The organism is Chryseobacterium glaciei (assembly GCF_001648155.1).
Lineage (GTDB): Bacteria > Bacteroidota > Bacteroidia > Flavobacteriales > Weeksellaceae > Chryseobacterium > Chryseobacterium glaciei.
Genome location: NZ_CP015199.1, coordinates 519,044 through 634,386 on the forward strand (window position 1 = coordinate 519,044; position 115,343 = coordinate 634,386).

Sequence of the window (115,343 nt, forward strand, 5' to 3'; positions counted from 1 at the left end):
TTTGAGACAGAAGCATTACCTGCTCCTGATAAACGGTAATTCCGTAGGTTTCTTTTAAATATTCTTCGGTTTCGGGTAAATCGTAAACAATTTCTTCAATTCCGTGCTTTCTGTTAATAAAGTTCGGAATATATTTAATAGGACCCGGACGGTAAAGGGCGTTCATGGCAATAAGATCGGCAAAAACCGTTGGCTTAAGCTCCCTCATGTATTTTTGCATCCCCGGACTTTCATATTGGAAAATCCCAACCGTTCTTCCTTCCTTAAATAACTGATATGTTTTTGTATCATCAAGCGGAATCGTATCCGGATCGATATCAACATTATGTCTTTCTTTAATCAACCTTAAAGCATCCCTGATGATCGTCAAAGTACGAAGACCCAAGAAGTCCATTTTCAGAAGTCCGGCACTTTCTGCCACCGAGTTGTCGAACTGAGAAACCAAAATATCAGCATCTTTAGCAGCAATCGTCACCGGAACCAGATTACTCACATCTTCCGGCGTAATAATAACTCCACAAGCGTGAATACCCGTATTTCTGATACATCCTTCCATTTTTTTCGCACTCGCAAGCACATCAAAACGTGGATCTTCAGGACTATCCAGAACATATCTCATCTCATCGACAAGCATCTGATCTTCAGGTTTTAATTTATCATATTTTGCTAAAGCTTTCGCAATATTCATCCCCGGTGTAGAAGGGATAAGTTTAGCAATATTAATAGTGTCTGGAATTGAAAGATCTAAAACCCTTCCGGCATCTTTAATAGCAGATTTCCCACCCAAAACTGAATAGGTGATAATCTGAGCTACCTGATTTTTACCGTATTTTTCAACTACCCATTTAATGATCTTGTCTCGACCTTCATCATCAAAATCGATATCAATATCGGGCATCGAAATCCTTTCCGGATTCAAAAATCTCTCAAATAGTAAATCGTATTTAATAGGGTCAACATTGGTAATTCCGGTACAATATGCAACGGCAGATCCTGCTGCCGAACCACGTCCCGGACCAACCCAAACTCCCATTTTACGGGCTTCGTTACAGAAATCCTGTACAATCAAAAAGTAACCGGGATAACCTGTATTGGCAACAACTTCAAGCTCAAAATCAAGACGTTCCTTAATTTCGTCTGTAATTGTTTCATATCTTTTTCTTGCTCCTTCGTAAGTTAAATGCGTTAGATAGGCCATTTCACCACGTTTTCCTCCATCAACCTCATCTTCAGCATGGATAAACTCCTCTGGAATATCAAATTTTGGAAGTAAAACGTCTCTTTTTAAGGTATAAGGTTTAAATTTTCCTGTAAATTCTTCATAAGCATCAAAAGCATCAGGATAATTTAAAAAAGCTTCTTTTATTTCATGAGAATTTTTAATAAAATACTCTCCTGAAGCAAGCCCTCTTCTCTTACCAAAACCTTTTCCTACAGGTGTTGTTTGTTTTTCTCCATCTTTAATACAACTTACAATATCCTGAATATTAGAATCATCTTTATCCGTATAATAAGTTTCGTTTTGAGCTAAAATTTTAACATCATATTTATCTGCAAAATGCAGTAAAACATCATTTAAATGCTCTTCTTCTGGAAGATTATGGTTTTGAATCTGAACATAAAAATCATCTTCAAAAGTTTCTTTCCACCATTTGAAAAGCTCCTCCCCTTTTTGTTCCCCTGTATTTAAAATCGCATCAGGAATATCTCCGTTGATTCCGGAAGTCAGGGCAATTAACCCCTCTTTATATTGAGAAATCAACTCTCGGCTGATCCTCGGAACTCCAAAATAAAATCCTTTTAAGAATCCTATACTTGAAAGTTTTGCTAAATTTTTATATCCATCAAAATCCTTTGCCAAAAGAACAACCTGAGTCCTTCTGTCCGGATCATCTTTGGTAAACTGTTTCTGTTCGTAGCGGTCTGAAATATAAAATTCACAGCCAACAACAGGGATCAAAGGCTCAGAAACAGGTTCATCTTCATTAAATTCTGTTCCGTTTTCTTCTGCTTCCTGTTTTTTTGCTAAAAATTCTTTATGCTTTTTCGCTCGGTCGCCATTTGCACCTTCAACCGCTGAAACGAATTTGAAAGCACCCATCATATTCCCAATATCCACCATTCCGACAGCGGGGAAATTATCGTCAGAAGCTTTTTTAATTAAATCTGAGATACTTGAAGTCGCCATCAACGTTGAAAAAACACTATGATTATCAAAATTGAAATATCTTCCAAGATCAATATCATCAATACTTCCAACGTCGCTTTGCTTTTTCTTATTATTGAAATCTGCAACCTGCCTTCTGATAACAATTCCGAAAGGTTTTATCGGATCGGGATACAGCGTTTTAAAATACGCCAGCTGATCCTCAGAAGTTTTCAGAACCTCAGCAGGAATGATCCCGATTCTCATCATTTCGAAGAAAACCTGAGCCGTTGCATTTACGTCGGCTGCGGCATTATGGGCTTCATCGAATTTATTTCCGTAAAGTTTTTCGTAAAGCTCCTCCAATTTCGGAGGTTTGAATCTTCCTCCACGGCCTCCTCCAAGCTGACAATAATTTGTCCCCAAAATCATGGTATCCGCTTTTGGCTTTTCCTGGAGTTTGTCCTCTATATTTTTTCTGAATAATTCTGCCCCGACAATATTGTAATCAAACTCAACATTGTGTCCGGAAACTACCCTTACTCTATCTAAAACTTTAGAAAACTCTTCTAAGATCTCCTGTAGATCTCGACCTTCTTCATTAGCAATTTTTGTTGTAATACCGTGAATTCTCGCGGCATTAAATGGTATATCGTAACCTTCCGGCTTTATTATATAGTCTTGGTTTTCAATTAGAACTCCATTATCGTCATGTAATTGCCATGCGATCTGAACCATTCTTGGCCAGTTGTCTGAATCTGAGAGTGGTGCGTTAAAATTCTTTGGTAAACCTGTGGTTTCTGTGTCAAAAACTAAATACATGTAATTTTTCTAGCTTTTATTAAAAAAAGAGAATGTAAAGTTACTTCATTTTTTTGAAAATTTAAATCATTTAGGTAATGACATTTCATTAATAAATTATGGTTAAACAAACAAATTTTAAACATTTGTCATTTTGGTTACAATTATAAAAATGACATAATTTCATGCTATTTTGGGTATTTTCAAAACCTATCAATATTATTTTTAAATTAATTCATACAAAATGAATCCAAACAAATAATTTTATATATATTTGCTAGATATACCGTTTTTAAAAATTTACTAAAAAGTTATGAAGAAACATTTACTTTTGGTCGGCACTTTGGCAATTACATTATTAAGTGCGCAAAACAATGAAGGATTAAAAAGAGAGTTTGAAAAACAAAACAAAGAGAATACTGCAAAGTTTGACTCTTATGTTTCAAAGCATTACGGAGCAAACAGGTCACCGGAAGCTTTAAAGGAAATTGAAGAGCAGAGAAGTAACTTAGCCGGATTTACACCAAATGGTAAACCTTATTTTTATCAAAATGAAGATCTTAGACAAGTTGCCAATGCCAATGCTGACAATCTTAACACTGCAGGCGGAGTAAGTGGATTAACTAATGCTTATAATGGTGAAGGTATTAACTACACTATTTTTGACGGCGGTAGAGTTTATGCAGCACACACAGCTTTCAATAATATTCCAGGAAGAATTACGAATAAAGAAGCGGCTACTAACATATACAGTGCGCACTCAACTGGTGTGGCTAGTTTTATTGGTGGTAAAAGTATTGCTATAAGTGGAGGTGGTCTTAGTGGTGATATTAAAGGAATCGCTATAAATTCTACAATGGATTCTTACAGGTTTGCAACAACTACATTACCTGGCAATACTGCAACAAGTACTGTATTTGACAAAATACTTATAGCTCAACCCAATTTATCTAACCACTCTTATGGAAGCAATGTAGGATGGGATCTAAAAACAGTTAGTGGAGCTAATGCATGGGTATGGGGCGGTGCTTTTGACACTCCTGCTACTGCGATGGATTTACAGGGAACGTATTTCAGCAATGATCAGAGTTATGATAGGATTGTATATAACAACCCTTCATACATTATTGTAAAATCTTCCGGAAATTATTTTGGTTACGGACCAGATTACCCAGGAACAGATGCTTTCCCTAAATATTATACAGACGACACTAATACTTTGGTTCAATTCGCTACAACAGATACCCTTCCTACAACAAACTGTAGCAATGGAGCTGATTGTATCGGACCCGGATCTTTAGCTAAAAATATTATCGTAGTTGGAGCTACGGATGTAATTTCTACTAATAACTTTAAATATACTACAGCTTCTGATGTTGTTCATTCTGATTACAGTAGTGCAGGACCAAGAGATGACGGAGGAATTAAACCAGATATTTCCACTACAGGAACTAATGTATTCTCTGCAGCTACAGCAGAAAACACTACAGGAAGTGTAACATATAGCTACGGAAGCGGAACTTCTTATTCTGCACCCGTAGTAACAGGAGTTATCGGATTGTGGACTCAAATCAACAAAGATCTTTTCACTAATCAAATATTAAATGCTGCAAGTGCAAAAACATTAATGATTCATTCAGCTTCTGAAGCTGGAAACATTGGTCCGGATGCATTGTTTGGATGGGGATATATCAACGCTAAAAAAGGTGCTGAAATATTAGTTGGAAAATCTAACAATACTGTTATTTTTAACAATGAAACATTAACAAGTGGCACCCCTAACATGAAAAAAGTTACTGCTTCTGGTACTGAGCCATTAAAAGTTACAATTTCATGGATCGATCCTGAATATGTTGTTCCTGCCAGCTTAACATGGGCACAAGCTTACAACAACAGATCGTCAAGATTAGTAAATGACTTAGATCTAAGAATTGTAGACACAGTAACAGGTACAATTTACCAGCCTTGGAAACTAAACGCATTAAGCCCAACAGCTCCCGCTACAAAAGGAGATAACACAGTTGACAACGTAGAACAAGTTGTAATTGATGCTCCGGTTCTAGGAAGAGACTATAGAATTGAAATTGGTAATAAAGGAACTTTAGTAAACAATGCAGGTGTGGCAGCTCCTCAGAACTACTCTATCATCGTTACAGGATATTCACAACTAGTTTTAGCAACTGGTGAAACTCTTAAAGACAGTGGTATTGCAATCGCTCCAACAATTACTAAAGATATCGTAAACGTATTGAAAGCTCCTAAAAAATCTACTTTCACTATTTATGACTTATCTGGTAAAAAATTACAGAATGGGGTAATTAATAGCGAGAGACAAGCGATCGATATTTCTTCTTACACAAAAGGAATTTACATCATTGAAGTGAAGACTGATAAAGATGTAATTTCTAAAAAAGTTATCAAAGAATAATCAATACAATAAATAGATTACTACAAAACACTAACACTTGTTAGTGTTTTGTTTTTTTATGTATATTTGCTTCCTATGGAAAATACACTTCACGAAAAAGTTTCTCAGGATATTTTGCTAAAGGCTTACAACCATATGATGCTTGCAAAAGCAATGGCCGACATTTACGAAGAAAACAGAAACATCTGTAAATATGTTCACAGTACGTCAAGAGGTCATGAAGCTATTCAGTTGGCTACAGCTTATCAATTAAAAAAAGAAGACTGGGTTTCTCCTTATTACAGAGACGAAAGCATCCTTCTTGGGATTGGTTTTGAGCCATATCAATTGATGCTACAGTTATTGGCAAAAGCTGACGACCCTTTTTCAGGAGGTAGATCATATTATTCTCACCCTTCAAGCAGGGATGAAAATATGCCAAAAATCATTCATCAGAGTTCTGCAACAGGAATGCAGACCATTCCTACAACCGGAGTTGCTCAGGGAATCAAATATATTCAGGATTTTGAATTACAACAATTTGAAAACAATCCTGTCGTTGTTTGCAGTCTTGGAGATAATTCTGTGACTGAAGGTGAAGTAAGTGAAGCTTTACAATTTGCAGCTTTACACCAACTTCCAATCATTTTCTTGGTTCAGGATAATGAATGGGGAATTTCTGTAACTAAAGAAGAAGCAAGAACTTGTGATGCGTACGATTTCGTAGCTGGATTCACTGGTTTAAGCAGAATGAGAGTTGACGGAACAGATTTCACTGAAAGTTTCGAAGTGATGAAAAAAGCAGTTGATTTTGTAAGAACAGAAAGAAAACCTCTAGTTGTTTGTGCAAAAACAGTTTTGATAGGTCACCATACTTCAGGAGTGAGAAGAGAATTCTATAGAGACGAAGAAGATTTAACAAAGCACAGAGCAAAAGATCCGGGAGAAATCCTTAGAAATCAATTACTTGAATCTGGTGCTGACGAAGAATTATTAAAACAAATTACAAAAAAGGCAAGATTAGAAGCCGAAGAAGCTTTCCAAAGAGCTCAAAATGCTGAAGATCCGAAGCCCGAAACTGTAATGCAACATATTTTTGCACCAACTCCAATTACAGAGGAAGTTGGAACCCGCGAACCAGCAGGTGGCGAAAAAATTGTAATGGTTGATGCTGCGATTCACGCGATCCAAGAGATTATGTGGAAGCATCCAGAAGCTTTATTGTACGGACAGGATGTTGGTGAAAGAATCGGTGGAGTTTTCCGTGAAACGGTGACTTTAGGTAAGAAATTCGGAAGCAAAAGAGTTTTCAACACAGCCATTCAGGAAGCTTATATTATTGGTTCTACAACGGGAATGAGTGCAGTTGGTTTAAAACCAATTGTTGAAGTTCAGTTTGCAGATTATATTTATCCGGGAATCAATCAGTTAATTACTGAAATTTCAAAATCAAACTACTTAAGCAACGGAAAATTTCCGGTAAGCAATATCATAAGAGTTCCAATCGGAGCTTACGGCGGTGGCGGGCCTTATCACAGCGGAAGCGTTGAGAGTATTTTAGCGAATATTAAAGGAATAAAAATCGCTTATCCAAGTAACGCAGCAGATTTCAAAGGTTTATTAAAAGCAGCTTATTACGATCCGAATCCAGTTGTAATGCTTGAACATAAAGGATTATATTGGAGTAAAGTTCCTGGAACGGAAGATGCCAAAACAATCGAGCCTGCAGAAGATTACATCCTACCTTTCGGAAAAGGAAAAATCATTATCGAAGCTGATAAAAATGAAGTTGAAAAAGGCAGAAGTTTATTAGTTGTAACTTATGGAATGGGGGTTTACTGGGCAAAAGAAGCTGCGAAAAACTTTAACGGAAAAGTTGAAGTGATCGACTTGAGAACATTAATTCCATTAGATGAAAAATTGGTTTTCGAAAGAGTAAAAGCTCACGGAAAATGTATCGTTTTAACGGAAGAACAGTTAAACAATTCATTCGCAGAAGCCTTTGCACACCGTATTTCTAAAAACTGCTTTAAATATCTGGATGCTCCGGTAGAAACGATGGGTTCTCTTGACACACCAGCCGTTCCAATCAACTTAATATTGGAAAAAGAAATGCTTCCAAATGCGGAAAAATTAGCCGCGAAAATCGAAGAAATGTTAAAAAACTAAACATAACAACAGAACCTCTAAATTTTAGAGGTTTTTTTATGCTGTAATTTATTTTAATTAAAAAACTTGTCTTAAATTTAAATTGGTATTTATTTTGTTAACCTTATTTCCTTCACATTAAAAATCTGCACAGATGATTACTACTAAATATGTCAATTACAAACAGGTCTTAAATTTATCCGGTCATCATTTGATCTGGATCTCGGTCTGGTGTACATTGATTGCCGTTCTTTTCTATTTTTTCAACTGGCAATGGATGACCATTCCGTGGGTTCCGGTTGCGTTGATCGGTACCGCGGAAGCATTTTTGGTTGGTTTTAAAAATAATCAGGCCTATGACAGACTTTGGGAAGCCCGAAAAATCTGGGGTGGAATTGTGAATTCAAGTCGATCTTTTGCTTCGATGGTCTATGCTTTTGATACTAAAAATGAAGAAATAGGCAGTTTTGATCTGGAAGATCGAAGAAAAAAAATCGTATATCGTCATATCGCATGGCTTTACGCTTTCCGTGAACAACTTTTGGTTCCTACAGAATGGGAGCACATCAGCCATGAAGACGAAAGTTTTAAAAATATTGATCATAAACGTAACAGATTAATCAAAGCAGGTTTTCCCGATTACGGAAGAACGCCGATTTTCCTTCATAAATATCTTTCAGAAGAAGAATTTGAACTACAATCTGATTATAAAAACTTTGCGACTTTCTTGGTTTCGAAACAGGCACAAGAAATCAATGAATTAAAAAATGATAAAGTTATTTCTGAATTTAATCAAATGCAATTGCAGAACTCCTTAAACGAGTTTTATAATTTTCAGGGACAGGCAGAAAGAATTAAAAAATTCCCGTCTCCTAGACAGTTTGCTAGTACAGCATTCGTCTTTAATATTCTTTTTATTCTTTTGCTTCCTTTAGGTTTGGTGAATGAATTTGCCAAATTGGGTGACTGGGGAATCTGGACTTCTATTCCTTTCTGTATCACTATCGGTTGGATCTATATTATCATGGAATTGGTGGGAGATTATTCCGAAAACCCATTTGCAGGATTGATGTTTGATGTTCCGATGCTTTCTATTTGCAGAACTATTGAAATCGATCTTTTACAAATGACGGGAGAAACAGACCTTCCTGACCCAATTTCATCTAAAAATGGAGTTTTAGTTTAAAATTTAAAGAACAATCGCCGTCGTATTTTTCACCTCAGAGATCATAAAAGAACTGTGAGTACTTGCAATATGCTGTAAAGTGGTTAATTTAGTCAACATAAAATTACGGTAGTCCGTCATGTCTTTAACACCGATTTTAAGGATGTAATCGTAATCTCCACTCACATGAAAACATTCCGTGACTTCCTGTAAATTCATCACTTCACGTTCAAACTGAAGTACATATTCTTTTTTGTGCTGACTTAATTTTACATGACATAAAATAATAAAATCTCTGTTGATTTTATGTCGGTCAAGAATCGCCACATATTTTGAAATTACACCATTATTTTCAAGCTTTTTGATTCGTTCATAAACAGCCGTTACCGACAAACCAAGCTTGTAAGAAAGCTCTTTGGTCGTTTGTTTAGCATCTTCCTGTAAGAAAAGAAGCAATTTTTTATCAATTTCATCAAACGTCATAGATATATTTTTGGCAAAAGTTTATATTAATCAAATATAATAAACATTTTTTCGGTTTAAATTAAATTTAACAGTTTTATATTCTAATATTTTAAAATTTAGTTGTAATAATTCTGGAATTAATTCATTTTTAGCTCAACAAAATCGAAAACATCATGAAAGACTTTAACGCAGCAAACGAAATACAGGATTTACAATATTTTGGTGAATTTGGTGGAGTAAATCCATCGATATCAGACAGTTCAACGTATACTTTTCTTTCTGCAAAGACGATGTTCGATACTTTTGAAGGAAATGCAGAAGGTTGCTATTTGTATTCAAGACATTCATCCCCGATGAATCTTTATTTGGCTCAGGCATTAGCAAAACTTGAAAATACCGAAGCAGCCAACGTTACAGCTTCCGGAATGGGCGCCATTACTTCTGTTTTGATGCAGGTTTGCAAAAGTGGCGATCATATTATTTCGAGCAGAACAATTTACGGTGGAACGTACGCTTTCCTGAAAAATTTTCTCCCTCCTTTTCACATTGAAACTACATTTTTAGATATTAATAATTTTGAAGCCATCGAAGCTTCTATTCAACCCAACACAAAAGTTATTTATTGTGAAAGTGTGAGCAATCCACTTCTTGAAGTTGCCGACTTGAGAAGACTTTCTGAGATCTGTAAAAAATACAATCTAAAATTGATTGTTGATAATACCTTCTCTCCTCTTTCAATTTCACCAACTTTATTAGGTGCCGATATTGTTATTCATAGTTTGACAAAATTCATCAATGGTAGCAGTGATACTGTGGGTGGTGTTTATTGCGGAACTCAGCAGTTTATAAACGATACAAAAAATGTAAATAACGGAGCTTGTATGCTGCTCGGCCCAACAATGGACAGCTTCAGATCTGCAAGTATTTTAAAGAATTTAAGAACCCTACATATCAGAATTAAACAGCACAGCTACAACGCAATGTATCTGGCTGAAAGATTTGAAAAAGACGGATTAAGAGTCGTTTATCCCGGTCTGAAATCTCACAGAAATCATGAATTAATGAAAAGCATGATGCACGAGGAGTACGGATTCGGCGGATTATTGACTTTAGACGCAGGAACTACAGAAAAAGCTAACGAATTAATGGAACTGATGCAACAGGAAAACTTAGGTTATCTGGCGGTAAGTTTAGGCTTTTATAAAACTTTATTCTCATGCTCAGGAAGCTCAACTTCTTCTGAAATTCCGGAAGAGGAACGCGCTGAAATGGGAATTTCCGATGGACTGATCAGATTCTCAATAGGGTTGGATCACGACATCGAGCGAACCTACGAAAAGATGAAGGAATGCATGCATAAAACAGGCGTTCTCAACCATGAAACCATCTCTATATTCTAATTATTGTTGTAAAAGCTGTTGAAATTTTCGACAGCTTTTATTTTTTTTATTCTGTTTGAATAATAATCCATTTTTAGAGTGGATGGATTTATTTTTAACGCAAGAGGTGCAAGTTTTTTTTTAAAATTAATCTGTATATTTTTTGTTCGCAAGGGCGTTTCACTCAGCTAAGAAGCGTAATGAAGAATGTATATTTTCCTTCATACTTTATTCATAAGGTTTGTCATCCTGTAAGGATCTCAACAACGCAATTCAAGGCCATGTATAGATCCTTCCAGGATGACAAACTAAATTTTGATTGATTACAAAGATTGAAAAAGAACGGCAAATACCCTAGCCCTGAGTGAAGCGGCATCCTTTTTTGTTGCGGCCGGAGCGAAGCGGAGGCCGTAATAAAAAAGATATAGCGGAAAGCAGGAAACAGCTTCAAATAATAAAATAAATAATTGATGTTCGACGTAGTCAAATAGCTTCGGAAAATAAAATTATTTTTGGTGAAAATGTTTCGGGAAAGCATCTTCAGGTTTCATTCTCAAAATATTTAATAAAACCCAAGATTTTAAAAATCCGTACCCGTAAGAAAACATTTGAATATAGGTTGAAATAACTGCCATTCCGGCAATGCTGATGTTTTTAGTCACTATTAAAGCATGGAAAAGAACCATAAAAGTATATAGCCCATAAAAAGCCAGGATAATTCCTCTTCCAAGCAAAAAATACTCAATGAATCCTAGAATATAGCCCAACATAAATAAAGTTGGAAAAGCAAACGAAATTTTTACATAATTCGGATGTCTTTGATTAAGAATCGGTCTTGCACAACCAAACTGATAAACTTGTTTTGAAAATTTCCCAAGATCTACTCTACGCTTATGATACACCGCAATGGTATCGAAAAAAGCTGTTGTAAAACCTTTTTCCCAAAGCGTCATTGACAAATCAGGATCTTCACCGATTCGCATTTCAGAAAAACCGCCCACTTTTTCGAAAACATCTTTCTTTACTCCCATATTGAAGCTTCTCGGTTGAAATTTTGAAACCGCCTTCTTACTTCCTCTAATTCCACCCGTTGTAAAAACGGAGGTCATGGAATATGAGATTGCTTTTTGCATTAAATTGAAGCCTTTGTGCGCTTTATCTGCGCCACCAAAAGCATCACATGGAATTTCTATGATATCTTTTTTAATATTTTCAATATAATCTTTCTCTACGATCACGTCGCTGTCGACAAAAACAAGCCATTCGTTTTCAGCTCTTTTTGCTCCGTAATTTCTTGATAAGCCAGGCCCCGAATTATCTTTTCTGAAATATTTAATGTCTAAAATTTCTTCAAAATTTTTGATTGTCGGTTTAAGATCAACAAAAGAACCATCATCAACAATAATGATCTCAAAATCTTTATCTGTTTGTTGGGTAAGAGAATTTAATAACTCAAAAAGCTCATCTTTTCGGTTAAAAATAGCAACGACGATGGAAATTGTAGGTTTCAAATTGAAAATTTTTCAAAATTAATTATTCATGAAGGAACTCGCAAACGGTTCGCAATTTATTCGAATAATTTTATTTTATATTTGTTAAAAAAACATTCAAATCGAACAAAATAGAACCTCAATGGACTTCTATCTTAGAAGAAAGCATAATTCAAAATTTACTATTGCGGATACATGGAAAAAATAATCATCGTCGGAGCCGGAGCTTCAGGTCTTATGGCTGGTTACGAATTGAGCAAACAAGGTTTTAACATAGAAATAATTGAAGCTCAAAATCGTATAGGAGGACGAATTAAATCAAAAAGTATAAACTCTTTTCCCTATTTCTTAGAATTGGGCGCCGAATTTGTACACGGAAATCTTCCTACAACCCTTCGATTGCTTGACGAGGCAAAAATTCCATATTATAAAACGGAAGGCGATATTTGGAATTATGAGGATGGCAATTTTAACCAAGATGACAATTTTTCAGAATATTTTGAAGCTTTTCATGAAAAATTAAGTCAACTTAAAGAAGATAGCAGTGTTTATCAATTTTTAGAAAAAGAGTTTAAAGGTGAAAGTTATTCTAAGTTAAGAAAAAGTATTCTCAATTTTGTTCAGGGTTACGATGGTGCAGACCCGAATGAGATGAGTGTTTTTTCTCTTCGTGAAGAAAATCCCGACAGTGAAGAAGACGAATACACAATTGAAGGCGGTTATTCTTCTTTAATGGAATATTTATATTTAAAATGCAGAGAAAATAGCGTTAATTTTCACTTCTCAGAAATAATCACGCACGCCAACTGGAAAAAGAATGAGGTTTTTATCAAAAGTAAATCCGATAAAGAATACAAAGCAGAAAAAGTGATTTTCACTTTACCAATCGCTCTGTTACAGCAGGAATCAATTGAATTTAAACCTCAGATTCCAGAGTATATTTCAGCGGCGAATGAGATCGGTAGCGGTCATGCCATCAAATTTATTTTTCAATTTAATTCTGAGTTCTTTAAAACGACAAAAATGTCTAAGCTTGAAGATTTGCATCTGCTCTTGAGCAACGAAGAAATTCCGACTTGGTGGATGCATAAAACAAAACCGGCTTTATTAACGGGTTGGTTGGGCGGTCCAAAAGCTTTTGAACTGAGAAATTCATCAAAGGAAGAACTTTTGAATAGGTCTTTGAAAACTTTACATCATTTTTTTTGTCTTCCTGAAAATATTATTTCAGAAAATTTAGAAAATTGGGAGATCAGTGTTCCTTCTGCTGATCCTTTTGCAAAATGTGCATATTCTTACAACAAAATAAATTCAGAAAAAGCGAGAAAGGTTTTAAATACACCTATTGAGCAGACATTATATTTTGCAGGAGAAGCTCTGTATACAGGGAATGCAACCGGAACTGTAGAAGCAGCTTTAGTCACAGGAGAGAATACTGCTAAGAAAATTATTCATTTAAAATAAACCTGATTTTAGATATAAATACAATACCGAAGCAGTTGATAATAAAATCAACGAAGTACAGAAAAACAGCATTGAAAAAAAACTTTTGAAGTAGAAAAATTCTAAAAGATATAGAGCAAAACAACATAAAAATGTAATTACCATACCAATCAGAATGGCGATACATACCGTTTGAAATGGACTCTGAACCAATAAAGGATCTTTAAAAACGATAAATAATAAAACTAAACTTACCAATGTAAAAGCCGTACTGAAAAACTCCACAAAATATTTGGATTTTTTGCGTTTTAATGATTTTTTAGATCCTCAATAATTAATATTTTCAGTTTTAGATGAACCAATACTCAGAAAGTCTAAAACTTGAAAAATACCATCAATTACATCAAAAATATTCCAAGACATACATTCGTTTTACATTCTAAGCAAAAATAGAATTTTCAAAAATAAAAAACCCTCCAAAATTGGAAGGTTTCGTTTAAATATTTTTTACTGATTTTCAAGTTTATGAACTTTTTTCGTTCCCTCGTACATTTCGTATTGTAAAAATCTTGTTTCCAATTTTCCGTTGAAAAGTTTGATCTTTCTTGAAGGTCGAAGTCCAATTTTCTTCACAGCTTCTAAGTCAGAAGAAATCAGCCAAGCTAATGTATTTGGATAATGCGTTTTGAAAGTATCTCCTATTTTCTTGTAAAAATCATCATCATTAATAGAAATTCTCTCGTCATAAGGTGGATTAAATACCATTAATAAAGGGAAAAGCTCTTTTTTAGTCTCAAAGAAATCCTGTCTTTTCACTTCAATAATATCTTCCATTTCAGCAGCTTCAATATTGGTTATTGCAGCGCTAAGCATTCTTCCATCAATATCGTAACCTACAATTTTACCTGTAAATTCTTTAATTCTACCGATTCTTACTTCTTTAATTCTTGCAAATAATTCAGAATCATAATTTTGCCAGTTTTGGAAAGCAAATCTTTTTCTGAAAATCTGCGCAGGAAGATCTAATGCGATCATTGCCGCCTCAATCAAAAGCGTTCCCGAACCACACATTGGGTCAAGGAAATTTCCTTTTCCGTCCCAGCCAGCTAATTGAAGCATTCCGCTTGCCAAAACTTCATTAATTGGTGCTTCACCCTGCTCTTTTCTGTATCCTCTTTTAAATAAAGCATCACCCGAAGAATCTAAGGAAATCGTTACCAATTCTCTGTCGATATGAAGGTGAAATTTGATTTGTGGACTTTTAGAATCCACATTTGGACGTTTTTTTACTTTTTCCTGAAAATAATCAACGATTGCGTCTTTCATTTTCAAGGTTACAAACTGTGAATGCTTAAAAGTGTCGGAATTCACCGTTGAATCAATCGCAAAAGACTGATCCACATCCATGAAATCCTCCCAATCCACTTTAAACAATTTATCGTAAAACTGATGCTGATTAAAAGCCTTAAATTCCAAAATAGGAACTAAAATTTTTAAAGCTGTTCTCGAAGAATAATTAATTTTATAAAGGAAACCCAAATCTCCTTCACAATTTACTGCACGATTTTTAATTTCGACATTACGCCCACCTAATTTTTTGATCTCTTCCGCCAAGATCGGCTCCAGACCGAAGAATGTCTTGATCTGAATCTTTAGATTTTCTATATCCATAATTTTATCATTAAAAGATTTAATGATTTAAAAACTAAAAGATTAAGGCTTCAATTTTACTGTTTATTGAAATTTTCAATCCCTCAATGTTTAAATACATTTCTTTTAAGACCACAAATTTAGTTATTTTTGCATTATGGAATGGTTTGAATCTTGGTTTGATACACCTTATTATCATTTGCTTTACAGTAACAGAGATTATACTGAGGCAGAAAACTTCATTACAAAGCTTACTTCGGAGCTTCAGTTACCACCTTCATCAAAGATCATAGATTTGGCTTGTGGTAAGGGAAGACACTCTGTTTTCCTTAATAAATTAGGCTATGATGTGTTGGGGCTAGACCTTTCCAGACAGAGTATAGAATTTAATAAACAATTTGAAAATCAGACCTTACTTTTTGATGTTCACGATATGAGAAATCCTATCGATGCAGATCCGATGGATGCGGTTTTCAACTTATTTACCAGTTTTGGATATTTTGATAACGAAAAAGATGATAAAAATGTATTCCAATCGGTTCATAATGTTCTAAAACCCGGAGGATATTTTGTATTGGATTATTTGAATGAAGAATATGTAAGAAAAAACATCGTTCCTGAGTCAATAATCACTCGCGGTGATATTGATTTTAAAATCTGTAAGAAAATTGAAGGAAGACATATCGTTAAAGATATTCAGTTTGAAGCAGACGGAAAACCTTTCCACTTCTTTGAAAAAGTAAAACTTCATACGCTGGACGCTATCAATTCTTACGCAACAGAATGCGGTTTTGAAAGAGTGAAAATCTGGGGAGATTATCAATTGAATGATTTTAATAAAGACGTTTCCACTCGTTGTATCAATTTATTTAAGAAAAAAGCATGATAATTGTTATTTTACTGATTTTAAGTGTAATTGCAGGGGTTTTTCTTGGAAAGCATTTTGGCAAAAAAGAAAAATTAGCAAAAAATTTATTGGTTTTAAGTGCAGGTTTCCTGATCACGATTTGTTTAAATGAAGTTTTCCCTCAAGTATATGCAGTTGAAGGGAGTAGCAATTTGGGAATATTTGTCATCGCCGGCGTGCTTTTACAAATGATCTTAGAAGCTTTAACAAAAGGGTTTGAACATGGGCATGTTCATCATCACAGCGAACATAATATTCTTCCTGTTGCTTTAATGGTGGGACTTTTCGTTCATGCATTTATTGAAGGAATTCCTTTAGCAAATGAAGAACAAGCACTTTCACCTTATCTGCTTGGAATTTTATTTCACAATCTTCCGATTTCATTTATTTTGGGAGCATTTTTATTCAATAGAAAAGAAGGATCTAAAAGTTCATCTTATCCCTCAATACTCATTGTAGCGCTGTTTGCTCTAGCATCTCCTTTTGGAATGTTATTGGGTAATTATTTTAATCCAGATTTACAGCCCTATTTCTTAGCTATCGTAGGAGGAATCTTCTTACATATTTCTTCTGTGATTATTTTTGAAAGCAATAAGAACCATAATATTGATTGGGTAAAAATTGGGCTTGTGATTGTAGGTGTTTCTCTAGCCTTAATTATGCATCTTTTCCATAATCATGACCATGTGGGGCATCATCATTAAAATTTTTCATCTTTTTTCATCGTAAAAAAGGACAACCTCTTATATAAAAATCATCTTAGCCATTTTCTACAAATGGCTATTTTTTATTTATTTTTTTCTATCGTTAATAAAACATTCAATTATTTAAAAGAATTCGACAAATAAAAGCAGTAGAATAATCTTAAATAATACTCTTTAAGTTACTTAAACATTCATCGACTGAATTTATATTAAAAATTATTTTTCTCATAAAAAAAACATTCATACTAAAAAAGAAATCAGTTAAAATTCAATCTAATTATTTGTAAAAAAGCTGTTATTTTACTGTTATTTATAATAATTAATTAATATTTAAACATTATAATTATTTATAATTTAATTAATTAACATAAATTAAGATATAAAATATAAACGATTTAACATTTTTTGTACATTAGCAAGACAAATCGCACATGTATGAAAAACCAAATCAAAAATTTTAAAAAAGTAGGAATTTGCTTTTTTTTAATGTCCGGCTTTATATCAGCACAGACAGTAAAAGACAAAGATTCCCTAAGAGAAAAAGAAATTGAAGACGTAGTCATTATCGGTTACAAAGCACAGAAAAAATCGAGTCTTACTGCAGCCGTTTCTACGATTTCTGATAAAAAACTAAAAGATGCCAGCACTTCCGATGTAGCCAGCATGTTACAAGGAAAAGCCGCCGGAGCTCAGGTTAACTTGGGAGGTGGCGCCCCGGGATCTACTGCTTCCGTAAAAATCAGAGGAACCTCTACGATCAATGGTCCAAGTCAGGCTTTATGGGTGGTAGATGGCGTAATGATGACTGGAACACCAAATTTAGATCCCAGCCAAATTGAAAGCATTAATATACTGAAAGACGCTACCTCAACAGCTTTATACGGATCCAGAGGTGCCAATGGCATTGTACAGGTATTCACAAAATCCGGAAACTCAGGAAAAGGTGTGTTGAGCTTTTCAATGAACAACTCTTTCAACACATTTACTAACGGCCGTTTCAAACTTATGAACGGAAATCAATTATATGATAACTTTACCTCATTAAAAAACGCTCCTCCTCTACCAGAAGAACTTAGAAATGATGGCTATAATTGGCTTAAAAACGGCACCCAAACGGGAGTTGTACAAAATTACACCATAGATTTCAGAGGAGGTTCTGAAAATTCTAAAACCTATATTTCCGGGAATTATTATAATGAGACTGGGACGGTTAAAACTTACGAATTCAACCGATTATCTTTCAGAATTAATCATGAACAAAAGATAAAATCATGGTTAACCTTAAAACCAAAAGTTAGTTTATCCTACACAACAGGAAAAGACAATCAAGGATCTCTTTACGAAATGTACCTCAACATGCCTTGGGATAACCCTAGAGACAGCTCTGGAAATTTAATCAATCCAAATACTTATACAGGTGATTGGTACGGAAGAGATTACAGCAATTATTTATATGATCTGCAATGGAATTATGGTAAAAGTAATCAATTGGATCTCTTAGGAAATCTTGATGCAGAAGTTAAGATTACCGACTATCTGAAATTTATCACAACCAATAACGTCACGTATAAAAACTACGATGACATGTATTATACAGACCCAAGGTCTATTTCCGGGGAGAGTAATAAAGGCGGGTTAACAGAATCATACGTAAAAGACATCAGTAAATTCTTCAATCAAATGTTGAGATTTGATAAAGATTTTGGCGTTCATAATGTAAATGCACTAGCAGCTTACGAATATTCGGACAGGTTTTATAAAATATCCCGAGCAGGCGTTTACGGTGTAGTTCCAGGAACAGATATTTTTGACGATGGAGCTACAACGGGACAAAAACCATCAGGAACAAAATTTGAAAGAGCCTACAATGCCCTTTTATTGAATGCAGAATATGTTTATGATAAAAAATATTTTGTTCAGGGATCTTTACGAAGCGAATCCTCTTCCGCATTTGGTAAGGATCACAGAAACGGACTGTTTTATTCTTATAGTTTAGGCTGGAATATTCATAAAGAAAAATTTTTCAACGTAAAAGCTATTAATGAATGGAAATTAAGAGCCAGCCGAGGCCTTGTAGGAAATACTCCATCACCAAATTACGGATGGCAGGATTTATATGCTTTGACACAAGTATATAACGGACAGGTCGGAGCAACTTGGAGTCAATTAGGAAATCCGGACTTAACCTGGGAATCGATTTATCAAAATAATCTTGGTACAGATATCTCAGCATTTAATAATAGATTGACTTTAAATGTTGATTATTTTAATAATAAGACTAAAAACTTACTAATATTAGCTACCCTCCCTTCATTAACAGGTGTCGACAGACAATATTTGAATGTTGGCGACGTACAAAACAAGGGTTGGGAATTTAACTTCAATTATGCCATCATCAAATCTCCAACCGTGACTTGGGATCTGGGATTCAATGTCAGTACTTATAAAAACGCTGTTCTTTCTACGAGAGATAATGCTACTCAACTTTTAAACAACAGTCAAGCAGCAATAACAGGATATGACGTCACCTCTTTTTACATGAGAAAATGGATGGGCGTAAATCCTGATAATGGCGCAGGCCAATGGGAAGTTGTAAATGCCGACGGAAGCAGAACTTTAACATCCAACTACAATCAAGCAACATTGCAGATCGTTGGCCATGCGACACCTGATTACTATGGAGCTTTCAACACCAATCTTACTGTCAAAAATTTTTACATGAATGCAAGCCTTTACTTCTCACAAGGAGGGCAAATATATAATTCAGACAGAGAATATTTTGATTCAGATGGAGCTTATCCATATTACAACCAAATGGTGTTACAAGATGGATGGACCAGATGGGAAAAACCGGGAGACAATGCAACACATCCGGTAGCAAGTTATAACAGCAGTAGTTTAACCAACAGACCTTCATCCCGATATTTAGAAGATGCAAGCTATGTTAAATTAAGATCTTTAAGATTGGGATACAATTTCCCAGCTTCCCTAACAGAAAAGATAAAAATTAAATCTGCTAGCATTTATATTATGGGTGAAAATCTATTTACGATCACTAAATTTTCAGGCGTAGATCCGGAAGTAGGAGCTGTAGGAGGCCAAACTACATATTCCGGTAGAGCAGGAACGATTTACCCAATTCCAAGAAGATTTTCTTTAGGCTTTAATTTCTCTTTTTAAAATTTAAAACATTATGAAAAAAATACTTATACCATTCATAGCATTAACATTAATTGCGTGTAATATAGACCGATCACCATTTGATTCCAAAGAGTCTGATGTAATACTTGCAGACCCAACAGGACTACAAACCATAACGTTAGGAAATTATGCCCTTTTGAAAGGCGACGCTAACGGGGGAGGATTTTTTAATAATCTATACCGAGTTGGAGAATACGGTGGAGATAACATCGATATTAGTGGAACAACATCCGATCAGTTTTTTTATTATTATAATTACAGAAGCATCAAAAACAACGGACGATCAAACGTAATCTGGAATGCAGGTTACAAAGCTATTATAGGCTGTAACAGAGTTATATCTAAATTTCCTGAAGGAAAAGATGCAGATACAGATCAGTTAATTGGTGAAAATTATTTCTTAAGAGCGTATGTATATTTTTCTTTAGTGAATGTGTTTGGAAAACCCTACAATCAGGGAACCGGAAATCTCGGAGTACCATTAAAGACTTCTGATGATGTGAATGAACTGCCACCAAGAGCTACCGTCGGAGCGATTTACGATCAGGTTGTAAGTGATCTGAAAAAAGCAGAACAGTTAATGACGCTTGATAAAAAGAATATTTATGCCTCAAAAGAAGCTGCTCAGGCGTTACTTTCCAGAGTTTATCTTTATATGGAAAACAATGATAAAACCATTGAATATGCTGATAAAGTGATCAATTCAGGAAAGTACACGATGCTTTCTAATTCTGAATTCCCTTCTTACCCAACCAAAACACCGGAAAACAATAATGAAACCATTTTTGCATTTAAATATAATAAAGATGGTGATTACAGTGATGGCTGGAACACAATAGGATCAATGTACGCCAATATTCAAAGCGTGGGCTGGGGTGAAATGTATGCTTCTTCTTCTTATTTAGACCTCATCAGACAAAATCCTCAGGATGCAAGAATGAAATTCATTTCTCCTAAATACACCAGTCCGCTAACTCCGGTTGCTTATTGGGTACAAAAAGGAACGAATGCAACGGGAGGAGTTACTTACAGTTATGTTTTCCAGAAAACATTTCAGCAAGGCGGAAACACTTTTTTCACAATGAACAGCGTCAATTATCAGGTATACAGTGAGGTTTTACCCAATAAAACGAATTATTATTTTAATAATTCAAGCGGCGTAAAAGTCTATGTTACTTTAGATAATGATATGGACAAAAGAAATGGATATCCTAAGTTTTATATACTAAAATGCTCACTACAGGAAGGTGTTGCGCAATTATGGTCGCCTGTTGTAATAAGATTGGCAGAAATTTATCTTAACCGAGCAGAAGCCTATGCAAAGAAAGGAATGACAACTTCTGCATTAGCTGATGTAAATATTATCAGAACAAGAGCTGGAATTCCAACATATGCTTCTACCCCTGCAGGACAAACAACTTTAGAAGCCGTTCTTCAGGAAAGAAGACTTGAACTCGCGTTTGAAGCACAGAGAAAATATGATGTATTCAGAAACAAACTGGATATGAACAGACAGTATCCGGGATCTCATTTAAATGGAACCAATCCGTTTTACACGATGCCTTATACTAATAACAGAATCATAGAATATATTCCTGAACAGCAAATCCAAATTCAACCAAATTTGATTCAAAATCCTGATTAATAACAATTAACTAAAAACAAATTGAAATAAAAAGCTCCGAATCTTCGATTCGGAGCCTCAATTTAATCACTCATTACATATATTGGAGGAAATTAAAATTTCCATCCCAATGTAAGAAAGAAGTTATTTCTGATATTCTTCACATCCGAAACAATGAACGAATCACTCGCTACACTATTCGTTGCAGAGTAATAAGCAGAATTATTATTATCATCCAATACACCAAACATAAAAGGATTGGTATATTTTGAAGTTATATTCTGATAAGCAGCATCGATATAGAATGATTTGAAATCATATCCGATACCGAATGACAACGCATTTCTGTTATTAAGAATAAGGTTACCATAAGACTGATCAACCTGATCTCCTCCATCCGTATATCTTCCGATAGTCAAAGCATCAAACGGTGTTGAAGCGTAAGAATACCCACCTCTCAATCTCACTTGTTTTACTCTGTATTCTGCACCAACTCTTAATTCAGATAAGTTTTTATAATTATCCTTGAAGAAATTATTGATGTCGGTTTCTGTTTGAGTATATACTTTATACTTAGGTTTTGTAAGCCCTAATGTATAATCTACGTCTAAAGAGAAATTTTTACTGGCTACGAATGCCGCACTCACTGTTGCTTTAAGGGGCGAAGTGAATTTATTGCTTTCAAGACCAATATCATCTCCGTAAACAGGATCATTGTAGAAATTATAACTTTTATCAATCGTCCAGAAAGTAGGTGTTTCAATAGAAGCTCCTAATCTAAAGTTTGGACTCAATTTACCAATCACCCCTAATGAAGCTGAAAAACCATTAGATCTTTCATAATAAGGTGTTCCGTTTTTACTGAAAAATTCTGTCGAATTATTAGTCGTAGAATTTAAAGAAGCCGTATCCGATTGATCAAGCGATGCGTTGAAGAAATTCAAACCCGCACCGACATACAAATTATTATTATAGTTTGCACCTACCCCAAAACTTGTTTTAGATAAATTACCATATCTATTGTACGCATGCCTACCGAATGATGACGAATTACTTGTATCTACATCAGTAAAAAGTATATTGCTGTTTCCAGAAGTTTCAACGTAATTATCAAGTGACTGATTCGAGAAATTAACACCAACATTAATGAACTTCCAAGCACTTTCTGTCATCAGCTGGAAAGTCATTACTCCGCCAACATTTCCAAGATCTCCTCTTGTATTACTATAACTCGTTGATGCACCAGCCAATGTCGAAGTATTTTTGTTACCCATAATCGACAATGTCCCGGAAACCTCACCAGAGATAGCAACTCCCAAACCTGCCGGGTTGGTTAATAAAGAACTGGCATCTCCACCCAAAGCTCCATTAGCTCCTCCCATTGCATTAAACTTAGAAGACCCGATCATTGGAGAATTAGAGTAAACATCAACAGAATTTCTTAAAATAGAAATATCCTGAGCCTGCGCAAAAAATGCCGCAGAAATACTCATTATTACTAAAGATTTTTTTAACATTATTTTTTTGAATAGTTATTAAATTTTGAAATATTATCTACCACCTCTGAAGCCACCGCCTCCTCCGCCACCGGAAGATCTGAAACCTCCGCCACCGCCAGAAGAACCTCCTGATCTGAAGCCACCGCCTCCAGAATTGTAACCTCCGCTAGATCTGAAACCTCCACTATCATTGGATCTGAATCCGCCATCGTTTCTTCTAGGTTGAGATTGTTGATTATAATTGTAGTTGGGTCTTGGTTGAGAATTTCCATTACGGAATCCACCAGCTTGGCCATTATTTCTAAACCCTCCGGCTTGTCCGTTGTTTCTAAAACCTCCATTGCTTCCTTGTTGTCTGAAACCTCCATTGGTAGATCCATTTCTGAAACCTCCATTATTTCCTGTATTGTTTCTGAAAGCACCGTTATTATTTCTAAAGCCGCTAGAATTTCTATTATTAGTGTTGAAACCGTTGCTCATTCTGTTAAAGCTGTTACCGTTAGAACCGCTTCTTCTGTAGATACCTCTGTTGTAATATCCATTACCCCAGTATCCACCGCCGTACCAACCTCCATAACCGTAGCCGTAAGGGTTTCCGTAGTATCCACCACCCCAGAAAGGATCGTAGAAGCCTCCGTATCCATAACCCCAAGAACTTCCCCATCCCCAACCGAATGAGCTACCCCATCCGAAGGACATTCCCATGCCCCAACCTCTGTTCCAACCCCAATAAGGGCTGTAACCACCGTACATTCCCCAAGGAGAACCCCAAGAATTGTCGTAATAGTTAGTTTGAGCACCGGCAAAATTACCCCAGTCAGAATCTGTGGCATTTGAGTTCCAGTTATTGTCACTCCAAGAGTCGTATCTGTTATTTTGATCCTGAGAATTCTCCTGTGCATTTTGCACAATATTAGAATCCTGATAGTAATCATAATATTCACCTACTCTATTACCGTTATCATTATTAATAATAACGCCTTCAGGTAGTGTATCTTTATTCGGGTCATAGTAAACCCCATCTGTCTCCGTGTATCCACCCATCTGAGCCCCACAAGACATAAGCAATAATCCACCTGACACCGCCAAAATCCCTTTAGATTTCAACATACCAAGCAAATTTTTATGTATATTTCTTTTCATGATAACGTAAAGATTTTTAATTTAAATTATATTTGCAATCGGTACCAAAAATGTACCAAAATATCCACAATAAAATCTATCAAAAATAGATTTTATTTTTTAGATAACAATAATAGGGAAAAGTTAAAAAAAATTTTAAGAATAATGGCAAAATTAACCTCAAGAAGCGAAGATTACAGCAAATGGTATAACGAGTTAGTTGTTAAAGCAGACCTAGCTGAAAACTCAGGGGTGCGAGGATGCATGGTTATAAAACCATACGGATATGCGATCTGGGAAAAAATGCGTGATGAAATGGATAAAAAATTCAAAGAAACAGGTCACGTTAATGCTTATTTCCCGCTTTTTGTGCCCAAAAGTTTATTTGAAGCTGAAGAAAAAAATGCTGCCGGTTTTGCAAAAGAATGTGCTGTTGTTACCCATTACAGATTAAAAACAGACCCAAATAACCCTGCGAAACTTATCGTAGATCCGGATGCTAAATTGGAAGAAGAATTGATCGTTCGTCCAACATCAGAAGCAATTATCTGGAGTACTTATAAAAACTGGATTCAATCTTACAGAGATCTACCTATATTAATTAACCAATGGGCAAACGTTGTACGTTGGGAAATGAGAACCCGTTTATTTTTAAGAACGGCAGAATTCTTATGGCAGGAAGGTCACACCGCTCATGCTACAAAAGACGAAGCGGTTGAAGAAGCTGAAAAAATGAACAAAGTATATGCAGATTTTGCAGAAAACTTTATGGCAATGCCCGTAATTCAGGGAGTAAAAACGCCATCTGAAAGATTTGCAGGAGCAGATGAAACCTATTGTATCGAAGCATTAATGCAAGACGGAAAAGCACTACAGGCAGGAACTTCTCACTTTTTAGGTCAGAATTTCGCGAAAGCTTTTGATGTAAAATTCACCAACAAAGAAGGTAAGATAGAACACGCTTGGGCAACATCTTGGGGAACTTCAACCCGTTTGATGGGAGCTTTAATTATGACGCACTCTGATGATTTAGGATTGGTATTGCCTCCTACTTTGGCGCCAATTCAGGTGGTGATTGTTCCTATCTTTAAAGGTGAAGAGCAATTAGAGCAAATCAGTGAAGTTGCTTTAGATATTCAGGCTAAACTGAAAGCTAAAGGTATTTCTGTGAAATTTGATAATGATACTCATAACAAACCAGGTTGGAAATTCGCAGAATACGAATTAAAAGGTGTTCCTGTAAGAATCGCAATGGGACCAAGAGATTTAGAAAATAAATCTGTTGAGATCGCAAGAAGAGATAATCTTACGAAAGAAACTCAACCTATTGAAGGTTTAGATTCTTACATTGAAGAATTATTAAAAACGATTCAGAAAGATATTTATACTAAAGCTTATAACTTCAGACAAGAAAATATCACTAAAGTTGATACTTATGAAGAATTTAAAAAAGTTTTAGAAGAAAAAGGAGGTTTCATCTCTGCACATTGGGATGGTACGGAAGAAGAAGAAGAGCAGATCAAAGATGAAACAAAGGCAACCATCAGATGTATTCCTTTGGATGATGACATTGAAGAAGGCATTTCTCTTGTTTCAGGAAAACCATCTAAACGTCGAGTTTTATTCGCAAAAGCTTATTAATATTTAACATAATAAATTGATAAATCTTTAAAAATTTTCGTGATTTTTAAAGATTTTTTCATTTAAATCTATATTTGGACAGATTTTTGTTTAATTTTATATCAACATTAATCTCAAAATAAATTTATTATGTCTTTAAATGTCATTGATTTAATTAAAGGACAATTAGGTCCTGCTTTGGTCTCTCAGGCTGCATCTCAGTTGGGAGAAAGTGAATCTGGTATATCAAAAGCAATTGGAGGTTTATTACCTGCAATCGTTGGCGGATTAGCTAATAATTCGGATAATCCTGCAGTTTTGGATGCCATTTCGAATGCTTCTTCCAGTGGAATTCTGGGGAACCTATTAGGTGGGTCGGCAAACAACAGCTCGTGGATAAGCACTTTACTATCTTCTATCTTTGGAGACAAAGTAGGTGGAATAGTAAACGCCATTGCAACGTATGCCGGAATTAGTAATAATTCTTCAAGTTCACTATTGAATTTAGTGACTGGAGCAACGCTTGGATCGGTTGGAAAATACGCGACAGATAACAATTTAGACAAATCTGGGATCTCAAGCTTATTGGGTGAACAAAAAGGGATTGTTTCAACATTGTTGCCTGCGGGACTTTCTTTAGCTTCATTAAATATTGGAGACTGGGCGAAAGGCTATAAGTTTGACAATGATGCGGATACAATAAAACAAACGGTACGTGAAGAGCCTAAAGTAGAGGTTACAAGAAGTACTACTCCTGTAGGAACAGACCCGGACAGAAACAATTCTGACGGTGGCGGATCTATCTGGAAATGGTTACTTCCTCTATTATTGCTTCTTGCAGCTGGCTATTTCCTATGGAAACAGTGTGAGAAAAAAGAAACCACTACGACAACAGTAGCAACAGATTCAACTGCGGCGCCTGCTGATACAGCAGCAACGGTTACGTCAACTGATACTACAGCCGGAGTTGCAGCAGCTAAAGTTGATGAAAATATCGACCTTAACGGTACAGCTCTTAAAGGCTACAAAGGCGGAATGGAAGATCAAATGATCGCTTTCCTAAAATCTGACAGCTACAAAAATGCTGCAGACGACAGTGCTTTGAAAGATAAATGGTATGATTTTGACCATGTAAACTTCAAATTAGGAAGCTCTACAGAATTAGAAGCTGGTTCTCAAGGACAATTAGAGAATTTAGCAGCTATTTTAAAAGCTTTCCCGGATGCTAAAATTAAAATCGGTGGTTATACTGACAAAACAGGTAACGAAGCGAGTAACGTAAAACTTTCAACTGCAAGAGCAGCTTACATCAAAGATTGGTTGGCAAAACAAAATCTTGGTGGACAGGTGTTAGGAGCTGAAGGATACGGAAGCCAATTTGCTAAAGTAGACGCAAAAGCTTCTGATGCTGAAAGAGCAGCTGACAGAAAAATGTCTGTAAGATTCGCAAAATAATCTTAATCAACACATATTTAAGATCCCGAAAATTATTTTTCGGGATTTTTTTGTTATATACATTGTATTTTCATTTATTTAATTAAATTTGTTAGTCATTTCTAACATTTATGAATTTGAATTTAAAAAACGCTTGGCGTAAAGATAAAACATCCCACTCTTTATCAGAAGTTTATGCTTCAATAAAAGTTCCTAAAAATGGAAGCTTTTGGAGAAAATATCTGGCTTTTGCAGGCCCCGGATTGATGATTGCCGTAGGATATATGGATCCCGGAAACTGGGCTACAGATATTGCTGGTGGCGCACAATTTGGGTACACTCTCCTATCCGTAATTCTTATTTCGAATATTTTTGCGATGGTTTTACAGCATTTGTCCGTGAAATTAGGTGTTGTTGCCGAAAGAGATCTTGCTCAGGCTTGTAGAGATCATTTCGGTCCGAAAACAAATTTTATGCTTTGGGTATTTTGTGAAATAGCCATTGCCGCCTGTGATCTCGCCGAGGTCATTGGTTCAGCAATTGCGTTGAACTTACTTTTCCATATTCCGTTGACTTGGGGAATTGTGATTACGACTGTAGATGTTTTAATTATACTTTTACTTCAGGCAAAAGGTTTCCGATGGATAGAAAGTATTGTTGGCGGACTTATTTTCATCATTCTAGCCTGTTTTATTTATGAAATTGTGATTTCTCAACCCGCTTTTAATGAAATTTTAGGTGGATTGGTTCCTCAAAAAGAAATTCTTCAAAATCCGGCGATGCTCTATATTGCGATCGGGATCTTGGGAGCTACCGTAATGCCTCACAACCTCTACTTGCACAGCAGTATTGTTCAGACAAGAGATTATAACCGTGATACAGAAGGTAAAAAAGAAGCGATAAAATTTGCAACAATTGACAGTACGGTTTCTCTTATGCTTGCTTTTTTCATTAATGCTGCGATCCTTATTTTAGCCGCTGCGACTTTCCATACTACAGGAAATCATGATGTTGCAGATATTCATGATGCTTATAAAATGTTGACTCCGATTTTAGGAGCTTCAATGGCGAGTATTGCTTTTGCGGTTGCTTTACTAGCATCTGGTCAGAACTCGACATTAACAGGAACTCTTGCCGGACAAATTGTAATGGAAGGCTTTTTAAACATCAAACTAAAACCTTGGTTAAGAAGATTGATCACACGATTGATCGCTGTAATTCCAGCCTTGATTGTAGCTATTTTGTATGGTGAAAAAGGAACTACGGAATTATTGGTTTTAAGTCAGGTTATCCTTTCTATGCAATTGAGTTTTGCAGTTGTTCCGCTTGTGATGTTTACCAATGACAAAGCAAAAATGGGCGAATTTGTAAATAAACCTTTGATGAAAATCTGCATCTGGATCATTTCATTCGTTATTATTATTTTAAACCTTTATTTATTATATCAAACCTTTTTCGGAGAATAGATTTAAAGGTGAATAGTCAATGGTGAATTGTGAATTTACAATTAAGCTGGAAAATTGACGGTTGACTATTCACCATTCACTTTTTAGCCTCGATAGTAACGGTTACCCCACAGCAAGGAAATGGGAGCGTTGGAGGATTTTAGCGTTGGCGTGTGCTGGCGCGAGGAGTATGAGTGGATAGCGAGATTAAGCTCCTGAAAAATATTTTACCTGAAAAAAGGAAACTAATTAAATAGGAAAAATTGACAATTCACTACTCCCAATTAACCCTTAATCCTGCCTTAATGTCCTGATTTTTTCTTTGGCAGTATCTTTGCCAAACAATTCATTAAAATAGTTATTGAAAATGGAAAATCAGGATATCAACGAAGAAAACATCAATACACAACAAGATACAAATACTCAGAACGAAACAGTTGCTGAAGAAATTGTGACAAATACTCCTACTCCGGAAGAACTTTTGGCAGAAGAGAAAAACCGTTACATCCGTCTTTACGCTGAGTTTGAAAATTATAAAAAAAGAACTTCTAAAGAGAAAATGGAATTTTTCCAATATGCAAATCAAGACATGATGGTATCTATGCTTGGTGTGTTGGATGATTTCGAAAGAGCTTTAAAAGAGATCGCTAAAAACGGAAACGAAGCAGACCTTCAAGGCGTTGAGCTTATCTATCTTAAACTTAAAAATAAACTTACTGAAAAAGGCTTGAAAGTGATGGAAGTAAGAGCCGGAGATACTTTTAATGTAGATCTTCATGAGGCTATTACTCAAATTCCTTCACCTTCTGAAGACTTGAAAGGTAAAATTGTAGACGTTATCGAAACAGGATACATGTTAGGCGAAAAAGTAATTCGTTTTGCAAAAGTAGTAACAGGAAATTAAAAATATAAGCAATGAATAATTGGTAATAATCAATTTTGAATATTACCAATTATCCATTACAAATTACTCATATAAAGACATGTCAAAAAGAGATTATTACGAGGTTCTTGAACTTAGCAAATCTGCATCAGCCGAAGAAATAAAGAAAGCGTACCGTAAAATGGCGATCAAATTTCACCCAGATAAAAATCCGGGAGATAAAGAAGCCGAAGAAAAATTCAAAGAAGCAGCAGAAGCTTATGAAATATTAAGCGACGACAATAAACGTGCAAGATACGACCAGTACGGTCATGCAGGAGTTAGCGGAAACGGTGGCTTTGGCGGCGGAGGCGGTTTCGGCGGCGGAATGAATATGGAGGATATTTTCAGTCAGTTTGGAGATATTTTCGGTGGTCATTTCGGTGGTGGCGGTGGCTTTGGCGGAGGACAACAGCAAGTGAAAGGTTCTAATTTAAGAATCAGAATCAAGCTGAACCTTGAAGAGATGGTAAACGGAACCCAAAAAACTCTTAAAGTAAAAAAAATGAAGACGGCACCTGGTGCTACTTCAAAAACGTGTCCTACATGTAACGGTTCTGGTGTTCAGCTAAAAGTGATGAACACGATGTTCGGACAAATGCAAACGCAGACTACGTGTGGAACTTGTCAGGGAATCGGTAAAGTTGCCGATAAAATTCCTGCAGGTGCCAATGCACAAGGTTTAATAAAAGATGAGGATGAAATCACGATCAACATTCCAGCAGGAGCAAGAGACGGGATTCAGCTTAATGTAAGAGGAAAAGGTAATGACGCTCCATTTGGAGGTATTCCCGGAGACTTATTGGTGATTGTAGAAGAAGAAGTAGATCAAGTAATTAAAAGAGAAGGTGACAATCTTCACCAAGAATTATATATTTCGTTTGCTGAAGCTTCATTGGGAACCAAAAGAGAAATCCCTACCGTTGGCGGAAAAGTAAAGATCACGATCGAACCTGGCACACAATCAGGAAAGATCCTAAGACTGGCAGGAAAAGGCTTACCAAGCATCGACAGCTATGGAAAAGGAGACATGTTCATCCACATTAATGTATGGACACCGCAAAAATTAACGAAAGAACAGAAAGACTTCTTCGAAAAACAGATGTCTAGCGGAGAAATGGTTGCAGAACCTTCCGGAAAAGAAAAAACTTTCTTTGATAAAGTGAAAGATTTATTCAACTAAAAATATTTAAAAGAGACTTATTGCAAGTCTCTTTTTTTATGCTTTCTTATTTTCTTTTATATTTGTTTTTATTTGAATTAATTAAAATCATCTTTTAAGAAATAAATGGACACAAGAACTGTATTTTTAAATGCCTGCAACGAGATTGCTAATCGGCTTGATGGATTTAAAATTTTAGAAAAAGGACAAAGACTCAAGAAAAGTTCTCTTGATAAAGACATCTATTTTGAGATTTATTTTCAGTCGAGTTTTAGGAATGATTCTTCATCCATTCTGATACTTCCACACATTAATATCTATTCTAAAATTTTAAAGAAATGGCAGATAGAACAAATAAAAAATGAATATTCACAAGGATTAATTTTTGGAAATCAGATCGGTTATTTAACTCCTTATAATAATTGGAAAGAATGGAATTTGGCAGGTTTATCTTATGAAAAATCAATCAACGAAATCACAGAAAACATACAACAATACCTCTTCCCTATTTTTGAAATCTTTAATTCTAAAGAAACAGCTATTGATTTTTTGAAGAGCAACGGAACAAAGTTTAATCAATGGTCAGAAGATTCTATTTCTCCTTTAGACTTTCTACTCTGCTTTTCTGAAAATGAGACTGCCGAAGCCTTTTTAAATAATTTTGTAAATCATTGTCCGTACAAAGGAAATATTCTTAAACTTTATGAGAAACTAAAAACTCAGAATGAAATTGATCTCAACTATTCTGAGTTTCATGGAGCAGATAAAATTAAACTGGCTTTTATAAAAGGTTTGAAAATAATATAGATTTACAGCAGGTATTTTATCTTTCTATTAATAAACACTAATATCAGGCTTACAATTAATAACACAACTATAAAGATCACAAACTCGAATGATGGAAGATGTAAATCAAAGATCCAATTCATGATTAATGGATGGACTAAATAAATTGCGGTCGACAAACTTGCCAAGATTTTAGAATCCGTTTTAAAAGGTAAGTTTTTACAATATAAAAATATCAGTGGACAAGCTATTAATAAGGAAATTAGCAGATCAATGCTTTCTTTCTGTTTTAAGCGTATTACTTTATAGTTTAGAAAAGATTCAAAAATAACAAGACCAACTGAAGCCAAAACTAATATTAATGAAGGCTTTTGTTTAACATCAATATTCAATTTTTTAATCAAAAAACCTATTCCCAAAAAGGGAAAACATACAAATAAAAAGTTCCTATAAAACGGATATAAATTCAATGTTGAATCCACTTCACCTGTAAAATAATGCATATTTCCCAACAGCTGAATAATGTAACCGATGCCGAATAAAACAATAATAGTTGCAACCAACACAGAAGTTGATTTTTTCCTTAGAGCAAATAAAAGAATTCCAGCAAATAAAGTCCCGATCAGATACCATAAATGGTGATAACCAAAAAAAATATTAGTAAAAACCGACCCCTCTTTCCACAACGGAATATAGATTATCGACCAGATTGAATAGAGTAAAAATGTTCTTACTGTCCATTTTTTCAACTTATCAAAAGTATCAACGAAGTAAAAATAATATCCCGTGATAATAAGGAAAACAGGCACTCCAATTCTAAAAAGTCCGTTAACGAGAACATAGCTTAATGACGGATGATAATCTCTCAAAAGATGCATGTGTAAAAAAACGACAAAAAATGCCAGAATTATTTTTAATACATCAATTGATAAGCTTCTCATATATTACTTTCTAACAACTGAAACCAATTTTTTACCTAAAGTGAAAATTGCGACAGCTCCCAATCCGCCTACGACTCCAAGCGTAAGTTCTTTCAAAACATCCGGCCATGTTGGAAGTAATCCGTGAAGAAACTCTACTCTATGTAGAAAAATTCCACCAGCTACCATTATCAAGGCAATCGTACCAACTACACCTAAAATTTTAATAATAATAGGTAAAGCTTTCACCAATAAATGTCCAAGTGTCCCGAAGAAACCTTTGTCATTACTTTTTTTGATTAATTTAAATCCGGCATCGTCCATTCTTACAATCAAAGCTACAATTCCGTAAACGCCCACAGTAGCAATAAATGCCACCAAACTCGTTACTAAAATCTGCGTAATGAAAGGATGATTTTCTTCCAAAACAGTTCCCAAAGCAATAATTACGATCTCGATTGATAAAATGAAATCCGTTGTAATAGCCGATTTAACTTTAGCTTTTTCTATTTCTTCAGAACTTTTCCCATCTTCTTCAATTTCTTCTACCACTTCATGACCTTTTTTGTCACGGTGAAAAAGAAATTCTATCACTTTTTCAACCCCTTCGAAAGCTAAATATAATCCTCCAAGGATCAACACATAATTAATTGCCGGAGAATAGAGCCAATTGAGTAAAAACACGATAGGCAGAATGATTAATTTGTTGATAAAAGATCCTTTTGTGATCGCCCATAAAACAGGTATCTCACGTGAGGAAAGGAAGCCGGTAGCTTTTTCTGCATTTACAGCAAGGTCATCTCCCAAGATTCCTGCTGTTTTTTGAGTCGCTATTTTACTTGTAACCGCCACATCATCCATCAAAGCCGCGATATCATCCAAAATTGCAAAAAAACCAGATGCCATATTTTAATGTTTTTTTAATAATTGTTAAAGAGCAAAAATAACCATTTAATTCGAATTTTAATATGATTCTATCCGGTTTAAAGAAAATTAAAATGACTTATTAATTTTAATTTCGCTAACAACTGTAAGTATGTATTCCAAACGAAGCTGTCTTCAAATATTGATTTCTGTGAAGTTTAGAATTGCAAAAAAAAGAGGGAAACAAAACACATTGCTTCCCTCTTTATGTTCTAAAGTTTATTATTTTTTACCAGCCTTAAGTTTTGTAACTTCTAGCTTTAGTTCGTCAATTTGCGTCTGTTGCTCCTGAACTGCTTTTGCAAGTACAACTGTCATTTCTGCATAGTTTACACCAAGAGTTTTTATTTTATCATCAGCCGTTGATACCAATTCAGGCATCGCTGCTTTTACTTCTTGTGCTACAAAACCAATTTTATGATCCTTGCTTAGATTCTCATCTTTATATTTATATCCGATTGTACGAAGACCTAATATTTCTTTCAAACCGTATGTATTATCTGTGATATCTTTTTTGATACGAATATCCGATGGAGTAATCGTTCCTGAGGCAAGAATATTACCCAATACGTGAAGCTTCTGAGTAGGACTTGTTGTTCCTATACCTACATTTCCATTTTCATCAATCGTTACTCTATCTTTACTAGAAGTACGGAACGTTAAATCCGATAATGCATCTGCACCGCTAGCTCCTCGATAGGTACTACGCATCCCTGCAGAATGATAAATAAAATCTCCAGTATATCTTGGTGAGAAGTAAAGTCCTCCTATAGTATCTCCGTTCGTTAAATCTGTAGGCGCGGCTGCAGTTCCATTTGCAGAACCTATAGACATTGTTGGATTTTTTGAAGTTCCATACCCATGAAACGTTAAGTCGTTTTGTCCTGCTCCACCAGCGTTATCAGATACGAGCTCAAGTCTTGCCGTAGGTGTTGTAGTACCAATACCCACTCTTCCACTATTAGCATCAGTCAAATACATAAGTTCATTAGGCGTTTTACCTACACTGAATGATAGGTAACGCGTACCTGAATTATTTGTAGTAGCAGCATCACCAAAATTGATACGTGCAATAGATCCAGCATTATTAGATGAAGAAGTTTTCATATTAATACCATAGTTATCACTTCGGTTGCCATATGTAGAACCATCCTGACCAACATTAATATCCAAAGCATTCTTTACTGCTCCACCATTTGCAGCTGCGTTAAAAAGCCCAGTCCCTTGTACATCTAGTTTTGTTGATGGTACTGTAGTACCAATACCCACTCTTCCATTATTAGCATCAGTAAGATACATTAATTCATTAGGCGTCTTCCCCACGCTGAATGAAAGATAACGGGTACCTGAATTATTTGTAGTAGCGGCATCACCAAAGTTGATACGTGCAATAGATCCTGTATTATTAGATGAAGAAGTTTTTATATTAATACCGAAATTTTCGGAACGGTTACCAAATGTGGAACCATCCTGACCAATATTAATATCCAAAGCATTCTTAGTATCAACAGCAGTTACTGCAGCATTAAGAAGTTGACTACCCTGCACATCTAATTTTCTTGTAGGAGCAATTGTACCAATTCCCAATCTGTTATTGGCCGCATCTACAGATAATGTGCTTCCATCTACTGAAAATGCATTAGTGCCTGTAGCGGTAAAAGTAAGATTTTTATCTGCCTGAGTTACTGTTCTGTTTCCTGTCAGTGTTCCGTCAGAATTATAAATATTCACGTTAGAACCCGAAGTGGATGAAGAGTTAAATTTAACCCATAGCGTACCATCAAAAAATAGTATCCAACAGTATCTATATTAGCTGTAGTACCTCCTAGTGTTCCTGTAACAGCGTTGTTTACATAAATCATGGTAGAAACCGGAACTCCAGTCATGCTTTGAGCTCTTTGACGATCTACACGTGGGATCAAAAGACCGTCTACATTGTTCGTAGTTCCTGTAGCATTTTTAGCTGTTATGTCCAAAGTAGAAGTAGGATTAGCCAGATTAATACCGACTTGCGCGTTTACGTTCATAGATGTTGCAAATAAAGCAACAACAATTGGTAATAATAATTTTTTCATTATAAAATAGTGTTTTTAAGAATTTGCGTTTAATGCCGCAAAGAGAACATAAAATTCTATTAAGTACAAAAAAAACGATATACCATTCATATACCACTTCCGAATAACCTAATGAAAACCATGTAATTAAATTTAATTTTTTTGAAAAAAAAGTAAATCTTAAGAAACAAAACAAATAAATAATTATTACTCAGCAATGGTAAAAATCATGTGTCTTATTTTTTTAAATAAAACTATTTTTATGTAATTTTAATTTATGAAAAAGCTTGTTCTCAGATATCATTTTTTTGTTTTAGGGTGTATCAGCTTTTTATTAAATTCTTGTAATACAAAATTCAGAGTCTGGGTGGGAACCGATAATCAACAAAAAATCTATAATTTAAAATACGGAGAACATAAAAGACAGAAAATGGATATTTTTCTTCCAACTGAGTATTCTTCTGATTCTCCTGTCGTTCTTATTGTACATGGCGGTGCGTGGACATTAGGAAAAAAAGAACATATGATTCAAGTTCAGAAAATGCTTTTCGAAAATAATATTCCGAGCATTAATATGAATTACAGATTGGTTTCAAAATCTAAAAAAATCACCTACCGAGAACAGTTAGAAGACATAGGCTTTGCAATTACTAAATTTAATTCTCTAGCAGAAAAAGCCGAACTACAGCCCAACAATTATATTCTTCTTGGAGAAAGTGCGGGCGCCCATTTAGCATTACTTTATGGTTATCAACATCCAAATGAAATCAAAAAAATCATTTCACTGAGCGGACCTACGGATTTTTACTCTAAAGAATATTTAAATTCATTTTATTCAAAATATACCTCACCAACATTTCAAAAGGTTGTGGGGATAAAATTTGACCGCAAAAATTTGTCTGAAGAATTTCAAAAAGCAAGTCCGATTGCGAATGTTACCAACGTTCCGACTTTATTATTTCAGGGAAATACGGATTTCTTGGTTAATCAACATCAGGGATTATCATTGGATTCTGTTCTTACTGAGAAAAATATTCCTCACAAATTGATCTTTATGAAAAAAACGGGGCATGTTCCAAGGTTTTTCAATAAAAAGAAAAGAGACAGCATCATCTATCCCAACATTCTGGATTGGATAAAAAAATAACCCACTTCAAAAGCGGGTTATTGATATTTTATAATGTATTTTATTTATTCAGGATCTTGATCTTGATTTTCATATTTAGAATGATCTTCTTTCTTGCCGAATAAGAATTTAACAATTACCGGAAGTGTTGTTACTAAAACGATAATAATGATTATATATTCCAGTTTTTCCTTTAAATTAATTCCAAACTGATCCATGAATAATTTATCAAGATAATGCCCTGCAAAAATCAATAAAAACGACCAAAGAACAGCTCCGATCACATTATCTCTTAAAAACTCTTTTTTATCCATTTTTACAATCCCGGCAACCATTGGCGTAAAAGTTCTTACAACAGGTAAAAATCTAGCCATAATGATAGCCAAAGCACCATGTTTTTCGAAGAAATCATGAGCCTGATACAGATATTTTTTCTTAAACAACATCGTATCTTGCTTCTTATATAAAGCAGGTCCAGCTTTTACTCCAAAGTAATATCCAACTTCGTTACCAATAATTGCAGCAAGGGCAACCGCCGAAGCCAAAATGGTGGTATCTAAGAAATCACTTCCAGTGGAGCCAAAAGTCTCTTTAATGATATCAACAGCGTAAATACCTGAAACAAACAGCAAAGAATCCCCGGGTAGAAAAAATCCTACAAAAAGACCGGTTTCAGCAAAAACAATAAATAAAATAAGCCAAAACCCTCCCATTTTAATATAAAACTCAGGGTTTAATAAATCTCGCCAGCTATTGAAATCTTCCATATATATTGATAAGTAACAAAAATAAGTCTAATAAACTTCAAAAGGAAATTAATTATAAGAATTTAACTAAAAGATGACATGATATTTATAAGTCCATGTCGTCGGCGGAGCCTCCCGTTCCATCTGCCATCAGATATGCTTTCAGGAATGGAGTAAGATTTCCATTCATCACAGAATCCACATCTGAGGTTTCATGAGCTGAGCGTACATCTTTTATTAATTTATAAGGATGCATGACGTAGTTTCGGATCTGGCTACCCCACTCGATCTTCATTTTGTTGGCTTCAATTTCGTTACGGGCTTTCAAACGTTCTTCCAATTCCTTTTCATATAATCTTGAACGAAGCAACTGCATCGCTTTTTCTTTATTTTGAAGCTGTGAGCGGGATTCCGAGTTTTCAATGATAATTCCTGTTGGTGCGTGACGAAGACGAACAGCGGTTTCAACCTTGTTTACGTTTTGTCCACCCGCTCCGGAAGATCTCATCGTTTCAAATGAAATATCGGCAGGATTAATATTAATCTCAATCGTATCATCCACCAAAGGATAAACGTACACTGAAACGAAACTTGTATGACGTTTTGCATTACTGTCGAAAGGCGAAATTCTTACCAATCTGTGAACTCCATTTTCACCTTTTAGATATCCGAAAGCGTATTCACCCTCAATTTCCAAAGTAACGGTTTTTACTCCCGCAACATCACCTTCTTGGTAATTCAATTCTTTGATCTTATAGCCTTGTTTTTCCGCCCACATTGTGTACATTCTCATCAACATGGCTGCCCAATCGCAACTTTCTGTACCTCCTGCTCCGGCTGTAATCTGTAAAACGGCAGAAAGTTCATCACCTTCGTTAGAAAGCATGTTTTTAAACTCTAGATCTTCGATTTTTTCCACCAATTTAGGGAACGCTTCGTCTAATTCCTTTTCAGAATCAGGATCTTCTTTGGCAAATTCAACCAAAACCTGTAAATCTTCAAACTGAGTGCTGATCTCGTCATATCCTTCCACCCATTTCTTCTTGGAACGAAGTTGTTTCAGGAAAGTTTCGGCTGTTTTAGGGTTATCCCAAAATTCAGGCGCAGCCGTTTTTTCATCGTCATTGGAAATTTCTATCTTCTTTTTTTCTATGTGAAGATATTTATATAGGTCTTCAATTCTGGATTGAACTTCTTTTATCTGGTCGTTGTTGATCACGAAATTTTCTTTTTTGCAAAAATAATGATATTTTATGGTTTTTTACTGTTCGTGATTTTTAAATAGGAAACTGTTTAAAATTTAAATAATTAATTTTAAAAGATTATCTGTTAAATCGCCATTGATTAACAGCTTTTGTCTGAAAATTATATTTAACGGCCAAATATCTTAATACAGAAGCCAGAATAATAGCAATCGTAGCAGCAGTTTCCGCATGCAAGTTCAATAATGTTCCGAGAATTAAAAAAACGGTAATTGCAAGAATAGAATTGACTGCATAATATTGTCCCGGTTTAAAAAAATGTGATTCTTCCTTCATCAAAATATCCCGCAGCAATCCTCCGCCGATTGCATTGATAAACCCAATAATAAAAGCAGAAAAAATACTTAATCCCAAAACCATTGCTTTCTGTGTACCGAAAACAGCATACATTCCCAGTGAAATTGCATCAATAATATTAATCAAAATCGTAAAGTGTCTGCTGTATTTATATAAAAACATGGCGATCATACCTGCAAGAAAAATACTTAAAAGATATCTATAATCCAACAGAGGAGCCGGTACCCCGTGTTGTAGCAAGATATCTCTTATTAGGCTACCGCCGGTACTTGTCACCATAGCAACAATGAAAACTCCCACAAAATCATACCCTTTTTCAATAGCCTTAATCGATCCGGAAAAGGCAAACAAAAACACTGCAAAAAGATCGAAGAAAACAGGAAGTAAATAACTTCCATTCAAACTGACATGTCCCATATTTAAAAATTGTATAATCTTAAAGCCAAAGTTATATTTTTATTATAACCAATTGGTATTTAATAATATAATCGTAAAACATATGTTTTTTTGGAAAATAATTAATTAGAATAGTCTAATTGCAAAATTTAGTTACTTAAAATTATTTTTATGATTAAAATAACAACTCATCCTTTTTTCTTCTTTACTATGAAATTGATTATTTTTATTGATATTCCGCAACTTAGAATCTAATTTTACTTATTTTTAATTTAAATCATTTCAGCAACAATTTCTCCAATTTTCGGAGCCAGAGCAACGCCCATTCCGGAAAGCCGTACCGCGCAAAACTGTCTGTCGGAAAGCTGTTTTACAATCGGAGTTTTTTCAGAACCCATTGCCATAATTCCCGACCATCGCAGGGAAATTTTAAAATGATGATTGGGAAGAATAACTTCTTTGAGGAAATTTTCTAAATGATCTTGCAGAAATTCTGTCGTTTCAAAATCGGTTGTTTCTTCGGTTTTAAAATCCTGATTTCTTCCGCCACCCAATAAAATTCTGTTTCCAAAATTTCTGAAATAATAAAATCCTTCATCGTAATGAAAAGTTCCTTTTAATTTTAAATTTTCAATAGGTTCGGTTAATAAAATCTGTCCGCGAGCCGGAATAATATTTTCTTTTTCTAAAAATTTTGAACTGAAAGCATTTGTACAATGAATAATTTGATATGATTTAATTGATAAGTTTTCAGAAAGCTGAACTTCAATTTCATCAGGCTTTTCAATAATATTTTCAACTTCGGTTCCAAAAAGGAATTCAACTTTTAATTCCTGACATTTTTCTAAAAGTTTATGCAACAATTTCCCAGAATGCAAACTGCCTTCACATGGATTTTCAATTAAAAATTCAGATTTTCCCAATCCGAATTCTTTGATTTTTTGCTGTTGTAAAGAATATGTTTTTGCGATTCCTGTTATGGGTTTCAGTTTTTCATTAACCTCATCAATTTTCAGTAAAGGTTGATCGTTGTTAAGAATTTCATAACCTCCGCTTAATTCAAAATCAATTTCAGAATTTTTAAAATAGTGTTGAATTTTTTGAAGTCCGTCAAACCTCATCTTTACCAATTCCAACGTTTTTCCCCAACCCATTTTTTCAGAATCAGCTATGATTTCGGTTAAACTTCCAAAACATGCAAAACCGGCATTTCTTGTTGAAGCACCCAACGGAACAGAGTTTCTTTCGATAATTAAAATCGACTTTTCGGGATATTTTTCTTTAATGGAAATAGCAGTCCAAAGTCCTGTCAAACCACTTCCGACAATGATAATATCCCGTTTTCTGTAAAATGTTTCAAGCTCCCAAACGCTGTTCATGAATAATAAGTAATTGGTAATAAGTAATTTTGTGAATGGTTTATTTAGTGAATGGTCAATTTGCTTCGCTTGTGAATTTTTTATGCGTGAAAATATTTCACAATTGACCTTTTCATCAGCCTTTACTTTTCTCGTCCTCGTTATGCTGAAAACCAATTTCTCTTCTTGGTTCTTCAACGATTCTATAAGATTCCAGCTCAACTCTTAAAGATTGAATTCTATATTGAAAATCGTCTGAATTATTGATAATTACATCACTTAAAAATCTTGCGATCTGCTCAAGATATTCTTCTGTAAGTTTTCCTTTGGCATCTCTTAAAGCGCCATTCAGAAGCGTTTCATCGATCTTTAAATTTTCATTTCGTGTTCTCTGATAAAGGTTTTTGATACGTTTTTTTAAGCTTTGCGTAAAATCGATCAACATTGTATTGCTGAAAACCTTCATTTTGGATGAAATATCCTGCCAGAAAGGAATTTTGTCAGCTTTGTTATTTTTAAGAATTTTATATAGTAAAGAATCCTGTTCAAGCCCTCTTGTCATCGCATACAGAATGATTTCCGAACGTTCCGAAGCATTGGGTGGAAAAACGGGAATCATCACATCAAATCTTCCCGGAGCCAAGATTTCTTCATCAATTTCTGACACTGTATTGGCAGAACCTACCATCAAAATATCTTCTTTTTCGAACTTTCCAATGTGGTGAAGAATAATTTCCTGAGTTTCAAGGTTGCAGGAAGCGATGTCTGTTTCTGCTTTTCGTTCCATCATTATTTCGTCAAAATCTTCAAGGAAAAGTAAAACTTTATCTTCTTTCATCATTTCTAAAAGAAAATCGTTGAAATTGGTCTTGTTTCCATCCACGAAAGAGGTTCCCAAGTAGTGTTTTTTAACTTCTTTGAATTGATAATTAATGATTTCGGCAATTTTATTAGCCCAGAAAATTTTCCCACTTCCGGGAGGGCCGTAAAGAATCATTCCGGCAGGTTTATTAATTCCCCAGTCTTTTATTTGTTGCGGATTTAAAAATGGTTCCAAAACACTTGAAATGTAAAAGAACAAATCTCTATATCCAATAAAATCTCTATGTTCAAGACTCGTTTTATGTCCAAAATAATTATAGACAAATTGATAGTTTCCACCTAATTTATTATCAATTCCATAACTTGAAATAGAGGATTTAAAGAAACCATTATCAAAAATATTCGGATTGGATTCCTTTATGGCTTGTTCTACTTTTTGCTTTGATTTATTAATGGTTTCCGCGATTTGCTCGGAAGTTTTGTTTTCATCAAGATCTTTTTCATACTCTTTTAAAAAATCTAAATTTTCGCGGGCAAATTTTTCAAAATCCTTCTTCACTTCAAAATTGGTGCTGATGCACACTCCAAGCTCAAGATCAAAATCCTGTATAAATCGTTTTATAGCTTCTGCAGAAACGTTGAGCTCCTTTGCCAAATCAATTAACTTCATAATTACCGATTAATTCTATCAAATTTAGTATTTAAAATGTGAATGAGCAATACCTTATGGCAGTAAGCTATAAGCTTTAGGCAGTAAGCAGAAAAATTCACATTCATAAGTTATAATTTATAAATTTTTGTAACAATTTCTAATTTATATAGACTACTACTATGTAAAACAAATTACATGGAAAAAATCTTATCAGTAAAGAATCTCACCAAAAAATTCAAAAGAGTTGTGGTAAACAATATATCTTTTGATGTTGAGAAAGGCAATGTTTATGGTCTTTTAGGGCCTAACGGAAGCGGAAAATCAACCACTTTTGGAATGTTGTTATCAACAATAAATCCTACAAGCGGCGATTGGTTTTGGTTTGGAAAAAAGGGAACTGATTCTGATACTCTGAAAAAAATAGGAGCAATTATCGAACAGCCTAACTTTTATCCTTATCTAAGCGCAGAAACCAACCTGAAAATTGTTGCCGAGATCAAAGGAACGCCTTATGAAAGAATTGATGAAGTCTTAAAAACCGTCAATCTTTATGAAAGGAAAAAAGACACTTTCAAAACGTTCTCATTGGGAATGAAACAGCGTCTGGCAATAGCTTCAGCGATTTTAAACAATCCTGAAGTTCTTATTTTAGACGAGCCTACCAACGGACTTGATCCTGAGGGAATCATCCAGATTAGAGATATCATCAATAATATTGCAAAACAGGGAATTACCATCATCATTGCAAGTCACCTTTTAGATGAAATTGAAAAAATATGCAGCCATGTTATTGTTTTAAAAGAAGGAAATGCCATCTATTCCGGAAGAGTAGATGAAATGACCAGTAATACAGGATATTTTGAACTTAAAGCAGATAATAATCCTCAACTTTTAGGTGCATTGGAAGAACTTCAATGGTTTTCTTCTGTGAGAATAGACGGTGAAATTATTAAAGCTCAAATTCGTGATGATGCTTCAATTTCCGCTTCAGCTTTAAATCAAAAACTGGCAGAAAAAGGTATTTTCTTATCTCATCTGAATAAGAAAAAATTATCTCTTGAAACTCAATTCCTTGAACTTGTAAAAAACACGAATCATGCTTAAACTATTAAAACTCGAATATTACAAAAACCTGAATTATAGACCATTCAAGGTTTTCACCATCCTTTATTTTGCTATTTTGGTAGCACTTCTTTTTATTGGACTCGTAGATTTGGATGTTTTTGGAGCTACTATTAATTTAAAACAGCAGGGAATTTATAATTTCCCGGAAATCTGGAACTTTACCACTTGGATTGTTGCTTTATTAAAGATATTTCTAGGATTGATCATTGTTTTTTCAATCTCGCAGGAATTCAGCAACAGGATGTTTAAACAAAATACGATTGACGGACTGAGCAGAAAAGAATTTATTGCTTCAAAACTATTAACGATTGCGGTTTTTACGATTGTTTCTACTCTTCTTGTATTTATCATCACTTTATTTTTAGGTCATACTTATTCAAAGAACACAGATTCTGAGATGGTTTTCAAGGAAATATTCTTTATTGGGAACTATTTTGTAAAGCTTTTTACTTTTTTCTGCTTCCTAATGTTTCTTTCTGTTTTACTGAGAAAATCGATGTTTGTCTTCCTTGGTTTCTTTGTCTATTGGATCTTTGAAGGAATATTAACGGCTGTAGAAATATTTCAAAAAGTTCGCGGTACGCAGGAATTAGAAAGAATGAAGATCATGAAAGATGATTTTTTCCTTACTCATCTTCTCCCGTTAGAAAGTATGTCGAGCCTTATTCCTAATCCGATGATGAGATTAGATATGGCTAAAATGATGGGATTAAAATACGAATTCACCTATCCTACAGAAAGTTTAATTGCCTGTATCATTTGGTGTGTGATTTTCATATTCGGATCTTATTGGATCTTGAAAAAGAGAGATTGGTAAGTCAATATAACTTTTACATTATAAAAAATTAAAGTGGTTCATGTTTTGAATCACTTTTTTGTTTAATTTTAATTTTCTTTGAATCTAATGATGAAAAACCTTTCCTTATTTTTTATAGCACCTTTTTTAATATTATCATTAATTGCAATTACCTCATGTAATCAAAAAGTTGAAAATTTTGTTGAAAAAACAGCTTCAATTCTAAAACCAAAGCCTGTTACAAAGCCCACTTTTGACGTTAATAAAACTGATAAAAAAGGAGAAGAAGCTATTAAATTTTGTAAGAAAAATAAGTTTAATACAGAGTTTTGTATCTTAATTGATATGAGTTTACATTCAGGAATAAATCGGTTTTTTATTTATGATTTTAAACAAAAGAAAATTACACAGAAATATTTGGTTGGCCACGGATGCGGAAATAATATCTGGAGTTGGGATCAATCAAAAGATAGCCCAGATTTCAGCAATGAAGATGGAAGCCATCTTTCAGCTTTAGGAAAGTATAAAATCGGAGAAAGAGGAAGAAGCGAATGGGGAATTAATGTAAAATATTTAATGCACGGTTTAGAAGAAACAAATAATAATGCGCTAAAAAGAACCATCGTTTTTCACTCATGGGATAAAATGAGTAATGATGAAGTTTTCCCAAAAGGTTCACCCGAGGGTTGGGGTTGCCCGACAGTTTCTAATGATGCATTGAAAAAGATTGATCCTATATTGCAGAGTTCTGGCAAGCCTGTTTTGATGTGGATTTATAATTAAAAATATGCGAAATAGTAAGAAAATATATTATTTTCCGGAATTGATAAGTGCCTTGTTGATTCCGATTTTGTTTTGGTATTATGCAAGTCAAAGAGTTTATCCACCCTATACTGTAATGGATTTAGGGCTTCCTGCAAAAATAAAAAAAAAGGAATGAAAAATTCAAATTCCTCCTTTGAATCTTTTAGAAATTGGAACTATAAAAAGATTATTGTAGAGCCTAATACTGCATTACAAAATCAACAATATTATGTTTCAGAATTAAAAAAACTGCAGGCAAAAAATGAGAAGGAAACAGGAATCGAATTTGTAATTGATGATAAAAATAATTATCAGGACTTCATAGCTTTAATGGATGCTATGAAATTGGCTGATCAAGAAAACTATGGAGTTGATGTAGAGAAAACCAATCATTTTTTCGCAATTCATGAGTATAAAGCCCCAAATAGCATTGAAAAAAAATATGATGGAATTACAGGGTGTATCGTTTGGCAATATGAGAATAAAAAAGAATATATTAATTTTTTCAATATTGAAACACTTATAGACAATCTACCCAAGCAATCCTATTTTATCATCTTCGGATTCTTATTATTTCTAAACATCTCCATGTTAAGCATTAAAGAAAGATTTCAATTAAATTTAAAATAAAAAAAGGTTGCCTTTCGACAACCTTCCTTTCAAATTACTTTTTATCTAACAGAGAAAGATATTCTCCATACCCTTTTTTCTCCATTTCCCCTTTTGGAACAAACTTTAGAGAAGCACTGTTGATACAGTAACGAAGTCCGCCTTTGTCTGCCGGACCGTCATTGAAAACGTGTCCCAAATGGGCATCTCCGGTTTTGCTTCGCACTTCTGTTCTATCCATTCCGGCTGATGTGTCTAATTTTTCGTCAATCAATTTTTTAGTAATTGGTTTTGAAAAACTTGGCCATCCACAACCTGATTCAAATTTATCCGTTGAAATAAATAACGGTTCGCCAGTTGTGATATCTACATAAATACCTTCACGGGTTTCGTCCCAATATTCATTTTTGAAAGGCATTTCTGTACCGTTCTCCTGAGTCACTTTATATTGTTCAGCCGTTAGTTTTTCTTTTAAGACTTTTTTATCCTCTTTTTGATATTTTGGTTTTGCATCTTTCTTTGGAAGAGGGTTTGCATTTTTTGCCATTTCAAAAAGTCCCGGCTCGATATGACAATATCCTCCCGGATTTTTATCCAAATAATCTTGGTGATAATCTTCTGCTTTATAGAAGTTTTTAAGAGCAATCGTTTCTACAACCAAAGGTTTGCTGTAATTTTTAGCTAATTTCTGAACTTCTTCTTTCACAATAGCCTCAGTATCTTTATCTGTTGAATAAATCCCTGTTCTGTATTGATCTCCTCTGTCATTTCCTTGTTTGTTTAGACTTGTAGGATCAATCGTTTTGAAATAAAGATCGATTAATAGTTTTAAATCAACTTGTTCAGGGTCATATTTCACTTTTACAGTTTCAGCAAAACCTGTTGTATGACTTACCACTTCTTCATAAGTAGGATTTTGAGTTTTTCCGTTAGCATAACCAACTTCCGTTCCTACTACTCCGCGAACCTGTTGAAAAAAATGTTCTGTTCCCCAAAAACATCCACCTGCAAAATAAACTTCTTTTAAATTTTTGTCGTTCATAACTGTCTCATTCTCTTTTTTAGTTTCTATTGGTTTCTTTTTTAAAGAATCTCCGCAACTTGTCGCAAATACTGCGATGCCCAGCACCATCCCGAGCAATACTAATATGTTTCTCATTTTTATTTTTTTATTATTATTCATTTTTTGTCATTTTGAAGTATCATTAATCCAAATCCTAAAAACAGTAGGTCTTTTAATATAAAAAAGTCCGTTACGGGTATTCCGTCCACTACTTTCCAAATTCCGAGAGTTGTAAATAAATAACTCAGCGTTGTAAGGAAAGTTACGATCATTCCTATCGCGGCATACCTTCTTAAGTATGCAAATTTCGCACTAAATATGAGTAGTAATGCAATGATAATTTCTATCGCTCCGATAGCATTTGACACTGCCTGAACGCTCATGATATCATATACGTAAAAAGTAAGGAAGTGGTTTTCTACAAGGCTTTTTATTCCGGCAGCTTCGGTGGGTGTAAATTTGAAAATTCCGATCCAGAGCAAAATAAGAGCCGTACCGAAAAGCGAAATATAATAACCCGTTTTGTACGTTGGTAATTCTTTGTTGATTGATGTTGTTCCGTTCATTTTTTAAGATTTTGAATTAATACTTTGTTATTTTCAAAAGTATAGTCGGAACAATTTCAAAATCCTGACAAAATTTCTTTTAAATATCTAAATTTTTAACCATTTTATCTTTAAATGATTGAATTTCAGAATCATTAATTTCAACTTTTTCTTCTCGAGAAAGTTTTCTTTTTAAAATATCATCTAAAATTTCCAACTTTTCTTTATAAGCTCGGCACCATTTGCAGATCTTTAAGTGCATGGATAGTTTCCAATTCTCTTTTGGAGAAATGGAATTGGCGTTTCTTTTTTCCATCAGCAAAGTTGCTTCACTGCATGGTAAAAATAAAATATGAATAATTTTTTTCAACATATTTTTACTCGTTACGATTTTGCAAACCAATTAAAATCCAGACATTCTCTCAGCTGCATTCTACTCCTTTGCAAGATCTTCCAAAGATTAGTCGTAGAAATATTTAATTCCTGACTTACTTCCGGTGCTTTCTTTTCTTGAAGATAATACATTTTCATGGGAATCTTCCATCTGGAGGGCAAATCTTCGAGACAATCTTCCAATGTTTTATTAAAATCATCATTATCCAGAAGTTCAGATTCTTTATTGGAAGCGTCCCAATCATTCAGTACATCGTTATTTTTCCATGATCCTGTTTCATCAAAAAAATGATCAAGTCTTATTTCCGGTTCGGATTTATACTTTTTACGGTAAAAATCAGCAACTTTATTATTGAGAATTGTATTCAACCAAGTTAAAGGTTTACTTTTCCCTTCAAAAGAATCATACGACGAAAAAGCAGCAATAAAAACCTCCTGAACAATATCTTCCGCCTCTATCCTATCTGAAAGTACATAAACCGCTCTTTTCAGCAAAGGTTCGGAGTATTGTTCTATCCAGTTTTTCAGTGTTTCGTTTTTCGTCATTTTCTATTTAATATTAACCACGGATTACACAAATTTACACAGATGTTTGAGTGTAAAATCTGCAAGAGTTTTTATTTAATATTAAAACGAATATAGAAAGTTAAATTCTAAAGTGCAAAAAATTCATGATAATCATACTTTTATACATCAAGTTTGTCATCCTGGAAGGATCTCAACAGTCGAAAAATGAAGAGTTCAATATTATTTTTTTTGAGGTTGCTTCCTCACTTCGCTCTGCGCAATGACCTAAATTTGATCTATAATAGTTATTGTTGAGGCCCTTTCAGGATGACAAAGTTTGTGGGTAATTAGTGCTTCTAATTTTGAAAATAATGGCTACAACCCTAGCCCCGATTGAAGAGAAAATCCTTTTTTGAAAAAAAAAGATTGCAACGGAAAGCGGGAAATAGCTCCTAAAAAGAAAGGAAGTTAGAAGCGGGGTGATGGGAGTTTACATGATTGAAATAATAGATTTCTCCTTTGTCGAAATGACAATATTCACACTATAAGTCTACAAATAGCTTAAAACGTAAAACTATGTTTTTACATTGCTTTAAAAACATTAAATTTGCATTTATCGAAAATTTGTAAAAAGCAAAGCAATATATATCATTATGACATCACAAGAGATACGTCAAAAATTTTTAGATTATTTTAAAAGTAAAGAACACCTTATCGTTCCTTCGGCTCCAATTGTGCTGAAAGACGACCCTACCCTAATGTTTTCCAACTCTGGAATGACGCAGTTTAAGGATTTTTTCTTAGGCTACAAAACGCCTACCGCCCCAAGAATTGCCGATACACAGAAATGTTTGAGAGTTTCAGGGAAGCATAATGACTTGGATGATGTAGGTAGAGATACTTATCACCACACCATGTTTGAAATGTTAGGAAACTGGTCTTTCGGTGATTATTTTAAAAAAGATGCTATTGCTTTTGCCTGGGAATTATTGACGGAAGTTTACGGAATTCCGAAAGAAAATTTATACGTAACCATTTTTGAAGGAGACGCTTCCGAGAACCTTGAAAGAGATCAGGCTGCTTATGATTACTGGAAAGCAGTAATTTCTGAAGACAGAATTATCAACGGAAATAAAAAAGATAACTTCTGGGAAATGGGAGCAAGCGGACCTTGTGGACCTTGTTCTGAAATCCATGTGGACTTAAGAACTCCGGAAGAAAAAGCTAAAGTTTCAGGACTTGAATTGGTGAACAATGATCATCCTCAAGTTGTGGAAGTTTGGAATCTTGTATTCATGGAATTCAACAGAAAAGCTGACGGTTCTCTGGAAAAACTTCCTGCACAGCATGTGGATACAGGAATGGGCTTCGAACGTCTTTGTATGGCACTTCAAGGGAAGTCTTCCAACTATGATACAGATGTTTTCACTCCATTAATTGCTAAAGTTGAAGAACTTTCAGGTAAAAAATATACCGGAATTTTAGAAGATGAAAAAGATATTGCCATCCGTGTTATAGTAGATCACATCAGAGCGGTTTCTTTTGCGATTGCAGACGGACAATTGCCTTCAAACGGAGGTGCAGGTTACGTGATCAGAAGAATTTTAAGAAGAGGAATTTCTTATTCTTACAGATTCTTAGATATGAAAGAACCTTTCCTTTACAAATTGGTTGCTGTTCTTAAAGATCAAATGGGATCAGTTTTCCATGAATTAGAAAAACAAGGAAAATTAGTTACTGATGTTATTAAAAGTGAAGAAGAATCTTTCTTAAGAACAATTGAAACAGGATTAATTAGAGTTGATAAATTAATTCAGCAAACGATTGCAAATAATTCTAAGGTTTTACCAACTCAGGAAGTTTTCGAATTATACGATACTTACGGTTTCCCTGATGATTTAACAAGAATTATCGCTGAAGAAAAAGGTTTAACGATCGATGAAAAAGGTTTTGAAGTTGCTTTAAATGAACAAAAACTTCGTTCAAAAGCGGATTCTGCTCAAAAAGTATACGATTGGGTAACATTAGAAGAAGGAGAAGAGAACTTCGTTGGTTACGATCAAATTGAAGCTGAAACACACATTACAAGATACAGAAAAGTAGAAAATAAAGACGGCGAATTTTATCAGGTTGTGTTGAGCAACTCTCCTTTCTACCCAGAAGGTGGTGGACAGGTTGGTGATAAAGGTGTTCTTGAAAATGCAACTGAAAGTTTCGAAGTATTAGAAACTAAAAAGGAGAACGGGTTAATTATTTCATTAATTAATGGTCTTCCGAAAGATGCAAGCGCTATTTTCTATGCTAAAGCAGATGCAACAGACAGAAAAAACTCTCAGGCTAATCACTCGGTGACTCACCTTTTGCATGAGGCTTTAAGAGATGTTTTAGGAACTCACGTTGAGCAAAAAGGTTCTTATGTTGGTCCTGAATATCTTCGTTTTGACTTCTCTCACTTCAATAAAATGACGGAGGAAGAATTGGCTTTGGTTGAAGAAAAAGTGAATGCAAAAATCAAAGAAAGCATTGCTTTACAGGAATTTAGAAATATTCCGATCCAAGAAGCAATTGACAAAGGTGCAATGGCTTTGTTTGGTGAAAAATATGGTGACAGCGTGAGAATGATCCAGTTTGGAAGTTCAAAAGAACTTTGCGGTGGAACTCACGTTAAGAACACAAGCGAAATCGGTCATTTTAAATTGACTTCCGAAAGTTCTGCAGCAGCAGGAATCAGAAGAATTGAAGCGATCTCAGGTGATAAATCTGATGAATATTTCAAGAATTTAGAAAAGCAGGTTCTTGAGCTTTCTCAATTGTTGAAATCTAAAGATGTTGTACGATCTATCGAGAAATTAATTGAGGAAAACGCATCATTGAAAGCTGAGGTTGAAGCATTCAAAAAAGAAAAAGCAAAAGGCGAAATCGGCGACTGGAAAGGTGCTTATGAGCAAAAAGGCGACAAATTACTTTTAGTGAAAAAAACTTCATTGGATTCCGGTTCAGTGAAAGATATCGTCTTCCAGTTGAAGAAAGAAATCCCAACTTCTATAACGATTATCTTGTCAGACGCAGACGGAAAACCAATGATTACCGTTGGCGTTTCTGATGATTTAGCAGGAATTTATCAGGCTGGAGCACTTATTAAAGAATTAGCAAAAGAAATCCAAGGCGGTGGTGGTGGAAACCCAGGTTTCGCAACTGCTGGAGGTAAAAACCTTGATGGCTTGGAGAATGCTTATCAAAAGGCTTTAAATATTTAATACCACATAAATACACAAAACTAAAACAGAAACTTTCGAGTTTCTGTTTTTTTATTATCTTTCAAAAAAATTACCATGAAAAAACTCTTAATTATTGGCTTTACATCACTTTTACTATGGTCTTGTAAATCAAAGAATGACAAAATTCAGGATTTTGTTAAAACATATAATGCATCCTCTTCTATGATCAGCAATTATATGATAAAATCTACAAAAGCCATCTCTTCAGGTCCAGACGAAATAACAATTGAGATCAATACCAACAACCAGGAATCTGACGAATTGGAATCCGGAATGATCACTTCATCTCTACCCGAACTTATTGGCCAGGGTATTAAAAGTGAACGTTCAGGAAACGAACTTCTTGAAAGTGGAGTAAAATTTAAATTAAAAATCATCAATGCCGACGGAAAGGTTATTGCTAACCAGACAGTAGATAAAAACAACCTTAAAGGTAATGCTTCGGATAGTTTCAAATCTGTTGTAGCCGGAAATCCTAAAGCTTCGGAACTGAATACCATCCTTGAAGTATTCAACAAAAACCTTCCGATGGAAGATAAAGCAACAGGAACAAAGGTGATGAGCATTAAAGCCGATGAACAAAACAATATTGTATATACTACCGAAGTTCCGGACAGCTATAAGACTATGCTAGAAGCAGAAGGAGCAGATCAGGTTTTAAAAGATGAAATGCTAAGAATGCCTCAGGTAAGACAAATATTGACTAAAACTGAAGCTCTTGGTGTGAAAAATCTTAAGTATAAGTATATAGATACAAAAGGTAAAACCGTTAAAGAAATTACAATTTCAAAAGAAGACTTGAAATAATGGATAATAAACCTGTTTGGCGAACGATTTTAAGTGTTGCCTTTGGTCTTTTTGCGCTTGTAAGACTTGCAATGACTTGTAATAAAATGTCTAGCAATTCCTCTTCTTCAAGTAATTATCAGACGCAAACGTATCAAAATATGACTAGCGCAATTGAAGATAGTAAAAATAATTACCAAAATAATATTCAGGATCTATCGAATGATATTTTTTATGAAAGCTATGACAGCATCAGTAAATTAGGTGATTCAGAAATGGCTATTTATCGTATAAAAAAGGTAAAAAAAGATACTCTTTTGCCATTAGATCTTACCGCTAAAATAAATATTGATGCTAATAGTTATATTCAAAAGAACTTTGATGACTCCTTAAAACTTGCCGTAAAATTACCTGATAACACTTCTATTTTCATGCATAGTTATGAATCTAAGAACGGCGATGTATTGGACAATTTGAAATCTCTGAAAAAGAAAAAAGATATTCAGAATATATCATTAAAACTTGATGAACCTAATTCTAAGTTTGTAAGCTACAATTACAAACAGAACGGAAAAAAATATAATGGATATGCACTGATCTCCAAAGAGGACGGACAATACACATCTATAGAATTTGAAAATAATAAGCTCTCGAAGGACGAACTTGAAATGAAAACATTTGTTTTTCTATCACAACTTACAAAATAATAAAAATGCTCGAAAATTTCGGGCGTTTTTCTTTTTCATCCAAGATTTTCTCTATTAAAAATCATTTGAATATCAATGATTAAAACTTTTCCAACACAATAAATATTATTACTTTTGACGTAGTTTTTTTTACATGAAAAGGGTTTTACTGTTTATATTTTTCTTGATCTCTATTTTTGGTTTTTCACAATCAAAAATTAAGGTAGTAGATGATGCTAGTAAAATTCCCGTTCCCAATGCCAAAGTGTTTTGTAATGACAAATTATTGGGAGAAACAGACGCTCAAGGTATTTTAGAATTTAAGTCAAAATGCAAAAGCATTACCGTTCAAGCATCTCAATATCAAAAAGAAACATCCGTTGTTGAAAATGATATGACCGTTTCTTTGATCAAAAAATCTTCAAAAACCACAGCCATTGAAGAAATTATTATTGAAGATAAAAGTGATCCGAGAGCTTTAGAAATCCTTAAAAAAGTCAATCAGTTATTTACAAAAAATTCACCGAAAAGTTTAGAATCTTACACCTACAAATCCTACGAAAAAATTTCATTGGATATTGATGAAGACAGTATTTCTCAGTTCAATCAGTTCTTTGAAGAAAATAACTTATTCAAGAAAAAAAGAGAAAAAGATTCGTTAAATAATATTTCGGCAAGACAGATATTTTCAAAAAGTAAATTATTCCTTTGGGAAAGGGCTCAGGAATTTTTATTTTCAAAAAAATATGGTGAAAAGATCAATATTCTGGATAACAGAATTTCGGGTCTTAAACAACCCATTTATGAGATGATCGCCCTGCAGCAAAGCAATAGAGATAAAATTCCCAATCAGCTTAAACAGGAAAACAGAGGATTATACAGATTCTTTTTAACGGATACTCTTGAGATGGATGGGAGAAAAAATTTCGTCATCCGTTTTCGTGAAGTGAATTACAAAAAACCCGATAAAAAAAGAAAATACAACGGAGCTATTTATATTGATACTGAAACTTACGGGATCAAAAAAATAGAAAACTTCAGCAAGAATAAAAACGACGGAATCATTACCAGCACATGGATTTTCTATAACAACAAGTGGTTTTTGGCTCACGAAACCGTAAAACTCCGAATGAATAAAATGGCAATGCAGGAAGACAAAAAAAGTCATTCTGAAGACGAGCCAGAGAAAATTGATAAAAGAAGTTTCGGGACTTATGCCTTTCTATCTTCAAAATATTTTGATTTTAAATCGCCTATTGAAGAGGATTCCAAAGATTTTAAAGGGTATACTTTCGCTGTGAAAAATGCAGACGGAAGGTCGCTTGATTTATACAGAACAGAGCCTTTGACAGATAGAGAAAAAAACACCTATACTACGATCGACAGTCTTGGGAAAAAATACAATATTGATAATAAAGCAAGAATATTAACAGGCTTAATTAATGGACAGATCAGAGCAGGAATTGTAGATTTTGCCGTTGACGAAATCGTTAATTTTAATTCTTATGAAGGTTTCAGATTTGGGTTAAAAGCAAAACTTAATGAAAATTTTAATCCCTATTTTTCTCCTGATTATTACTTTGCGTATGGTCTTAAGGATGACAAATGGAAATACGGTATCGGACTGGATATTAAAACTACTTTAGATAAAAATTCTTTTTTCAGGATCGATTATTATAACGATGTTACCGCTTCGGGAGAATTCTACAGAAGACTCTGGAACTTTAAAATGAGGATGATGAACTATGGAAATAATATTAATAATGATAAATATTTCCATTACCGAGGTGCTTCCGTTTCTTATCTGAATGATGTTACCAACGGACTGACGCTGGTTTTCGCAGCAAAAAGAAATTATGAAGAAGCATTGTTTGATTATCAGTTCAGAAACAGCGGTCCGGCTTTTGAAAATTTCAACACGTTATTTACCTTAAAATATTCTCCGAATTCAACTAATATTATGACTCCGCAAGGAAAATCTATTGTTGATCAAAAATATCCTGAACTGTATTTCAATTATGAACAAAGTTTTAAAATATTAGGTGGAGACTTTAATTATACCCGTTTTGATGCTCTTTTTGTTCATAATTTTAAGACAATGCTCGGAACTACTGGTGTAAGATTTTATGGCGGAATGGTTTTCGGTGAAGCTCCCATCTGGAAGAATTTCACGATGAACGGTCTGGCCTCGCCAAGAAGAGATTTTAATTTCAACTTAACTTCTTTCCTAGGTTTCGCCACTTTGGAAGGCGGAAAATACTATAACGATAAATTCGTAGCCTATTATTTCACACACAAACTTCCTTGGTATTTTAAAAGTTTCGGGCAGAATGTTTCAAGCTTTGATTTTGTGTTAAGAGGAACCATCGGAGACATGAAACACCCTGAATATCATCAGTTCAACTTCAGAAAGTTAGATCATTTGTATCAGGAAGTTGGCTTGGAGTGGACAAATTTCCTTTCCAGCTATTTCAATTTAGGAATATTCTACAGAGTCGGTTACTATACAACTCCGAATTTTAAACAGAACTTTGCGATACAGTTTAAACTTAAATTATTAGAGTTTTAAATATGAGTAATCCGTAATTAGTAATGAGCAATTAATAAAATTTAAATGAAAACAATACAAATAAAAGCAGAGCAGTTTTTTGAATTATTAAGATTAAAAGACACGCCAATGTGGGAGATTTTTGCACAAATGATTGATGGAGAAGAAAAAGAGATCGTCTTTTTAGATAACGAAGACAAAGTACTTTTCAACTATGTTTTACCTTCAAATAAAGAAAAATTAGAAGAAGACAGAAAAGAATTCTCAAAGCAGTTTTCTGAAAAATTGGCTAACTTTAATTAAAATTAAAAAAGCACGATGAAAAAACAGTATTTATTATCAATTTTAAGTTTGATCATTTTCGGTTTGGGAAATGCTCAAAACTACAAAAAACCTTTGGTTTCAGCCATTAAAGAAACAGATCTTAGAAAAGATATGTACGAATTGGCCGCCGATCAATTCTGGGGACGTGAAGCCGGAACTTTAGATGAATTAAAAGTTTCCATGTGGTTGGCCGACAAAACCAAGGAAGCAGGAATGAAACCCGCCGGAGACAACGGAACTTTCTTCCAGTTTTTTGACATGTACAGACATCTGATCATCCCGCAAAGCAGCTTGAAAATTGGTGATAATCAATTAAAATTATGGAAAGATTTCCTTGTAGCAGAACCCGTAAATGCGAATATCGATTCTGAAATTGTCTATGCAGGAACAACCGAACCTGAAGATTTATCTAAATTAAATATAAAAGGAAAAATTCTTGCGATCAACGCATCCGATAAGAACATCGACAAAGAAATGACTCTTTTCATAAGAAGGTATCCCGGATTTGTAAGGACTAAATATTACAACAAAGCACTTGAATTAGGCGCAAAAGCAATCATTTTCATCACAGACGATATTTCTGAGAAAAGCTGGGTTGAAGTTCTTCCTCAAATGACAAGAGGAGCTTACGGAGTTGAAGGCTTAAGAGAAAAAGTAACGAATAATATTCCTGTTCTTTGGATTAAAAAAGAAAATGCAAATTGGGTAAAAAACAATCCTAAAATTTCTTTAAACCTCATCACAGAAACCTATAAATATCCTTCTGTAAACATCATCGGAAAAATCGACGGAACCGATCCGAAATTAAAAGATGAATATGTCTTACTCAGTGGTCACCAAGATCATGACGGAATAAGACATCCCGTAAAAAATGACACGATCTACAACGGAGCCGATGACAATGCAAGTACTTGTGTTGCGATGTTAGCAATGGCTAGAGCTTACAAAAAACAGCCGGGAAAAAGAAGTATTTTATTTGTTTTCCACGGAGCTGAAGAAAGAGGATTATTGGGTTCAAGATGGCACGCCGTTCACCCTGTTGTTCCGAAAGAAAAGATTGTTGCTGTTTTGAATGGCGATATGATCGGAAGAAATGATAATAATGAAGCCGCTTTATTAGGAGGAAATGCGCCTCATAAAAACTCCGAAGAATTAGTTAAAATGGCCGAAGATGCCAATAATGAAAGTACAAAATTTAAATATCTGAAAGATTGGGACTCTCCTAGTCATGCTGAATATTTTTATTTCAGAAGCGATCATCTTCCTTATGCGAAAGCGGGAATTCCTGCGATATTTTTCACGAGCGTTTTGCACGATCAATATCACACTCCACAAGACGAATCTGAAAACATCAACTATAAAAAACTCTATAAAATGACCGAATGGATGTACAGAACTTCTTGGAAAGTAGCCAATGAAGCGGAACGTCCGAAAGTGATTTCTAATTTTACCTTAGAGAGATAATTCAACGCTAATAAGGTCAATAATAAAAGCTGAGTTTTTTACTCGGCTTTTATTATTATACATCAAATAAATGTGCTGTTTTAGAAAGCTTTTTAAGTTCTGTCATTGTATTATCCGCATCATCCACAGAAACAAAAATATGGTCATGAAAATATCCTGCAATCACATTACAGCTAATATTTTTAGAAGTAAGTGCTTTGGAAAATGCAGCCGTTAAACCCACTGCTTCAAGCGAAGAATGAATTTCTAAAGTAATCCACGAAGCGACAAATTCATATTTGAAATGTAGCTGATCGGCCAATTCTTTTTTAATAATCAAAGTAATACTCTCTTGTTCTTTAAAGAAACAAATGATTTCATTCAGATCAATATTGGGTAATTTTTCTACGGTACAGAAAACATATTCACCTTCATTTAAATGAGGTTTCATGGATTGCAATAATGTTTTGAGATCTTTTTCTCCTGTCATAATATGTTTTTATTAATTGTTTTTCAAAAGTTACGAATTGTTTGTGAAGCTTCTGCAACATCATGAACTCTTAAAATTTTAGCGCCCTGCTTTAAAACTTTTATATGCAATTTTTGAGTTTCTTCATTAATATCCAAAGCTGATTTTCCGAGAGGTTTGTAAATAAATGATTTTCTGGAAATTCCGATTAATAAAGGAAATTTTTCAAATCCGAAATACTTAACTTCATCAATCATTTTCATTTGATCTTCAACTGTTTTTCCAAAACCGAAGCCGGGATCGAGAATAATATCATTAACTCCCTTTTGTAAAAGTTCGTTTGTTTTTTCAGAAAAATAACGATTGATTTCTAGCGTAATATCTTCAAACTTAATTTTATCATGCATCGTTTCATAAGACGGATTTACATGCATCAAAATATAAGGAAGCTTAGTTTCTGCCGCTGTATCAAACATTTTCTTATCATATTGTCCACCAGAAATATCATTAATAATATCAATTCCTTCATTAAAACCAAATTTCACAGTTTCAGCATAAAAAGTGTCTAATGAAATTAATGCTTCCGGAAATTCTTTTTTAATCTGAGAAATTAAAGTCCCGATTCTCTTTATTTCCTCATCACTACTCAAAAACTCAGCGTTTGGACGTGTAGATTGTGGGCCAATATCAATAATTTCAGCTCCGTCTTTCAATAATTTTTCTGCATGAAGTAATGCTGATTTTTCATTATTAAATTTTCCTCCGTCTGAAAAAGAATCCGGAGTAAGATTTAAAATTCCCATGATTTTAGGAGCCGTTAAATCGACAAGTCTTCCGTTGCAGTTTATGGAGTGGTTGGGTTTGAGGGTCGGAGGGTATGAGTGTTGGAGAGTCTGAGAGTCTGAGAGCATGGAAGTTGGGGTTGTAATTTTAAATTTGTTAATTAAGGTGCTTACAAAAATAAGTCTTTACGTTTTACAAAGATAAAACTATAAATTATCCATTCAATATAAAACAAGTTCTTATTAAACTCCCAACTCACTCTAAAACCCTAAAACTCTCCGACACTCAAACCCTCCAAACTCTCATACCCTCCGACCCTCAAACCCTAAAACTCAAAAAACCTTTCCCTGATTCCCGCTACCTAAAACCTAATTCGTATATTTGGGCTATTAAGAGAATTTATGCTAAAAACTTCAATACAGTTCGAGAAAGTTATCAATGAATGCCGCGAATTATTCAGCAAAAAATTACAGGATTACGGTGCTGCTTGGAGAGTTTTAAGACCGAGCTCAATTACTGATCAGATTTACATTAAAGTCAACAGAATCCGTACGTTACAGATGACTGATGTAAAAATGGTAGACGAAAGTGAAGAAAGTGAGTTTATCGCAATCGTAAACTATTCCATCATCGGATTGATACAGCTTGAAAAAGGCCTTTCTAACGATTTTAACGAAAATAAAGAAGAGATTTTAAGTCTTTACGATAAATATTCCACCGAAGCTAAAGCTTTAATGGAAAGAAAAAACCATGATTATGGAGAAGCTTGGAGAGATATGAGAATTTCTTCAATTACAGATCTTATTTATCAAAAAGTTTTAAGAACAAAACAAATTGAAGATAATCAAGGTGTTACTATCGTTTCTGAAGGTTTAGATGCCAATTATTTTGATATGCTGAATTATGCCGTTTTCTGTCTGATAAAATTCTCTGAAAAACAAGACAACTTCCAACCTAAAACAAGTTAATTATGATCAAAGGTTTATTACGTTTCGTTATTGCTGTTATTTTTATCCTTTCGGGTTTTGTAAAAGCGGTAGATTTGGTAGGTTTTTCCTTCAAAATGGAAGAATACTTCTCTCCTACTGTTTTCAACATGCCATTTTTGGAAAAATTCGCTTTATTATTTTCGATCATTGTCGTTGTTTTAGAACTTTTGCTTGGATTTATGCTTTTATTAAAATTAAAACTTAAATTCACTCTTTCAGCATTGATCGCGCTTTGTATATTCTTTGGTTTCCTTACTTTTTATTCGGCGTATTTCAATGTAGTAACAGATTGTGGCTGTTTTGGAGATGCAATAAAATTCACGCCTTGGCAAAGCTTCATTAAAGATGTTGTGCTTTTAGTTGGATTAATCATCGTATTTATCCTTTACAGAAAAGAATTTAAGAAAAAAGACAGTTATACTTTCAGTTCTAAAAAAGAACCTTCCAATACATTTAAATATATTCTTTTAGTGATATTTTCTTTGGGAATGATCTACATTATGGCTCAGGGAATTATGCATGAACCATTAATCGATTTCCGTGATTATAAAGTAGGAACTGATATTAAAAGTGAAAAAGAAAAAATTAATAAAAATCCATCCGAATACAAAACTTTTTACTCTCTTAAAAATCAAAAAACAGGAGAAATTTTAAAGGTAAATCAGGACGATTATATTAAAGAAACAAAATACTGGGCAGAAGGTTCTCCTTGGAAAATCGAGGAAGGGAAAAACGAATCTGTTTTGATAAAAGAAGGTTACAAATCTGAGATCGTGAAGTTTAAAATTGAAGATCCTACAGGTCTTGAAGTAACTGATGAAGTGATTAACGCACCGAAAGCAATTTTGGTTTTCTCTTATCATCCAAAAGAAGTTTCAGCAGATTTGCTTCAAAAAGTTGAAGCTAAAGTGAAGGCTCAAAAAGGAGCGGTTATTTACGGAGTTTCAACAGATCCGAACACTTTTAAAACCATTAAAAATGCAATGATGGACGGCACTGCCATTAAGACCATTGCAAGAAGTAATCCTTTTGTATTGATTTTAGAAAAAGGAAAAATTGTAGACAAAATTCCTGCAAAAGACTACGTGAAATAAAAAATTGTGAATGGTGAATTGTCAATTTAACAATCAACCGTCAACCATAAACTATCAACAAACTATACATTTATATAATGCAAAAATCAAATAAATCTATCGCCGGTTACCATTTGCTGATGATCCTTTCATCTGTAGACGGAGAATTTGCACCTGAAGAAGGAATGCTTGTTCAACAGTATTTAGCAGATGAATTTCCTTTTAAAATGGATCTGGATAATGAGTTGGATGTAATCGCTTTATTAAAGCCGGAAGAATGGAAAAGTCACTTCGAATTTCACGCTCAATGTTTCTTAGATGATTCTACGGAAGAAGAGCGTTTAAGCTTTGTACAATTTGCTAAAACATTGATTAAGGCTGATAATAAAGTAACTGACGAAGAACATACTTTCTATATTCTTTTAAAAAATATCTGGAAAATAAATTAGGCAATTTTCTTATTAAAATTATTTATAGGTAATATTTTATAAAGCCTATATTTGTTTTAAATCTCATATAATAATATATTCTTATAAAATGATTACACAGATTAAAATAAATGGATTTAAATCATTTCATAATTTTGAAATGACTTTTACTCCATTTACAATAATCGCAGGTACAAATGCTTCTGGAAAAAGTAATCTTTTTGATGCTTTAGAATTACTTTCAAAACTTGCAGATTCAGATAATATTAAAAAAGCTCTTCAGAGTCAACGAGGAGACTTTTTAGAATTGTTTAGTATGTATGATAAAGGAATTTATGCAGATATAATGGAGTTTGAAGTAGAAATGCTCATAAATCAAAAAGTAAAAGATGCCTGGGGAAATGAAGCTAATCTAAAATATACAAGATTACAATATCAATTACATATTAGAAGATTTATTAATAATTCAGGTCTCGAAGATGTTGAAGTAATTCATGAAAAATTAGTAAATCTAAAAAAGGATAATGAAGATAGATGGATAAAAATAATTCCTAAAGATAAAATAGAATTATGGAGACCTAAAGTAGAAGGAAATAGAGGTGGAAAACCATATCTTGATACCATAAAAAAAAATGAAATTGACACAGTAGTAATTCATCAGGATGGATCTAAAGGAACTTTTCGGCAAATACCAATTGTAAATGCAAATAGAACTGTATTAAGTAGTATTGATAATGTTGACTTTAAACATGTTTTAGCCGCAAAAGAGGAAATGAAATCTTGGAAGTTTCTTCAATTGAATCCTGACGATTTGCGAGAGCCAACTAATAAAAATAATGGAGAAGATCAAATAACAAGCTCTGGTAAAAATATAGCAGCTGCATTGTATAGAATTTCTCTTACTAATGATATTGCTTTGAAAGAGATTTCAAGAAAATTAAATAGATTTCTTTCCCAATTTATAGAAGTAAAGATTTTTGATGATAAGGAGAATCGCCAGTTTATTATAAAATTAATTGATGTTGACAAAAAGGAATACACTTCAAGAGTACTTTCTGAAGGGACTTTGAGAATCCTAACATTATGTATTTTAGAATATGATGATAATTTTGGAAGTCTATTATGCTTTGAAGAACCTGAAAATGGCATACATCCAGCTAGAATATCAACTATGCTAGATTTATTGGCTGATTTAAGCACAGATTTCTCGGACAATGAACTACCTTTAAAACAAGTAATTGTAAATACTCACTCTTCTGTTCTGGTTGGAGAATTTTGGAAAAATTTCAACCAAGATAACAATAAATCGCTTTGGTTTAGTAAAATGGTAACTAAAACAGATGTTTATAAAAATGAAAAAATCAAATTCGAAACCACTAAACTCTCACCAGTAGATAAAAACTTTATTGCAGATTTATTTTCAGATAGAAAAGTATCTATTTTGAATGTTAAAGATTATTTAGATAATGGTAATTTTTCTTTAGAAAATGAGTAATAAACAGCTATATATAGGATTAATTTCTGAAGGTTCAACCGATACAAGATTTCTATTTTCTGTTGTAGACAGAACTATTAAACAGCTAGTTTTTAATTTTGGAGGTTCTATTGAGATATATATAGAAGAATTAAAAAAAGATTCGGGCAAAAAATTTGTAAATCAAATTATAGACGCTAATCTAGCTCATCAAAAAGAAAATTTCATCAATATTCTTTTAATTCATAGTGATGCAGATTTTAAAGATGATTCTAAAGTTTTAAAGGAAAAATATATACCTTTAATAGAAAACATTAAATCTAATAATGATATGATTTGTAAAGAAATCGTACCAATAATTCCTATTTACATGATAGAAGCATGGATGCTAGCTGACATTCATTTATTTTTAGACGAAATTTCTACTAAGAAAACTAAGACTGAACTTGGAATAAATGGTAATCCTGAATCTTTTACAAATCCAAAAAACAAAATAAAAGAAGCATTATTAATTATCAATCAAGAAAAACCAAAAAAAAGAAGAAAGGATTTACAAATTAATGATTTATATCAAATTATTGGTCAAAAAATCGAAATCGAAAAACTTTTAGAGTTAAATTCTTTTACTAAGTTTTATGATCAAATTTCTGATTCTTTGATAAAATTACAATTTATACATAAAAAATAAAACTATGAGAAGAAAAATAGTTGCAGGAAACTGGAAAATGAATAAAAATATAATTGACGCTCAGCAATTGATGGTTCAATTATTAAGTTATAAAAACAACAATACGACGAACTGCGAAGTTTGGATCGCACCTCCATCTTTATACTTAATGATGGCGAAAGATATTTTCGAAAAGGATGAAATCGGTGTATTTTCTCAAGATATGAGCGAGCATGAAAGTGGTGCTTACACAGGAGAAATTTCTGCTGAAATGCTAGAATCTATAGATGCAACAGGTTCTTTGATCGGTCACTCTGAAAGAAGACAATATCACGGGGAAACAGATTCTCACTGTAATGTAAAAGTAAAATTAGCTTTAGATAAAGGTTTGATTCCTGTTTACTGTAATGGTGAAACTTTAGAGCAAAGAAAAGCAGGACAACATTTTGAAGTGGTAAAAAACCAAACTGAAGTTGCACTTTTCACGCTTTCTGCAGAAGAAATTAAAAAAGTAGTAATCGCTTACGAACCTGTTTGGGCAATCGGAACCGGAGAAACTGCAAGTCCTGCACAAGCTCAGGAAATCCACGCACACATCAGAAGCATTATCGCTGCAAAATACGGACAGAAAGTTGCTGACGAAGTTTCTATCCTTTACGGAGGTTCTGTAAAGCCTGACAATGCTAAAGAGATTTTCTCTCAACCAGATATCGACGGTGGTTTGATTGGTGGAGCTGCTTTGAAATTAGAAGATTTTTCTAAAATTATTGAAGGATTTAATTCATAATAATAGAAATAAAAAATATCGAAAACCACCAGATTTGGTGGTTTTTTTATTGTCAGAATATTTTAAAGTTAAAAATAAAATAATGGACTTGGTAATTAAAAGCTTTTCCGGATAGAAAATAAACGTAAAGTTCTTTTTTATAAATCCCTGAAAAAGATTTAGAAAGGGGATAAATAATCTTTTCTTCTTCAGTATAATCCGGAATTGTAATTCCGTGAAACCTTTCAATCTCAACCGCAATCAGATCTATTAAATTATTTTTGGATAATGACATAGTCAGCCTATTATTTTAGTATTAAAAAATTATATACGAAGAATTTTTATTTTCGGATTTGAAAACTTGAAATTCTTTATGAAAATTTATCAACTAATTTTGTACACTAACAAATAACGCCATTTAAAACAAAAAGTCCCCCAAAACTGAGAGACTTTTTCTTGTAAATAAATTAAAAATTATTGAATATCGACTACATACATTGTTCCTTTGTCTACTTTTCCTGTTTTAGGAAGAATTTTGGCTTTTGGAGTTCCATTTCCGTTATCAACTACGCCAAAATCGTCGTCATTAAAAATGGCTAATTTATTTCCGCCTAAATAAACAATTCCCTCGAATTTATCGTGTTCATAGCCTATTTTTGAAACCAGATCAACGGCTAATGTTTTAGAAACAGGCTTTAATCCTGCGGTATTTATTTCATCCCAAGTAGATTGCTCAAGGGTTTTATTATTTATTTTTAAACCGTCAACGGCTGTAAGATCAGATCCTGTCACATCAGAAGCGCCTGTTAAATTTATTCTGTAAACCTTTTTAGTTCCGCCTTGTGAACCAAAGTTTCCGTCTCTTTCTATTACCAGAAACTCAGAGTTGCTGATTGCCGTAATATCACAAACAGAATCGGAAGCGCCTCCATCTTGTTTGTATAAATATTGTTTTGTCTGTCCTGTGGCAAGATCAAAAGTCACAATTCTTGTCAATGTTGTATTGGTTGCCAACACTTTTGTAGGAACATACATTGTAGACTGCATGGTGCCTACCAGCATTTTTCCGTCCGGCGTCATACACATTCCTTCCATTCCTCTGTTTGGTCTTCTTTTGGCTAAAACGGCAGGTAATTTTCTTGTTCCTGTATTTACTCCGATTGGGCTTATCCTTTCAATTTCAACTCCTTCTGCGCTATAATGAACGATGTGAGGGCCGTATTCATCCGAAACCCAGAATGTACCGTCTGCTGCTACAACAATACTTTCACTGTCTAAACCATAATTGTCAGTTGGCAAAACACTTCCATCAACTCCGTAGGCAATTTCACCTGTACTTCCCATTCCGATAGGGTTTGGAAGTCCTGTGATGGGTTGTCCTGAAGGATTTTTAAGTTTAATATATTTTAGCACTTCAATATTTCCGTCTGCATTGATCTTAAAATGCATAATTGTAGGTGTGAAGTTTGGAATTAAAAATTTTATTCCGTTTGAATAAGCTGTATTGGGACCACGATCGGTAATAACATAAAACTCTCCTTTTCTTGTTGGATGAGCCGTTGCTCCTGAACCGAAACCTCCGTTGATAACATCTACTCCATTTACAGTTGCCAAAGTTGCGAACGGAAATTCCTGCGGAAGTTTAGAATAATTGATATCCTGATTATTTACATTATCATCATTGTTACAAGCCGTTAAAGCCATGAAGGCAAGAACAGGTAATAAGATTTTTTTCATATTTACTTTTATGGTTGCGAATGTAAGTATTGAATGTAAACTCATCTTGAATGGAATGATAAATCTGTTTTAAATCTTTTTCGTTTGTCGCAATGACCGAATTTTGTAATGACGACAAAAACCCTAGCCCAGATAGAAACGGTTACCCCACAGCAAGCGTTGGGAAAGAAATGGCGCGAGGAGTAATAGTGGATAGCTGGATGAAGCTCCTGAAAATGAGTAATTGGTAATAAGTAATGATTGATTATTTAGATTCTTCCTTCGTCAGAATGACAAACTACATGCATATAAAACGAAAAACGCGCCAAAATTGACGCGTTTCTCTTAATTATCCTTTTAAAGAAAATTATTTCTTTTCTTTAGTTGCTCTCTGTAAAACCTCATCTACCATTCCGAATTCTTTCGCTTCGGTAGAAGTCATCCAGTAATCTCTATCTGACGCTTTTTCTACCCATTCGTAGGTTTGACCAGAATGTTCAGAAATAATGTCATATAATTCTTTTTTCAGCTTCAACATTTCTCTTAAGTTGATCTCCATATCAGAAGCAACACCTTGTGCACCTCCTGAAGGCTGGTGAATCATTACTCTTGAATGCTTCAACGCAGAACGCTTCCCTTTTTCCCCTGCAACCAACAATACAGCTCCCATTGAAGCAGCAATACCTGTACAGATTGTTGCTACATCAGGCTTAATGATCTGCATGGTGTCATAAATTCCTAACCCAGCATATACACTTCCTCCAGGAGAGTTGATGTAAATCTGGATGTCTTTTGAAGGATCTGAACTCTCCAAGAACAAAAGCTGTGCAGTAACAATATTCGCCACCTGATCATCAATTCCTGTTCCCAGGAAGATAATTCTGTCCATCATCAAACGAGAAAAAACGTCCATCTGAGCTACGTTCATTCTTCTTTCTTCCATGATGTACGGTGTAAGATTGGTTGGCCCATACATTCCCATATACTGATCGGTAACAAGACCGCTATTTCCTAAATGCTTTACAGAGAAATCTCTGAATTCTTTTTTAATGTCCATATTTCTATTGGTATTATTTTAAATTTATTTGAGATTTAAATTACAACTTTTGTTCCTAAAATTTTATAGGACTTTTTGTCACAGGCGACCAACCTAATTTATCAATAATCTGCTTCGAAAAGTCATTAAGCATCATAATTTTCTTGATAGAATCGAAATATTTCTCCTGATCTGTGTCACGATAACTTTCAAGATCGGCAGTTGTCTGCTTGATGATAACGTGAATGTAATAATATTTGTGAATTAAAATGTTATTTTCCACCTCTTCCGCGATATGATCTCCCATATTTGGCGGGAAAATATTTCTGGTCGTCCAATCGCTTAATTCATTTGGATTCATCAGCGCGTCTGCTACTTTTAAGGTAATATCAGCGTCCATTAAAGTGATAAAAAAGCTTCCTGATCTTAATTCATCATGCTCAATACCTTCTTTAATGCTACTGATGATCTTTTGATTGGTTTCGATCTGAAATTCGTATTGTTCTTCCTCAAAATGATTAAGAATTTCCTCAATTACCGTTACTTCATATTCTTCATTCTTTTCATTTTCTCTGTGAAGAACTACGTCACCGAACATCAACATCGTATCAATCAACTTATTTTCCTGATGAAGGATATTAAATTGAACGGAATCTATTTCCTTTTCAGGTTTCGGAACAATTTCTAGCTTTGTAGGCTTCTGTTCTTTCTGTTGCTGAACATGCTGCGTCTGATTTTGCGTAACCTGTCTCTGAACATCCAATTCATTAAACAAACTCTGCTCAGACAATCCAAATTTATTGGAAACTTCCTTTAAATAAACCTCCCTCTTAAGCGCATTCTGAACAAAAGAAACTGATTTTACGATGTTTCTGATGGCATCCGCTTTCTTAATCGGATCACTTCCTGCATCTTTTAGAAGAATTTCTGCTTTAAAATCAATAAAATCCATCGCTTCATTTTCGATGAATTTTTCTACATAATCCTGCGGATGTTTTCTTGCAAAAGAATCGGGATCATCACCTTCTGGGAACAAGAGAACACGAATATTCATGCCTTCTGTCAGCAACATATCGATGCTTCGGAAACTGGCTTTAATTCCGGCATTATCTCCATCAAAAAGAATGGTAACGTTTTCCGTCAGTCTTTTGATAAGCTTGATTTGCTCGGTCGTTAAAGAAGTTCCAGAACTTGCCACAACATTTTCGATACCCGACATATGAAGTGAAATCACATCCATATATCCTTCTACCAAAAGACAGATATTTTTTCTTGAAATCGCCTGTTTTCCTTGGTTTAAACCATAAAGAACATTTGATTTATGATAAATTTCTGTTTCTGGCGAGTTGAGATATTTCGCTGTTTTGACATTATTTCTAAGGATTCTGGCTCCAAAACCAAGAACTCTGCCTGAAAAACTGTGGATTGGGAAAATTACTCTTTCACGGAAACGGTCGATTCCTGCAGGAGAATTTTCAGGGAAAATGGAAAGTCCGGATTTTTCTAAAATTTCTTTTGAATAACCTTTATCTAAAGCAAAAGCCGTGAAAGCATTTTTCTTTTCAGGAGAATATCCCAATTGGAATTTTTTGATAATATCATCCTTTAGTTCGCGCTCTTTGAAATAGGCTAAACCAATTGATCTTCCTTCATCAACTTCCCAAAGAAAATTCTGATAATATTCATTAGCAATTTCATGAATTTTATAGAGTAAATCTCTTTCAGATTGGGCATTTTTTGCTTCTTCTGAATATTCACGCTGATCTTCTTCAATTTCGATCCCGTATTTTTTTGCCGCATGGCGAAGTGCTTCCGGATAAGTGAAATTTTCGATTTCCATTAAAAAAGAGATTGCTGTCCCTCCTTGTCCGCTTGAAAAATCTTTCCAGATCTGCTTACTTGCCGAAACTACAAAACTTGGTGTTTTTTCTTCATGAAACGGGCTCAGCCCTTTATAATTAGACCCTGCCCTCTTCAACTGCACATATTCGCCCACGATCTCTTCTACTCTGATCGTGGAAAATATTTTATCTATGGTCTGTTTAGAAATCATGGTGTAAAAATAAGCAATAAGTTTTTTATTCTTAGTACAAAATCCACAGACAGTTTAGCTATAATTCTAAATTTCTATTGTCAAAAAATCCTTACAAAAAGCTCATTATTATTGAAAAAACCAATCCCAATCTCAAAAATCAATAGACTTTATTAATAATATAAATATGAATCATTTCCATTATATATCAATTAAGTAAACATAAAATAGCTATTATACCTAAATTTAATTATAATATTTTAAACATAAACGTTTATTTATAACATTAATATAAAAACAAAACACAAATTAATTGATTTATCCGAGCCTTAATTATTAATCATAAATCAAAAAAGATGAAAAAAAATCAAACCTTAAAAAGTTGGGTATTCGTAATTATTTATTTTATTACAACAGGTAATAATTATGCCCAAACAAGTACAGAAAAACAAAATCCCTATCCTTTGGGAACAAGCAGCGAATTTTTAAGACAAATCGAAGCACAATTATCCAAAACACCTAAAGATAACCAAGAAATAAAACTGATGGTATCAAATTCTGAAACATTGGATGCAAAAGTAAATTATCAACAAGAAAAATCCGCTTCGGAAATCCATCTGGAAGGAGAAATATTGGGTAAAGATGCAGGAAGTTTTAGCATTATTCTAAAAAACAAAAAACTAGATGGAAGGATATTTTTTTTAAAAGACAAAAAAGCCTATTCCTATTATTCTAACAATAAAGGAGATGCTTTTATAAAAGAAATCGACATCAATAAGATGATGTGTGTCGATTTTATTAAAACTTCGATTTTCAATACAGAAAAAGTGTCAAACCATTCCATCAAAGAAGCTAAAAATGTTAATACGTCAACTCTTCAGAGCTTTCCGGGAGCGGCAGGATGTCTGTTATTAGATTTCAATGGACATACCGTCCCCGCCGGCAGTGGCTGGAATGGAGGAAATGCTATTAATGCAGCACCTTCTGGCATGACAGATGATCAAATTCTGGAAGCCTGGGAAATTACGGCAGAAGATTATCGTCCGTTCAACTTAAATGTGACAACAGATGAAGAGGTCTTTAATAGTTATCCGCAAAACAAAAAAAGAAGATGTATTATTACGCCTACAGACGTTGCATCTCCGGGAGGTGCCGGGATTGCTCTTATCAACAGTTTTTCTTCCAACAGCGATCTGCCATGTTGGGCATTTACTTCAGGAGCTGGAACTTCAGGGAAGATTATAGGCGAAATCGCTTCTCATGAATTAGGTCATACCTTAGGATTAAACCATGATGGACAGGGTCAATACGCTTATTACAGCGGACATGGAGACTGGGCACCGATCATGGGAGCAAGCTATTACAAAAGCATAACACAATGGAGCAAAGGCGATTACACAAACGCCACAAATCATCAAGATGATCTTACTATAATTACGAATACAACAAATAATGTCGGATACAGAGCGGATATTCATGGGAGTACCATCAGCACGGCAACGACTTTAAATCTATCCGGATCAGCAGAAAATAAAGGTGTTATTGATCATACTGACGATGTTGACCTGTTTCAATTCAATACCGCCGGAGGAAATATTATTTTAAATATACAAACCACAGAAAGACATAGTAATTTACTTTTAAAAGCATCATTATATGATAGCAAAAACGAATTAATAGGCACTTATAAAGGAACTCCTTCCAATCTAAGTGCTCCAATTACCATCAATACCAATCTTAATGCAGGAAATTACTATTTAGCCATCACAGGCATCGGAGACGGAACCGTAGATACGGGATACACAAGTTATGCTTCTCTAGGAGCTTACAATATTACCGGAGCTACTCCATCTCTGAATTCAACATTAGGCGTAACCAGAACAAATAATAACGGCAGTATGATTTACATTTACCCTAATCCGGTTAAAAATAAATTAAATATTGATTTTGGTCCCGTTAAAAATAATTATCATGTAGAAATCATCAATACTTTAGGACAATTAATACATAAAACCACTACATCAGAAAAAGTTTTAACCATTCCTTTTTCAGATAAACCTTCCGGGTTTTACCGTTTAATTATAAAAGATAGCCGAAACATTATAGTCAAAGCATTTAGTTTAATAAAACAATAATTTTTTTTATAGTTAATTTATGGAAGCGAGAATTTCAAAGTTCTCGCTTTTTGTTTTTAGCATAAATCGCAATACTAAAAACATTACCTTTTTCACAATGTCTTTTCAAGTTTTATTTTACTTATTTTTGAACATTAATTATAGTAAATCATTCATTAAAAATGGAAGTTATTATCAATAAATTAGAAGACTGGCAGGGAGTTGTAGATCAAATAATACCGCAACTACAACATAACATCTTCTTATTAAAAGGAAATTTGGGAGCAGGAAAAACTACTTTTACCCAGTTTTTGCTTAAAAATTTGGGAAGTCAGGATGAAGTCAACTCTCCTACTTATTCTATTGTCAATGAATACAATACACCCAAAGGAAAAATTTTTCATTTTGACCTTTATCGCTTAAAAAACATTGAAGAAGTCTATGATATTGGCATCGAAGAATACCTCGACAACGCTTTTTTATGCATTATTGAATGGCCAGAAGTGTACGAAGATGAACTTTACGGACTCAAGTACCACACAATGAGCATTAACAATACGGGCGAACACCGAGAAGTTACATTCGACTAAATATTATGTATCTTTGCTTCATCAATCAACAGCAAAATAATTATCTGTAAGACATAATTGAGTTTAAAGAATGAGTACTACAAATATTTTTACTCCATTTACTGAGGAAGAATTAATGCCGCAAGAGGAAAAATTGGAGGTTATTAAAAAAGGAAAACAATTCAGTATTGGAATTCCTAAAGAAACCTGTCTTCACGAAAGAAGAACATGCATCACACCCGATGCAGTACAGGTATTGGTAGAGCACGGCCACGAGATCATTATTGAAGCCGGAGCTGGACAAGGTTCATTTTTTACAGACCTACAATATTCTGAATCCGGAGCAAAAATAACGAACGATCCCAAAGAAGCTTTTTCACAGGATCTTATTCTGAAAATCAACCCTCCTACAGAAGACGAGATTGATTTTATGAAGCCCAACACTTATTTGGTTTCGGCGCTTCAAATTAATTTAAGAGAGAAAGATTATTTCATAAAATTAGCCGAGAAAAAAATCAACGCCATCGCGTTTGAATTTATCGTTGATGAATACAAGCAACTGGCATTGGTACGATTAATAGGCGAAATTGCAGGAACCGTTTCTATTTTATACGCTTCCGAATTATTAGCTCTATCAAATGGCTTAATGTTAGGTGGAATCACAGGAGTTCGACCTTCCGAAGTTCTTATTTTAGGAGCAGGAATCGTTGGTGAATTTGCAACCAAAGCAGCCATCGGTCTTGGCGCAAGTGTAAGAGTTTTCGATAATTCTTTATCTAAATTAAGAAGACTTCACAGTATTGTTGACAGCCGAGTTCCTACCTCGATCATTGATCCAAAGGAATTAAGCAAAGCATTAAGACGTGCAGACGTAGTTATCGGAGCTCTTCCAAGGTTAAATATGCAGCCGATCGTTACCGAAGACATGATTATGAAGATGAAAAAAGGCAGCGTCATCATCGATATCACCATCGATAACGGAAAAGTAATTGAAACTTCTGAGCTTACAACAATGGAAAATCCTTACATTATCAAACATGGTGTAATCCATTGCGGACTTCCGAACCTGACCTCAAAAATGCCGAGAACCACTACAAAAGCGATCTCAAACTTTTTCCTTTCTTACATTTTAAATTACGACGAAGAAGGCGGTTTTGAAAACATGCTGACCCGGAAAAATGAGATGAAGCAGAGTTTATATATGTACAAAGGAAGACATACTAAAAAAGTAATCTGCGATCGTTTCGGACTTACTTATCACGATATCAATCTTTTAATTTTCTAATGAAAAAGCTTAAGTTTTATATGATTGGTCTTATTCCAGGACTGATTCTTGTATTTTTTATATTAAACAAAAAAGGAGCAAGCTGCAGCGGTTATTTACCCAACAGCCGTGTAATTGCAGAAACTCTTTCTAAAGATTTTAAGTATTCTGACAGCGCCAAAAGCGAAATGAGCACTTACAAAATCAACGAGAAATTCTTAAAAGATGAAATCATCACCAATGGTAAGGTAGATTTTGACAAAAGTCATGCTCAGAAAAAACCTTGTCCGGACTACGTATTGGTTTACCCAAAAGACAATCCTACTTACGAGGTTACATTTGAAAAATGTGAGGAAATTGTAACGCTGAATAGCCTGAAAAAACTTAAATAATATAATTTTTAAACGCAAAGAATAAGTATTGACACCAAAATTTAAGATAATAAAGGCATAAATGCTTCGCGAAGCAGAGCGTCTTCGCTTTCTTAAAGTTTAATATATCTTTCATTAACTTTGCGTTAAATAAAAACTTACCATAAAATGGAAGGCAATTACTACATGATTCATGATTATCTGATATTCATTGGAGTTTTTGCTATTTTCTTTTTTTTAACGGTGGGTATTTATTTATTCAGTCAGAATCAGAAATTTAAGATTCGAAATGCTAAACTTTCAGAAGCTAATAAAATAATCGAACAAAGATTAAACGAAGTTCAGTTGGAGCATATTGGTACAAAACTGAATCCGCATTTGTTTAAAAACATTCTTAATTCTGTTCAGTCTCATGCCTATCAAACGTATATGTCGTTGGATAAGTTGGCGAATGTTCTGGATTATATTTTATACGAAAGCAACAACAAATTCGTCAGTCCAAAAGAAGAGTTAACCTTTGCCTTAAGTTTAATTGAAATCAATAAAATAAAAATAAATCCACTTTTTGACTTTAGAATTAAATCCAAAATTGATAAATCGGATGAGCTTTTTGAAGAAAAAGTTTTCGCACCATTAATTTCTGTTGATCTTATTGAAAACGCTTTTAAACATACCGATTTCTTAGCACAGGATTCATTTATTTCCATTCAATTAGAATTGGAAGACCGAATTTTCACCATGAAAGTAAGCAATAAAGCTTCCTTAAAAAACGTGTTGGAAAAAGAGAAAAGCGGATTTGGAAGTCAGTCTTTAGATCAAAGATTAAAAATGATCTACAACAATTATTATCAGCTTACTAAAAGTTCAAAAAACGGTATCTTCACAGCCGAATTAGTAATTAATTTAGGTGAATTCTATGATAAAATGCGTTATTCTTGATGATGAATTACTGGCAATCAGCTATTTAAAACTTCTATGCGAACAAATTGAGAATGTAGAAGTTGTAAAAGCATTCAACGATCCTAAAATTTTTCTGAACGAAATTGATAATCTCGATTGCAATCTCTGCATTTTAGACATTGAAATGCCGGGAATGACAGGCCTTCAGGTTGCAGAACTCATTTCAGATTCAAAAAAAATCATCTTCACAACCGCTTATAAAGAATATGCAGCAGAAGCATTTGATTTAAATGTGGTGGATTATGTAAGAAAACCAATCAAAAAAGAAAGGTTGATCCAGGCTTTTGAAAAAGCTAAAGAATTGGTTTCGGCACCACAAAAAAAGGATTTCATCGAATGGAATACCAACATCGGAAAAACTATCCTATTCACAGAACAGATCGCTTACATCAAAACATCAGAAATCGACAGCCGAGACAAAGACATTATTCTGAATGACGGGACAACTATCGTTCTTAAAAATCTTAGTTTTAAATCACTTCTGGAAATGCTTCCAACGAAAGATTTCGCTCAGGTCAATAAAAAAGAGATCATCGCATTATCTTCCATTAAAATATTTTCTACCAACGAAATCATTACATCAATATCTGTAGACGGAGAAAATTTCATCAAACTTCAAATCGGAGACACTTATAAAAATTCATTATTAGAGATGTTTGGAAAGTAGATTTTTCATACGTTTTCTATTTCATTACAGATTTAATCCATTTCATTACATCACCTTTATTTAAAATATTTAGTCAACGTACTTTAGCGCCTTGATTAAATGATTTGATAATGAAAAAACTTCTTTATGCTTGTGGAATTCTCATGTCCGGACTTTGTTTTTCTCAGGAATCAGTTCCTAAAATAAAGGCAACTTTTTTTGACGGAGTGGCAGTGGCCGGATATGTAGATCATGGAGCTTTTATCAATTTTACAGGGCCAAATATCAGCTTAACCCACAAAGACGTTAAATTCATTCTGGGAATGCTTCCTTCATTAAGAATTAAAAACGATAAATCTCCGGGAACTAAAAACAGTGCAATTACACCAAATTTAGGAGCAGGTCTTACGGTCATTTATAGAAAATTTGCACTGCAGCTTCCGGTTTATTATAACTCTAAAACAGCGACAGAAAACGGCTCCTGGAAAATGGGAATAGGTCTTGGCTATTCTTTCAAATAACTTTTCATTACATTATTGAGGACATTTATTACATTTTAAAAAGAATAGTATTTAAGATAACTTTATTCTTATCAACTTTGCATTTAAATATTGGAATTATGAATTTGGGGAAGTATAGAAATCTAATTTTTTACGTTGTTACAATTGCCGTTTTCTCTTGTTTGATGTACTACTTCATTATAGAAGGACAAACATTGGAAGCTGGAGAAAATATTGTCGTAAAAACTAGCACGGGCTCTACTTGGGAAAACTTTATAGAGTCTTTTAAGACCAATCTGCATCATCCGCTGGCTTTATTATTGGCACAGATCGTCACCATAATTCTTGTCGCAAGATTATTCGGATGGATCTGTATGAAAATAAAACAACCTACCGTAATTGGAGAAATGATTGCAGGTATTGTGTTAGGGCCATCACTTTTAGGAATGTATTTTCCTGAATTTTCAACATTTCTTTTTCCTAAAGAATCATTGGGTAACTTACAGTTTTTGAGTCAGATAGGACTAATCCTTTTCATGTATATTGTTGGAATGGAGCTGGATTTGAGCGTTTTAAGAAAAAAAGCTCACGATGCTGTCGTAATCAGTCACGCAAGTATTATTATTCCATTTGCATTAGGAATCGGACTTTCATATTTTATTTATAAAGAATTTGCTCCGGACGGAATTCAGTTCACTTCCTTTGCTTTATTTATCGCGATAGCAATGAGTATCACTGCATTTCCGGTATTGGCGAGGATTGTTCAGGAGAGAAATCTTCAAAAGACAAAACTGGGAACCATCGTAATTACCTGCGCTGCAGCCGATGATATTACAGCTTGGTGTATTTTGGCAGCCGTAATTGCTATTGTAAAGGCAGGATCTTTTGCAAGTTCTATCTACGTGATTATCATGGCGATTGGTTATGTATTTTTAATGATTAAAATTGTACGACCATTCCTTAAAAGAATCGGAGATTTGCAGGCTGGAAAAAACACCATCAACAAACCGATGGTCGCTATTTTCTTTCTTACATTAATTCTTTCTGCATACGCAACAGAAGTTATCGGTATTCATGCTTTATTCGGAGCTTTTATGGCAGGAGCAATTATGCCTGAAAATGCAAAATTCCGTACCATGTTTATCGACAAGGTAGAAGATGTTGCATTGGTACTTTTACTTCCATTATTCTTTGTATTTACGGGACTTCGTACACAAATAGGATTATTAAATGACAGTCATTTATGGATTATCACAGGATTTATTATTCTAACAGCCGTTTTAGGGAAGTTCGCTGGAAGTGCATTAGCTGCTAAATTCCTCGGAATCAATTGGAAAGAAAGCTTAACTATCGGAGCCTTAATGAATACCAGAGGTTTGATGGAATTAATTGTTCTGAATATTGGATATGATCTGGGAGTTTTAAGTCCAGAAATCTTTGCAATGATGGTTATTATGGCCTTATTCACCACTTTTATGACAGGACCCGCTTTAGATTTCATTAATTATGCTTTTAAATCTAAAAAAAATGAAGAAGAAAAGCATGATGAAAACGATACTAAATACCGCGTTCTCCTTTCTTTCGACAATCCGGAATCCGGAAGTACATTATTGAAATTGGCGCATGATTTCACCAATAAAATGAACGGAAACAAGAGCATCACCGCAATGAATATCGCTCCCGTAGACGAAATGCATGCTTACGAAATCAATGAATATGAAAATGAACAGTTTAAAAACGTTATTGAAACTTCTCACGACCTTCAATTAGAGGTAACTACCCTTTTCAAAGCTTCAACAGATATTGAAAACGACCTTACTCACATTACGAATAAAGGAAATTATGATCTTCTTTTGATCATGCTGGGAAAATCAATGTATGAAGGAAGTTTACTAGGAAGATTATTAGGTTTTACAACTAAAATTATTAATCCTGAAAAACTTTTAAATACCGTAAAAGGCAAAGGTTACATCTTCAACAACTCTCCTTTTGACGATTTTACATTGCAAATATTAGATAAAACAAATATTCCGGTTGGAGTTTTGGTTGAAAAAGATTTTCAGTCTGCCGACAGAGTTTTTGTTCCGATTTTTAATTTAAGTGATTTTTATTTGCTTGAATATGCGAAAAGATTGATCAATAATAACAATTCCCAGATCATTATTCTTGATGCCGGAGGACAGATAAGAAGTAATATTGAGGTTAAAGAACTGATCAGAAGTATTGAACAGGTTGCACCCAATCACATCACACTATATAACGAGAAGAAGATTGAGAAAGAATTTCTGGATTCTCAAGATTTAATGTTGATCAGCAGCAAAAGCTGGAAAAGCCTGATTGACACGAAAAGCCTTTGGTTATCGGATATCCCATCGACACTTATCATATCCAACCCTTAATTTGATTTATAATATTTTTTTAAATAGAAAAATTTTCAGTCTTATTTTATTTATATATTAAATAAATCTATAATTAAAAATTACAATCCATTTATAAACTACATAACTTATTAAGACATAAATAATTTTAATTAGTGACTTTTTTTCATGCATTTTCCTTTTATTACTTTTACAGAAAAAATGTATGAAAAAAAGTTTTTTAATTATTCTCATCCTTCTAATCTCTTGTCATAGAGATAATTCAGTGCAAGAAGATGATAACTCAAATGCTCAAAAAATAAAAATTCCCGTTGTTGTTAATGTTCTATATGAAACACCAGCAGGGAATATTTCAGAAGAACAAATACGATCTCAAATTGCAGTTTTGAATGAAGATTTTAATGCTAAAAATTCTGACTTTAATTCTGTACCTGCAGTATTTGCAGGGGTAAAAGCAGATGTTGGAATAGAGTTTGTCCTGACAGCTATCCATAGAGCTAAAATGGACATGAGCAAATGGGACAATTCTGATGCAGGTGGAGGTATGAAGGAAACCGCCAAAGGAGGGCTAGATTCTACCGATCCTTCTTCAAAATTAAACATTCATGTCGTAGAGAAATTAAAAAACGACTCAATAACAATTGGCTTTGCAGATGATCCCAATGGTGATATAAAAATTAATGGAGTCGTAGTATTATCAAAAGCTTTTGGTCGCATCGGAACCGTTGTTGCTCCTACCAATAAAGGCCGTGTAGCAGTACATGAAATAGGTCATTGGCTAGGTCTTACCCATCTCTTTAATGGAGATAAAGACGGAGACTGCGTAGATGACGGCGTGGAAGACACACCAATACATTCATCTGATGTTCAAGGAAACCCCTCTTTTCCTCGTCATGGAACATGCCCAAATTCACCTATAGAAATGACTATGAATTACATGTGCATCACAGATGATGTTGCAAAGTATATGTTTACCAACGGACAAAAAAAACTTATGCTTTCTAAATTTACAGTAGGCAGTCCATGGTATAACTTCAGAATGAAATAATACAGTTAAATAATCCGTTGTGTATTTTAATTTCAAACAACTTAAAAATTGACATTTTTAATTAAAATTAATCTCTTTGGCACGATTATTTAATATAGACAAGCAACTCATGTTTAATTTGAGTTTTCATGGTTATTAGTTTTTATCCCTGGTTAACCCCAGGGATTTTTATTTTAAAACATATTTTTAACAAATCTGTAATTATTAACTGAAAATCATATTTACATTTTAAGAAATATTTTATACCTTCGCTTTGTGATTATAAACAAAAGAACATATTATTATAGAATTTTAACCTCAAATTTGGGATAGGGATTCTTGTAAACATAACATAAACCTCGTCCTTGGACGGGGTTTTTTATTTTAAAATTTAAAAAGATGAAAATAAGTATTATAGGCGTAGGTCTTATTGGAGGGTCGATTGCTTTAAAATTAAGACAAAAAGGAATTACAGATTTCATTTATGGAATCGACAATAATAATGAACATCTTAACCAAGCATTAGATTTAAAAATAATTGATGCTAAAGTTGATCTTGAATACGGAATAAAAAATTCTGATCTTATCATCGTAGCTATTCCCGTAGATTCTGCAAGGAAAATTTTGCCTAATATTTTAGATCTGATTTCAGAAAACCAAACCGTAATGGATGCCGGTTCTACCAAAGCTGGAATTGTTGTTGCCGTAAAAGATCACCCAAAACGTTCAAGATTTGTAGCCTTTCACCCAATGTGGGGAACGGAAAATAATGGCCCAAAATCTGCTGTTTCAGAAAGTTTTTCAGGAAAAGCAGGGGTTATTTGTAATAAAGAAGAATCTGCAGAAGATGCTTTACATTTAGTTGAAAAAATCGTTGAAAGTCTTGATATGCATTTGATTTACATGAATGCAGAAGCTCATGATGTTCACACCGCTTATATTTCACATATTTCACACATTACATCTTATGCTTTAGCAAATACAGTATTGGAAAAAGAGCGTGAAGAAGAAACTATTTTTCAATTGGCGAGTTCCGGTTTTTCGAGTACGGTTCGTTTAGCAAAATCTCATCCTGAAATGTGGGTTCCGATCTTTAAACAAAACAAAGAAAATGTTTTGGATGTTTTGAATGAACATATTTCTCAGTTAAGGAAATTCAAAGTTGCCTTGGAAAAAGAGAATTATGAATACTTAGGAGAATTGATTTCTAATGCTAATAAAATACGAGGAATACTTGATAAATAGCATTATTTTCTTTTGTCTTAACACAAAAGAAACAAAAAGTCAAGACTGGAAACTTCGGCTAAAAATTAAAATTTAATCCTAAAATCCCCAAAACTCACGCGAATTTAAAATAGATTTATTATCAAATTTTATCTCGCGCTCAAACAGTGGGAATTTTTTAACGGATTAAGTTTTAATTTTCTTAACGCCGAAGTTTCCTAAGTCGTTTTTTAAACATAATCAGAATTTGTATCCGTAATGAAATATTACTCATTACCAATTACTTATTATTCATAATTAGCATTCTGGGACGTTTACAGCAATCGCCAACCCACCTTCAGAAGTTTCTTTAAATCTATCGTTCATTGATAATGCCGTTTCCCACATGGTTTGAACAACCTGATCTAAACTTACCTTTGCTTTTGCAGGATCACTTTCAAGAGCGATATTTGCTGCTGTGATTGCTTTTATAGCGCCCATTGTATTTCTTTCAATACAAGGAATTTGTACCAACCCTTTGATCGGATCACAGGTTAAACCTAAATGATGCTCCATTGCAATCTCAGCAGCCATTAAAACCTGACCAACACTTCCGCCAAGAATTTCCGTCAAACCTGCCGCAGCCATAGCCGAAGAAACGCCGACCTCAGCCTGACAACCTCCCATTGCTGCGGAAATTGTTGCATTTTTTTTGAATAATGTTCCGATTTCTCCTGCAACCAATAAAAATCTTGCAATATCGTCTTCACTATTGAATGGCGTAAAAGCCTGAGAATAGATTAACACAGCAGGAATAACCCCACTCGCTCCGTTGGTAGGAGCTGTAATTATCCTTCCAAAAGCTGCATTTTCTTCATTTACAGCCAATGCAAAACACGCAATCCATTTATTGATATTGGTAAAGTTTTCTTCGGCATCTATAACCATTTGGAACCATTCATCCTTATTTTTATAAATCTTATCTTCACCTAATAATTTTCTGTTGATTCCGGCAGCTCTTCTGGTAACATTCAGTCCACCAGGGAGAATGCCTTCTTTGTTTACGCCTTTATAGATACATTCTTTAATCTGCTTCCAAATGTAAAGTGCTTCAGCTCTTGTTTCTTCCTGAGTTCTCCAGCTTTCTTCATTAATTAAAATTAAATCTGACATCTTGCTAAAGCCTAATTTATCACAGTATTTTACAATATCTGCAGCTTTATGACAAGGATACAAAGTACGTACACACTGCTTTTCTATCGAGTTTTTTTCCTGACTTGCGATAAAACCTCCTCCAACAGAATAAAAATCCTGAACAAGCTCGGTTCCGTCTTCAAAAATAGCTTTGAAAATCATTCCGTTTGGATGAAAATCAAGAGATTTCTGCATATTTAAAACCAAATGATGCCCGTAAATAAATGGAATTTTCTTTTCACCTCCCAGATTTAAGATCTGAGTATCTTTTATTTCTCCTATTTTTTCATCAATTTTTGACGTATTGATTGTCTTAAAATCTTCGCCATTCAAACCAAGCATTCCGGCAATATCAGTACCGTGACCGATTCCCGTTTTAGCTAATGAACCGAAAAATTCAAGAAAAACTTCCTTCACCTCAGCAATTGATTTTTCCCTCTTAATAATCCTGATAAATGCAGACGCTGCATTCCAAGGTCCCATCGTATGCGAACTTGACGGACCTATTCCTACTTTAATAATCTCAAAAACCGATATTGATTCCATATAAATGATTCATCATTTTTTCCTAAACACAAAGATACACCATAAATCGAAAAGCAAAAGCCGGAGATGAAAAATCAACTCCGGCTTTCAAATTAAAACTATATGAACGCAATATGATTATTTTCAAGATGTCAATTGTGAATAAGTCAATTGCTTTACAGTCAATTTTTAAAATTCACTTGCGAAGCAAAATTCACTATTGACAATTCACAATTCACAATTCACCTTTCACCTTTTCAGCAAATACTTTCTTCGTGTTGAGAAAGATCAAGTCCCATATCTTCAGCTTCTTCCGAAACTCTCAACGTAATAATACTGTCTGTGATTTTATATAATAGCAATGATCCAAAAAACGCAAATATTGAAACCAAAACCAACGCCATCATATGATGTGCAAAAACTTCAAAACCGCCATGAAGAAGACTCGCATTTTCGCCATGCGCAAATATTGCCGTTAAAATCATTCCCATGATACCTCCTACCCCATGACAGGCGAAAACATCTAACGTGTCGTCGATCTTTTTTAAAGCTTTCCAATTCAACATTACATTAGAAACTATAGCCGAAATAAAACCTATGAAAAGGCTTTCTGCGATAGAGACAAAGCCACATCCGGGAGTAATTGCGACAAGTCCAACGACTGCGCCTATACAAGCTCCCAAAGCAGAAACACTTCGCCCATTGATTCTGTCAAAAAATATCCATGTCATCATTGCTGATGCGGAAGCGATTGTTGTTGTTCCAAAAGCAGTCGCAGCAGTTGCATTGGCAGCCAAAGCAGAACCTGCATTAAAACCGAACCATCCGAACCATAGCATTCCGGTGCCCAGAAGAACGAAAGGAATATTTGAAGGCTCATGATGCGGATTTTTCCTGTTACCTAAAACAATCGCTCCAGCCAAAGCGGCAAATCCGGCACTCATGTGAACGACCGTTCCGCCCGCGAAATCTTTAACTCCAAAATATTTATTTAAAAGTCCTTCCGGATGCCAAACCATATGACAAAGTGGTGCATAGATGAAAATACTGAAAAGCACCATGAATAGTAAATAGGAAATAAAACGTACTCTTTCTGCAAATGACCCCGTGATCAAAGCCGGAGTAATCACTGCAAACTTCATCTGAAACAATGCAAAAAGCACAAAAGGTATCGTAGAAGCCATCATTTTATGAGGCAAAACTCCTACACGACTGAAAAAAGGATAGCTTAACGGATTTCCGATAATGCCATAATGTACCCCATTAATTTCAAAGCCTAAAGAATCTCCAAAAGATAAAGAAAAGCCAACAACCACCCAAAGAATGGAAATTACACCCAACGCGATAAAACTTTGAAGCATTGTAGAAATTACATTTTTCTTACCAACCATTCCGCCGTAGAAAAATGATAAACCTGGAGTCATAAGCAAAACAAGACCTGCCGCCGCCAAAATCCAGGCTACATCGGCACCAACGATTTTATCTTCGCCTAAGAATTCTCCGTTATTTGGAAAATCAACGATTGGACTCCAAAATAAACCGCCTATTGCAATAAGAGCAATGGTGGTAAATGAGACAATCCATTTTAACCCTACTTTCATGAAATTTTAATTTAACCCCTTCAAAAGTAATAATTAATTTCATTAAAACATAAATTAAAATATACAACCCCTATAAATTTTACATTAAATTAAACTAAATGTAATTTTTAAAGTAAAAACACCTCATTTAACACTTTTGAAACTTCTTTATATTTCGTGGCAGGAAATAAATGCGTTCCGCCTTTAATAATATAATTCGGTTTTGAATTTTTAACAGGAAAAACAATATCCCGATCTCCCAATATCTGAATAACACTTGGGTTTTCCTCAAATTTCCATTCGGAGACTTTTTCTACCGACCATTTTAAATAATAAGGGTCTCGAACTTTGAAATATTGCAGGATTTTGGGATTTTTAGGATCAAATAACTTTCTGACCACAGAATATACATTCGCAGCCCTGTCATTAAAAAGACTCAACGGAAGAACTCTGGGAATCTTAGTAACTTCGCCCGTTCTTATAAATTTTGATTTTTCTTTATCCGATTTTATACTTCCTAAAATAACTACTTTTTCAGCCGGCTTTATTTTATTGATCTCCTGAACAATAATTCCTCCAAACGAATATCCTAAAAGACAAAAAGGCTCCGAAACATCTACCTTTTCAGCCATTCTTTCTACATAAAGAGGAAGAGATTCATTTTTTTCAGGAATCAACCAATCAATAAAAACAATTTCGCAATGCTCGGGAAACTCTAGTCTTTCAAGGACTTTAAAATCTGCACCAAGACCACTTACTACATAAACTTTCATGTTACTAAAATAAAAAAAAAGCATCAAAAAAGATGCTTTTATCCATATCATTTATATTTTATGATTAATCTTTATGGAAGGAGATGCGTGTGAGACTATCAATAGAAATAGTAGTAATATCATCCGAAGCCACCCACTCTAAAATATATCCACCGCCAGTTCCCAAAGGAGCAGGCAAGCTTATTCCATCTGCAATTGTTGTAAAATTATATACCAAAATTCCGCTTGTTTTACCGGATGGAATCACTCCACTAATTTCAGATCTGAAACCCGACAAAGGATTTCTTAATATAAACCTGATATCCTGGCTCAAAATATTGGAAGATTTAGTATAATTCACGATAAGTCTCCATTGGTGAACCTGCCCCAATACTCCGTTTTCAAGAAACTGATTTCCAGCAAAAATTCTTACATCAGAAATCAACGAATTTTCTGGCCAACTCGTTGTAGGCGCAGTGGCATACACCAATGGCAACGAATAAGTAACCTGCCGCGTTGTATTCGCAGAGACATTAGACCAATTTGGCTTTGTTCCTGCTCCGGCACCTCCTGCATTAATTTTAACGACACCTTCATTGGGTTTTGTTAATTTTGTCACGATAAGACTACTCCAACTTACCCCGTCATGATAACGTAAGCTTTTATTGGTAGTATCATAAACCATCATACCTTCAACAGGAGCCAAGATAGTTCCAGGATTAGCCAACCTTGGAATAATGACTCCGGATGTTGTTGAAACAATATCCAGAACACCTTTAGGATTGGTCGTATTAATTCCGACCTGCCCGCTCATCCTTATAAAAGAAGCAAGGACAAGAATAATAATTTTTTTTTGCATAAATGTGTATTTTGTTTTTAAATATTTTAAAACATTATACACCTGCACAGTAGTAAGTAATTACAAATATGTGAAAAATATTTCAATATTATGATTAAAACTTAACAATAATTAATTATCGTTAAATAAAAATTAATTTTAGAATTAAAATTAATTAATCCAAAAATTATAATAAATATAAAATATTAACTCAATGAAGAATTATTTAAAATCAAATTCAACAAAAAGTAAAACTCAACGAATACAAAAAAGTGAAAATTATTACAATCAATTCGAAATTTTATAAACATGAAAAGAAGTATTACTGGTAGAACCCAAAATACTGGCACTTAAAACACTTGTTCCCGAAAGTCCAAAGTAAAGTTTATCGCCCGCCTGTAAGCTATAAAGAGCACTTATTGCAGACTCGGACACCGTGAGTGCCGCAAGACCGAGATTAATACCGCTAAACTGCCGAATATCCAAAGTTGAAAATATACCTCCAGAATTTTTAATAATTCCAATACCAGGATTTCCCGTTAACAGAGAAGCCTGCAAGCCACTTCCATATCTAAAATAAAAGTTTACAGCATACACACCGGAAGATGGTACAACATAAGAATAATCAGTTTCAGAAAATAAAGTAGAAATTCCGACACCTTTATCAGACAAGGTAAAGTTAATCTGCTTCCAATTTGAAAACAAAGACAATCCAAGTAAAGTAATCCCTCCATTTTTTGCAGCAGAATATACCGAAGTATTCTTGTTAGCCACTGCCGCTGCAGCATCTACTATCATCTGTGGCTCCACTTTCGCAACTTCAAAATTCCCTTGATTTACAGCCATAATCTGATAGCCGGGAAGCGCTAAAACCTGCGGAGTTTCCCTAACTTTTAAATTGCCATTAATATCAAGCGTTGCCGTAGGCGTTGTTGTATTTATTCCGACTTGAGACCCCAATTCTAAAAAAGAGGCAAAAGCGAAAATAATAATTAATTTTTTCATAACAGTGTATTTCGTTTTTAATTAAAACATGATACACCTTCATAAGTATAAGTAATTTCAAATGTATAAAAAGCATTAAATAAATCAAACCAAAATGAACTATAATTAATTACCCGTAATTAAAACTCAAAACAAATTAAATTTTAATGAAAAATAACAACAATTACACTCAAAACAATGTAAAATATCAATTCAACAACAACATATTTAAAATTCAATTTAAAACAAAAAAAATGAGCGATTAAAAAATCACTCATTCATTTATCTATAAAACTGTATGCCTTATTTCTTTTTTACAGGAACTCTGTTGTCGTTATCCAATTTCTCTGTAGAAACTTTGAATTGAATATCCATTTCGTCTTTAATGAAATAATCTTTCAATGAAGACTGATAGAATACTTTGAAATCTCTTCTGTTTAGAGAAAATTTAGCAGATTCTACCACTACCGTAAACTGAGTAACATATACGTTTGCAGGGAAAGTAATTGTTTTTCTAACTCCTTTTATCGTAATATCACCGTAAACCGTTGAATTGTACTGACTGTTTGCCAGAGGAATAATTTTAGTTAAATGAAATTTCGCGATCGGGAATTTTTTAACTTCGAAAAAATTCGTGCTTTTAAGATCATTTGTCAACTTGATCATGTCTTCATCTGAAACATCACCAGCCATTAAACTCCTCATATCTATCACAAATTCTCCGTCTACTAAGACCGTTTTATCAAAGTTGAATTTTCCACTTTTTAATTTTACCGTTCCGGAATGCGATGAAGCCTCAGTTTTTACAACTTTATACCCCCACCATCTGACCTCAGACGAAGTGACCTTTGATACCTTATCAAATTTCCTTTGAGCAAAAACAAATGATATGCTCGCACACATCATCGCAAACAATAGTAATCTTTTCATTCTTTTTTATTTACAATTCAACAAAAATAAAAAAAAGTGTAGAACTTCTACACTTTTAACAATCTTTTTTTGATTAAATTATTTAGCAGTCACTTTTACAAGCATATCTATTTCATCTTTCACAAAAACATCCTGCATTGTAGACTTGTAAGAAATGTCGAATTTCTGTCTGTCGAAAGAGAATTTATTAGACACTAAACTTACAACTCCTTTGCTGTAAGAAATTTTTGCAGGGAAAGAAACTTCGTTTGTTTTTCCTTTAACGGTAAGATTTCCTGTAACCAAAGAGCTATAGATCTTATCGTTGTTTTTCTTTACAGAAGTGATTTTGAAACTAGCTGTAGGGAATTTTTCAACTTCGAAGAAATCTCCATTCTTAAGGTGACCGTTTAATTTTCCTTGATACTCTCCAGTTAAATCAGTTGAAGAGATAGAAGTCATGTCTAAAGTGAAAGAACCACCTACTAATTGGTTTCCTTTCATTACCATATCTCCAGATTTTACTTTTACAGTACCATCATGAGAGCTAGCCTCAGATTTAGCAACTTTATAACCCCACCAGTGAACGTCAGATGCTACTACTTTTTTTGACTGCCCGAAAGCTAAACCACCAGCTAAAACTGCTAATAAAAATATTTTTTTCATTTTGAATAAGTTATTTACCTTGTTTGTTAATGATGCAAATGTAGCCAACTTATATGATAGATTTCATTGATGTATATCAATAAAAACAATAATTTTTATGAATAATATCAGTCATAAAAAAACTCCGAATTTCTTCGGAGCTTGTTTTTATTCTTGGTAATAAGCAGTATAGAGTGCTGCACCATTTAATCCTGTCTGATTTTGTTTGATCAGATAGATCGGAATGTTTCTCAGCATATCCTCCATTTTATCACTTATTCTAAATTTCTCGTAGAATTTGTCTTTATCCATATACTTACTGATCATCTGCGGAATATCTCCTGCAATCAATAATCCTCCTGTAGCTTTTAATTTCAGCGTCAGGTTGTTTGCTTCTCTTGCTAAAAATTCAAGGAATGTATCTAAAGCTATCTTACAGATCAAAACATCATCTTCAACAGCCGCTTTGTAGATCACCTCAACAAAGTTTCCGTTAGCAAGACGTTCTGATAACCATTCCGGCTCAGGATGTCTTTTTACATCTCTTAAGAATCTATAGATATTAAATAATCCTGTCTTAGAAAGCACGTTTTCCCAACTTACAATTCCGTAAATATTATTTAAGAATTGATAGAACTCAACTTCAACATTGGTTCTTGGAGAAAATTCTGAGTGACCTCCTTCCGTTGCAAATGGTCTTAAATATTTCCCGTCAAAGAAATATCCAGCTTCACCTAGTCCGTTTCCTGGAGCAAGGATCGCTACGTTACCATTTTCAAGATGACCGCTTGTGTAGATATCATCCATATCAGAATCTTCAAGAAGCCCCATTCCGTAGGCAGAAGCCTCCAAGTCATTAAGCATATCCACTTTCTCGAATCCGAAATCTCTTGTGATCTCTTCCTGATCTAAGTTCCAGCCTAATCTTGCAGGACTACTCTTCCCATTAAGAACAGGTCCCGGGACAGCCATTCCTAAACGTTTTACATTTCCCAACTCGTTATCCTGAATAAATTTCTTCAAGATATCCGAAAAAGAAGTATATTCTTTCGTTGGGTAATCGCTCTGGATTTTCACCTCAAGACCTCCGTTACCGGAAACAAAATACCCCAAGGTTGTAGTGTCTTCACGAAGGTTTGCCCCAATGATAGAAACATTATCATTATTACTGTTCTTTACGCCTGGTAAATAAAGTGGAAATTTTGGGTTCAAAATCATAATCAGCAAATTTTATCAAATATAATAATTGTTTTGGTAAATACTATAGGGAAAGAAAAAACCTTTTCAAAAAAACGAAAAGGTTTTGGTTAATAATTGTTTATATTTAAATCTAACTACTTCCCTAATGGAATATTGTAAGAAAACCCTACTCCAATGTTCCCCACATTGTAGTCTTGGTTTGGCAAATCGCCCTTGTCTCCTACAAATACTTTCTGATACTGTACAAAGAAATTCCAGTCTTTGTTATGGTATCCGATCTCAGGTTTGATGTAAAAACCTCCGTCCGGTCTGTCAACCGTACTGTTGGAAGCCACTTTTTCATCACCCACCAAGAAACCGTAACCTAAATCTGTTCCGAAATAAAATCCGGTCTGTTTTGGGTAAATTCTGATCAAAGCACCTACAGGAATTACTCCCACATCATTATTGTTGATCCCGTTGTTATCCTTACCAAAATAATGGGTATAACCTGTTGCGATACCTAATCCAAATCCAGGAGTAATCAAGTTTTGATAAGCTACGTCTACACCAGCAGAAGCAGAAACATTATCTGCGGGAACAGCTAAACCAGCATTCGCTCCTACCTTAATCATATTATTCATTTGTGAGCTTTGAGCACTTACTACACCAACCGTTAAAATTCCGCCTAGTAAGATGACCTGTTTAAACATTTTCATAACTCTGATTTTTTAAATTTTACTAATCTGAAGGATGTAAAAATCGTGCCAAGGAAGCCTATTTTTCTCACTTTAACATTAATAAAAATCGCAAAATAATGAATATCAATTAATTAAATTAACCAAAAATTAAATACATGTTTAACTTGAGATTAAAAATAACAATATTAATAATTCTTAACCGTTATAATTTTAACCTTTTTGGTTTTCTATCATCAAAAAATAAATTGTTATATGATGCTCTCATCCTTATTAAATAATAAACATCTTCTTTGGCGCGCCGGTTTCGGAGCAGGAATCAATCAATTTGAAGATCTGAAAAATAAAGACATCAAAACTTTACTTAAAGATTTATTTAAAGAAGAAAATTTTGTTGAAGTTACATACGAAACGCCTGATGTAGAGACCATCGACTACATGACCGACAAATCTCCCGCAGAAAAGAAAAAGGAAATCCAGAGGATCAACAGAGAGCAAAACAACGAACTGAACCTGAATTTTCTCAACAAAATGATCAACAGCAACGAACAGATGAGGGAAAAAATGGCTTTCTTCTGGCACGGACATTTTGCATCGAGAGTTCAAAACCCAAAATTCAACAGACAATTATTAAATATTATTCGAAAAAATTCTTTGGGAAATTTCAAAGATCTTTTGTTTGAAGTAAGCCAAGCTCCTGCAATGTTGAATTTTCTTAATAATCAACAAAATAAAAAGGATCATCCCAACGAAAACTTTGCCCGTGAAGTAATGGAATTATTCACCATGGGACGCGGAAATTATACCGAAAAAGACATCCGGGAAGGCGCAAGAGCTTTCACAGGCTGGGGTTATGATAAAGAAGGAAATTTTGCAGAAAGAAAAAAACTTCACGACGAAGCCACAAAAACCTTCTTAGGAAAAACAGGAAATTTCACCGGAACAGATGCTTTAAATATTATTCTAGAACAAAAAGCAACGGCAAAATTTATTACTTCTAAAATCTATAAATTTTTTGTCAACGAAAATGTGGATGAAAGTATTGTTAATAAGCTAAGCGACAGTTTTTACACCTCCAATTATGACATCAAAAAATTGATGAACGATATATTTTCAAGTTCATGGTTTTATGACAAAAAAAATATCGGAAACAGAATAAAATCGCCAATAGAATTAATGGTTGGAATGATGAGAACGCTACCAATGCATGTTCAAAATCCTGAGAACCTTATCATTTATCAAAAATTATTAGGTCAGATGTTGCTCTATCCTCCCAACGTTTCGGGATGGCCAAATGGAAAATCGTGGATCGACAGTTCAACTTTGATGCTGAGACTTCAGATTCCTCAAATTTGGTCGGGTTTACGACCTTTAGAATATTCTCCAAGACAAGATGATGATATTGATATGGGAATGAAATCACGAGAAACTGCCTTAAACAAAAGCTTTAAAAACCCGAATATTACCATCGATTGGGCTCGTGTTGAAAAAGCTTTCACTAATAAAAATTGTGAAGATTATTTAATTCAAAACTCAACCTCGTTGAGCATGGATTCTGTGAAAAGTTTCTCCGACAACACGGTGAAAATGAATGTAATCAACCTAATGTCAACACCGGAATATCAGTTAATGTAAATAAAATACAAGGAATTAGGATTTAGGGCTTGGCAATTAGGCTCCAGACGTCTCTAAAAACTAAGCCCTAAATCCTAATCCCTAAAACCTAACTTTATGCTAATTAAAAGAAGAGAATTTTTAAAAATAAGTTCATTAGCAACAGCTTCATTAATGGTTCCTAATTTCCTGAAATCAATGACGCTGGATAATGCTTTGGAACGTAATCAGAAGATCTTGATTGTTCTTCAATTTACAGGTGGAAATGATGGTTTAAACACGATCATTCCTACAAAAAATGACATTTATTTTAAAGAAAGAAGCAAAATAGCAATACAGAATTCTTTACAGCTTAATGATGAAGCAGGAATCAACCCGTCTTTGTCTTATTTTAAAGAATTATTTGATAATGGAGAGCTTTCTGTTATGAATAACGTAGGTTATCCCGATCCTGATAAATCACATTTCCGAAGCATGGATATCTGGCAGTCAGCAAGTAAAAGTGATGAATTTTTGGAAACTGGCTGGCTTGGACGTTTTCTGGATGAAGAATGTTACAAATGCGACCATCCAACACAAGCTTTGGAAGTTGATGATATGCTAAGTTTAGCCTTAAAAGGTGAAAATAATAAAGCTTTTGCTTTTAAAGATCCTAAAAGGTTGTATCAAACGAGTCAGGAGAAATATTTTAAGTCGCTTTACGATCATCATCATGAAGATGAAACAGTATCTTATTTATATCAAACATTGGGGTCAACGATCAATAATGCAGACTATATTTTCGAAAAAAGTAAAGCAAAAAAGACAGATCAAACGTATCCTAATTCACAATTGGGAAAAGACTTTAAAACCGTTGCATCGTTGATAAAATCTGATATTAACACACAGGTTTATTACCTTTCCGTTGGAAGTTTTGATACACATGTTAATCAAAATGAAAGACAGCAAAAGCTTTTTGATGACATCAATGAAGCCGTAAAATCTTTCGTTGCAGATATGAAAAGTAACGGTTTATTCAATGATATTTTATTGATGACATTCTCAGAATTTGGTCGTCGCGTTGCGCAAAATGCCAGTAATGGAACAGATCACGGAACAGCCAATCAAATGTTTTTTATCGGCGGAGGATTGAAAAAGAAAGGACTTCTAAACGCACTACCCGATTTACAGAATTTGAATGAAGGTGATTTAATTTATACCGAAGATTTCAGAAAAGTATACGCTACCATTCTTAAAAACTGGCTAAAAGCAGATTCTTCTAAAGTTCTGGGCTGGAAAAATGGGGTTTATGATTTTGTTTAAGAAAAAAGAGACCGTTTTAAAAACAGTCTCTTTTCTATAATTTTTAATTACTTTTAATTTGAAGCAGGAAGCTGTTTTGGTTCAGTTCCCTGTGGTTTTTTATCCAGCTTTTCTGATATTTTCTTGACGATAAATTCAATTATCAAAGGTGCTACAATAGCAAGTACAGTTTTTAATATTCTTGATTTCATACTATTTATTTTAGAATTTGATTAATACAATTTCTAAGCCACAACATATTTATAGAAAATTTCAACTCTAATCAGGAACAATCAAATTTTCATAATTCTGGCTTCCTGATTTAAATTTTTCTTCCATTCTTAAACGTAATTTTCTAGGTTTATGCACAATCAGACAATTTCCAAATCCCAGTAAAAGTCTTTCCAATTCGTTGTTTATTTGCACACAGATCTTAAAAATAGTGCCTTCCTCATTTTCACTGATAATTTCCTGACTTTTATGCAAAGGTTTTGTTTTTACATACGGAGCGTTAGAAGAATCAACAAAAAAGACAACATTTCTGGGTTCCATCGTTGGCGAAACGGTTACTCCTACGATATCTTTAAAATATTCGTCACCATCCAGATCTTGGTCAATAAATTTAATTTTTTCATCGGTTTCAATGCTTTCCATTCTATCCAACGCCAGATTGTACATTTTTCCTTTATGGAGACAGATCAGAAACCAGCGATTATTAAATTCCTTTAATAATTGAGGATGCACAACAAAATTACTCGATTCTCTTGCGTTGAAGCTTTTATATAGAATATTTAAAACCTTTTTATTTAATATTCCTTCATACAAAACGTCAATATGCTCCAACCCTTTCAACTGCTCATTTTTATCTAAATGAATTATTGATTTTTGATTGGTTGAATGTATAGAATCCTCCAATTTTTGAATCACTCCATTCATCTCTTTGAACATTGAAAAATCTTTGAACTGCTTTAAAATCTGCACCGCATTATTCATCGCCTTTAAATCACTTTCATTCACAGAAATATTATGAATGCTGTAATCCGGATCACTGTAACGATAATATTTTCTTTCGTAGACCTCAATCGGAGCTTCATAACCGAATTTTTCACTTCGCATATTTTGCAGATCGAGTTGCACAGTTCGTTTGCTGACAAAAGATTCTTTGCCTTCAAATTCAAACAAAGCTTCAGAACATTCATCAATTAAATCTTCTAAAGTGTATTGCTTGTATTTGTTTTTAAGACATTTATCAAGCGTTTTGTAGCGGATAAGAGCATTTTTGTTGGATGACATGGTGTTTTATTTTGGTTTTTTGGTTAATTTTTGGAAAATCGCAAAGGCGCAAAGATTTTAACAACTATACTTTTTAAGGCGCAAGGATTTTATCTTCGATAAAATTTAGCTGGACAATTTGCTGAAAATCTATGATTTTCTTGCGCCTTAAAAACAGCTTATATTAAAAAAATTGCGCCTTTGCGTTTATAACATAAATTTATTTCTTTGTCAAAGCTTCACCTTCAAAAGAAATCCCCTCCCAACCGAATTCGATGAAATTTCTGATGTTTTGATGATCTGTTCCTTCAGGATTTTTCAAGACATCTTCTCTGTAAAATTCTCCGAAAAGGTTTAAAACTTCTTCTTTTGATAAATTATTCAATTTTGCAAAACTGAAAACCTTGCAAGAACCATTATTCTGATCTGCTTCATTTACGGTATTTCCGTTGGTGAATTTTGTTGGCGTGAAATCGTAGTTTTTATCAATATATGAGATTACCTCTTTAAATTGAATCGTTTTAGGAGAAGTCTTTAATTGTTCTAATAACATTTTTTAAATTTTATCAAAAATAATTAAAATATTTTTATCTACGCAAAAAGATTGCACACTTGTGTTATTACTTTGCATCAACAAAATGAGAGAACACATGGAATTTAACGGAAACAATTTAATAGAATTAGGATATAGATCAGCGAAATGGTTTAAAGAAGCCATTGCGCATATTAACGAAAATAATTTAGATGAAAATCAAATCACAGCCTATTTGGAACAATTCAAACAACCGGATTTGATTCCGCTTCATGAAATGGCAAAAGATTTCATCATTAACATCAGAGCTGAACACGAAAGTGAAAATGATAACGTGGAAAAAGTAATCAATACCATGAAAGTTTTGATGAAAACACCAACTTTAATTAATGGAGCTATCATGCCGGATGCGTGTCCGACAGGTCCAGAAGGTCAGATTCCCGTAGGTGGAGTTGTTGTGGCAAAAAATGCGATTCACCCTGGATTTCATAGCGCAGATATCTGTTGTTCTGTGATGTTGACAGATTTTGGTAAAGCCAATCCTAAAGAAGTTTTAGATGCAGCGCATTCAATTACACATTTCGGACCTGGAGGAAGACCAAGAGGAGAGCAAATGGAAATTTCTCAGGAATTAATGGATGCTTTTAGAGAAAATTACTTTTTGAATGATGAAAAATTAATAAGTATTTCCCGTTCACATATGGGAACGCAAGGGGATGGAAACCATTTCTTATTCGTTGGAATTTCCAAAAATACAGGAAATACAATGTTGGTGACTCACCACGGATCAAGAGCTCCGGGAGCAGCTTTGTATGATAAAGGAATGAAAGTCGCGAATAGATTCAGACTGGAAATTTCACCAGAAACTTTGAAAGAAAACGCGTGGATTCCTTATGAAACTGAAGAAGGAAAATCATATTGGGAAGCCTTGCAATTGATAAGAACATGGACGAAAGAAAACCATACGTCTATTCACGATGCTACTTTAAATAAATTAGGAATTGAGAAACAAGACCGATATTGGAACGAACATAATTTTGTTTTCAAGGATGGAGATTTATTTTACCATGCAAAAGGAGCAACTCCGCTGGACGATAAATTTATGCCGGATATTACGGGACCAAGATTGATTCCGCTGAATATGTCAGAACCCGTTTTGATTGTTCAGGGAAAAACAAATGAGAGAAATCTAGGTTTTGCACCACACGGAGCGGGAAGAAATTTCAGCAGAACGCAGCATAAAAAATCATTAGCTCATAAAACCATTGAAGAAGTTTTTGAAGAAGAAACCAAAGGATTAGATATCCGTTTTTTCTCGAATGAAATTGATATTTCTGAACTTCCGACTGCTTATAAAAGCGCCAAAAACGTGAGAGCTCAGATTGAAGAATATGGACTTTGTGAAGTTTTGGATGAAGTGATGCCTTACGGTTGTATTATGGCTGGGGATGTTCAGAAAAATGCTCCTTGGAAGAAGAAGAAATTTAGAAAAGCATAGTTGTTGGTCAATCGCAAAGGCGCAAAGATTTTAGTGACTATACTTTTTAAGGCGCGAGGATTTTATCTTCGATAAAATTTCATACTGCATATTTTGCTGAAAATATTTGATTTTCTTGTGCCTTAAAAGCATAATTAATTTCAAATCTTTGCGCCTTTGCGATTGACCAAAAAATAATAAAACTAATAACCAAACCTTGCAGGTGTAAAAGCTTGCAGGGTTATGAAAACTTTTTAATAATAAAGGTAGGAGTAGTAGCTCAGATGGTTAGAGCAACAGATTACTTTTCGCTTTTGGCAAATAAAAGTTCCTGTAAAACTTCAAAGTTGTGGGTCGCAGGTTCGAGTCCTGCCTACTCCTCAAAATAAAATTAAGGCAAAGAAAGTTCCTATTTGATTTACACATTTACTTTCCGCCATTTTACAAATTACTAGGCAAAGGGAGTTCCTATATTTGGATAATTACTCCCCGCTTTTTATAAAACTATAGGTAAAAGGAGTTCCTATATACTTCATTAAAAGAACATACTCCTCACTTATTTTTTTAAATTAAAAACAATGAAAACATTAAAATTATTCAACGCTGTATTAGCCAAAAAATCTGATGAAAAGCCATTCATTTCAAATGAGGGTTTTATCATTGAATCTGATGCACTTTGGGCTAAAAAAGAAATTATTTCTTATTATTCAAAAGAAAAACTGAATGGAAATGATTTAAACAAAACCTTTCATAAATCTTGGCAGAAAATCAAAGAAAGTACTAGAATTGAATTGTTAATTGAGCAAATCAACCACTATATTTCAACGTATGGAAGTAATTTTCAGAATGAAATTTATATTCCAAATGAAGTATTGAATGTTCCTGATTTGAAGTTAACTTTTAAAGTAATTAAAGCCTATTCACAAGAAGAAATGCAGAAAAAATGCCTTTCTCTTTTAAAATCAGGTATTGCTTTGAAAGAAGAAACGATTGATGATTTGCTTTATATTTTGCATACAGAATTGGAATATGATTTCACAGGAAAAGAAAATATCCGAAACAAAGAAGCGATTATAAAAATTGCCGATCTATACGATATTTATCCTGAAAATCCGGTTGAGTTTTTCCGTTACGTGATCTATAAAACGACAAACACAACGCTTTTAATTAAAAACGATGATTTGATTGATTTAATTAAGCAAAGTCATTTTAATCCAACCTACTTATTTGAAAGTTTTGGATTGGAAAAACAGGCGGAGATCTTTAACAGATTTAAACCTTTATTTTTAGCTTATAAAAAGAGAGCTCCGAAAACAATCAATAAAATTTCGAAGCTGTCAAAAGTGTATCATCAACCATTAATTTCGAATCCATTAAATAATGCCACTAATATTTTGTTGGAAAACAGCGATTTACACTGGTTGGAAAATGCAACGCCTTTTGCTTTGTTTAAAGCTTTATCGGCTTGTTACTCAAGAATGTATGGTCAGGATACTTTTGTCTATAAAATCAGAAACGGAAAATCATGGACGAAGAAAGGAACTCCTACTTCTGCGAATGAATTAAATTATGATTTTATCTTAAATTATTTAAAATCAAAATATAATCTTTCCGAAAAGAAGATGTATTTCCCTAAAGATGTAGAATTTGGTTTACCAACTTCAGAGAAAATGTTTGTTGGAAATATTCCGACCGGAACGAGATTTTATGGAGAAAGACTAGCGATTGGAATTTATTGGGAAAATGCTTGGGGAGCGAATGATCTCGACCTTTCCGGATTGAATATCGCAGGAAAAATTGGATGGAATGCAGCTTATAATCAAGATAACGGACAATTAATGTACTCCGGAGATGTGACCTCTGCTCCAAACGGTGCGGTAGAATATCTTTACTCCAACAAGTATTTAAATACTCCAACGCTTGTGATGAATAGTGTTTTCTCCGGAGATGCCAATTGTGGTTATAAAATCGTTATCGGAAAAGGAGATGATATTTCCTACGATTATATGATGAATCCTAATAACCTCTTTGCTGAAGCTAAGTGTAACTCGGTTCAGAAACAGACGATTTTGGGAATGCTATTACCGAAAGATGGAAAACAATGTTTCGTCTTATTGAATTTCGGAGCAGGAAATTCACATGTTTCGGGAACTTCTGAAGTTTCTACAATGGCGACAAATGCGCTGTATCAGCAATGGTATCAGCCAGTTTCTTTTAATCATTTGATGGAAGAACTGGGCGCAACGATTACTTCAGAAAAAGAAGAAGCGGACTTTGACTTCTCTTTGGAAACCTTGGAGAAAGATAGTTTTACCAAGATTTTTAAATAATATTTTAAGCTGTCATTTTGAGTGAAAATCTTGAAATGGCGGCTTTTATTTTTAACGCAAAGATTTATTTTTCTTGATGAAAATTATTAAGGAATAAAATATTTTTAAACCATTAAGAAGAGTTAAGTCATTAAGGAAAATTAAGAAAAAATCCATTGATTTTCTTAAGTGGATAAATTTAAAGCTAGGCTCAAACTTAATATTCTAAAAATCTTAAGAAGCCTTAATGGTGAAAATTTCACAATTTAAGCAAGCTCTTAAACTAAATATTCATTTTTTTAATTGAAATCAAACCATTTTTAATATCAATAATCGTTTTCATTCCGTAATTGATTTGAATAGTAAACATATTTTCCAAAGGAAACTGTAAAATAGATTGCAAGATTAAACGGATTACTCCGGCATGGGAAACAATCAAAACTTTGTTGATATTTTCTTTAGAAATTAATTCATTCCAAAATTCGGAAACTCGGGTTTGCATTTCTAACAAATTTTCGCCGTTTTTTGCTTTTACATTAATAAAATCCTCATACCATGGATTGATTTCATCTTCTGGAATGTCACTCCATTTTTGGAGTTCCCAATCTCCGAAATTCATCTCTTTAATTCTTTCATCAGTTTGATAATTTAGCTGAAAATGTTTCGCTAATAACTGACACCGCTGAGACGGGCTTGAAATAATAAGATCAAAATCTTGATCGATTGAGATCAATTTAAAATCTTCAACATAATTTTTACGCAAAGACATTTCTGCAAACCCATAACACAGATTGTCTGGATTTTCTACCGCAGTATGACGAATCAGATGAATTTCCATACGATGATTGCGCCTAAATAAAATAACACTTCACAAACCTGCTGAACCGTTCCTAAACAATCGCCCGTATATCCTCCGATATGTTTTTTGAAATACCAGCCCAAGTATATTTTCCCTGCATAAGCTAAAACAAAAGCCAGAATCAGTCGCCAATCCGGAATCAAAGAAAAAGCTAATAAAACGGCTATAAAACTTATCAATAATGACTTGCCATCCAACGCTTTATTCGCCAGCGGTTTTGATTTACTTGAGTCAATATCAGTGACATATTTATGCGTATAAATCATTGTTCCTGCGATAAACCGACTTGAAGCATGTGCTAAAATAATGACCGTTAATGTTTTTATTAAATCTAAATTTCCTAATTCTTTAATGCTGAAAAATTTTAACGCAAATAAAAGAACAATCCCAATCGCTCCGTAAGCTCCTACTCGACTATCTTTCATGATGGTCATAATTCTCTCTTTTCCATAACCACCACCGAAACTGTCACACACGTCTGTAAATCCGTCTTCATGAAATGCTCCCGTCAATAAAACGTTGGAAATCATCATTAAAACAATAGCAATCTCCAAATTAAAAAGCTGAAAAGAAACATATAAAATAACAGCATTCATCAATCCTACCAAAAATCCTACCCAAGAAAAATATTTTTGAGATTGGTTCATGATTTCATTGGAATACGGAATTTTAAACGGAACCGGAATTCTTGTGAAAAACATCAAAGCCGTCGCAAAATAGATCAATTCGTTTTTTATAATTTTCATCTATTCTTTATTTGAAACATTAGCGTTTTCAAAACTCGACATTTCATTCAGAAAATTAACCGCACTTTGAATAATTGGATATGCCAACGCACAACCCGTTCCCTCACCTACTCGAAGATTAAGGTTGAGTAATGCTTTCTGACCTAATAAATCTAACAATTTAATATGCGCATATTCATCACTGACGTGGCAAAAAATACAGTTATTAAGGATATCAGGATTCTTTTTCCAGGCAACCGAAATGGCAACTGTCGCGATAAATCCATCAATTAAGATCAACATATTTTGGTCATAAGCTTCCTGCATCGCTCCAATCATTTGAGTAATTTCAAGTCCGCCAAAAGTTTGAACAATTTCATCCACCGATTTTACATTCGAATGTTTAGCGATCACTTGAGACAAGATCTCAATTTTCTTTTGTAACTGAGTATCATTCAAACCAGTTCCTCTACCTACGCAATCGGCAATCGGAATATCAAATAATTGACTCATCATTAATGAAGAGGAAGATGTATTTCCAATTCCCATTTCACCAAAACCGATAACGTTACAACCTATTTCTGCAATTTCCTTAACAACAGATTTTCCATTTTCCAAAGCCTGTTTATATTCTTCAATCGTCATGGCAGGTTCTTCCAACATATTTCGGCTTGATTTTCTGACTTTCTTATCAATTAAATCCAATCCTTCAGGAAAATCAAAATTCACTCCCGCGTCTACAATTTTAATTTGAATGTTATTCTGTTTACAAAACACATTGATTGCTGCCCCTCCACCCAAGAAATTCATTACCATCTGATATGTAACCTCCTGCGGATAAGCACTCACTCCCGCAGTTGCAATTCCATGATCAGCTGCAAAAACAGCCATATGAGGTTGTATTAACTTCGGAGAAGTGGTTTGCTGAACCATTCCAATTTTGTGAGCCAATTGCTCAAGAAATCCTAATGCGCCTAATGGTTTTGTTTTGAAATCAATTTTGTGTTGTAATTCGTGTGCTAACATTGATGTAGTGTAAATTTTTAAGAATAGAACCCCTCATTATTATGTTAAATAAGAGTCGTACAATATTAGTGATTTTAAAATTATTTTCTTTTGCCTTGATGCAAAAGAAAGAAAAAATCAAGACTTGGAAACTTCCGCTAAAAATAATCTATGCTCTCTAAAAATTCTAAAACTTGCGCGATTTCAATATTGGTTCTTCGATTCGAAATTGGTCTCGCGCTTCAAACAGTAGAATTTTCTTAACGTTCGCGTAGACTATTTTTTAACGCTCCATTTTCCTATGTCGGAATATAATTCCTTTTAATCAAACAAACTCTACAACATTCAAATCCTAAACATTTGATATTTTAAATATTTCCTTTTGCCTTGATGCAAAAGAAAGAAAAAATCAAGACTTGGAAACTTCCGCTAAAAATAATCTATACTCTCTAAAAATTCTAAAACTTGCGCGATTTCAATATTGGTTCTTCGATTCGAAATTGGTCTCGCGCTTCAAACAGTAGAATTTTCTTAACGTTCGCATAGACTATTTTCTTAACGCTTCATTTTCTTATGTCGAAGTTCAATCCCTTTTAAGCAAGTAAGTTATAACTCTACAACATTCAAACGCTAAAACACTCAAACTCTCCCACACAAGAACTCTCAAACAAAAAAACTACGTAAAAACATTGCGCAGATCTCAATTTACTTTGCATTATAAATTAAAAATAATGACACCCAAAATATTAGAAAAATTAAAAGAAATAGAGGCAGAAAGAAACATAGAAATACTTTTGGCCGTAGAATCAGGGAGCCGAGCCTGGGGTTTTGCTTCACCTGACAGCGATTACGATATACGTTTCATATACCGACATGAAAAAGACTGGTATCTTTCTCCATGGGATAAAGATGAGACGATAGAATTTATGACTGAAGATGATCTGGACGGTTCTGGATGGGATTTGCGAAAGACTTTTCATCTTTTACATAAATCAAACGCCGCTTTGTTGAGTTGGTTTTACTCGCCTATCGTTTATATGAAAAACGAAAAGTTCTATGACTTATTTAAACCTTTGGCAGATGAATGCTTTTCTCCGATAGCGGTTTCTTATCATTATCTGAGCATGAGCAAAAAATATCTGGAAGCCTGCAGAGCCGATGAAGTAAAATTGAAAAGTTATTTTTACTGCCTTCGAACGGCTTTAACCGGAAAATGGATATTAGAAAAAGGAACGGTTCCGCCAGTTTTGTTCAGTGAATTGTTGGTTTTAGTTGACGATTTTACAAGAACGAAAATAGAAGATCTTGTTGCTTTAAAAGCCACAAAAGGAGAATCTTATTATCATGCGAATGACTGGGAACTTTTTGGATTTTTGGAGAAAATGGTGAAAGATAATGAGGAAAAAGCGAAGAGCTTGGCTGGAGGAGATGCTGATAAAAATGAGATGGAAAAAGTTTTTAGGGAAATATTAAAGTAATAATTTAGAAGTATTTTTTTAAATATGATAAAACAACTATCTGAAAGAGCCTTAAATTTTCTAGAGAAGCAAGGAAAAAATAAGGAGTATGAAATAGATTTAAAAATCTTAGAAAAGCATTTAAATTTCTATAATCTTCAGACTCCTTTTGAAATTTTAAGATTTCAGAAGAATTTTTCTGGCCTTTATATTCAAGATACAATTATTCATATTTTTACTCCAAAACAAGTAAAAGAACATAAAGGAATCAATACCTATCATTGGAAGGTACAAACTTTATTTTCTATAAATGACAGTTTTTATATTGCTGAAAATGGAAAAGTTGCATTGAGAGATTGCGGTTGCGATTCTTATGACTTCTATTTCTATTTTGAAAGTTTTGAAACTTTCATAGAACAGCAGGCTTTTTTTGAAGAATATCGACATTACACTCATCTTCCGGGACTTGGAAATGATTTATTTTGTAATATTAATATACTGTCGGAGTATTTTTCGGATTATGATTTTATTGATGAATGTTCCGATAAGTATCATCGTATGTGGAAAAATAATTTAAATCTCATTCACGCCAGACAATATCCTGAAGGATGGATCATCTTTTTCGATAGTCTATCTGAAAACGAACGTCATAACTTAATAGGAAAATTAAAAAAAGAAAATATAATTGCATGAAAAATATAATCGCTCTATCTCCCATGTATACGGAAGATAGTAATAACCTCAAAAAAGCATCGATTAATTCGCTTTACGAACTGAACCGTTTTAATGCAAAATGGAACGTTCCCGAAGAGTTTCGTTCAGATGTGATTGCAGTATATGGAGAAGATATTTATGCAGAAATTGTTGCTGAACAATGTAATTTGACCTTGACAAAACCAGAAGACGATTGGCTTTCAAAAATTTCAGAAGAATTCACGAAACGCAAAATTTCTTATGGACAATTAAAAGAATTCGTTGATGAAGAAAATATATTTATTAAATGTTCTGATTTTAAAAGTTTTAAAGCCGGAGTTTTCGACAAAGTGACCAATATCAAAGGTTTTGATACATTGGATTTGGAAAGTACCGTTTTCACCTCAGAAGTTGTGGAATGGGAGCTCGAAGTAAGATGTTTTGTTTTAAATAATGAAATAAAAACTTATTCTTCTTATTGGCGAAACGATACTTTCGACACTGATCCACTTTCTGAAACAGAGGAAAAAGATATGCTTGAGTTTTTCAATAATTTCATTCAAAAATATTCATCAACACTCCCCAATGCTATCGTTATTGACTTTGGAATTATCAAAGAAAAAGGCTGGGCCTTGATTGAGGCAAATCCGGCTTGGTGTTCAGGGTTGTATAATTGTAATGCGGAGACAGCTTTGGAGGTGATTGTGGATAGTTGTATTAAAAATTAGAATTAATTTAATTATAATTGTAAAAGTTCCTTTTCAGTAAGGGACTTTTTTTACTATTCTTAACCACAAAAACATTAGTCATGGAAAAAGAAAATATTATCACCATCAACCAAACCCATCAGGAAGCTGAATTTAATTGGGCAATAAAACGTTATCTGCCAAATTTCAAAGATGGTAAACCAACGATTATTGGGATGCAATTTCCTTGGAAAAGAATTTTTGACGATGAGAAAAGTTTAGAAGAAACATTACAAACTATAGTAAATTTATTTAATGATTTTACTAGAGGTGATTTCTTTAAAAGCATTAATTATACACCGCAATACAGGGATATTTTTCTTTTAAAAGCAAGTTTGATTTCCTCCTATTACTGGATAGAATTTATTTTTACAAAAGACAAATGGAATCTGAAAACAAAGGGATATTCATGGGAACAAGAATCTTTTATTTTCTCTTTGGGAAATAATTTGAATAACGATTTTATCGTTTCAAAAATAGGATATGAAGTTTTATTTTACTCATACAGAAATCCAGATACAGATGAGGATGGATTTAGAAAAAGAAAGTATAAACTCCCTATTTACATTAACGATGAAGATTTTCTAAATAGTGACTATATATTTCTCTTTGAAAAATCAGACGGGCTACGAGGAGATTTAAGAGTCAGAAGCATAAACCTATTGATTGACAATGAATTTGATTATTATCTTCATATTCGTTCTAATGAATTATCTGATGTTTCAGGAAAAAATTTAGATTTTGTTCATCAGGGGCAAATTCCAAAAAATATTTTGTTTCAACTATTAAAAGTTATTCAGGAAAACGAAAACTATAGATATTATGGTGGAGGTGCAATCCTAGATCTTCCACAGACGCATTTTATATTTAAAATTAAAGATAAAATATATAGAAGTGGTATTTTATCCAATACCAATGAGAAAGATTACCACTTTAAAAATCTTGAAGATTTAAAAAGCATTATTTTAGACTGGGTAGAAATAGTTATCAATTTTCAAAAACAAAATTAAAAACCAAATGAACTACAAAATTATATACAACGAAGAAAAACTACAGCAATTCATCGATTGGCTACCTGATTTATTACCCAACGAACAATATTATGTAACACTTCTTGCAAGAAAGAAATACAATCCGGAAAAGGGTTTGAAATCAGACAAAGCCCAATTAAAACGTTTTACTTCTACAAAAGAAAGGTTGTTGCAGAAAATCAAACAGCTTGAACTTCCTTTAGGATTATATGAATCGGGAAATCTTGAAATTTCTCAGGATAATCTGGCAATTTATATCACTCCTAATCCAAGAGATTTGCATAAATCATCTTTAATTTTAATGAAAGAAATTTCGGAAAAACTAATTAAAAATGATAATGCAATTAATCCTTATACATTAGCTTTAAATACAATTCAAACAACAACTTCAAGGAAAATCTTCTTTGATCTGGATATTGATTTCAGAATTGAAGATCATCAGGAAGCTATTGGAAAATTTAGGTCAGATATTGCAGATTGTATTAATTCCGATTGTCTTACTTTTATCAAAACAAATGGTGGATTGCACTGCCTAATTAATGTTCAAAATATTAAAATTGAACATCAAAAAAGTTGGCATCAAAAAGTTTCACAACTTACCTATAGTGAATATGAAGTCACAATGAATGGCGATAATGTTTTACCGATTATCGGATGTATTCAGGGAATTGATTTCTCACCTTACTTTTTAGATTAAATTTGCTATTATGTGTACACCAAATACTGAATTACAATTCTGCACTTGTGTGGAGGGAGATATTTATGAAGTCAAAGACATTTATATCTGGACTTTAAGTATGTATATAGATTCAAAAAAATCCATGATACGTGGAAAAATCATGAAATCAACAGAAGATTTTGAAAATGGAATTTCTGCAGAAAATATCATTTCGAAGCTTAACGAAGAAAATATTTTTGATTTTGAATATACTCCTAAAGAAAGGGATACTCTTCACATCAGTTTTAATGCAGAAAACAGAGAAGAATATAAATATTTTTCATTGATATTCAGAGATGGAATATGGCGCAAAGGAAGAAATCCAGTGTTTGTAAGTGTTGAAAAAAGCATAGCAAAAGGAGAATTAAAAGTTTTATACAAAGAAGAAAATAAATTTATAAAATATTGTGATGATTTAAAGCTAAAATTTGGAATTGATATACCAGAATCTATTAAAGTCCGATGTGCCAATTTAAAAAATGATTCAGAAGATCCGACGTATTTAGCTATAAAAAATTTCAAAGAATATAAGATTTTCTATAAACTAGAATTTATTAAACATATTGTTAATACACACTTTAAAACTTTTCCAAAACCTGAAAACTCCGATAGATTACAAATTCTGGTGAATGAAGCTCAAAATAGATTTTCGTTACTAGAAAATAAATTTATTTCGGAAAAAACAAATGTATCTTTTCTAAATAGATGTTTTAAAGATTTTGATAACAATATTGAAGAATGTTTTTTTGTTGCCATTCCTATTAAAGAAGAATATCTTATTATTAATGGTAGTTTTTCTGGAAAAATAGTTTTTAAAAGTAAAAAAGACAAAAGATATTTTAAAGATAATTCTCAAAAACTTAAGTTTGAAGATTTTGAAAAATTATAAAAAATAATTTAAAATGACCATCCAAACCCTAAAAAATAAAAACCTCATCCTCCTTGAAACCATCTCCGGAAGCCGCTCTTTCGGACTGGCAACAGAAAACTCGGATACAGATATCCGAGGAGTATATTATTTACCGAAAGAAGATTTTTTTGGTTTAAATTATATTCCTCAAATTTCTAACGAAACGAACGACATTACCTATTATGAGATCGGAAGATTTATAGAATTATTACAGAAAAACAATCCGAATATTCTGGAAGTTCTGGCAAGTCCGGAAGACTGTATTCAACATAAAAATCCGTTGATGGATTTGTTGAAACCTGAAGATTTTCTTACCAAATTATGTAAAGATACATTTGCAGGTTACGCGATTTCACAGATCAAAAAAGCAAAAGGCCTTAATAAAAAGATTCTCAATCCGATTGATAAAGAAAGAAAATCTATTCTTGATTTCTGTTATGTTTTACAAAATCAAGGTTCAATTCCGTTGAAAAAATGGCTTTCAGAAAATAGAAAATTTCAGGAACAGTGCGGATTGGTCAGCATCGACAATACCAAAGGAATGTTTGCCCTTTTCTACGATGAATCGCGTGATTTAAACTACAAAGGAATTATTCAAAATGAAGAAGCCAATCAGGTTTCGGTTTCATCTGTCCCGAAAGAGGAAAAATCTGTTGCCTATTTATTTTGCAACCTTGATGCCTACTCCACTTACTGCAAAGATTACAGAGAATATTGGAAGTGGGTTTCCGAACGAAATGAAGACCGTTACAACGTCAATCAAACTCACGGACAAAACTACGACAGCAAAAACATGATGCACACGATTCGTTTGTTGCAGTCTTGTGAACAGATTTTCAAAACCGGTTCGTTGAACATTCGTGTAGAAAATCGGGATGAATTATTAGATATTAAAGCAGGAAACTGGTCTTATGAAGCCGTTATGCAGAAAGCAGAAGGTTTGATACAATCTATTGAGCATTATCACTCGATTTCCCGTCTTCCCGATACGTCTGACTTGGAGAAAACAACAAAAATTTTAATTGAAATAAGAGAAGATTTATATCATTAATTATTTCTGCAAAGATTTGACTTTTAAACAACAAAAAATCCCTCAAATTGAGGGATTTAAATATATCTAGGATTTAATCTTATGCTTCAGATGAAGGATTTTGATTTTCATTTGGAGCCTGATCAGCCGGTCTTCTATCACCTTCTGGTCTGTCCTGTCTTTCTGGTCTTCTGTCACCTTGAGGTCTGTCTTGTCCTTCCGGTCTTGGTTTAGACTCAGGTCTTGCAGGTCTTGGCAACAAAACTTTTCTTGAAAGTTTCATTTTCTTACGATCATCAAACCCCATGAACTTCACTTCTACTTCGTCACCTTCGTTGTAAGGTACTTTATCAAGACGAGCCCACTCGATCTCAGAAATGTGAAGTAATCCTTCAGTTCCTTTTGCAATTGCTACAAAAGCTCCGAAATCCATTACTTTAACAACTTTTCCTTGGTACACCTCACCTACTACAGGTACAAATGTAATCTCGTTGATTCTTGCGATTGCTGCATTGATTTTCTCTCTGCTTACACCAGAAATTTCGATTCTTCCGATTTCTCCTACTTCTTCAATAGCAATAACAGTATCTGTATCTTTTTGAAGTTGTTGAATGATTTTTCCACCAGGTCCGATAACAGCACCGATAAAATCTTTAGAGATTTCAAGCATTACCATTTTCGGAGCGTGAGGTTTCACGTCTTCTCTTGGTACTGCAATTGTTTCAGTGATTTTATTAAGGATGTGTAATCTTCCGTCTTTAGCCTGTAAAAGTGCTTTCTCCATGATATCCATAGATAGTCCCTGGATTTTGATATCCATTTGACAAGCTGTGATACCGTCTGCAGTTCCCGTTACTTTAAAGTCCATATCTCCCAAGTGATCTTCATCACCTAAGATATCAGAAAGTACTGTGAATTTTCCTGTTTTAACGTCTGTTACTAATCCCATTGCAATTCCGGAAACCGGTTTTAAAATCTGAATACCAGCATCCATCAATGCTAAAGTTCCTGCACAAACAGTCGCCATAGAAGATGAACCGTTTGATTCTAAAATATCAGAAACGATACGGATTGTATAAGGGTTTTCTTCAGGAATCATGTTTGCCAACGCTCTCTGAGCCAGGTTACCATGTCCTACTTCTCTTCTTGAAGTTCCTCTTAAAGGTCTTGCTTCACCCGTTGAGAACGGCGGGAAGTTATAATGTAAGAAAAATCTTTCGTCATAGTTTACCATTACGCTGTCTACCATGTTCGCATCTTTCACTGAACCTAATGTTACTGCCGTTAAAGACTGAGTTTCACCTCTTGTGAAAATTGCAGAACCGTGAGCTCCCGGTAAATAATCAATTTCGCTCCAGATTGGACGAATTGTTTCAGGATCACGACCATCAAGACGGATTTTATCATTTAAAATCATCTGACGCATCGCTTCTTTCTCTACATCATGGAAATATACTTTAGCGAAAGGAGTTACTCTTTCCAATTCTTCAGCATTTTCAACATATTGAGCTAAAAATTCAGCTAAAACAGCTTTGAATTTCTCACCTCTTTCTTCTTTTCCTGAAGGAGTTTTCGCTACTTCATATACTTTATCGTATGTTTCTTTCCATACTTTCTCACGGATTGCTTCGTCGTGATTTTCGTGACTATATTCTCTTTTTGGGAATGATTTGCCTACTTTTTCAGCTAATCTTTCCTGAGCTTCAACTTGTTTTTTGATTTCTACGTGAGCAAATTGGATTGCTTCAAGCATTTCCTGCTCAGAAATTTCTTTCATCTCACCTTCTACCATTACGATAGAGTCTTTAGTTGCTCCCACCATGATGTCAAGGTCAGCAATTTTAAGATCTGCATAATTAGGGTTCACAGAAAGTTCACCATTGATTCTTACAACTCTAACCTCAGACATTGGTCCGTTGAAAGGGATATCTGTAATAGCAATCGCTGCAGATGCTGCAAGACCTGCTAAATCATCAGGAATTGACACTCCGTCATAAGAAATTAATGAAATCATTACCTGAACTTCCGCGTGGAAATCTTCAGGGAATAATGGTCTAAGAACTCTGTCTACCAAACGCATTGTCAGGATTTCCTGATCAGATGGTCTGGCTTCTCTTCTAAAAAAGTTTCCAGGAATCTTACCTCCTGCGTAGAATTTTTCTCTGTAATCTACCGTTAAGGGTAGAAAATCTACTCCGTCTTTTGCTTCTTTACTGGCTACAACAGTTGCTAAAAGCATTGTTCCGCCCATTTTTACGACTACAGAACCATCAGCCTGTTTTGCTAATTTTCCTGTTTCAATTGTAATTTCTCTGCCGTCTGCAAGAGTAATCGTTTCTGTAATTGCTTGAGGTATACTCATAAATAGTTTTGTGTTGCACTCCGTATTGAGCGCTTTAATTATTGATATTTCGTCTAAATTTTCGTTTGCAAAGATAAGGTATAATAATGAGATAATTAAATTTTCAAATGATTAAATAATACCTCTGGTTTTGATGCTCTGACTAAATATTTAGCTTCAAATATAAAATTACTGCAAGAATTATAATGTTTATTCATCAACCTCAAAAAACAAAAAGCAACTTAGTTTGAAATTATTTTAGCTGTAAAAATCTTACCTTCATTATATTATTGTCTCAAAATAAGAAATATTGTATTTAAAGGTAAAAAAGACCAAAAAAGTTGCCGAAAAAAAAAGTTGTTCCCCTATATTTGCCTGACTTTTAAATATGTGAAAAATTTAAAGAAATTTCTCTTTGAAACCGACTAAATGAGTTCTAAGAAAACTCTTTTGTTTAAATATGTGTGTATATGAATAATAATGAAGTAAAATCGCAAAGCAGGAATTACACTATTCCGCTTATTACCATCACTCTTCTATTTTTTATGTGGGGATTCATCACTTGTATGAATGACATTTTGATTCCTTACCTAAAACAACTTTTCAAACTAACCTTCTTCGAATCGATGCTGGTACAGTTTTGTTTCTTTGGAGCTTATTTTATTGGCTCATTAATTTATTTTTTCATCTCTATTACAAAAGGAGATCCCATCAACAAAGTAGGTTACAAAAAAGGAATTCTCTTCGGAATTTTCCTGGCAACGTTCGGATGTATCTTATTTTATCCGGCTGCTACTTTCTCTTCCTATCCTCTATTTTTAGGGGCCTTGTTTGTTCTTGGGTTAGGATTTACCGTACTGCAAATTACTGCAAATGCTTACGTTTCTTTATTAGGATCAGAAGAATCAGCATCAAGCCGCCTGAATATGACGCAAGCTTTCAATGCGTTGGGAACTACAATTGCTCCAGTTTTAGGAGGACACTTGATCTTTGAATTATTTTCTGCCGAAGACGGTTCTTTCAGCGCGGTTGCAACAAGAATTCCTTATTTAATCTTTGCAGGTATTCTTTTATTGGTCGCTTTATTGATCTCAAGAGTAAAATTACCATCGTTTCAAACCAATGATGGTGAAGAAGTGGTAAAAGGTTGGGGAGCGTTGAGATTCAATCATTTGAAATTCGGAGTTTTTGCTATGTTTTGTTATGTAGGAGGTGAAGTTGCTGTTGGAAGTTTCATTATCAGTTTCCTGGAACAGCCACAAATTATGGGCTTTGATGAAGTGATTAGTAAAAATTATCTTTCTCTGTATTGGGGAGGAGCTATGATCGGGCGTTTTCTTGGAGCGATTTCTTTAAACCAATCGATAAGCCAAGGAAAGAAAGCGATTTATATGTTGGGAGCTGCTGCGTTGGTGTTCTTAGTCATTTTCAGCATTGTGAATCTTTCGTTTGCTCAGATCAGTTTCTTCTTGGTATTTATCGTTCTTAATTTCATTGCATTCTTTATTGGTAAAGCTGCTCCGGCAAGAACACTTTCTATCTTTGCTGCGATTAACGTTATTCTGTTGATTTCAACGATGGTAAATCACGGTGAATTAGCAATGTACAGCGTTCTGGGAATCGGAATTTTCAATTCAATTATGTTCTCAAACATTTACACATTGGCAATTTCAGGGTTGGGAAAATATACAAGTCAGGGATCATCTTTGGTGGTAATGGCAATTCTTGGAGGGGCTATTGTTCCTATTTTCCAAGGATATTTGGCAGATCAGTTTGGAGTTCAACATTCGTTTATTATTCCTGTGTTCTGTTATTTAATGATCTTAATTTTTGGAGCTTATTGTACAAAATATCTTGGTCATGTAGAAACTACAGAATCCAAATCCGGACATTAATTTCAATTAAAAATATAAATCATGTGAGGCACTTTTTAAGTGTCTCATTTTTTTGTTTAAAGTATTTGAATAAAGTCTTTCGTCTGAAATAGAAACATATCTTAGCATCAAATAATTAAACTAAAATACCAATGAAAACACAATTACAACTTGAATACGTCGCATTCTTAATCTTGGGAGTTTTTGCTTTTGCCCACACTGAATTTTCTTGGTGGTGGTTCGCAGGGTTATTTTTTGCTCCCGATATTTCCATGTTAGGTTATGCTGTTAATAATAAAGTAGGAGCATTTTGTTATAATCTTTTCCATCATCTTGGAATTGCCATCTTAATTTATTTAGCAGGAACTTTTCTCGCCCTTCCTTATTTACAAATGATTGGAGCTATTTTATTTGCTCATTCTGCTTTTGACAGAGTGCTGGGATATGGATTGAAATATCTGGATAGTTTTCAGAATACTCATTTAGGTAAAATTGGAAAAAAGAAGGAATAATTTATTAAACCATTCCTTCAAACCAGAATTATCCCCACCAAAATTTATTCAGATAATAATATTCATTCTGATGTTCAACTACAAAACAATTATTATAAAAAGTTTTATAAGAGAAAATACGAGTGATATCATAAATAAAAAAAGAATCGATTAAAACAAAAAAAGTACCCGCAAACATTTTAGAATTTTCTTCGTTATGCTGCGTACCATGTAAATATTTTTCAATAAAACTTTTCAAAAGATTTTTATATTCAACAACATCAAGTTCAGTAAGACTTTCACCTAATTTAAGTTCAATTTCAGAAACAGCTTTTCCTTTATAAAATTCAAAGCTTTCAAAATAATTTCCACCAATAAATTTCCTTTCTATATAAGGATTTATTGCCATTAGAAAACCTTCAATAAGATTCATCTTGTATTTTTCATTCAACGCCGTATTTTTATAATGATCAGGAATCTCGTAATTATATTTTTCAAAATATCTAAAAGCCTTACTTGCAAGCCAAATATGACCGATGCTTATATGGCTCCCAGGTTCCAACTGTAAAAGACTCACTAATAACTCATTAACATAAAAATTTCTTCCGTACCAAAGATCATTTCGTTGAATCATATCACTCATATCGTCATCTGTAACTTCCACAATATCATCTTTCAACATTATTTCCTGAAAGTTTTCGTTAAAAATTAAATAAGTATATCCTCCCTCAAGATCTTCCTGTTTCGCAACAACTCTATATTCGTCTTTACAAAGCTTTGATAGTATTGCTTTTTCCTTATTTTTAATATGTATTTTCATATTTATTATTTTTAATACTACAAAATAATAAATTAAATACGCAGTCTTCTTACGCAGAAATATAATATTACAAAAATTAATTCTTAATAATTATATTAGATCTAGCATAAAAACAAAAAAGCAACCTCTTTCGAAGTTGCTTTTTATCTGAAAATCTTTGTAGATTATTTTCTTAAACCTAGTTCAGCAATAATTGCTCTGTATCTTGCGATATCTTTATTTTTAAGGTAATCTAGTAAACTTTTTCTTTTACCTACCAATTTAACCAAAGATCTTTCCGTTGCGAAATCGTGACGGTTAGCCTTTAAGTGTTGAGATAAATGGTTGATTCTGAAAGTGAAAAGAGCTACTTGTCCTTCAGCACTTCCTGTGTCTGTTGCAGATTTCCCGTGTTTAGAGAAAATTTCCTGCTTTTTTTCTGTTGTTAAGTACATTCCAATATTGTTTAATGATTATTATGTAACGGGTGCAAAAGTACGACTATTTTTTTATTGGGCAAAACATTATTGATTTCATGTATCAAAATTGATAGAAAAAAATGTTAAAAATTTCTTAAAAAAATTATGCCATACCATTAAAAGACAGTAATTTTGCAAACGAATTACAAATGAGAAAAATTTTAACTTTTAGTACGGTTTTCACTTTTTTATTGATCGGCATTGCTTCAGTAAAGGCACAAAGAAATGCTTCCGAGGATAAAATAAGAAAGGTCTTATACTTCAATCCTGAGGTAGAACCCGACCTTGAGGAAATCAAAGAACCCACTAATCATGCATTTTTCAGTGCAGTTTCTGATAATTTAAGCAGATACAAGAGAAATAAAATGCTCCGAACCGAAACTCAGGTTCCATTCGACAGTGTTGATAAACAAACTATCGCTGATTACTGTATTAATAATGATGCCGATTTCGCCATCGTTCCAAAAGTAAGATATTTTAAAGTAGGTCTTGGAAAATATGTTTTCTCTAACCAAGTCGTTGTAAGTATGAAACTTTTTGATGCAGAAGGAAATTTCATTACAGAATCAGATTACGATACTTATCGCAAAAACATGCGTCTTTTGGGTTCTGCAGAAAATTCTATTAAAATTGGTACAAACGGAGCAATAAAAGGCATTCTAAAAGAACTGAGGAGATTAAAACCATCTACAGAAGCAGGTTTTTAATTTTTTTTATTTAGTTTAAAACTTTATAATTCGTTCGCACGTTCTGTTCACGGATATTTATTCCTTTGACTCTTAGAAGATTGTTTATTCTAAAAAAAAACACAAAAGAGACAAAAGCTATTATTGAACTAGTTAAACTTAAATGACCATTGTGATAATCTTTTGTGCCTTTTGTGGTAAAATAAAAATTTAGAAATTCCAAATCTAAAATTCAGTCTTCTCAAGAATAACTTTAATTAATCCTTAATTTTCCTACATCATTGGTCAGTTCTAAAAAATTGAATTATTTTTGCATATCCTAAAAATTGCACGTTTTGAATTATAATGACGAACTTATCTTTAGTCCTGCCGATATTGCCGAAACTCTCAGTGGACTTCCTGCTGATAAAAGGCTGTTGGAATTTTTAAAGGTTCCGAAACAATACAAAGCTGAAGTTTTCTCACATTTAGATCCGGATTTTCAAGAAGAAACCATCCGAAGTATTGGCAGTGAAGACGTTTCCGAGATCCTAAACTCCATGACTCCGGATGACAGGACTGCCCTGTTTGAGGACTTTCCGGATGAGCTTATTAAATATTCAATCAATCATCTTAATCCCCAGGAAAGAAGAATTGCCTTAAAACTATTGGGCTATCATTCTGATTCCATTGCGCGTTTGATGACACCTTATTACATTCAGATCCGTAAGGAATGGACAGTAAAAAAATGTCTTCAACAGATCAAAAAAGTAGGAAAAAGGGTTGAAACGATGAACCATTTATATGTAGTGGACGAAAGGAATCGTTTGGTTGATGACTTAGCAATAGGAAGTTTATTATTAGCTGAAGAAGACACTCTAGTCTCTGAATTGACTGATAATCACTTCGTTGCGATAACAACAATGACTTCAAAAGAAGATGCCGTAACTTATTTCGAAAAATACGACAGAACTGCGCTTCCCATCATTACAGAAGCCGGAGTTTTGGTCGGAATTGTAACGATTGATGATATTTTAGATCAAATTGAGCAACAAAATACGGAAGACATCCAAAAATTCGGGGGTCTTGAAGCCTTAGATTTACCTTACACCCAGACTTCTCTTATCGAAATGGTAAAAAAGAGAGGAATGTGGCTTGTTATCTTATTTTTCTCCGAAATGCTGACTGCATCCGCAATGGGTTATTTCGAAGATGAAATTCAAAAAGCGGTTGTCTTGGCATTATTTGTCCCTTTAATTATTTCCAGTGGAGGAAACTCTGGTTCACAGGCTGCAACATTGATCATTAGAGCAATGGCACTTCAGGAAATTGGATTGAAAGACTGGTGGTACGTCATGAAAAAAGAGATTTTCACAGGATTATTTCTTGGTGGAATTCTTGGAATCATCGGATTTTTACGAATCATGGTCTGGCATAAGATAGGCTTGTTTAATTATGGAATTCATTGGGCTTTTGTAGGTTTAAGTGTTGGCGTTTCTTTAGTATTGATCGTACTTTGGGGGACAATCTCAGGTTCTATGGTTCCATTTATCCTGAAAAAATTAAAACTCGATCCTGCAACCTCTTCTGCTCCATTTGTAGCGACTTTAGTAGATGTTACTGGACTTATTATTTACTTTTCCGTAGCTGGACTTTTCTTAACGGGTAAACTTTTGTAATTTTAGGCAACCTCTAAAATATTACAATGAAAATTGTTTCTCTAGTTCCCTCAATTACTGAGGCTTTATTTGATTTGGGCTTAACTGAAAATGAAGTCATCGGAAGAACCAAGTTCTGCATCCATCCCGAAGAAAAAGTAAAAAATGTAGCTGTTATTGGCGGAACAAAAAATATTAATATTGAAAAAATTAAAGCTTTACAACCCGATATAATCCTTGCGAATAAAGAAGAAAATATCAAAGAACAAGTTGAGGCTTTGATGGAAGATTTTAAAGTCGTAGTGACTAACGTCGAAACCATTGAAGACAATTATTATCTATTAAAAAATCTGGGTTTACTTTTTAATAAAGAAGAAAAAGCACAGCAATTCAATCTTAAAACCTACGAAGTTCTGAGTCAGACTAAAATTAATTATCCTATAAAAGTAGCTTACTTGATCTGGAAAAATCCTTATATGACGATTGGCTCTGATACTTTTATCCATCGTATTTTATCTGAAATTGGCTTTAAAAATATATTTGAAAATAAAACCCGCTATCCGGTAATTGAAACCGAAGATCTGGCAGAAGCTGACATTATCATGCTTTCCTCTGAGCCATTTC

At 33.9% G+C, this 115,343-nt stretch carries 101 protein-coding genes and 1 tRNA gene (2 of these 102 running past the window's edge); 59 read left to right on the forward strand and 43 right to left on the reverse strand.

Annotation, left to right across the window (positions count from 1 at the left end; all coding sequences use genetic code 11):
* Positions 1-2,968: the 5' portion of a DNA polymerase III subunit alpha gene (gene dnaE / locus A0O34_RS02285; RefSeq protein WP_066750841.1), read on the reverse strand. The gene continues 1,694 nt to the left of window position 1, outside the view; the window shows 2,968 of its 4,662 coding nt (coding positions 1-2,968); its start codon is at positions 2,966-2,968; its stop codon lies off the left edge, out of view.
* A 292-nt stretch (positions 2,969-3,260) separates the two neighbouring features.
* Between dnaE and A0O34_RS02290 the strand changes: the two genes are divergently transcribed.
* The 3 genes from A0O34_RS02290 to A0O34_RS02300 all read left to right on the forward strand — a co-directional run bounded on the left by A0O34_RS02290 (position 3,261) and on the right by A0O34_RS02300 (position 8,688).
* Positions 3,261-5,375, forward strand: coding sequence for a S8 family peptidase (locus tag A0O34_RS02290; protein ID WP_066750842.1), 2,115 nt, complete (start codon positions 3,261-3,263; stop codon positions 5,373-5,375).
* A 75-nt stretch (positions 5,376-5,450) separates the two neighbouring features.
* Positions 5,451-7,523, forward strand: coding sequence for an alpha-ketoacid dehydrogenase subunit alpha/beta (locus A0O34_RS02295; RefSeq protein WP_066750843.1), 2,073 nt, complete (start codon positions 5,451-5,453; stop codon positions 7,521-7,523).
* 133 nt (positions 7,524-7,656) lie between these two features.
* Positions 7,657-8,688 (forward strand): bestrophin family protein, encoded by a 1,032-nt coding sequence (locus tag A0O34_RS02300; RefSeq protein WP_066750844.1) that lies wholly within the window; start codon positions 7,657-7,659, stop codon positions 8,686-8,688.
* A gap of 3 nt (positions 8,689-8,691) precedes the next feature.
* Here the strand turns inward: A0O34_RS02300 and A0O34_RS02305 are convergent, their stop codons facing one another.
* Positions 8,692-9,150, reverse strand: a complete 459-nt coding sequence (locus A0O34_RS02305) for an Lrp/AsnC family transcriptional regulator (RefSeq protein WP_066750845.1) — start codon at positions 9,148-9,150, stop codon at positions 8,692-8,694.
* 155 nt (positions 9,151-9,305) lie between these two features.
* Here A0O34_RS02305 and A0O34_RS02310 point away from each other — a divergent pair, with 155 nt between their 5' ends.
* Positions 9,306-10,532, forward strand: a complete 1,227-nt coding sequence (locus A0O34_RS02310; RefSeq protein WP_066750846.1) for an aminotransferase class I/II-fold pyridoxal phosphate-dependent enzyme — start codon at positions 9,306-9,308, stop codon at positions 10,530-10,532.
* A 485-nt stretch (positions 10,533-11,017) separates the two neighbouring features.
* Here A0O34_RS02310 and A0O34_RS02315 read toward each other — a convergent pair whose 3' ends face one another.
* Positions 11,018-12,022, reverse strand: coding sequence for a glycosyltransferase family 2 protein (locus tag A0O34_RS02315; protein ID WP_066750847.1), 1,005 nt, complete (start codon positions 12,020-12,022; stop codon positions 11,018-11,020).
* Positions 12,023-12,196: 174 nt separating this feature from the next.
* Between A0O34_RS02315 and A0O34_RS02320 the strand changes: the two genes are divergently transcribed.
* Positions 12,197-13,465 carry a flavin monoamine oxidase family protein gene (locus A0O34_RS02320; RefSeq protein ID WP_066750848.1) on the forward strand — a complete coding sequence of 423 codons (1,269 nt, stop codon included), beginning with the start codon at positions 12,197-12,199 and terminating at the stop codon, positions 13,463-13,465.
* 486 nt (positions 13,466-13,951) lie between these two features.
* On the opposite strand, the gene A0O34_RS02330 is transcribed toward A0O34_RS02320, so the two are convergent.
* Positions 13,952-15,115 (reverse strand): THUMP domain-containing class I SAM-dependent RNA methyltransferase, encoded by a 1,164-nt coding sequence (locus tag A0O34_RS02330; protein WP_066750850.1) that lies wholly within the window; start codon positions 15,113-15,115, stop codon positions 13,952-13,954.
* Between the two features lie 136 nt (positions 15,116-15,251).
* Between A0O34_RS02330 and A0O34_RS02335 the strand changes: the two genes are divergently transcribed.
* The 4 genes from A0O34_RS02335 to A0O34_RS02350 all read left to right on the forward strand — a co-directional run bounded on the left by A0O34_RS02335 (position 15,252) and on the right by A0O34_RS02350 (position 21,551).
* Positions 15,252-15,980, forward strand: a complete 729-nt coding sequence (locus tag A0O34_RS02335; protein WP_066750851.1) for an SAM-dependent methyltransferase — start codon at positions 15,252-15,254, stop codon at positions 15,978-15,980.
* Positions 15,980-16,705, forward strand: a complete 726-nt coding sequence (locus A0O34_RS02340; protein WP_066759427.1) for a ZIP family metal transporter — start codon at positions 15,980-15,982, stop codon at positions 16,703-16,705. The genes A0O34_RS02335 and A0O34_RS02340 overlap by 1 nt, the downstream gene beginning before the upstream one ends.
* Before the next feature lie 435 nt (positions 16,706-17,140).
* Positions 17,141-19,885 carry a SusC/RagA family TonB-linked outer membrane protein gene (locus tag A0O34_RS02345; RefSeq protein ID WP_066750852.1) on the forward strand — a complete coding sequence of 915 codons (2,745 nt, stop codon included), beginning with the start codon at positions 17,141-17,143 and terminating at the stop codon, positions 19,883-19,885.
* Between the two features lie 13 nt (positions 19,886-19,898).
* Positions 19,899-21,551, forward strand: coding sequence for a RagB/SusD family nutrient uptake outer membrane protein (locus tag A0O34_RS02350; protein WP_066750853.1), 1,653 nt, complete (start codon positions 19,899-19,901; stop codon positions 21,549-21,551).
* Positions 21,552-21,643: 92 nt separating this feature from the next.
* Here the strand turns inward: A0O34_RS02350 and A0O34_RS02355 are convergent, their stop codons facing one another.
* Positions 21,644-23,023, reverse strand: coding sequence for an OmpP1/FadL family transporter (locus A0O34_RS02355; protein WP_082891235.1), 1,380 nt, complete (start codon positions 23,021-23,023; stop codon positions 21,644-21,646).
* A 57-nt stretch (positions 23,024-23,080) separates the two neighbouring features.
* A complete protein-coding gene (locus A0O34_RS02360) occupies positions 23,081-24,172 on the reverse strand; it encodes a prolyl-tRNA synthetase (protein WP_066750855.1) in 1,092 nt (363 codons plus the stop codon).
* 144 nt (positions 24,173-24,316) lie between these two features.
* Between A0O34_RS02360 and proS the strand changes: the two genes are divergently transcribed.
* From proS to A0O34_RS02390, 6 genes are all read left to right on the forward strand, one after another.
* A complete protein-coding gene (gene proS / locus A0O34_RS02365; RefSeq protein ID WP_066759428.1) occupies positions 24,317-25,792 on the forward strand; it encodes a proline--tRNA ligase in 1,476 nt (491 codons plus the stop codon).
* A 129-nt stretch (positions 25,793-25,921) separates the two neighbouring features.
* Entirely contained in the window at positions 25,922-27,226 is a 1,305-nt protein-coding gene (locus tag A0O34_RS02370; protein WP_066750856.1) for an OmpA family protein, read from the forward strand.
* Between the two features lie 110 nt (positions 27,227-27,336).
* Positions 27,337-28,671: an Nramp family divalent metal transporter gene (locus A0O34_RS02375; RefSeq protein ID WP_066750857.1), complete on the forward strand. Its 1,335-nt coding sequence runs from the start codon at positions 27,337-27,339 to the stop codon at positions 28,669-28,671.
* A gap of 346 nt (positions 28,672-29,017) precedes the next feature.
* The gene (locus tag A0O34_RS02380) at positions 29,018-29,554 is read left to right on the forward strand and encodes a nucleotide exchange factor GrpE (RefSeq protein WP_066750858.1); all 537 of its coding nucleotides are present in this window, start codon (positions 29,018-29,020) and stop codon (positions 29,552-29,554) included.
* A gap of 79 nt (positions 29,555-29,633) precedes the next feature.
* Entirely contained in the window at positions 29,634-30,755 is a 1,122-nt protein-coding gene (dnaJ, locus tag A0O34_RS02385) for a molecular chaperone DnaJ (protein WP_066750859.1), read from the forward strand.
* 105 nt (positions 30,756-30,860) lie between these two features.
* Positions 30,861-31,541, forward strand: a complete 681-nt coding sequence (locus tag A0O34_RS02390; RefSeq protein ID WP_066750860.1) for a DUF4304 domain-containing protein — start codon at positions 30,861-30,863, stop codon at positions 31,539-31,541.
* A 2-nt stretch (positions 31,542-31,543) separates the two neighbouring features.
* Here the strand turns inward: A0O34_RS02390 and A0O34_RS02395 are convergent, their stop codons facing one another.
* From A0O34_RS02395 to A0O34_RS02410, 4 genes are all read right to left on the reverse strand, one after another.
* Positions 31,544-32,461, reverse strand: a complete 918-nt coding sequence (locus tag A0O34_RS02395; RefSeq protein WP_066750861.1) for an acyltransferase family protein — start codon at positions 32,459-32,461, stop codon at positions 31,544-31,546.
* Between the two features lie 3 nt (positions 32,462-32,464).
* Positions 32,465-33,346, reverse strand: a complete 882-nt coding sequence (locus tag A0O34_RS02400) for a DUF808 domain-containing protein (RefSeq protein WP_066750862.1) — start codon at positions 33,344-33,346, stop codon at positions 32,465-32,467.
* A 240-nt stretch (positions 33,347-33,586) separates the two neighbouring features.
* The gene (locus A0O34_RS02405) at positions 33,587-35,095 is read right to left on the reverse strand and encodes a tail fiber domain-containing protein (protein WP_066750863.1); all 1,509 of its coding nucleotides are present in this window, start codon (positions 35,093-35,095) and stop codon (positions 33,587-33,589) included.
* A complete protein-coding gene (locus A0O34_RS02410) occupies positions 35,092-35,439 on the reverse strand; it encodes a hypothetical protein (protein WP_066750864.1) in 348 nt (115 codons plus the stop codon). The genes A0O34_RS02405 and A0O34_RS02410 overlap by 4 nt, the downstream gene beginning before the upstream one ends.
* 256 nt (positions 35,440-35,695) lie before the next feature.
* Here A0O34_RS02410 and A0O34_RS02415 point away from each other — a divergent pair, with 256 nt between their 5' ends.
* Positions 35,696-36,565, forward strand: a complete 870-nt coding sequence (locus tag A0O34_RS02415) for an alpha/beta hydrolase (RefSeq protein ID WP_066750865.1) — start codon at positions 35,696-35,698, stop codon at positions 36,563-36,565.
* Positions 36,566-36,609: 44 nt separating this feature from the next.
* Here the strand turns inward: A0O34_RS02415 and A0O34_RS02420 are convergent, their stop codons facing one another.
* The 5 genes from A0O34_RS02420 to A0O34_RS02440 form a co-directional block, all read right to left on the reverse strand.
* Positions 36,610-37,311, reverse strand: a complete 702-nt coding sequence (locus A0O34_RS02420) for a DedA family protein (protein WP_066750866.1) — start codon at positions 37,309-37,311, stop codon at positions 36,610-36,612.
* 85 nt (positions 37,312-37,396) lie between these two features.
* On the reverse strand, positions 37,397-38,509 hold the full coding sequence (gene prfB, locus A0O34_RS02425) for a peptide chain release factor 2 (protein WP_066750867.1): 1,113 nt from the start codon (positions 38,507-38,509) through the stop codon (positions 37,397-37,399).
* Between the two features lie 103 nt (positions 38,510-38,612).
* Positions 38,613-39,266 (reverse strand): trimeric intracellular cation channel family protein, encoded by a 654-nt coding sequence (locus tag A0O34_RS02430; RefSeq protein ID WP_066750868.1) that lies wholly within the window; start codon positions 39,264-39,266, stop codon positions 38,613-38,615.
* Between the two features lie 251 nt (positions 39,267-39,517).
* Entirely contained in the window at positions 39,518-40,624 is a 1,107-nt protein-coding gene (locus A0O34_RS02435; RefSeq protein ID WP_066750869.1) for an NAD(P)/FAD-dependent oxidoreductase, read from the reverse strand.
* A 115-nt stretch (positions 40,625-40,739) separates the two neighbouring features.
* Positions 40,740-42,095 (reverse strand): ATP-binding protein, encoded by a 1,356-nt coding sequence (locus A0O34_RS02440; RefSeq protein ID WP_066750870.1) that lies wholly within the window; start codon positions 42,093-42,095, stop codon positions 40,740-40,742.
* 177 nt (positions 42,096-42,272) lie between these two features.
* Between A0O34_RS02440 and A0O34_RS02445 the strand changes: the two genes are divergently transcribed.
* The 4 genes from A0O34_RS02445 to A0O34_RS02460 all read left to right on the forward strand — a co-directional run bounded on the left by A0O34_RS02445 (position 42,273) and on the right by A0O34_RS02460 (position 45,432).
* Complete coding sequence (locus A0O34_RS02445; RefSeq protein WP_066750871.1) at positions 42,273-43,181, forward strand: ABC transporter ATP-binding protein; 909 nt, start codon at positions 42,273-42,275, stop codon at positions 43,179-43,181.
* Positions 43,174-44,019 (forward strand): ABC transporter permease, encoded by an 846-nt coding sequence (locus A0O34_RS02450; RefSeq protein WP_066750872.1) that lies wholly within the window; start codon positions 43,174-43,176, stop codon positions 44,017-44,019. Before A0O34_RS02445 ends, A0O34_RS02450 begins: the two co-directional genes overlap by 8 nt.
* Positions 44,020-44,106: 87 nt before the next feature.
* Positions 44,107-44,781 (forward strand): murein L,D-transpeptidase catalytic domain-containing protein, encoded by a 675-nt coding sequence (locus tag A0O34_RS02455; protein ID WP_228394342.1) that lies wholly within the window; start codon positions 44,107-44,109, stop codon positions 44,779-44,781.
* Between the two features lie 153 nt (positions 44,782-44,934).
* Entirely contained in the window at positions 44,935-45,432 is a 498-nt protein-coding gene (locus tag A0O34_RS02460) for a hypothetical protein (RefSeq protein WP_066750874.1), read from the forward strand.
* 34 nt (positions 45,433-45,466) lie between these two features.
* On the opposite strand, the gene msrB is transcribed toward A0O34_RS02460, so the two are convergent.
* The 4 genes from msrB to A0O34_RS02480 form a co-directional block, all read right to left on the reverse strand.
* Entirely contained in the window at positions 45,467-46,570 is a 1,104-nt protein-coding gene (gene msrB / locus A0O34_RS02465) for a peptide-methionine (R)-S-oxide reductase MsrB (protein ID WP_066759430.1), read from the reverse strand.
* A 20-nt stretch (positions 46,571-46,590) separates the two neighbouring features.
* Positions 46,591-47,040 carry a DUF417 family protein gene (locus tag A0O34_RS02470; RefSeq protein ID WP_066750875.1) on the reverse strand — a complete coding sequence of 150 codons (450 nt, stop codon included), beginning with the start codon at positions 47,038-47,040 and terminating at the stop codon, positions 46,591-46,593.
* Positions 47,041-47,119: 79 nt separating this feature from the next.
* Complete coding sequence (locus A0O34_RS02475; protein WP_066750876.1) at positions 47,120-47,392, reverse strand: hypothetical protein; 273 nt, start codon at positions 47,390-47,392, stop codon at positions 47,120-47,122.
* An 11-nt stretch (positions 47,393-47,403) separates the two neighbouring features.
* Positions 47,404-47,958, reverse strand: a complete 555-nt coding sequence (locus A0O34_RS02480) for a sigma-70 family RNA polymerase sigma factor (protein ID WP_066750877.1) — start codon at positions 47,956-47,958, stop codon at positions 47,404-47,406.
* Between the two features lie 614 nt (positions 47,959-48,572).
* Here A0O34_RS02480 and alaS point away from each other — a divergent pair.
* The 6 genes from alaS to A0O34_RS02510 all read left to right on the forward strand — a co-directional run bounded on the left by alaS (position 48,573) and on the right by A0O34_RS02510 (position 57,005).
* Positions 48,573-51,176 carry an alanine--tRNA ligase gene (gene alaS, locus A0O34_RS02485; RefSeq protein ID WP_066750878.1) on the forward strand — a complete coding sequence of 868 codons (2,604 nt, stop codon included), beginning with the start codon at positions 48,573-48,575 and terminating at the stop codon, positions 51,174-51,176.
* A 75-nt stretch (positions 51,177-51,251) separates the two neighbouring features.
* Positions 51,252-52,004, forward strand: coding sequence for a hypothetical protein (locus A0O34_RS02490; protein WP_066750879.1), 753 nt, complete (start codon positions 51,252-51,254; stop codon positions 52,002-52,004).
* Positions 52,004-52,690, forward strand: a complete 687-nt coding sequence (locus A0O34_RS02495) for a hypothetical protein (protein WP_066750880.1) — start codon at positions 52,004-52,006, stop codon at positions 52,688-52,690. Before A0O34_RS02490 ends, A0O34_RS02495 begins: the two co-directional genes overlap by 1 nt.
* Before the next feature lie 133 nt (positions 52,691-52,823).
* On the forward strand, positions 52,824-55,238 hold the full coding sequence (locus A0O34_RS02500) for a peptidase associated and DUF5686 domain-containing protein (protein WP_066750881.1): 2,415 nt from the start codon (positions 52,824-52,826) through the stop codon (positions 55,236-55,238).
* 45 nt (positions 55,239-55,283) lie between these two features.
* The gene (locus tag A0O34_RS02505; RefSeq protein WP_066750882.1) at positions 55,284-55,520 is read left to right on the forward strand and encodes a hypothetical protein; all 237 of its coding nucleotides are present in this window, start codon (positions 55,284-55,286) and stop codon (positions 55,518-55,520) included.
* A gap of 15 nt (positions 55,521-55,535) precedes the next feature.
* Positions 55,536-57,005, forward strand: a complete 1,470-nt coding sequence (locus A0O34_RS02510; RefSeq protein ID WP_066750883.1) for a M20/M25/M40 family metallo-hydrolase — start codon at positions 55,536-55,538, stop codon at positions 57,003-57,005.
* A 55-nt stretch (positions 57,006-57,060) separates the two neighbouring features.
* Here A0O34_RS02510 and A0O34_RS02515 read toward each other — a convergent pair whose 3' ends face one another.
* Both A0O34_RS02515 and folP read right to left on the reverse strand, forming a co-directional pair.
* The gene (locus A0O34_RS02515) at positions 57,061-57,474 is read right to left on the reverse strand and encodes an ACT domain-containing protein (RefSeq protein ID WP_066750884.1); all 414 of its coding nucleotides are present in this window, start codon (positions 57,472-57,474) and stop codon (positions 57,061-57,063) included.
* 23 nt (positions 57,475-57,497) lie between these two features.
* Positions 57,498-58,364, reverse strand: coding sequence for a dihydropteroate synthase (gene folP, locus A0O34_RS02520; RefSeq protein ID WP_066750885.1), 867 nt, complete (start codon positions 58,362-58,364; stop codon positions 57,498-57,500).
* Positions 58,365-58,637: 273 nt separating this feature from the next.
* Between folP and A0O34_RS02525 the strand changes: the two genes are divergently transcribed.
* From A0O34_RS02525 to tpiA, 6 genes are all read left to right on the forward strand, one after another.
* Positions 58,638-59,204, forward strand: a complete 567-nt coding sequence (locus A0O34_RS02525) for a DUF1599 domain-containing protein (protein WP_066750886.1) — start codon at positions 58,638-58,640, stop codon at positions 59,202-59,204.
* A 2-nt stretch (positions 59,205-59,206) separates the two neighbouring features.
* Positions 59,207-60,319: a BT_3928 family protein gene (locus A0O34_RS02530; protein WP_066750887.1), complete on the forward strand. Its 1,113-nt coding sequence runs from the start codon at positions 59,207-59,209 to the stop codon at positions 60,317-60,319.
* A 77-nt stretch (positions 60,320-60,396) separates the two neighbouring features.
* The gene (locus A0O34_RS02535; protein ID WP_066750888.1) at positions 60,397-60,747 is read left to right on the forward strand and encodes a TerB family tellurite resistance protein; all 351 of its coding nucleotides are present in this window, start codon (positions 60,397-60,399) and stop codon (positions 60,745-60,747) included.
* An 88-nt stretch (positions 60,748-60,835) separates the two neighbouring features.
* A complete protein-coding gene (locus tag A0O34_RS02540; RefSeq protein WP_066750889.1) occupies positions 60,836-62,221 on the forward strand; it encodes an AAA family ATPase in 1,386 nt (461 codons plus the stop codon).
* Complete coding sequence (locus tag A0O34_RS02545) at positions 62,214-62,888, forward strand: DUF4276 family protein (RefSeq protein WP_066750890.1); 675 nt, start codon at positions 62,214-62,216, stop codon at positions 62,886-62,888. Before A0O34_RS02540 ends, A0O34_RS02545 begins: the two co-directional genes overlap by 8 nt.
* A 4-nt stretch (positions 62,889-62,892) precedes the next feature.
* The gene (gene tpiA / locus A0O34_RS02550; protein WP_066750891.1) at positions 62,893-63,654 is read left to right on the forward strand and encodes a triose-phosphate isomerase; all 762 of its coding nucleotides are present in this window, start codon (positions 62,893-62,895) and stop codon (positions 63,652-63,654) included.
* A 52-nt stretch (positions 63,655-63,706) separates the two neighbouring features.
* Here tpiA and A0O34_RS02555 read toward each other — a convergent pair whose 3' ends face one another.
* From A0O34_RS02555 to dnaG, 4 genes are all read right to left on the reverse strand, one after another.
* Complete coding sequence (locus tag A0O34_RS02555) at positions 63,707-63,928, reverse strand: hypothetical protein (protein ID WP_066750892.1); 222 nt, start codon at positions 63,926-63,928, stop codon at positions 63,707-63,709.
* A gap of 179 nt (positions 63,929-64,107) precedes the next feature.
* Positions 64,108-65,370 (reverse strand): esterase-like activity of phytase family protein, encoded by a 1,263-nt coding sequence (locus A0O34_RS02560; RefSeq protein WP_066750893.1) that lies wholly within the window; start codon positions 65,368-65,370, stop codon positions 64,108-64,110.
* Positions 65,371-65,716: 346 nt separating this feature from the next.
* Positions 65,717-66,406, reverse strand: coding sequence for an ATP-dependent Clp endopeptidase proteolytic subunit ClpP (clpP, locus tag A0O34_RS02565; RefSeq protein WP_066750894.1), 690 nt, complete (start codon positions 66,404-66,406; stop codon positions 65,717-65,719).
* 55 nt (positions 66,407-66,461) lie between these two features.
* Positions 66,462-68,438 (reverse strand): DNA primase, encoded by a 1,977-nt coding sequence (dnaG, locus tag A0O34_RS02570; RefSeq protein ID WP_066750895.1) that lies wholly within the window; start codon positions 68,436-68,438, stop codon positions 66,462-66,464.
* A 335-nt stretch (positions 68,439-68,773) separates the two neighbouring features.
* Here dnaG and A0O34_RS02575 point away from each other — a divergent pair, with 335 nt between their 5' ends.
* The 10 genes from A0O34_RS02575 (at position 68,774) to A0O34_RS02620 (ending at position 79,491) form a co-directional block, all read left to right on the forward strand.
* On the forward strand, positions 68,774-70,552 hold the full coding sequence (locus tag A0O34_RS02575; protein WP_066750896.1) for a T9SS type A sorting domain-containing protein: 1,779 nt from the start codon (positions 68,774-68,776) through the stop codon (positions 70,550-70,552).
* 161 nt (positions 70,553-70,713) lie between these two features.
* Complete coding sequence (gene tsaE / locus A0O34_RS02580; RefSeq protein WP_066750897.1) at positions 70,714-71,121, forward strand: tRNA (adenosine(37)-N6)-threonylcarbamoyltransferase complex ATPase subunit type 1 TsaE; 408 nt, start codon at positions 70,714-70,716, stop codon at positions 71,119-71,121.
* 70 nt (positions 71,122-71,191) lie between these two features.
* Entirely contained in the window at positions 71,192-72,385 is a 1,194-nt protein-coding gene (locus A0O34_RS02585) for an alanine dehydrogenase (RefSeq protein WP_066750898.1), read from the forward strand.
* Complete coding sequence (locus A0O34_RS02590; protein ID WP_066750899.1) at positions 72,385-72,756, forward strand: hypothetical protein; 372 nt, start codon at positions 72,385-72,387, stop codon at positions 72,754-72,756. The genes A0O34_RS02585 and A0O34_RS02590 overlap by 1 nt, the downstream gene beginning before the upstream one ends.
* A 147-nt stretch (positions 72,757-72,903) precedes the next feature.
* On the forward strand, positions 72,904-73,674 hold the full coding sequence (locus tag A0O34_RS02595) for a histidine kinase (RefSeq protein ID WP_082891083.1): 771 nt from the start codon (positions 72,904-72,906) through the stop codon (positions 73,672-73,674).
* Positions 73,652-74,362 (forward strand): LytR/AlgR family response regulator transcription factor, encoded by a 711-nt coding sequence (locus tag A0O34_RS02600; RefSeq protein WP_185097272.1) that lies wholly within the window; start codon positions 73,652-73,654, stop codon positions 74,360-74,362. The genes A0O34_RS02595 and A0O34_RS02600 overlap by 23 nt, the downstream gene beginning before the upstream one ends.
* A gap of 110 nt (positions 74,363-74,472) precedes the next feature.
* Positions 74,473-74,862 (forward strand): hypothetical protein, encoded by a 390-nt coding sequence (locus A0O34_RS02605; RefSeq protein WP_066750901.1) that lies wholly within the window; start codon positions 74,473-74,475, stop codon positions 74,860-74,862.
* A 104-nt stretch (positions 74,863-74,966) separates the two neighbouring features.
* Positions 74,967-77,240 (forward strand): cation:proton antiporter, encoded by a 2,274-nt coding sequence (locus tag A0O34_RS02610; protein ID WP_082891236.1) that lies wholly within the window; start codon positions 74,967-74,969, stop codon positions 77,238-77,240.
* Positions 77,241-77,484: 244 nt separating this feature from the next.
* On the forward strand, positions 77,485-78,267 hold the full coding sequence (locus A0O34_RS02615; RefSeq protein ID WP_157885933.1) for a M43 family zinc metalloprotease: 783 nt from the start codon (positions 77,485-77,487) through the stop codon (positions 78,265-78,267).
* A 378-nt stretch (positions 78,268-78,645) separates the two neighbouring features.
* Positions 78,646-79,491: a prephenate dehydrogenase gene (locus A0O34_RS02620; protein WP_066750904.1), complete on the forward strand. Its 846-nt coding sequence runs from the start codon at positions 78,646-78,648 to the stop codon at positions 79,489-79,491.
* A gap of 276 nt (positions 79,492-79,767) precedes the next feature.
* Here the strand turns inward: A0O34_RS02620 and A0O34_RS02625 are convergent, their stop codons facing one another.
* The 9 genes from A0O34_RS02625 to A0O34_RS02665 all read right to left on the reverse strand — a co-directional run bounded on the left by A0O34_RS02625 (position 79,768) and on the right by A0O34_RS02665 (position 88,774).
* Entirely contained in the window at positions 79,768-81,189 is a 1,422-nt protein-coding gene (locus tag A0O34_RS02625; protein WP_066750905.1) for an L-serine ammonia-lyase, read from the reverse strand.
* 236 nt (positions 81,190-81,425) lie between these two features.
* Complete coding sequence (locus tag A0O34_RS02630) at positions 81,426-82,769, reverse strand: ammonium transporter (protein WP_066750906.1); 1,344 nt, start codon at positions 82,767-82,769, stop codon at positions 81,426-81,428.
* A 107-nt stretch (positions 82,770-82,876) separates the two neighbouring features.
* Positions 82,877-83,521 carry an alpha/beta hydrolase gene (locus A0O34_RS02635; RefSeq protein ID WP_066750907.1) on the reverse strand — a complete coding sequence of 215 codons (645 nt, stop codon included), beginning with the start codon at positions 83,519-83,521 and terminating at the stop codon, positions 82,877-82,879.
* A gap of 64 nt (positions 83,522-83,585) precedes the next feature.
* Positions 83,586-84,359, reverse strand: a complete 774-nt coding sequence (locus tag A0O34_RS02640; RefSeq protein ID WP_157885934.1) for a hypothetical protein — start codon at positions 84,357-84,359, stop codon at positions 83,586-83,588.
* 267 nt (positions 84,360-84,626) lie between these two features.
* Entirely contained in the window at positions 84,627-85,343 is a 717-nt protein-coding gene (locus A0O34_RS02645) for a hypothetical protein (RefSeq protein WP_066750909.1), read from the reverse strand.
* A gap of 282 nt (positions 85,344-85,625) precedes the next feature.
* Positions 85,626-86,252 (reverse strand): YceI family protein, encoded by a 627-nt coding sequence (locus A0O34_RS02650; protein WP_066750910.1) that lies wholly within the window; start codon positions 86,250-86,252, stop codon positions 85,626-85,628.
* Positions 86,253-86,330: 78 nt separating this feature from the next.
* Positions 86,331-86,897, reverse strand: a complete 567-nt coding sequence (locus A0O34_RS02655; RefSeq protein WP_066750911.1) for a YceI family protein — start codon at positions 86,895-86,897, stop codon at positions 86,331-86,333.
* A 147-nt stretch (positions 86,898-87,044) separates the two neighbouring features.
* A complete protein-coding gene (locus A0O34_RS02660) occupies positions 87,045-88,094 on the reverse strand; it encodes a glucokinase (RefSeq protein ID WP_066750912.1) in 1,050 nt (349 codons plus the stop codon).
* 116 nt (positions 88,095-88,210) lie between these two features.
* Positions 88,211-88,774 (reverse strand): hypothetical protein, encoded by a 564-nt coding sequence (locus A0O34_RS02665; protein WP_066750913.1) that lies wholly within the window; start codon positions 88,772-88,774, stop codon positions 88,211-88,213.
* A 234-nt stretch (positions 88,775-89,008) separates the two neighbouring features.
* Here A0O34_RS02665 and A0O34_RS02670 point away from each other — a divergent pair, with 234 nt between their 5' ends.
* Both A0O34_RS02670 and A0O34_RS02675 read left to right on the forward strand, forming a co-directional pair.
* Complete coding sequence (locus tag A0O34_RS02670) at positions 89,009-90,388, forward strand: DUF1800 domain-containing protein (protein WP_082891084.1); 1,380 nt, start codon at positions 89,009-89,011, stop codon at positions 90,386-90,388.
* 96 nt (positions 90,389-90,484) lie between these two features.
* Positions 90,485-91,669, forward strand: coding sequence for a DUF1501 domain-containing protein (locus A0O34_RS02675; RefSeq protein ID WP_066750914.1), 1,185 nt, complete (start codon positions 90,485-90,487; stop codon positions 91,667-91,669).
* 53 nt (positions 91,670-91,722) lie between these two features.
* On the opposite strand, the gene A0O34_RS22500 is transcribed toward A0O34_RS02675, so the two are convergent.
* From A0O34_RS22500 to A0O34_RS02685, 3 genes are all read right to left on the reverse strand, one after another.
* Positions 91,723-91,860, reverse strand: coding sequence for a hypothetical protein (locus tag A0O34_RS22500; RefSeq protein WP_169816835.1), 138 nt, complete (start codon positions 91,858-91,860; stop codon positions 91,723-91,725).
* 67 nt (positions 91,861-91,927) lie between these two features.
* A complete protein-coding gene (locus A0O34_RS02680) occupies positions 91,928-92,941 on the reverse strand; it encodes a helix-turn-helix transcriptional regulator (protein ID WP_066750915.1) in 1,014 nt (337 codons plus the stop codon).
* 199 nt (positions 92,942-93,140) lie between these two features.
* Positions 93,141-93,473 (reverse strand): HopJ type III effector protein, encoded by a 333-nt coding sequence (locus tag A0O34_RS02685; RefSeq protein WP_066750916.1) that lies wholly within the window; start codon positions 93,471-93,473, stop codon positions 93,141-93,143.
* Positions 93,474-93,570: 97 nt separating this feature from the next.
* Between A0O34_RS02685 and A0O34_RS02690 the strand changes: the two genes are divergently transcribed.
* From A0O34_RS02690 to A0O34_RS02695, 3 genes are all read left to right on the forward strand, one after another.
* The gene (locus A0O34_RS02690) at positions 93,571-94,950 is read left to right on the forward strand and encodes an RtcB family protein (protein ID WP_066759437.1); all 1,380 of its coding nucleotides are present in this window, start codon (positions 93,571-93,573) and stop codon (positions 94,948-94,950) included.
* 248 nt (positions 94,951-95,198) lie between these two features.
* Positions 95,199-95,310: transfer RNA gene (locus tag A0O34_RS22260), tRNA-OTHER, on the forward strand.
* 197 nt (positions 95,311-95,507) lie between these two features.
* Entirely contained in the window at positions 95,508-97,259 is a 1,752-nt protein-coding gene (locus tag A0O34_RS02695) for a hypothetical protein (protein WP_066750917.1), read from the forward strand.
* A 262-nt stretch (positions 97,260-97,521) separates the two neighbouring features.
* Here the strand turns inward: A0O34_RS02695 and cobC are convergent, their stop codons facing one another.
* The 3 genes from cobC to cobT are packed head-to-tail and all read right to left on the reverse strand — an operon-like array spanning position 97,522 to position 99,848.
* Complete coding sequence (cobC, locus tag A0O34_RS02700; RefSeq protein ID WP_066750918.1) at positions 97,522-98,076, reverse strand: alpha-ribazole phosphatase family protein; 555 nt, start codon at positions 98,074-98,076, stop codon at positions 97,522-97,524.
* The gene (locus A0O34_RS02705; protein ID WP_228394343.1) at positions 98,061-98,843 is read right to left on the reverse strand and encodes an adenosylcobinamide-GDP ribazoletransferase; all 783 of its coding nucleotides are present in this window, start codon (positions 98,841-98,843) and stop codon (positions 98,061-98,063) included. The genes cobC and A0O34_RS02705 overlap by 16 nt, the downstream gene beginning before the upstream one ends.
* Complete coding sequence (cobT, locus tag A0O34_RS02710) at positions 98,844-99,848, reverse strand: nicotinate-nucleotide--dimethylbenzimidazole phosphoribosyltransferase (protein WP_066750919.1); 1,005 nt, start codon at positions 99,846-99,848, stop codon at positions 98,844-98,846.
* A 710-nt stretch (positions 99,849-100,558) separates the two neighbouring features.
* Between cobT and A0O34_RS02715 the strand changes: the two genes are divergently transcribed.
* The 7 genes from A0O34_RS02715 to A0O34_RS02745 all read left to right on the forward strand — a co-directional run bounded on the left by A0O34_RS02715 (position 100,559) and on the right by A0O34_RS02745 (position 106,433).
* Complete coding sequence (locus A0O34_RS02715; RefSeq protein WP_066750920.1) at positions 100,559-101,305, forward strand: nucleotidyltransferase domain-containing protein; 747 nt, start codon at positions 100,559-100,561, stop codon at positions 101,303-101,305.
* A gap of 24 nt (positions 101,306-101,329) precedes the next feature.
* Complete coding sequence (locus A0O34_RS02720; protein ID WP_066750921.1) at positions 101,330-101,977, forward strand: hypothetical protein; 648 nt, start codon at positions 101,330-101,332, stop codon at positions 101,975-101,977.
* Positions 101,974-102,705, forward strand: coding sequence for an ATP-grasp domain-containing protein (locus tag A0O34_RS02725; protein WP_082891085.1), 732 nt, complete (start codon positions 101,974-101,976; stop codon positions 102,703-102,705). Before A0O34_RS02720 ends, A0O34_RS02725 begins: the two co-directional genes overlap by 4 nt.
* 80 nt (positions 102,706-102,785) lie before the next feature.
* Positions 102,786-103,733, forward strand: a complete 948-nt coding sequence (locus A0O34_RS02730) for a hypothetical protein (RefSeq protein WP_066750923.1) — start codon at positions 102,786-102,788, stop codon at positions 103,731-103,733.
* A gap of 7 nt (positions 103,734-103,740) precedes the next feature.
* The gene (locus A0O34_RS02735; protein ID WP_066750924.1) at positions 103,741-104,451 is read left to right on the forward strand and encodes a hypothetical protein; all 711 of its coding nucleotides are present in this window, start codon (positions 103,741-103,743) and stop codon (positions 104,449-104,451) included.
* 10 nt (positions 104,452-104,461) lie between these two features.
* Entirely contained in the window at positions 104,462-105,361 is a 900-nt protein-coding gene (locus A0O34_RS02740) for a hypothetical protein (protein ID WP_066750925.1), read from the forward strand.
* A 13-nt stretch (positions 105,362-105,374) separates the two neighbouring features.
* On the forward strand, positions 105,375-106,433 hold the full coding sequence (locus A0O34_RS02745; protein ID WP_066750926.1) for a nucleotidyltransferase domain-containing protein: 1,059 nt from the start codon (positions 105,375-105,377) through the stop codon (positions 106,431-106,433).
* Positions 106,434-106,512: 79 nt separating this feature from the next.
* Here A0O34_RS02745 and A0O34_RS02750 read toward each other — a convergent pair whose 3' ends face one another.
* Positions 106,513-108,774 (reverse strand): polyribonucleotide nucleotidyltransferase, encoded by a 2,262-nt coding sequence (locus A0O34_RS02750; RefSeq protein ID WP_066750927.1) that lies wholly within the window; start codon positions 108,772-108,774, stop codon positions 106,513-106,515.
* A 449-nt stretch (positions 108,775-109,223) separates the two neighbouring features.
* Here A0O34_RS02750 and A0O34_RS02755 point away from each other — a divergent pair, with 449 nt between their 5' ends.
* The gene (locus tag A0O34_RS02755) at positions 109,224-110,648 is read left to right on the forward strand and encodes a sugar MFS transporter (protein ID WP_066750928.1); all 1,425 of its coding nucleotides are present in this window, start codon (positions 109,224-109,226) and stop codon (positions 110,646-110,648) included.
* Positions 110,649-110,779: 131 nt separating this feature from the next.
* Entirely contained in the window at positions 110,780-111,139 is a 360-nt protein-coding gene (locus A0O34_RS02760) for a DUF4260 domain-containing protein (protein ID WP_066750929.1), read from the forward strand.
* Between the two features lie 28 nt (positions 111,140-111,167).
* On the opposite strand, the gene A0O34_RS02765 is transcribed toward A0O34_RS02760, so the two are convergent.
* Both A0O34_RS02765 and rpsO read right to left on the reverse strand, forming a co-directional pair.
* Positions 111,168-111,938, reverse strand: coding sequence for a hypothetical protein (locus A0O34_RS02765; protein WP_066750930.1), 771 nt, complete (start codon positions 111,936-111,938; stop codon positions 111,168-111,170).
* Positions 111,939-112,102: 164 nt separating this feature from the next.
* Positions 112,103-112,372, reverse strand: a complete 270-nt coding sequence (gene rpsO, locus A0O34_RS02770; RefSeq protein WP_054510192.1) for a 30S ribosomal protein S15 — start codon at positions 112,370-112,372, stop codon at positions 112,103-112,105.
* 173 nt (positions 112,373-112,545) lie between these two features.
* Here rpsO and A0O34_RS02775 point away from each other — a divergent pair, with 173 nt between their 5' ends.
* The 3 genes from A0O34_RS02775 to A0O34_RS02785 form a co-directional block, all read left to right on the forward strand.
* Positions 112,546-113,103 (forward strand): pyruvate decarboxylase, encoded by a 558-nt coding sequence (locus A0O34_RS02775; RefSeq protein WP_066750931.1) that lies wholly within the window; start codon positions 112,546-112,548, stop codon positions 113,101-113,103.
* A gap of 314 nt (positions 113,104-113,417) precedes the next feature.
* Positions 113,418-114,740: a magnesium transporter gene (gene mgtE, locus A0O34_RS02780; protein ID WP_066759443.1), complete on the forward strand. Its 1,323-nt coding sequence runs from the start codon at positions 113,418-113,420 to the stop codon at positions 114,738-114,740.
* A gap of 26 nt (positions 114,741-114,766) precedes the next feature.
* Positions 114,767-115,343, forward strand: the 5' portion of a protein-coding gene (locus tag A0O34_RS02785) for an ABC transporter substrate-binding protein (protein ID WP_066750932.1). 155 nt of this gene lie beyond the right edge of the window; 577 of the gene's 732 nt are visible here — the first part of the coding sequence; its start codon is at positions 114,767-114,769; the stop codon falls past the right edge of the window.

What these genes read in the sequence shown, in the direction of transcription:
- A0O34_RS02290 (WP_066750842.1), top strand. Translation starts at nt 3,261, where the DNA reads ATGAAGAAACATTTACTTTTGGTCGGCACTTTGGCAATTACATTATTA.
- A0O34_RS02295 (WP_066750843.1), top strand. Translation starts at nt 5,451, where the DNA reads ATGGAAAATACACTTCACGAAAAAGTTTCTCAGGATATTTTGCTAAAG.
- A0O34_RS02300 (WP_066750844.1), top strand. Translation starts at nt 7,657, where the DNA reads ATGATTACTACTAAATATGTCAATTACAAACAGGTCTTAAATTTATCC.
- A0O34_RS02305 (WP_066750845.1), bottom strand. Translation starts at nt 9,150, where the DNA reads ATGACGTTTGATGAAATTGATAAAAAATTGCTTCTTTTCTTACAGGAA.
- A0O34_RS02310 (WP_066750846.1), top strand. Translation starts at nt 9,306, where the DNA reads ATGAAAGACTTTAACGCAGCAAACGAAATACAGGATTTACAATATTTT.
- A0O34_RS02320 (WP_066750848.1), top strand. Translation starts at nt 12,197, where the DNA reads ATGGAAAAAATAATCATCGTCGGAGCCGGAGCTTCAGGTCTTATGGCT.
- A0O34_RS02330 (WP_066750850.1), bottom strand. Translation starts at nt 15,115, where the DNA reads ATGGATATAGAAAATCTAAAGATTCAGATCAAGACATTCTTCGGTCTG.
- A0O34_RS02335 (WP_066750851.1), top strand. Translation starts at nt 15,252, where the DNA reads ATGGAATGGTTTGAATCTTGGTTTGATACACCTTATTATCATTTGCTT.
- A0O34_RS02345 (WP_066750852.1), top strand. Translation starts at nt 17,141, where the DNA reads ATGAAAAACCAAATCAAAAATTTTAAAAAAGTAGGAATTTGCTTTTTT.
- A0O34_RS02350 (WP_066750853.1), top strand. Translation starts at nt 19,899, where the DNA reads ATGAAAAAAATACTTATACCATTCATAGCATTAACATTAATTGCGTGT.
- A0O34_RS02355 (WP_082891235.1), bottom strand. Translation starts at nt 23,023, where the DNA reads ATGAGTATTTCTGCGGCATTTTTTGCGCAGGCTCAGGATATTTCTATT.
- A0O34_RS02360 (WP_066750855.1), bottom strand. Translation starts at nt 24,172, where the DNA reads ATGAAAAGAAATATACATAAAAATTTGCTTGGTATGTTGAAATCTAAA.
- proS (WP_066759428.1), top strand. Translation starts at nt 24,317, where the DNA reads ATGGCAAAATTAACCTCAAGAAGCGAAGATTACAGCAAATGGTATAAC.
- A0O34_RS02370 (WP_066750856.1), top strand. Translation starts at nt 25,922, where the DNA reads ATGTCTTTAAATGTCATTGATTTAATTAAAGGACAATTAGGTCCTGCT.
- A0O34_RS02375 (WP_066750857.1), top strand. Translation starts at nt 27,337, where the DNA reads ATGAATTTGAATTTAAAAAACGCTTGGCGTAAAGATAAAACATCCCAC.
- A0O34_RS02380 (WP_066750858.1), top strand. Translation starts at nt 29,018, where the DNA reads ATGGAAAATCAGGATATCAACGAAGAAAACATCAATACACAACAAGAT.
- dnaJ (WP_066750859.1), top strand. Translation starts at nt 29,634, where the DNA reads ATGTCAAAAAGAGATTATTACGAGGTTCTTGAACTTAGCAAATCTGCA.
- A0O34_RS02390 (WP_066750860.1), top strand. Translation starts at nt 30,861, where the DNA reads ATGGACACAAGAACTGTATTTTTAAATGCCTGCAACGAGATTGCTAAT.
- A0O34_RS02395 (WP_066750861.1), bottom strand. Translation starts at nt 32,461, where the DNA reads ATGAGAAGCTTATCAATTGATGTATTAAAAATAATTCTGGCATTTTTT.
- A0O34_RS02400 (WP_066750862.1), bottom strand. Translation starts at nt 33,346, where the DNA reads ATGGCATCTGGTTTTTTTGCAATTTTGGATGATATCGCGGCTTTGATG.
- A0O34_RS02410 (WP_066750864.1), bottom strand. Translation starts at nt 35,439, where the DNA reads ATGAAAAAATTATTATTACCAATTGTTGTTGCTTTATTTGCAACATCT.
- A0O34_RS02415 (WP_066750865.1), top strand. Translation starts at nt 35,696, where the DNA reads ATGAAAAAGCTTGTTCTCAGATATCATTTTTTTGTTTTAGGGTGTATC.
- A0O34_RS02420 (WP_066750866.1), bottom strand. Translation starts at nt 37,311, where the DNA reads ATGGAAGATTTCAATAGCTGGCGAGATTTATTAAACCCTGAGTTTTAT.
- A0O34_RS02430 (WP_066750868.1), bottom strand. Translation starts at nt 39,266, where the DNA reads ATGGGACATGTCAGTTTGAATGGAAGTTATTTACTTCCTGTTTTCTTC.
- A0O34_RS02435 (WP_066750869.1), bottom strand. Translation starts at nt 40,624, where the DNA reads ATGAACAGCGTTTGGGAGCTTGAAACATTTTACAGAAAACGGGATATT.
- A0O34_RS02440 (WP_066750870.1), bottom strand. Translation starts at nt 42,095, where the DNA reads ATGAAGTTAATTGATTTGGCAAAGGAGCTCAACGTTTCTGCAGAAGCT.
- A0O34_RS02445 (WP_066750871.1), top strand. Translation starts at nt 42,273, where the DNA reads ATGGAAAAAATCTTATCAGTAAAGAATCTCACCAAAAAATTCAAAAGA.
- A0O34_RS02450 (WP_066750872.1), top strand. Translation starts at nt 43,174, where the DNA reads ATGCTTAAACTATTAAAACTCGAATATTACAAAAACCTGAATTATAGA.
- A0O34_RS02455 (WP_228394342.1), top strand. Translation starts at nt 44,107, where the DNA reads ATGATGAAAAACCTTTCCTTATTTTTTATAGCACCTTTTTTAATATTA.
- A0O34_RS02460 (WP_066750874.1), top strand. Translation starts at nt 44,935, where the DNA reads ATGAAAAATTCAAATTCCTCCTTTGAATCTTTTAGAAATTGGAACTAT.
- msrB (WP_066759430.1), bottom strand. Translation starts at nt 46,570, where the DNA reads ATGAGAAACATATTAGTATTGCTCGGGATGGTGCTGGGCATCGCAGTA.
- A0O34_RS02470 (WP_066750875.1), bottom strand. Translation starts at nt 47,040, where the DNA reads ATGAACGGAACAACATCAATCAACAAAGAATTACCAACGTACAAAACG.
- A0O34_RS02475 (WP_066750876.1), bottom strand. Translation starts at nt 47,392, where the DNA reads ATGTTGAAAAAAATTATTCATATTTTATTTTTACCATGCAGTGAAGCA.
- A0O34_RS02480 (WP_066750877.1), bottom strand. Translation starts at nt 47,958, where the DNA reads ATGACGAAAAACGAAACACTGAAAAACTGGATAGAACAATACTCCGAA.
- alaS (WP_066750878.1), top strand. Translation starts at nt 48,573, where the DNA reads ATGACATCACAAGAGATACGTCAAAAATTTTTAGATTATTTTAAAAGT.
- A0O34_RS02490 (WP_066750879.1), top strand. Translation starts at nt 51,252, where the DNA reads ATGAAAAAACTCTTAATTATTGGCTTTACATCACTTTTACTATGGTCT.
- A0O34_RS02495 (WP_066750880.1), top strand. Translation starts at nt 52,004, where the DNA reads ATGGATAATAAACCTGTTTGGCGAACGATTTTAAGTGTTGCCTTTGGT.
- A0O34_RS02500 (WP_066750881.1), top strand. Translation starts at nt 52,824, where the DNA reads ATGAAAAGGGTTTTACTGTTTATATTTTTCTTGATCTCTATTTTTGGT.
- A0O34_RS02505 (WP_066750882.1), top strand. Translation starts at nt 55,284, where the DNA reads ATGAAAACAATACAAATAAAAGCAGAGCAGTTTTTTGAATTATTAAGA.
- A0O34_RS02510 (WP_066750883.1), top strand. Translation starts at nt 55,536, where the DNA reads ATGAAAAAACAGTATTTATTATCAATTTTAAGTTTGATCATTTTCGGT.
- A0O34_RS02515 (WP_066750884.1), bottom strand. Translation starts at nt 57,474, where the DNA reads ATGACAGGAGAAAAAGATCTCAAAACATTATTGCAATCCATGAAACCT.
- folP (WP_066750885.1), bottom strand. Translation starts at nt 58,364, where the DNA reads ATGCTCTCAGACTCTCAGACTCTCCAACACTCATACCCTCCGACCCTC.
- A0O34_RS02525 (WP_066750886.1), top strand. Translation starts at nt 58,638, where the DNA reads ATGCTAAAAACTTCAATACAGTTCGAGAAAGTTATCAATGAATGCCGC.
- A0O34_RS02530 (WP_066750887.1), top strand. Translation starts at nt 59,207, where the DNA reads ATGATCAAAGGTTTATTACGTTTCGTTATTGCTGTTATTTTTATCCTT.
- A0O34_RS02535 (WP_066750888.1), top strand. Translation starts at nt 60,397, where the DNA reads ATGCAAAAATCAAATAAATCTATCGCCGGTTACCATTTGCTGATGATC.
- A0O34_RS02540 (WP_066750889.1), top strand. Translation starts at nt 60,836, where the DNA reads ATGATTACACAGATTAAAATAAATGGATTTAAATCATTTCATAATTTT.
- A0O34_RS02545 (WP_066750890.1), top strand. Translation starts at nt 62,214, where the DNA reads ATGAGTAATAAACAGCTATATATAGGATTAATTTCTGAAGGTTCAACC.
- tpiA (WP_066750891.1), top strand. Translation starts at nt 62,893, where the DNA reads ATGAGAAGAAAAATAGTTGCAGGAAACTGGAAAATGAATAAAAATATA.
- A0O34_RS02555 (WP_066750892.1), bottom strand. Translation starts at nt 63,928, where the DNA reads ATGTCATTATCCAAAAATAATTTAATAGATCTGATTGCGGTTGAGATT.
- A0O34_RS02560 (WP_066750893.1), bottom strand. Translation starts at nt 65,370, where the DNA reads ATGAAAAAAATCTTATTACCTGTTCTTGCCTTCATGGCTTTAACGGCT.
- clpP (WP_066750894.1), bottom strand. Translation starts at nt 66,406, where the DNA reads ATGGACATTAAAAAAGAATTCAGAGATTTCTCTGTAAAGCATTTAGGA.
- dnaG (WP_066750895.1), bottom strand. Translation starts at nt 68,438, where the DNA reads ATGATTTCTAAACAGACCATAGATAAAATATTTTCCACGATCAGAGTA.
- A0O34_RS02575 (WP_066750896.1), top strand. Translation starts at nt 68,774, where the DNA reads ATGAAAAAAAATCAAACCTTAAAAAGTTGGGTATTCGTAATTATTTAT.
- tsaE (WP_066750897.1), top strand. Translation starts at nt 70,714, where the DNA reads ATGGAAGTTATTATCAATAAATTAGAAGACTGGCAGGGAGTTGTAGAT.
- A0O34_RS02585 (WP_066750898.1), top strand. Translation starts at nt 71,192, where the DNA reads ATGAGTACTACAAATATTTTTACTCCATTTACTGAGGAAGAATTAATG.
- A0O34_RS02590 (WP_066750899.1), top strand. Translation starts at nt 72,385, where the DNA reads ATGAAAAAGCTTAAGTTTTATATGATTGGTCTTATTCCAGGACTGATT.
- A0O34_RS02595 (WP_082891083.1), top strand. Translation starts at nt 72,904, where the DNA reads ATGGAAGGCAATTACTACATGATTCATGATTATCTGATATTCATTGGA.
- A0O34_RS02600 (WP_185097272.1), top strand. Translation starts at nt 73,652, where the DNA reads ATGATAAAATGCGTTATTCTTGATGATGAATTACTGGCAATCAGCTAT.
- A0O34_RS02605 (WP_066750901.1), top strand. Translation starts at nt 74,473, where the DNA reads ATGAAAAAACTTCTTTATGCTTGTGGAATTCTCATGTCCGGACTTTGT.
- A0O34_RS02620 (WP_066750904.1), top strand. Translation starts at nt 78,646, where the DNA reads ATGAAAATAAGTATTATAGGCGTAGGTCTTATTGGAGGGTCGATTGCT.
- A0O34_RS02625 (WP_066750905.1), bottom strand. Translation starts at nt 81,189, where the DNA reads ATGGAATCAATATCGGTTTTTGAGATTATTAAAGTAGGAATAGGTCCG.
- A0O34_RS02630 (WP_066750906.1), bottom strand. Translation starts at nt 82,769, where the DNA reads ATGAAAGTAGGGTTAAAATGGATTGTCTCATTTACCACCATTGCTCTT.
- A0O34_RS02635 (WP_066750907.1), bottom strand. Translation starts at nt 83,521, where the DNA reads ATGAAAGTTTATGTAGTAAGTGGTCTTGGTGCAGATTTTAAAGTCCTT.
- A0O34_RS02640 (WP_157885934.1), bottom strand. Translation starts at nt 84,359, where the DNA reads ATGCAAAAAAAAATTATTATTCTTGTCCTTGCTTCTTTTATAAGGATG.
- A0O34_RS02645 (WP_066750909.1), bottom strand. Translation starts at nt 85,343, where the DNA reads ATGAAAAAATTAATTATTATTTTCGCTTTTGCCTCTTTTTTAGAATTG.
- A0O34_RS02650 (WP_066750910.1), bottom strand. Translation starts at nt 86,252, where the DNA reads ATGAAAAGATTACTATTGTTTGCGATGATGTGTGCGAGCATATCATTT.
- A0O34_RS02655 (WP_066750911.1), bottom strand. Translation starts at nt 86,897, where the DNA reads ATGAAAAAAATATTTTTATTAGCAGTTTTAGCTGGTGGTTTAGCTTTC.
- A0O34_RS02660 (WP_066750912.1), bottom strand. Translation starts at nt 88,094, where the DNA reads ATGATTTTGAACCCAAAATTTCCACTTTATTTACCAGGCGTAAAGAAC.
- A0O34_RS02665 (WP_066750913.1), bottom strand. Translation starts at nt 88,774, where the DNA reads ATGAAAATGTTTAAACAGGTCATCTTACTAGGCGGAATTTTAACGGTT.
- A0O34_RS02670 (WP_082891084.1), top strand. Translation starts at nt 89,009, where the DNA reads ATGATGCTCTCATCCTTATTAAATAATAAACATCTTCTTTGGCGCGCC.
- A0O34_RS02675 (WP_066750914.1), top strand. Translation starts at nt 90,485, where the DNA reads ATGCTAATTAAAAGAAGAGAATTTTTAAAAATAAGTTCATTAGCAACA.
- A0O34_RS22500 (WP_169816835.1), bottom strand. Translation starts at nt 91,860, where the DNA reads ATGAAATCAAGAATATTAAAAACTGTACTTGCTATTGTAGCACCTTTG.
- A0O34_RS02680 (WP_066750915.1), bottom strand. Translation starts at nt 92,941, where the DNA reads ATGTCATCCAACAAAAATGCTCTTATCCGCTACAAAACGCTTGATAAA.
- A0O34_RS02685 (WP_066750916.1), bottom strand. Translation starts at nt 93,473, where the DNA reads ATGTTATTAGAACAATTAAAGACTTCTCCTAAAACGATTCAATTTAAA.
- A0O34_RS02690 (WP_066759437.1), top strand. Translation starts at nt 93,571, where the DNA reads ATGGAATTTAACGGAAACAATTTAATAGAATTAGGATATAGATCAGCG.
- A0O34_RS02695 (WP_066750917.1), top strand. Translation starts at nt 95,508, where the DNA reads ATGAAAACATTAAAATTATTCAACGCTGTATTAGCCAAAAAATCTGAT.
- cobC (WP_066750918.1), bottom strand. Translation starts at nt 98,076, where the DNA reads ATGGAAATTCATCTGATTCGTCATACTGCGGTAGAAAATCCAGACAAT.
- A0O34_RS02705 (WP_228394343.1), bottom strand. Translation starts at nt 98,843, where the DNA reads ATGAAAATTATAAAAAACGAATTGATCTATTTTGCGACGGCTTTGATG.
- cobT (WP_066750919.1), bottom strand. Translation starts at nt 99,848, where the DNA reads ATGTTAGCACACGAATTACAACACAAAATTGATTTCAAAACAAAACCA.
- A0O34_RS02715 (WP_066750920.1), top strand. Translation starts at nt 100,559, where the DNA reads ATGACACCCAAAATATTAGAAAAATTAAAAGAAATAGAGGCAGAAAGA.
- A0O34_RS02720 (WP_066750921.1), top strand. Translation starts at nt 101,330, where the DNA reads ATGATAAAACAACTATCTGAAAGAGCCTTAAATTTTCTAGAGAAGCAA.
- A0O34_RS02725 (WP_082891085.1), top strand. Translation starts at nt 101,974, where the DNA reads ATGAAAAATATAATCGCTCTATCTCCCATGTATACGGAAGATAGTAAT.
- A0O34_RS02730 (WP_066750923.1), top strand. Translation starts at nt 102,786, where the DNA reads ATGGAAAAAGAAAATATTATCACCATCAACCAAACCCATCAGGAAGCT.
- A0O34_RS02735 (WP_066750924.1), top strand. Translation starts at nt 103,741, where the DNA reads ATGAACTACAAAATTATATACAACGAAGAAAAACTACAGCAATTCATC.
- A0O34_RS02740 (WP_066750925.1), top strand. Translation starts at nt 104,462, where the DNA reads ATGTGTACACCAAATACTGAATTACAATTCTGCACTTGTGTGGAGGGA.
- A0O34_RS02745 (WP_066750926.1), top strand. Translation starts at nt 105,375, where the DNA reads ATGACCATCCAAACCCTAAAAAATAAAAACCTCATCCTCCTTGAAACC.
- A0O34_RS02750 (WP_066750927.1), bottom strand. Translation starts at nt 108,774, where the DNA reads ATGAGTATACCTCAAGCAATTACAGAAACGATTACTCTTGCAGACGGC.
- A0O34_RS02755 (WP_066750928.1), top strand. Translation starts at nt 109,224, where the DNA reads ATGAATAATAATGAAGTAAAATCGCAAAGCAGGAATTACACTATTCCG.
- A0O34_RS02760 (WP_066750929.1), top strand. Translation starts at nt 110,780, where the DNA reads ATGAAAACACAATTACAACTTGAATACGTCGCATTCTTAATCTTGGGA.
- A0O34_RS02765 (WP_066750930.1), bottom strand. Translation starts at nt 111,938, where the DNA reads ATGAAAATACATATTAAAAATAAGGAAAAAGCAATACTATCAAAGCTT.
- rpsO (WP_054510192.1), bottom strand. Translation starts at nt 112,372, where the DNA reads ATGTACTTAACAACAGAAAAAAAGCAGGAAATTTTCTCTAAACACGGG.
- A0O34_RS02775 (WP_066750931.1), top strand. Translation starts at nt 112,546, where the DNA reads ATGAGAAAAATTTTAACTTTTAGTACGGTTTTCACTTTTTTATTGATC.